The sequence below is a fragment of the Nonomuraea longicatena genome, from assembly GCF_039525605.1.
In the GTDB taxonomy this organism is placed as follows: Bacteria; Actinomycetota; Actinomycetes; order Streptosporangiales; family Streptosporangiaceae; genus Nonomuraea; species Nonomuraea longicatena.
Genome location: NZ_BAAAHQ010000001.1, coordinates 173,923 through 261,004, shown reverse-complemented (window position 1 = coordinate 261,004; position 87,082 = coordinate 173,923). Strand labels below are relative to the sequence as shown.

Annotated in this window: 74 protein-coding genes and 1 tRNA gene (1 of these 75 cut by a window edge); 36 read left to right on the top strand and 39 right to left on the bottom strand. The window is 71.8% G+C overall.

From position 1 onward, the window contains the following. The 3 genes from ABD120_RS01175 to ABD120_RS01165 form a co-directional block, all read left to right on the top strand. The coding region (locus tag ABD120_RS01175) for an ABC transporter ATP-binding protein (protein ID WP_343947743.1) at positions 1-765 on the top strand (765 nt) is incomplete at its 5' end. After that, the gene (locus ABD120_RS01170; RefSeq protein WP_343947742.1) at positions 762-1,610 is read left to right on the top strand and encodes an ABC transporter permease; all 849 of its coding nucleotides are present in this window, start codon (positions 762-764) and stop codon (positions 1,608-1,610) included. The genes ABD120_RS01175 and ABD120_RS01170, both read left to right, overlap by 4 nt. A gap of 270 nt (positions 1,611-1,880) precedes the next feature. Continuing rightward, positions 1,881-3,983 carry an ATP-binding protein gene (locus ABD120_RS01165; protein ID WP_343947741.1) on the top strand — a complete coding sequence of 701 codons (2,103 nt, stop codon included), beginning with the start codon at positions 1,881-1,883 and terminating at the stop codon, positions 3,981-3,983. Positions 3,984-3,986: 3 nt separating this feature from the next. Here the strand turns inward: ABD120_RS01165 and ABD120_RS01160 are convergent, their stop codons facing one another. Further along, entirely contained in the window at positions 3,987-4,766 is a 780-nt protein-coding gene (locus ABD120_RS01160) for a terpene synthase family protein (protein ID WP_343947740.1), read from the bottom strand. Positions 4,767-5,230: 464 nt separating this feature from the next. Here ABD120_RS01160 and ABD120_RS01155 point away from each other — a divergent pair, with 464 nt between their 5' ends. Together ABD120_RS01155 and ABD120_RS01150 are read left to right on the top strand one after the other, a co-directional pair. Next, positions 5,231-6,133 (top strand): proteasome assembly chaperone family protein, encoded by a 903-nt coding sequence (locus ABD120_RS01155; RefSeq protein ID WP_343947739.1) that lies wholly within the window; start codon positions 5,231-5,233, stop codon positions 6,131-6,133. 25 nt (positions 6,134-6,158) lie between these two features. Then, a complete protein-coding gene (locus ABD120_RS01150) occupies positions 6,159-7,199 on the top strand; it encodes a Gfo/Idh/MocA family protein (RefSeq protein WP_343947738.1) in 1,041 nt (346 codons plus the stop codon). A 58-nt stretch (positions 7,200-7,257) separates the two neighbouring features. Here the strand turns inward: ABD120_RS01150 and ABD120_RS01145 are convergent, their stop codons facing one another. Further along, complete coding sequence (locus ABD120_RS01145; RefSeq protein WP_343947737.1) at positions 7,258-8,040, bottom strand: tyrosine-protein phosphatase; 783 nt, start codon at positions 8,038-8,040, stop codon at positions 7,258-7,260. 53 nt (positions 8,041-8,093) lie between these two features. On the opposite strand from ABD120_RS01145, the gene ABD120_RS01140 reads away from it, so the two are divergent. Then, positions 8,094-8,963, top strand: coding sequence for a hypothetical protein (locus ABD120_RS01140; protein ID WP_343947736.1), 870 nt, complete (start codon positions 8,094-8,096; stop codon positions 8,961-8,963). A 174-nt stretch (positions 8,964-9,137) separates the two neighbouring features. Here ABD120_RS01140 and ABD120_RS01135 read toward each other — a convergent pair whose 3' ends face one another. Next, on the bottom strand, positions 9,138-11,240 hold the full coding sequence (locus ABD120_RS01135) for a metallopeptidase domain-containing protein (protein ID WP_343947735.1): 2,103 nt from the start codon (positions 11,238-11,240) through the stop codon (positions 9,138-9,140). Between the two features lie 99 nt (positions 11,241-11,339). Here ABD120_RS01135 and ABD120_RS01130 point away from each other — a divergent pair, with 99 nt between their 5' ends. From ABD120_RS01130 to ABD120_RS01120, 3 genes are all read left to right on the top strand, one after another. Beyond that, on the top strand, positions 11,340-12,494 hold the full coding sequence (locus ABD120_RS01130; protein WP_343947734.1) for a PucR family transcriptional regulator: 1,155 nt from the start codon (positions 11,340-11,342) through the stop codon (positions 12,492-12,494). Positions 12,495-12,554: 60 nt separating this feature from the next. Next, entirely contained in the window at positions 12,555-13,601 is a 1,047-nt protein-coding gene (locus ABD120_RS01125; protein ID WP_343947733.1) for an amidohydrolase family protein, read from the top strand. A 162-nt stretch (positions 13,602-13,763) separates the two neighbouring features. After that, positions 13,764-15,305 carry a gamma-glutamyltransferase family protein gene (locus ABD120_RS01120; protein ID WP_343947731.1) on the top strand — a complete coding sequence of 514 codons (1,542 nt, stop codon included), beginning with the start codon at positions 13,764-13,766 and terminating at the stop codon, positions 15,303-15,305. 118 nt (positions 15,306-15,423) lie between these two features. Here ABD120_RS01120 and ABD120_RS01115 read toward each other — a convergent pair whose 3' ends face one another. The 3 genes from ABD120_RS01115 to ppgK form a co-directional block, all read right to left on the bottom strand. Next, complete coding sequence (locus tag ABD120_RS01115; RefSeq protein ID WP_343947730.1) at positions 15,424-16,080, bottom strand: HAD family hydrolase; 657 nt, start codon at positions 16,078-16,080, stop codon at positions 15,424-15,426. Between the two features lie 108 nt (positions 16,081-16,188). Beyond that, entirely contained in the window at positions 16,189-20,055 is a 3,867-nt protein-coding gene (gene hrpA / locus ABD120_RS01110; protein WP_343947729.1) for an ATP-dependent RNA helicase HrpA, read from the bottom strand. 204 nt (positions 20,056-20,259) lie between these two features. Continuing rightward, positions 20,260-20,976 carry a polyphosphate--glucose phosphotransferase gene (ppgK, locus tag ABD120_RS01105; RefSeq protein ID WP_343947728.1) on the bottom strand — a complete coding sequence of 239 codons (717 nt, stop codon included), beginning with the start codon at positions 20,974-20,976 and terminating at the stop codon, positions 20,260-20,262. 56 nt (positions 20,977-21,032) lie between these two features. Between ppgK and ABD120_RS01100 the strand changes: the two genes are divergently transcribed. Then, on the top strand, positions 21,033-21,665 hold the full coding sequence (locus ABD120_RS01100; protein ID WP_343947727.1) for a TenA family protein: 633 nt from the start codon (positions 21,033-21,035) through the stop codon (positions 21,663-21,665). Between the two features lie 90 nt (positions 21,666-21,755). On the opposite strand, the gene ABD120_RS01095 is transcribed toward ABD120_RS01100, so the two are convergent. Further along, the gene (locus tag ABD120_RS01095) at positions 21,756-22,334 is read right to left on the bottom strand and encodes an HAD family hydrolase (RefSeq protein ID WP_343947726.1); all 579 of its coding nucleotides are present in this window, start codon (positions 22,332-22,334) and stop codon (positions 21,756-21,758) included. A gap of 149 nt (positions 22,335-22,483) precedes the next feature. On the opposite strand from ABD120_RS01095, the gene ABD120_RS01090 reads away from it, so the two are divergent. Then, complete coding sequence (locus tag ABD120_RS01090) at positions 22,484-23,299, top strand: DUF4253 domain-containing protein (RefSeq protein WP_343947725.1); 816 nt, start codon at positions 22,484-22,486, stop codon at positions 23,297-23,299. Between the two features lie 8 nt (positions 23,300-23,307). On the opposite strand, the gene ABD120_RS01085 is transcribed toward ABD120_RS01090, so the two are convergent. Both ABD120_RS01085 and ABD120_RS01080 read right to left on the bottom strand, forming a co-directional pair. Then, positions 23,308-24,135: an SAM-dependent methyltransferase gene (locus ABD120_RS01085; protein WP_343947724.1), complete on the bottom strand. Its 828-nt coding sequence runs from the start codon at positions 24,133-24,135 to the stop codon at positions 23,308-23,310. Positions 24,136-24,418: 283 nt separating this feature from the next. Continuing rightward, on the bottom strand, positions 24,419-25,660 hold the full coding sequence (locus tag ABD120_RS01080; protein ID WP_343947723.1) for a Scr1 family TA system antitoxin-like transcriptional regulator: 1,242 nt from the start codon (positions 25,658-25,660) through the stop codon (positions 24,419-24,421). Positions 25,661-25,823: 163 nt separating this feature from the next. Here ABD120_RS01080 and ABD120_RS01075 point away from each other — a divergent pair, with 163 nt between their 5' ends. The 9 genes from ABD120_RS01075 to ABD120_RS01035 all read left to right on the top strand — a co-directional run bounded on the left by ABD120_RS01075 (position 25,824) and on the right by ABD120_RS01035 (position 37,256). Further along, positions 25,824-26,579 carry a hypothetical protein gene (locus tag ABD120_RS01075; protein WP_343947722.1) on the top strand — a complete coding sequence of 252 codons (756 nt, stop codon included), beginning with the start codon at positions 25,824-25,826 and terminating at the stop codon, positions 26,577-26,579. Between the two features lie 8 nt (positions 26,580-26,587). Then, positions 26,588-26,956 (top strand): hypothetical protein, encoded by a 369-nt coding sequence (locus ABD120_RS01070; RefSeq protein WP_343947721.1) that lies wholly within the window; start codon positions 26,588-26,590, stop codon positions 26,954-26,956. A gap of 37 nt (positions 26,957-26,993) precedes the next feature. Then, positions 26,994-28,088, top strand: a complete 1,095-nt coding sequence (locus tag ABD120_RS01065) for a VOC family protein (RefSeq protein ID WP_343947720.1) — start codon at positions 26,994-26,996, stop codon at positions 28,086-28,088. A 16-nt stretch (positions 28,089-28,104) separates the two neighbouring features. Next, on the top strand, positions 28,105-29,184 hold the full coding sequence (locus ABD120_RS01060) for an alpha-hydroxy acid oxidase (protein ID WP_343947719.1): 1,080 nt from the start codon (positions 28,105-28,107) through the stop codon (positions 29,182-29,184). Positions 29,185-29,327: 143 nt separating this feature from the next. Further along, positions 29,328-30,971, top strand: coding sequence for a thiamine pyrophosphate-binding protein (locus ABD120_RS01055; protein ID WP_343947718.1), 1,644 nt, complete (start codon positions 29,328-29,330; stop codon positions 30,969-30,971). Further along, positions 30,968-31,720 (top strand): hypothetical protein, encoded by a 753-nt coding sequence (locus ABD120_RS01050; RefSeq protein WP_343947717.1) that lies wholly within the window; start codon positions 30,968-30,970, stop codon positions 31,718-31,720. The genes ABD120_RS01055 and ABD120_RS01050 overlap by 4 nt, the downstream gene beginning before the upstream one ends. 45 nt (positions 31,721-31,765) lie before the next feature. After that, on the top strand, positions 31,766-33,412 hold the full coding sequence (locus ABD120_RS01045) for an MFS transporter (RefSeq protein WP_343947716.1): 1,647 nt from the start codon (positions 31,766-31,768) through the stop codon (positions 33,410-33,412). Next, on the top strand, positions 33,402-35,732 hold the full coding sequence (locus ABD120_RS01040; protein ID WP_343947715.1) for a hypothetical protein: 2,331 nt from the start codon (positions 33,402-33,404) through the stop codon (positions 35,730-35,732). The genes ABD120_RS01045 and ABD120_RS01040 overlap by 11 nt, the downstream gene beginning before the upstream one ends. A 36-nt stretch (positions 35,733-35,768) precedes the next feature. Then, positions 35,769-37,256 (top strand): hypothetical protein, encoded by a 1,488-nt coding sequence (locus tag ABD120_RS01035; protein WP_343947714.1) that lies wholly within the window; start codon positions 35,769-35,771, stop codon positions 37,254-37,256. 2 nt (positions 37,257-37,258) lie between these two features. On the opposite strand, the gene ABD120_RS01030 is transcribed toward ABD120_RS01035, so the two are convergent. After that, positions 37,259-37,975 (bottom strand): PT domain-containing protein, encoded by a 717-nt coding sequence (locus ABD120_RS01030; protein ID WP_343947713.1) that lies wholly within the window; start codon positions 37,973-37,975, stop codon positions 37,259-37,261. 87 nt (positions 37,976-38,062) lie between these two features. Continuing rightward, entirely contained in the window at positions 38,063-39,982 is a 1,920-nt protein-coding gene (locus tag ABD120_RS01025; RefSeq protein WP_343947711.1) for a Xaa-Pro dipeptidyl-peptidase, read from the bottom strand. A 173-nt stretch (positions 39,983-40,155) separates the two neighbouring features. Between ABD120_RS01025 and ABD120_RS01020 the strand changes: the two genes are divergently transcribed. After that, on the top strand, positions 40,156-40,632 hold the full coding sequence (locus ABD120_RS01020) for a Clp protease N-terminal domain-containing protein (RefSeq protein WP_343947710.1): 477 nt from the start codon (positions 40,156-40,158) through the stop codon (positions 40,630-40,632). A gap of 13 nt (positions 40,633-40,645) precedes the next feature. Here ABD120_RS01020 and ABD120_RS01015 read toward each other — a convergent pair whose 3' ends face one another. Beyond that, entirely contained in the window at positions 40,646-43,756 is a 3,111-nt protein-coding gene (locus ABD120_RS01015) for a bifunctional cytochrome P450/NADPH--P450 reductase (RefSeq protein ID WP_343947709.1), read from the bottom strand. 54 nt (positions 43,757-43,810) lie between these two features. On the opposite strand from ABD120_RS01015, the gene ABD120_RS01010 reads away from it, so the two are divergent. Genes ABD120_RS01010 through ABD120_RS01000 form a run of 3 tightly spaced genes read left to right on the top strand, consistent with a single transcriptional unit; the run spans position 43,811 to position 45,358 of the window. Beyond that, positions 43,811-44,353 (top strand): TetR/AcrR family transcriptional regulator, encoded by a 543-nt coding sequence (locus tag ABD120_RS01010; RefSeq protein ID WP_343947708.1) that lies wholly within the window; start codon positions 43,811-43,813, stop codon positions 44,351-44,353. After that, positions 44,350-44,808 carry a pyridoxamine 5'-phosphate oxidase family protein gene (locus ABD120_RS01005; protein WP_343947707.1) on the top strand — a complete coding sequence of 153 codons (459 nt, stop codon included), beginning with the start codon at positions 44,350-44,352 and terminating at the stop codon, positions 44,806-44,808. Before ABD120_RS01010 ends, ABD120_RS01005 begins: the two co-directional genes overlap by 4 nt. 40 nt (positions 44,809-44,848) lie before the next feature. Continuing rightward, positions 44,849-45,358, top strand: coding sequence for a hypothetical protein (locus ABD120_RS01000; protein ID WP_343947706.1), 510 nt, complete (start codon positions 44,849-44,851; stop codon positions 45,356-45,358). On the opposite strand, the gene ABD120_RS00995 is transcribed toward ABD120_RS01000, so the two are convergent. From ABD120_RS00995 to ABD120_RS00975, 5 genes are all read right to left on the bottom strand, one after another. Further along, positions 45,339-46,340, bottom strand: a complete 1,002-nt coding sequence (locus ABD120_RS00995) for an Lrp/AsnC family transcriptional regulator (protein WP_343947705.1) — start codon at positions 46,338-46,340, stop codon at positions 45,339-45,341. The two genes, ABD120_RS01000 and ABD120_RS00995, sit on opposite strands and share 20 nt — an antisense overlap. A gap of 85 nt (positions 46,341-46,425) precedes the next feature. After that, on the bottom strand, positions 46,426-47,277 hold the full coding sequence (locus tag ABD120_RS00990) for an ABC transporter permease (RefSeq protein ID WP_343947704.1): 852 nt from the start codon (positions 47,275-47,277) through the stop codon (positions 46,426-46,428). After that, positions 47,274-48,227, bottom strand: a complete 954-nt coding sequence (locus ABD120_RS00985) for an ABC transporter permease (protein ID WP_343947703.1) — start codon at positions 48,225-48,227, stop codon at positions 47,274-47,276. Before ABD120_RS00985 ends, ABD120_RS00990 begins: the two co-directional genes overlap by 4 nt. 4 nt (positions 48,228-48,231) lie before the next feature. Next, positions 48,232-49,794 (bottom strand): ABC transporter substrate-binding protein, encoded by a 1,563-nt coding sequence (locus ABD120_RS00980; RefSeq protein ID WP_343947702.1) that lies wholly within the window; start codon positions 49,792-49,794, stop codon positions 48,232-48,234. Beyond that, positions 49,794-50,330, bottom strand: a complete 537-nt coding sequence (locus ABD120_RS00975; RefSeq protein WP_343947701.1) for a dipeptidase — start codon at positions 50,328-50,330, stop codon at positions 49,794-49,796. Before ABD120_RS00975 ends, ABD120_RS00980 begins: the two co-directional genes overlap by 1 nt. Between ABD120_RS00975 and ABD120_RS00970 the strand changes: the two genes are divergently transcribed. Next, positions 50,329-51,126, top strand: coding sequence for an ABC transporter ATP-binding protein (locus tag ABD120_RS00970; RefSeq protein ID WP_343947700.1), 798 nt, complete (start codon positions 50,329-50,331; stop codon positions 51,124-51,126). The two genes, ABD120_RS00975 and ABD120_RS00970, sit on opposite strands and share 2 nt — an antisense overlap. An 11-nt stretch (positions 51,127-51,137) precedes the next feature. On the opposite strand, the gene ABD120_RS00965 is transcribed toward ABD120_RS00970, so the two are convergent. Both ABD120_RS00965 and ABD120_RS00960 read right to left on the bottom strand, forming a co-directional pair. Further along, complete coding sequence (locus ABD120_RS00965) at positions 51,138-52,016, bottom strand: MBL fold metallo-hydrolase (RefSeq protein WP_343947699.1); 879 nt, start codon at positions 52,014-52,016, stop codon at positions 51,138-51,140. Next, complete coding sequence (locus ABD120_RS00960; RefSeq protein ID WP_343947698.1) at positions 51,995-54,319, bottom strand: glycoside hydrolase family 2 protein; 2,325 nt, start codon at positions 54,317-54,319, stop codon at positions 51,995-51,997. The genes ABD120_RS00965 and ABD120_RS00960 overlap by 22 nt, the downstream gene beginning before the upstream one ends. Positions 54,320-54,667: 348 nt before the next feature. Between ABD120_RS00960 and ABD120_RS00955 the strand changes: the two genes are divergently transcribed. Then, a complete protein-coding gene (locus ABD120_RS00955; protein ID WP_343947697.1) occupies positions 54,668-55,243 on the top strand; it encodes a TetR/AcrR family transcriptional regulator in 576 nt (191 codons plus the stop codon). On the opposite strand, the gene ABD120_RS00950 is transcribed toward ABD120_RS00955, so the two are convergent. Continuing rightward, complete coding sequence (locus ABD120_RS00950; RefSeq protein ID WP_343947696.1) at positions 55,194-55,727, bottom strand: carboxymuconolactone decarboxylase family protein; 534 nt, start codon at positions 55,725-55,727, stop codon at positions 55,194-55,196. The two genes, ABD120_RS00955 and ABD120_RS00950, sit on opposite strands and share 50 nt — an antisense overlap. Before the next feature lie 115 nt (positions 55,728-55,842). Further along, positions 55,843-56,517: a hypothetical protein gene (locus tag ABD120_RS00945; protein ID WP_343947695.1), complete on the bottom strand. Its 675-nt coding sequence runs from the start codon at positions 56,515-56,517 to the stop codon at positions 55,843-55,845. Positions 56,518-56,582: 65 nt separating this feature from the next. Here ABD120_RS00945 and ABD120_RS00940 point away from each other — a divergent pair, with 65 nt between their 5' ends. Next, positions 56,583-56,717, top strand: a complete 135-nt coding sequence (locus ABD120_RS00940; protein WP_343947694.1) for a hypothetical protein — start codon at positions 56,583-56,585, stop codon at positions 56,715-56,717. A 95-nt stretch (positions 56,718-56,812) separates the two neighbouring features. Next, a complete protein-coding gene (locus tag ABD120_RS00935; RefSeq protein ID WP_343947692.1) occupies positions 56,813-57,457 on the top strand; it encodes a class I SAM-dependent methyltransferase in 645 nt (214 codons plus the stop codon). 204 nt (positions 57,458-57,661) lie between these two features. Here the strand turns inward: ABD120_RS00935 and ABD120_RS00930 are convergent, their stop codons facing one another. The 3 genes from ABD120_RS00930 to ABD120_RS00920 all read right to left on the bottom strand — a co-directional run bounded on the left by ABD120_RS00930 (position 57,662) and on the right by ABD120_RS00920 (position 58,993). Further along, a complete protein-coding gene (locus ABD120_RS00930) occupies positions 57,662-58,264 on the bottom strand; it encodes a DUF305 domain-containing protein (protein ID WP_343947691.1) in 603 nt (200 codons plus the stop codon). A 103-nt stretch (positions 58,265-58,367) separates the two neighbouring features. Next, the gene (locus tag ABD120_RS00925; RefSeq protein WP_343947689.1) at positions 58,368-58,709 is read right to left on the bottom strand and encodes a hypothetical protein; all 342 of its coding nucleotides are present in this window, start codon (positions 58,707-58,709) and stop codon (positions 58,368-58,370) included. Between the two features lie 77 nt (positions 58,710-58,786). Then, positions 58,787-58,993 carry a heavy-metal-associated domain-containing protein gene (locus ABD120_RS00920; protein ID WP_343947688.1) on the bottom strand — a complete coding sequence of 69 codons (207 nt, stop codon included), beginning with the start codon at positions 58,991-58,993 and terminating at the stop codon, positions 58,787-58,789. Positions 58,994-59,105: 112 nt separating this feature from the next. On the opposite strand from ABD120_RS00920, the gene ABD120_RS00915 reads away from it, so the two are divergent. From ABD120_RS00915 to ABD120_RS00905, 3 genes are all read left to right on the top strand, one after another. Further along, complete coding sequence (locus ABD120_RS00915) at positions 59,106-60,296, top strand: NAD(P)/FAD-dependent oxidoreductase (protein WP_343947687.1); 1,191 nt, start codon at positions 59,106-59,108, stop codon at positions 60,294-60,296. A 65-nt stretch (positions 60,297-60,361) separates the two neighbouring features. Then, a complete protein-coding gene (locus ABD120_RS00910) occupies positions 60,362-61,219 on the top strand; it encodes a F510_1955 family glycosylhydrolase (RefSeq protein ID WP_343947686.1) in 858 nt (285 codons plus the stop codon). 836 nt (positions 61,220-62,055) lie between these two features. Beyond that, complete coding sequence (locus tag ABD120_RS00905; RefSeq protein ID WP_343947684.1) at positions 62,056-64,695, top strand: VanW family protein; 2,640 nt, start codon at positions 62,056-62,058, stop codon at positions 64,693-64,695. Between the two features lie 30 nt (positions 64,696-64,725). On the opposite strand, the gene ABD120_RS00900 is transcribed toward ABD120_RS00905, so the two are convergent. Then, positions 64,726-65,007 carry a metal-sensitive transcriptional regulator gene (locus ABD120_RS00900; protein ID WP_343947683.1) on the bottom strand — a complete coding sequence of 94 codons (282 nt, stop codon included), beginning with the start codon at positions 65,005-65,007 and terminating at the stop codon, positions 64,726-64,728. 113 nt (positions 65,008-65,120) lie between these two features. On the opposite strand from ABD120_RS00900, the gene ABD120_RS00895 reads away from it, so the two are divergent. Both ABD120_RS00895 and ABD120_RS00890 read left to right on the top strand, forming a co-directional pair. Continuing rightward, on the top strand, positions 65,121-66,521 hold the full coding sequence (locus tag ABD120_RS00895) for an MFS transporter (protein WP_343947682.1): 1,401 nt from the start codon (positions 65,121-65,123) through the stop codon (positions 66,519-66,521). Positions 66,522-66,558: 37 nt separating this feature from the next. After that, positions 66,559-68,022, top strand: a complete 1,464-nt coding sequence (locus tag ABD120_RS00890) for a multicopper oxidase family protein (RefSeq protein WP_343947681.1) — start codon at positions 66,559-66,561, stop codon at positions 68,020-68,022. Here ABD120_RS00890 and ABD120_RS00885 read toward each other — a convergent pair. From ABD120_RS00885 to ABD120_RS00865, 5 genes are all read right to left on the bottom strand, one after another. After that, a complete protein-coding gene (locus ABD120_RS00885) occupies positions 67,995-69,275 on the bottom strand; it encodes a M1 family metallopeptidase (RefSeq protein ID WP_343947680.1) in 1,281 nt (426 codons plus the stop codon). The genes ABD120_RS00890 and ABD120_RS00885 overlap by 28 nt on opposite strands. Positions 69,276-69,284: 9 nt before the next feature. Beyond that, on the bottom strand, positions 69,285-73,691 hold the full coding sequence (locus tag ABD120_RS00880; RefSeq protein WP_343947679.1) for a Pls/PosA family non-ribosomal peptide synthetase: 4,407 nt from the start codon (positions 73,689-73,691) through the stop codon (positions 69,285-69,287). Positions 73,692-73,905: 214 nt separating this feature from the next. Continuing rightward, positions 73,906-76,230, bottom strand: coding sequence for a DUF4132 domain-containing protein (locus tag ABD120_RS00875; RefSeq protein ID WP_343947677.1), 2,325 nt, complete (start codon positions 76,228-76,230; stop codon positions 73,906-73,908). Between the two features lies 1 nt (position 76,231). Next, on the bottom strand, positions 76,232-76,624 hold the full coding sequence (locus ABD120_RS00870; RefSeq protein ID WP_343947676.1) for a hypothetical protein: 393 nt from the start codon (positions 76,622-76,624) through the stop codon (positions 76,232-76,234). Positions 76,625-76,691: 67 nt separating this feature from the next. Next, the gene (locus ABD120_RS00865) at positions 76,692-77,174 is read right to left on the bottom strand and encodes a hypothetical protein (protein ID WP_343947675.1); all 483 of its coding nucleotides are present in this window, start codon (positions 77,172-77,174) and stop codon (positions 76,692-76,694) included. 85 nt (positions 77,175-77,259) lie between these two features. Here ABD120_RS00865 and ABD120_RS00860 point away from each other — a divergent pair, with 85 nt between their 5' ends. After that, complete coding sequence (locus ABD120_RS00860; RefSeq protein WP_343947674.1) at positions 77,260-77,478, top strand: hypothetical protein; 219 nt, start codon at positions 77,260-77,262, stop codon at positions 77,476-77,478. Positions 77,479-77,831: 353 nt separating this feature from the next. Here ABD120_RS00860 and ABD120_RS00855 read toward each other — a convergent pair whose 3' ends face one another. From ABD120_RS00855 to ABD120_RS00820, 8 genes are all read right to left on the bottom strand, one after another. Continuing rightward, a complete protein-coding gene (locus tag ABD120_RS00855; RefSeq protein ID WP_343947673.1) occupies positions 77,832-78,107 on the bottom strand; it encodes a hypothetical protein in 276 nt (91 codons plus the stop codon). Positions 78,108-78,685: 578 nt separating this feature from the next. Next, positions 78,686-78,757 (bottom strand) — tRNA-Val (locus ABD120_RS00850). 16 nt (positions 78,758-78,773) lie between these two features. Continuing rightward, the gene (locus tag ABD120_RS00845) at positions 78,774-79,715 is read right to left on the bottom strand and encodes an ROK family protein (RefSeq protein ID WP_343947672.1); all 942 of its coding nucleotides are present in this window, start codon (positions 79,713-79,715) and stop codon (positions 78,774-78,776) included. Positions 79,716-79,772: 57 nt separating this feature from the next. After that, the gene (locus tag ABD120_RS00840) at positions 79,773-80,078 is read right to left on the bottom strand and encodes a hypothetical protein (RefSeq protein ID WP_343947671.1); all 306 of its coding nucleotides are present in this window, start codon (positions 80,076-80,078) and stop codon (positions 79,773-79,775) included. A gap of 11 nt (positions 80,079-80,089) precedes the next feature. Next, positions 80,090-80,530, bottom strand: coding sequence for a peroxiredoxin (locus ABD120_RS00835; protein WP_343947670.1), 441 nt, complete (start codon positions 80,528-80,530; stop codon positions 80,090-80,092). A 29-nt stretch (positions 80,531-80,559) separates the two neighbouring features. Continuing rightward, complete coding sequence (locus ABD120_RS00830; protein ID WP_343947669.1) at positions 80,560-80,988, bottom strand: DUF3052 domain-containing protein; 429 nt, start codon at positions 80,986-80,988, stop codon at positions 80,560-80,562. A 118-nt stretch (positions 80,989-81,106) separates the two neighbouring features. Then, the gene (locus tag ABD120_RS00825; RefSeq protein ID WP_343947668.1) at positions 81,107-81,514 is read right to left on the bottom strand and encodes a YjbQ family protein; all 408 of its coding nucleotides are present in this window, start codon (positions 81,512-81,514) and stop codon (positions 81,107-81,109) included. Positions 81,515-81,523: 9 nt separating this feature from the next. Beyond that, entirely contained in the window at positions 81,524-81,706 is a 183-nt protein-coding gene (locus tag ABD120_RS00820) for a DUF1918 domain-containing protein (protein ID WP_343947667.1), read from the bottom strand. A 664-nt stretch (positions 81,707-82,370) separates the two neighbouring features. Between ABD120_RS00820 and aceE the strand changes: the two genes are divergently transcribed. Continuing rightward, entirely contained in the window at positions 82,371-85,118 is a 2,748-nt protein-coding gene (aceE, locus tag ABD120_RS00815; protein ID WP_343947666.1) for a pyruvate dehydrogenase (acetyl-transferring), homodimeric type, read from the top strand. Between the two features lie 180 nt (positions 85,119-85,298). Beyond that, complete coding sequence (locus tag ABD120_RS00810) at positions 85,299-86,825, top strand: alpha/beta hydrolase (protein WP_343947665.1); 1,527 nt, start codon at positions 85,299-85,301, stop codon at positions 86,823-86,825. A 141-nt stretch (positions 86,826-86,966) separates the two neighbouring features. Here the strand turns inward: ABD120_RS00810 and ABD120_RS00805 are convergent, their stop codons facing one another. Continuing rightward, positions 86,967-87,082 carry the 3' portion of a VOC family protein gene (locus tag ABD120_RS00805; protein ID WP_343947664.1) on the bottom strand. Its footprint extends 244 nt past the window's final position, so only the last 116 of its 360 coding nucleotides appear in the window; the start codon falls outside the window, past its right edge — the gene reads right to left on this strand; it ends in the stop codon at positions 86,967-86,969.

Here is an 87,082-nt window from a genome sequence, read left to right as displayed (position 1 = left end):
CGGCCCCCCCCCGCCGCCGCCACCGGCGGCGACTCCGGCGTGCCACTGGAGATCAGCGGGCTCACCAAGGCCTACCGCAACGGCTTCCGGGCGGTCGACGACCTGTCGTTCCGCGTCGAGAGCGGCCAGGTGCTCGGCCTGCTCGGGCCCAACGGCGCCGGCAAGACGACCACCCTGCGCATGACGATGGGGCTGATCCACCCCGACGGCGGCGAGATCCGCATCTTCGGCGAGCAGGTCCTGCCCGGCGCCCCGGTGCTGTCGCGGCTCGGCTCGTTCGTCGAGGGGCCCGGCTTCCTGCCGCACCTGTCCGGCCGGGAGAACCTGGAGCTGTACTGGGCGGCCACCGGCCGTCCCAGGGAGCGGGCGCACTTCGCGGAGGCGCTGGAGATCGCCGGGCTGGGCGACGCGCTCAGCCGGGCCGTGCGCACGTACTCACAGGGCATGCGGCAGCGCTTGGCCATCGCGCAGGCGATGCTCGGCCTGCCCGACCTGCTCGTGCTGGACGAGCCCACCAACGGGCTCGACCCGCCCCAGATCAAGGAGATGCGCGAGGTGCTCAAGCGCTACGCCCGGGACGGCCGCACGGTGATCGTCTCCAGCCACCTCCTCGCGGAGGTCGAGCAGACCTGCACCCATGTGGTCGTCATGCACCGCGGCCGGCTGGTCGCCTCGGGCCCCGTCGCCCAGCTGCTGGCCAGCTCCAACGGGCGCGGGCCGCGTCTTGAGGACGTGTTCTTCGACCTGATCGGGGAGAAGTCGTGAGCGTCGCACAGGGGTATCGCCCCGGCCGGACGCTGCCGCTGCGGGTCGAGATCGTCCGGCAGCTCAAGCGCCGCCGCACGATGGTGATGTTCGGCCTGCTGCTGGCGCTGCCGTGGATCCTCGTGATCGCCTTCCAGTTCGGCCCGCAGCAGCCCACCGGCAGCACGCCGGGGATCCGCATCTCCGACCTGGCGACCGCCAGCGGGCTCAACTTCGCCGCCTTCACCCTGTCGGTGTCGGCGAACTTCCTGCTGGTGGTGGCGGTGGCGCTGTTCTGCGGCGACACCGTGGCCAGCGAGGCCAACTGGTCGTCGCTGCGCTACCTGCTGGCCGCGCCGGTGCCGCGCGACCGGCTGCTGCGGCAGAAGCTCGTCGTCGCGCTCGGCTTCTCGGCCACGGCGGTGATCGCGGTGCCGCTGATGGCCCTGCTCGCCGGTACGGTCGCCTTCGGCTGGGCCGACATCACCGTGCCGGGCACCGGCGAGACGATCGCGGCGCTCGACGTGCTGCCGCGCTTCGGCATCGTCATCGGCTACGCGCTGGCCAGCCAGCTCGTCGTGGCGGCGCTCGCCTTCCTGATCTCCACGGCCACCGACTCGCCGCTCGGCGCGGTCGGCGGGGCGGTCGGGCTGTGGATCGTCTCCACGATCCTGCAGGCGGTCGAGGCGCTGGGGACGCTGCGCGAGTTCCTGCCGACGTTCTGGAACACCGCCTGGATGGACGCCATCGCGCCGGTCATCGACTGGGGCGGGATGGCGAAGGGCGCGTCGATCTCGGTGACGTACGCGGCGCTGCTGCTGGCGCTGGCCTTCCGGCGCTTCCGGCGCAAGGACGTCGTGTCCTGACCGGTGAGGGCCCTCCGGCGCCCGCCGGAGGGCCCCGAGGCAGGCTCAGTCCCAGTGGGGCGGGCGGTTGTCGAGGTAGAAGTCCTCGGAGATGGCCGTCTCGTCGCCCCAGGTGTCGGCGGGCTCCTCAGGGAGATATTCACTCACGGGCTACATGCTACCGAGATGAACAAACCCGCACCCGGCGATCTCCCGCGTAAGGGACACCTGGGATCACCGGGGGTACGATGCGTTAGTCAGGAGTCGCCCCAACCCCCGTGAGGCTGCCCCATGCCCACCCCCTCAGGCTGGCGCCGAGAAGGCAACCTACCTGCGGAGCTGACCAGTTTCGTCGGCCGTACCCGCCTGCTCGCCAATCTCAAGCGCCACCTGGGCGAGTCCCGCCTGGTCACTGTCACGGGCATCGGCGGTGTCGGCAAGTCGCGCACCGTGCTGCGGCTGGCCCACCAGGTGCGGTCGCAGTACAAGGACGGCGTCTGGTTCGCCGACCTGGCCCGGCTGCAGGACGCCGGGCTGGTCAAGCACACCATCGCGGCCGCGCTCGGCATCGCCGACCAGTCCTCCCGCGCGGCCTCCGAGACGCTGGCCGAGTGGGTCGAGGGCCGCGACATGCTGCTCATCATCGACACCTGCGAGCACCTGGTGCAGGGCTGCGCCGAACTGGTCGAGGAACTGCTGGAGGCCAACCCGAGCCTGCGCGTGCTGGCCACCAGCAGGCAGTCGCTCAACCTGCCGTACGAGCGGGTGGTCCCGGTGCCGCCGCTGCAGGTGCCGGGCGACGACCAGGGCGAGAACCTGTTCACCAACGAGTCCGTGCAGTTGTTCGCCGCCCGCGCCGGGTCCGTGGTGCCCGACTTCCTGCTCGACGAGGACAACATCGGGTCGGTGGCCGAGCTGTGCCGCCGCCTCGACGGCATCCCGCTGGCGATCGAGCTGGCGGCGGTGCGGGCGCGGGCGCTGTCGGTCGACCAGATCCTCGGGCTGCTGGCCGACCGCTTCAGCCTGCTGGCCGGGGCGAGCCGTACGGCGCTGCCGCGCCACCAGACCCTGCGGGCGGCGATCGGGTGGAGCCACGAGCTGTGCGAGCCCGCCGAGCGCCTGCTGTGGGCGCGCATGTCGGTCTTCGCGGGCGACTTCGAGCTGGAGGCGGCCAAGTTCGTCTGCGCCGACGAGCGGCTGCCGGAGGCGGACATCACCGACCTGGTGATGGGGCTGGTCGAGAAGTCGATCCTGCTGATCAGGTCCAACCACGCCGGGGTGCGTTACAAGCTGATCGACACGCTCGCCGAGTACGGCGAGGAGTGGCTGAGCAAGCTCGGCGAGTCCGAGCGCATGCGCAACCGCCATCTGCAGTACTACCTGAGCCTCGCCCAGCGCAGTGAGGACGCCTGGTCCGGGCCACGCCAGATCTACTGGTTCGTGCGCATGCGCCAGGAGCACGACAACGTGCGGGTGGCGCTGGAGCACGCGCTCAACTCGCCGGGTGAGACCATGCTGGCGCTGCGGCTGCTGTCGTCGCTGTGGTTCATGTGGATCTGCTGCGGGTTCACCCGCGAGGGCCGGCTCTACCTCGAACGCGCGCTGGCGGCCAACCCGACGCCGAGCAAGGAACGCTGCAAGGCGCTGTGGGTGCTGTCGTACGTGCGCAGCGCCCAGGGCGACAGCACGGGCGCGCTGTCGGCGGCCGAGCAGTGCAGCACGGAGGCGGTGCGGGTCGGCGACTCCAAGGCGGTGATCCTGGCCTCGAAGATGCAGGGCACGGCCGCGCTGCTGCAGGGCGACCTGCAGAAGGCCAGTGCGCTGCTGGGGGTGGCGATCGAGTTCAACACCGACAGCAAGGAACTGAACCCGGGCCTGCTGCCCGCCATCGTGGAGTTGTCCATCGTGCTCACTTCGCAGGGCGAGCTGTTCGAGGCGGAATCTCTGCTGGTCGACTGCCTGCAGGTGTGCAGGGAGCGCGGCGAACTGTTCGTGAGTTCCTATGCCTACTGGGCGCTGGCCTTGACGCGGCTGGCCAACGGCAGACCTCAGGAGGCGCTCGGCGATGCGCTGGAGGGGCTGCGCATCAAGCGACATTTCCACGACACTCTGGGCACCCTGATCGCGCTGGAGACGACGGCGCGGATTCACCAGTTGCTCAACGGACCGTCACTGGCCGCCCAGCTTCTCGGCGCACTCCAGCAGAACTGGAAGACGGCCGGGCTGCCGATGCTGGGCGCCCCCTGGCTCACCGCCGATCACGACAGCCTGGTCAAGGAGTGCCAGAAGACGCTGGGCGAGGACGGCTACAAGGCGGCGTTCGAGCAGGGGGCCCGCCTTGACCTCGACGAGGCGGCCGCCATCGCGCTGGGCGAGGTGGACGCCTCGTCCTGACGGTCAGCCGGTCTGCGGCCACTGCGTGCCCGAAGGCCACGCGCGCATGTATCTGGCGCTGCCCAACGAGTACTCGATGTGGCCACGTACCCAGTGTTCGAGGCCCTGCACATAGGCCCGCACGGCTTGCGTGCCCCAGGAGTCGACAGAGCTCCGCAGTTTGACCATCTGCGCCACGGCCTGGTCGTGCATGACCGCCACCTCGTTGAGTGCCTCCTGCAGCGAACAGCCGCGATGGGTGACGAGCACGTTGACGAGATTGTGCCGGGCCATGTCGTGCTTGCGCTCCTTCGCATAGGAGAACAGGTCGTTGTCCCACACGACGAGGTCGTTGGCGTGCTCGGTGAGCGCCCTGACGTCGGGGTGATGCCACTCGTCAGGGGTGAGCCGCTGCCCGCTCGCGATGTCGATGAGGGCGTAGACCGGGTACATGGCGCCGGTACGGCGGCGCATGAACACGTAGTCCTCCGGGGAGGGGACCACGTCGGTCTCGCGGTTGGCTGCTTCCCAGACCTGAGCGAAGATGTACTCCTTCGTTGCGGTGCTCCAACGGTCGAGTTGGTCTCGCTCGGCGTGCTCTGCGATGCGTGCCCTGAGTTCCTGGAGGGACTTGGCGAAGACGTTGGTGACGGGCTCGTCGGAGTCGATGTCGTGCAGGACGCGGAACATCTCCGGCAGGGCTCTGGCGATCTGGGCGGTGTGGCGGCTGAGATCCTCGGATTCGCAGAAGCCGTCGTCGTAGGCGAACAGCCAGATGCACCAATCCATCAGGAGTTTCAGCATGTCCCGATCGGCCAGTGGGTAGGCTCTCGCGGTGAGCCAACCGAAACGTGCGCTCTTGTAACGTTCCAGCATATCCGGCTCTCGCAGCATTCCTGACTCCAAGAGCCAGGCGAAGCTGTCCTCGCTGGCGGCGTCCACATGTGGATTCACGTCGCTCGCGAATGGGCACTGCAGGGCGGGGATGCGGAGGGGGGTGGCTTGCGCAGGAATTCTCGCCATACAGACATGATCGCAACGTTCTTATGGCGTGACCATATCGTATTTATAGCGATTCTTCTGCCCTCAGGGGCTATATGAATCAATCCCCTGGTCCGGAGGGATGTCGTGATCGAACATCCTTCCAGTCCGAGATCACCCCTGTGCTCGTCCCAGGCGGCCTATTCTGCACGACAGGGCGTCACGCGGAATCAGCTCGGCGCCCGGCAGGTTGCTGAAGAGAGTACCTAGGGAAAGGCTGTCCAAACGTGTTCGACCCGACGGACCTCTACGAGCTCGCCGCCGACCTCCCCGAGCTGACCGATCCGGTGCTTTTGTACCACTTCGACGGGTTCGTCGACGCGGGCAACGCCGGACGCCTCGCGCTCGGGCACCTACTGGCCGGGAGCGAGCACCGGGTCGTGGCCACGTTCGACGTGGACCGGCTGCTCGACTACCGCTCCCGCAGGCCGACCATGGTCTTCGACACCGACCGCTGGGTCGGGTACGAGAGCCCCGAGCTGGCCCTGTACTCCGCCACGGACGCCGCGGGCACCCCGTACCTGGTGCTGAACGGCCCGGAACCCGACCGTGAGTGGGAACTGTTCGTCAAGGCCGTCACCACGCTGACCGAGCGGTTCGAGGTGAGCAGGCTGGCCACCCTCCACGGCATCCCGATGGGGGTCCCGCACACCCGGCCGCTCGGCATCACCATGCACGCCTCCAAGCCCGAGCTGGTCGAGGAGCAGACGAGCAGCTTCGGCCGGGTCCACGTGCCCGGCAGCGCGGCGGCCCTGCTGGAGCTGCGGCTCGGCGCGCGCGGGCACGACGTGGTCGGCTACGCCGTACACGTGCCCCACTACCTGTCGCAGGCCGAGTACCCCCACGCGGCCGTCACGGGGCTGGAGGCCGTCTCCCGGGGCACCGGGCTGGTCTTCCCCCTGGACGAGCTGCGCACGGCCGCCGAACGCACCACGGCCGACATCGAGGAGCAGATCCGCGCCTCGACCGAGTTGTCCACGGCCATCGCCGGGATGGAGCAGCAGTACGACGCCTTCGCGGCCGGGTCCGACCGCGAGAGCCTGCTGGCCGAGCCGTCGTCGATGCCCACCGGCGAGGAGCTGGCCGCGCAGTTCGAGCGGTTCCTCGCCGAGCGCGACGACGAGGTGTGAGCGGCCCGCGAGTACCGTTGGCGCCATGGACGACATCCGGGTGGGCCTCGTCGGCTACGGCCCCGCAGGGCGGTTCTTCCACGCGCCGCTGATCCACGACACCCCCGGCCTGCGCCTTGCCGCCGTGGTCACGCGCGACCCCGGGCGGGCCGAGGAGGCCGGATCCCGGTACGACGTGCCCGCCCTGCCCCGCGCGGAGGACCTGTTCGGCCGCTGCGACCTGGTCGTCGTCGCCTCGCCCAACCGCACCCACGTGCCGATCGCCGAGGCGGCGCTGAGCGCCGGGCTGCCGGTCGTCGTCGACAAGCCGCTGTCGGCCACGTCCGTGGAGGCCAGGCGCCTCGTGGCGCTGGCCGAGGAGCGCGGGCTGATGCTGACGGTCTTCCAGAACCGCCGCTGGGACGGCGACTTCCTGACGCTGCGCCACCTGCTCGCGAAGGGCGCGCTCGGCGAGGTGGCCAGGTTCGAGTCGCGCTTCGAGCGCTGGCGGCCGGAGCCGAAGGGCGGCTGGCGCGAGTCCGGTGGCGCGGAGGACGTCGGCGGTCTGCTCTACGACCTCGGCAGCCACCTGGTCGACCAGGCGCTGCGGCTGTTCGGCCCGGCCCGCACCGTGTACGCCGAGATCGACTCCCGCCGTCCCGGCGTCGCCTCGGACGACGACACCTTCCTCGCCCTCGCCCACGCCGGAGGGGTGCGCTCGCACCTGTGGATGAGCGCGGTCACCGGCCGCCTCGGCCCGCGCCTGCGGGTGCTCGGCTCGGCCGGCGCGTACGTCAAGGAGGGTCTGGACGTCCAGGAGGACCTGCTGCGCGCGGGCGTCGCACCGGGCACGCCCGGCTTCGGCGAGGAGGCCGAGGACCGGTGGGGCCTGCTCGGCACCGACGAGGCCGCCGGCCGGGTCCGCACGGAGCCGGGCGCCTACCTCGACTTCTACCGGGGCGTCGAGCGGTCGCTGCGCGAGGGCGCCCCGCCGCCCGTCGATCCGGCCGACGCGGTCGAGACCACGCGGGTCCTGGAGGCGGCGCTGCTGTCGGCCGAGCAGGGCACCGTCACACACCTGCGCTGACCGGCTCACTCACGCAGGCGGGCGCGCAGGGGCGGCCGGCCGGTTCGGTCGCGCGGGTTCAGTCGCGCAGGCGGGCGCGCAGGGCCGCCGCGTCCGCCTCCGTCCACCCGTGGCCGCCGAGCCAGCCGAGCGGCCCGCCGAAGCGCTCGTCGAGCACGCCGAGGAACGTCTCGATGTACTCGGCGCGTGGCATGTGGTCGGTGGCCGGGCGCGAGTCCAGGTCGTCGCGGTAGGTGTCGCTGGCCCGCAGCCGGGCCAGCACCAGGTCGAGACGATCGCCGGTGGCGGTGTAGTCGGCGACGATCGCCTCCCTGGTGACGCCCGCGACCTCCAGGGCGAGGGCGGCGAGCACGCCGGTGCGGTCCTTGCCCGCGGCGCAGTGGAAGACGGCCGCACCCTCGTCCAGTGCCAGGGCGCGCAGCGCGCCGACGACGGAGTCCGGCCGCTCGCGCAGGTAGCCGAAGTAGATGCCGTTGACCCGCAACTCCTCGTCGAGCTCGCGGTCCTGCCACGGCAGCACCTTGTCGATGTCGATCGTGTCGGCCTCGACGTCGGTGTTCCTGCCCGGCTCGACGTGGAAGCTCATCCGGTGGTGGACCACCTCGGGCAGCCGGGTCAGCGGAGCCGGTCCCTCCAGCGCCACCTCGACGTCGGAGCGCAGGTCGACGACGTGGCGCAGCTTCAGGTCGGTGACGAGCCTCGCGACGTCGTCCTCGGTGAGCCCCTGCAGATTGTCCGATCGGAAGACTCTGCCCGCTTTGACGGTCCCGCCGTCCACGGTGGGCAGACCGCCCAGATCGCGCATGTTGACGGCACCCTGTAGATCAATCCAGTTGCTCATCTCATTGACCCTACCTCTGAGCGAAATCTCCGTTTATCACGCACCATTGACCTATGGATCCGCGCCATGCCCCTCCACGGCCCGTGATCGACCCGTCGTTGCCCGCCGAGGTCTCGGTGGTGCTGCACGGCGCCCCGCACCTGCTCGAACAGGCCAGACGCGGCGGCCACCCCGAGCGGTCTGCCGGGGTGAGCGCGTATGTGCTGGTCCCGGCGTTCCTGGTGCTCATGTGGGTGCTGCTCGGCGTCTCCGGGCTGATCGCGGCCGGGGTGTTCACGAGCCTGGTCTCACTGCTGTTGCTGGCCGTCAGGAGCGGCACCCGGTACGAACGGCGCCGTCTGGAGACCGTACGCGCCCACAGCGCCGCCTTCGTGCTGCCCGGCGACCTCGACCACCCGTGCCGCCGACTGCTGGCGCGGGCCCAGGCCGCCGTGGACAGGGTCCTGACCTCGCAGGTGAACCGTGCGGGGCTGCTCGACACCATCGACAACCGGGTGACGCTGCCCGAGGAGGTCTGGCAGATCGCCCAGCGGCTGTCGCGCCTGTCGGCGATGCACGCCGAGCACGGCCGGATCGTGCCGGAGGAGCTGCCGTCCGGGCTGGAGGAGGCGTTCAAGCCGTACAGCACCGCGCTCGACGCGGCCTGGACCTCGCTGGCCCGCCGGGTGCGGCGGCTGGAGGACTACGCGAAGCAGGTGGCCAAGGCCGACGAGGTCTTCCAGACCCATCTGCGGCTGGAGGCGCTGGCCGCGCGCACGCCCGATTATCAGCGGCTGCTGGCGGAGACCGTACGCGACGATCTGGCGCGCGGGCACATCAGGGAACTGGCCGAGCAGGCGGCGCGGGTGCGTGAGCTGTTCGAGGAGAGCATCGGCGAGGCCCGGCGGACGGCGGGTGCGTTGCTCAGGACTCCGTTGTCCTGAGCGCGAGCACCGGCCCGTCCGGGCTCCTCGAAGCCCGTGTGAGGCGCCGCGGCTCCGCATCGACCCCTTTGCCCGCTTCCGGCGTCCGGGGCCGTGTCCGGCCGACTGGGCGCTTCCGGCGGCCCTTCTCGAAGAGGGACGGCCGAGGGCTCGATCTGCCCTCGGCCGCCTCGATCACATGTTGTTCACACGGCAGGTGGCGGTGGCCGTCTTGGTCGGGTCGCTCTCCGAGGTGGCGGTGAGCTTGACCGTGGCCGTGAGGGCGATCATGCCCTCTCCCGGGATCGCGTTGACCTTCACGCCGGTGCCCGCGGCGAAGTCGACGGAGGCCAGGGCGGTGGGCAGCCGCACGCTCCAGCCCCTGCCCGAGACCTCGGCCTTGAGCCGGTAGACGTCACTGCCGAGGTAGGCGCTGACGTCCTCCGGGTGCTGACCGGCCGCCGGGGCGGCGGTGCCGGTGTTGCGCAGCGGGAAGGTGCAGGTGCTGATGCCGTCGTCGGGCTTGGCGGTGCCTTCGCCGAGCGTGACGCCGCGCTGCTGCGGGCCGGCGCCGTCCAGGGAGCGGATCGCCACGGTGTAGGCCAGGACGCCCACGTTGTCGCGCTCGACGTCGGTGACGTAGAAGTGCAGGCGGTTGGCCTGGTCGACGTACTCGTACTCGCTGCCGGAGTCCGTGCCGGCATGGAAGAGCGCGTCGGCCAGCTGGCGGTAGTCGCCGATGGTGATCGGGACCTTGGTGCCGTCGGGCAGGACGTAGTCGGTCATGCCGATGTCCTGCGGGTTGGCGTCCACCACCCACGTGTACGGTGCCCGGTCGGCGTCCTTGGTCTTCGCCAGCAGCACACCGGAGTCGGGGGTGAAGGAGTCGGTGCCCATCCGGTCGACGACCTCGACGGTGTAATTGTCGTAGCCGCCGCCGTCGCACAGCGGGTCCGTGGCGGGCAGGCAGCTTCCGGTGCTCTTGTCACCGGTGCCGAACTGGATGTTGACACCGCTCAGCCCGCTCGGGCCCGGCTGCGCCACGCGGGCGGTGACCCTGGCGGTGACCATGCCGGACTGGGCGAGGGCGTCGCGCGACAGGCGCAGCACGTTCTGCTCGTCGACCATCTGCAGCTTGATCTTGTTGCGCAGCATGTGCTGGGCGCCCATCGAGGAGCCGGAGGTCGGCGGGATGAGCCAGCGGCTGTGCGGGCCGCCGGGCCCGTTGAAGGTGCCTCGGCTGAGCATCTCCCAGATACCGGAGTAGGCCCGGCGCGGCGGGTTGGCGTAAGGGTTGTTGTAGTTGTCGGCCACGCGCAGGATGTGGCTGAGCTCGTGGGCGTACACCGACATGCCGGAGCTCTCCGCCTGGACCGAGTCGACGCCGAACTCGGCGTTGGGCCAGAAGGTGGAGCCGGACTGCCAGGACGTCCAGTCGACGTAGCGCGTCTTCGACCAGTTGGGCATGCTCGGGTCCTCGGGCCCGAACTCGTCGGTGACGGCCTCCTTGTTCGGGAACTTCATCGGCCCGAACTCCTGCCAGGTGGAGGACTCGTCCTGCCCGGCGCTGACGTAGAAGACGAAGTCGTACTTCTTCAGCTCCTCGTCGCCCACTGCGGTGCGCCAGGCGGCGTTGCCGTCGACGCGCAGGTCGCGGGTGCAGGTGTCACCGGGCGGACAGGCGTCCTTCTGCCACTCCAGCGCGTACTCGTGGTCCTTGCCCGGCATCAGGTACGGGCCGAAGCCGGTCAGTTCCACGCCGGTACGGCCGCCCGAGCCCTCCATCCAGTACTCGTGGATGGTGTGCCCCTTGTTGAGGGCGTTCGGGGTGTTGAGGAAGTCCTGGTAGAACTTTGCGACCTGCTCGCGCGGGATGTCGTGGGCCTCGGCGCTCGGGTTCTTGAAGACCGTCGAGCCCTTCGGCTGCGTCACCACGAACGGCTGGTTCCGATAGTCGAGCAGCACCAGGGCGCCCTTGAAGGTGCGGGCGGAGCCCTTCACCGCAGGGTCGTTCCACTTGGTGTTCGGTGGCTTCTTGTAGTCGGCCCACGTCATGTGGTCCGGGTTCTCCCAGTTCTGGGGATCGATCGGCTTGAGCGCCGGGTGCGACGTGCTGCGCTTGGTCTGCGCCTCCGCCGGCTGGTCGCGCTGCCACGGCTGCGTCTGCGGCCAATGGTCGGCACGCCAGGGGTGCTCGGGATCCGCGGGTTCGGCCGCCACGGGGGTGGCCGTCAGAGCCAGGGGCACGATGAGCAGCGCCGCCGTCAGCCCTTTGAACAGCTTGTTGGGGACTTTCACAGAGTGGACGGTAGTGACGAACTTGACGAAGATCATCAATCACTCGTAGAGAGACTTGTACGATCTAGACCATCAAATGTAGAAATGCCCAGGTGGCCCGTGGCTGATCTCCAGCGAACCGTCGACGACCTCGCCGCCCGCGTGAACCGCCCCCTCGTCCTGGAGGACCGGACACAGCGAGTCGTCGCCTACAGCGAACAGAGCGGCGCGATGGACGACATCCGCCGCGACTCCATCCTGCTCAGGCAGACCGGGCCCGAGGTCCGCGCCTGGCTCGCCGACGCGGGCGTCCCGGACGCCGACGCGCCGCTGCGCACCCCGGGCGCGCCCGGGCTCGGCCTGCTGCCCCGGGTCTGCGTCCCGGTACGGCACAGCGGCGCCCTGCTCGGCTTCCTGTGGTTCATCGACAACCCGCCGATGCCCGACGAGGACGTGGCCGTCGCGGCGGCGCTCGTCCCGCAGCTCGCGCTCACGCTGTTCCACGAGAGCGTGGCCTCCCGGCTGGCCGCGCACCGCGAACTGGAGGCGGTCACCCGGCTCCTGGACGGCGCGCCGGACGCGGCCCGGACGCTCGTCGAGGCGGGCGCGGCCCCACAGGGGCAGCCGGTGACCGCGCTGGTGGCCAAGCCTGTCGCCGGCCAGGCGAACGAGGCTTCCCGCCTGGCACTGGAGCAGGGTCTGCTCGCCCTGCGCCGCAAGCTCACCGCACACCACGCGCTGCATCTGGTCAGGTACGACCATGGGGTGCTGCTGGTCTCGGGCGTCAGGGGCGAGGCGGTCCTCGCGCACGCCGAGGAGGTGCACGCGGCGCTGTCCGTGCCCGTGGTCGTCGGCGTGGGCGAATCCCGCAAGGACCTCGCCGAGACCTCCTCCTCGTACGGCGAGGCGCTGCGCGCCGCCGAGACCGCCGCCCGCGTGCCCGGCCTCGGCCGTACCGTCGAATGGGCCAGACTCGGGGTGTACCGCCTGCTCAGCCAGGTTTCCGACCACGAGTTCCACCCCGGCCTGGAGGCGCTGCTGGCCGATCCGCAGCACCTGCCGCTGCTGGAGACCCTGGAGACCTACCTCGACCTCGCGGGCAGCGCCGTCGCCACGTCGCGGAGGCTGCGGCTGCACCGTACCTCGCTGTATTACCGGCTCCAGCGCGTCGAGGAACTGGCCGCGACCGACCTCAAGGACGGCGGTGAACGCCTCGCGCTCCATCTCGGCCTGAAGCTGGCCCGGTTATCGGGCAGGTATCGGCCCAGAAGCTGATTGCGCCCCGCCCCGTGCTGCCGTTTAATGCCCAAAAGAGACGATCCGACGGGAGGCTTCATGCCGTCTGCGGTGCGCGCTCCACGGGTCCTGGGCAAGCGCGCGCCAGGACCCGTCCTCGTCCACACGGCCCCGCTGGTGCTACCCATCTGCGCAGATCCGCTCCGCGACGGCGCCGTCGCGATCCGCGCCGACCGGGTGCTCCAGGTGGGCCCGCGTGACCGCGTGCTCCGCATGTATCCCGCCGCCGAGGAGACCCGCTGGCCGGGGATGATCGTCGCCGGGCTCGTGGACGCCTGCGCCGCGCCCGCGCCGCCCGCGCCCGGGGTGACCGCGCGGGCCGCCGTCGTCCGCGACCTGCTCGACCCACCGGCCGCGCGGGTGACGTACGTCGAGGTGGCCGCGCCGTCCGAGGAGGTGTGGGAGTGCAGCGCACGCGACGCGCTCATCACCGCCATCCGCGAGTTCGAGGCCCCGCACGCGATCGGGATGGCACCGCGCACCGCGGACCCGCACGTCCTGGAGGACGTGGCGGTGCTCGCGCGCACGTTCGGGCTGCGGATGCTCGTCGAACTCGGCCGCCACTCCCCCGCCGCCCTGGACGAGGCCGGGGTGCTCGGCCCCCACTGCCACGTGGCCGGAGGCGGGCAGCTCGACCCCGGCGAGCGCAAGCTGCTGCGGCTGCGGCGCAGCAGCGTCGCGGTCTGCCCGTCGCCCGGCGGCGCCGACGACACGCTCGCGCTCATCGACGAGGGCAACCCGCTGGCCTTCGGCACCGCGCCCTCGCACAAGGGGCCGCCGCCGTTCCAGAGCGACCCGCCCGGCGAGGACCTGCTGGGGCACGCCCGTGCCGTCCGGGCCCAGGCCAAGGCCCGGGGACTGCGGGTGAGCGGGCTGGACCGCAGGCTGGTCGAAGCCGCCACAGTCGGAGGGGCGCGCGCGCTCGGGCTCGACTTCGGACCCGGCCGCATCGGCGTGCTCGCCCGAGGGGCCCGCGCCGACCTGGCCGTCTACGACGCCAGGGGACGCTATCCGTACTCCGCGCTGCTGTCGGCGCCACCCTGCCTGGCCACGATCACGGCGGGAGTCGTCACCCACCGAGCCTGAGGGAGTCCCCGCGCGAGCGGGCTCTCGGGCCCTCCCGGCATCAGGCCCCACCCGAGACCCTCCCGGTAGCAGGTTCCCCCGGGAACTCCTCCCGGCGTCAGGCCGCTGCCGGTATCGGGTTTCTCTCGGTATCGGCGGTATTTGTCCGGGTAGCCTTTATGCGTGCAGAACACAAGGTTCGCCCGCTTCGGCATGGTTTGCAGCGTCGACCACCTTGCGACGGGGGCGGGGATCGCGATGCTCGATCGGGGCGGGTCCGCGGCCGATGCCGCGATAGCGACCAACGCCGTGCTCACGGTCACCGCGCCGCACATGTGCGGGCTCGGCGGCGACCTGTTCGCGCTCGTCCACGACGGCGAGGTGAGCGCGCTCAACGCCTCCGGCCGGGCCGGGTCCGGCGCCGATCCCGGCCGGCTGCGGGCCGAGGGGCACACCCGGATGCCGCACCACGACGACATCCGCTCGGTGCCGGTGCCCGGCTGCGTGGACGGCTGGGCGACGCTGCACGCCCGGTACGGCAGGCTGCCGCTCGACCTGGTGCTGGCCCCGGCGATCCGGCTGGCGGAGGACGGGTTCCCGGTCTCTCCGCTGCTGGCGCCGGGCGCGCAGGCCGTCGCGGCCCTGCCGGGCGGAAGCGACTTCGAGGGCGTGCGCGCGGCGGGCGACCTCATGCGGCGGCCCGGTGTCGCGCGGGCGCTGCGGGCGGTGGCGGGGAAGGGCCGCGACGGCTTCTACCTCGGCGAGTTCGGGGAAGGGCTGCTGGAGCTCGGCGCGGGCGAGTACACGCGGGACGACCTGGAGCGGCCCGCCGCCGACTGGGTGGAGCCGCTCCGGGTGCGCGCGTTCGGCCACGATGTCTGGTCCACACCGGCCAACACGCAGGGCTACCTGCTGCTGCTGTCGCTCGGGATCCTCGACGGGTTGCGGCTGCCCGCCTCCACCGAGCGCTCGGCGTGGGCGCACCTGCTGGCGGAGGCGGCGCGGGCGGCCGGGTACGACCGGCTGGACCTGCTGCACGAGGACGCCGACGGGCTGGTCACCGACGAGGAGATCGCCAGACGGCGGGCGATGATCGACCCGGCCGGGCGGATGCGGGTGCCGAGCCGTACCGCCGATGGAGACACGACGTACCTGTGCGCGGTGGACGGCGACGGCATGGGCGTCTCGCTCATCCAGTCGAACGCCGCGGGGTTCGGCAGCATGCTCTTCGAACCGCGTACGGGGATCAACCTCCACAACCGGGGCATCGGATTCTCCCTCACACCGGGACATCCGGCCGAGTACGGCCCCGGCCGCCGCCCTCCGCACACGCTCGCGCCCGCGCTGATCACCCGTCCGGACGGCTCGCTGCGCTCGGTCGTCGGCACGATGGGCGGCGACGCCCAGCCGCAGATCCTGCTCCAGGTGATCACCAGGTTGCTCGGGTACGGCGAATCGCCCGGCGCGGCCATCGCCGCGCCCCGGTGGCGGCTCAGCGGGGGCGAGACCGGGTTCGACACCTGGCAGACCCCGGCCGAGACGGTGGTCGAGGTGGAGGCGGGCACCCGGTGGGCCGACGGCCTGGCCGCCCTGGGCCATCCGGTGGCCGAGCGGCCGTACGGTGGCGGGTTCGGGCACGCGCACCTCATCGACGTACGGGCCGACGGCGTCCTGGCCGGTGCCGCCGACCCCCGCTCACAGATCGGCGCCGCCCTCGGCCGCTGACACCCCTTCCCCGGTACGGCGAGCCCGCCCGCACCGGGCGCGCGAACCGGGCCGGTGGCCGTCGCGTGCGGCGGGCGTGGGAGCGCGCGTGTGGGGTGCCCCTGGGCGTACCCGGGCCTCAGGTGAGGGTCTGGAGGGCCGGGAGCAGCGCGTGGAGGTCGTCGACGACCACGTCGGCGATCCGGGCGGCCTCCGGGCGGTCGGCGTGCAGGTGGCCCCAGGGGCCTCGGCGCAGGAGCGCGGTGCGCATCCCGGCCGCCCGCGCCGGGCGGATGTCGTTGTCGAGCCGGTCCCCGACGTAGAGGATCTCGGCGGGCTCGCGCCCGGCGACGGAGGCGACCTTGGCGAAGAACTCGGGCGCGGGCTTGGCCACGCCCCAGCCGTCGGAGGTGTGGATCGAGTCGGCGGGCAGGTCCATGGCGGCCAGCGCGTCGTAGGCCGCGACCGGCTGGTTGCCCGCGATGACGACCTGGTACCCGGCCGCGCGCAGCGCCGTGAAGGCGGGGCGCACGTCCGGGTAGAGGTCGTCGGCGTCGAAGGAGTTGCGCAGGCCGTCGGGGTCGTCGTGGGCCCAGGCGGCGATCTCGGCCTCGATGTCGAGCCCCGGGCGGACGATCTGGAAGGCGTCACGGTGGGAGCGGTCGAGCGCGGCCACCCCGCCGAGCACGCCCATGAACGTCAGCCGGGTGACGCCGAGGCGATCGGCCCAGCGGGTCCAGATGCGGGTCTCGTCGATGAGGGTCTCCCCGACGTCGAACACCAGCGCCTTGATCATCTCTCCCCCTTCTCTGCGCCCCGACGGCGACCCGACTGCGCTCCCGCGGCGCCCTGACAGCACCTCCACAGCGCCCCAATATAGGCGGATATATCTGGACAGCGGAGGTCAGGGCATGAGCCGGTCCATGGCCTTGGCGATGCGCTTCTCCGAGATCGGGGTCGGAGTGCCGAGGGTCTGGGCGAAGAAGCTCACCCGCAGCTCCTCGATCATCCAGCGGATCTCGCGGACGTCCTTGTCGGCGCGGCGGACCGGGGGCAGCCGGTCGAGCAGATCGTGGTAGTCGTCCTCGACCTTGTGGACGCGGGCCATCCACTCGTCGTCGCGCCACGGCTCCTCGGGAAGCTTGGTGAGACGGCGCTCGATCGCCCGGAGGTAGCGCGACAGGTCGGCCAGCCGCGCGGTGCCGGTGGCCGTGATGAAGCCGGGGTAGACCAGCTTGCCGAGCTGGTCGCGAACGTCGTCGGTGGCCGCGCTCGCGCGCAGGCCCGCGAGCTGGGTGCCGACCGTGTGCCAGGCGGAGAGAACCTGCTCCACCCTGCCCAGCACCTGCTGCGAGGTGTCGTGGAGCTCGGCCCGCACATGCTGGTGAAGGCGGTCGAAGGAGACAGGGTCCCAGGCGGGCCCGCCGACGTCGGCGGTCAGCTTGTCGACGGAGGCGTTGACGAGGTCGTCGAACAGCGCCACCGCGCCGCCGTGGGGGCTGCGCGAGAGCGTCAGCTTGGCGGCGTTGGACAGGCCGCCGAGCAGCGACCGGGCCGGGTTGGTGACGTTGAGGAGCAGCAGGCGGCGGGTGCCCGTCCACATCGAGCGGCGCTGCTCGGCCTCGGTCTCGTAGATCTTCACCCCGACGCTGCCGCCCTCGTCGACCAGCGCGGGATAGCCCTTCATCCGGCCCTGCTCGAACACCTTGGGCAGGGTGCCGAGGCTCCAGGTGTGCAGGCCGGTGCGTTCGAGGTCGTCGCCCGCCGCCGACAGGGTCTTGCGCACGCGCGGCGCGAGCCGCTTCTTCAGCTCGACGAGGTCCTTGCCCTCCGCGACCGTGCGCTTGCGGTCGTCGATCACCCGGTAGGTGATGCGCAGGTGGTCGGGGACCTGGTCGAGCTGCCAGGCGTCGTGGGGGACGCGGACGCCGGTCAGGCGCAGCAACTCGCGCTCGACGGCCTCCAGCAGCGGCTCGCCGGCGGGCGAGACGCCCTGGAGCACCTGCTTGGCGAAGTTGGGGGCGGGCACGAAGTTGCGGCGCAGGTTCTTCGGCAGTGTCCTGATGAGCGCGGTGACGAGTTCCTGGCGCAGGCCGGGGATCTGCCAGTCGAAGCCGTCGGACTCGACCTGGTTGAGCACCTGCAGCGGCACGTGGACGGTCACACCGTCGGCGTCGGCGCCCGGCTCGAACTGGTAGGTCAGCCGCATCCGCTGGCCGAGCTGCCGCCAGGTGTCGGGGTAGTCGCGGGTGGAGACGTCTGCGCCCTCGTTGACCAGCATCTCGGGCGTGAAAGTCAGCAGGCTCTTGTCCTCGACCTGCTTCCACCAGGAGTCGAAGTGCCGGGCGGAGACCACGTCGGCGGGCACCCGCTGCTCATAGAAGTCGAACAGGGCCTCGTCGTCGACCATGATGTCGCGCCTGCGGGCGCGGGCCTCCAGCTCCTCGACCTCGCCGAGCAGCCGCCGGTTCTCGCGCAGGAACGCGTGGTGGCTGTCCCAGTCGCCTTCGACGAGCGCGTGCCTGATGAACAGTTCGCGTGACAGCTCGGGGTCGATGCGGCCGTAGTTGACCTTGCGGCCGACGACCAGCGGCACGCCGTACAGGGTGACCTTCTCCAGGGCGATCACCGCACCCTGGTTCTTCTCCCAGTGGGGCTCGGAGTAGGAGCGTTTGACCAGGTGCTGGGCGAGCGGTTCGACCCAGTCGGGTTCGATCTTGGCGTTGACCCTGGCCCACAGGCGGGAGGTCTCGACGAGTTCGGCCGACATCAGCCACTGGGGCTGCTTCTTGGCCAGCGCCGAACCCGGGAAGATCGCGAAGCGGGCGTTGCGGGCGCCGACGTACTCCTGGATGGGGCGGCGGCCGTCCTGGCCGCGCTGCTTGTCGACGACGTCCTTGACGCCGATGTGGGACAGCAGGCCGACCAGCAGCGAGGCGTGCACCTGCCGGGGGTCGGCGAGCGCGCTGTTCGGTTGCAGGCCGAGCGCCTGGCGGAGCTGGCTGTAGATGTCCTGCCACTCGCGCACGCGCAGGTAGTTGAGGAACTCGGCCTTGCACAGGCGCCGGAAGGCGCTGGAGGACAGCTCCTTCTGCCGGTCCTTCAGGTAGTTCCACAGGTTGAGGTAGGTGAGGAAGTCGGACTCGGGATCGGCGAAGCGCCGGTGCTTCTCGTCGGACTGCTGCTGCTTGTCCGCCGGACGCTCGCGCGGGTCCTGGATGGACAGGGCGGAGACGATGACCATGACCTCGCGCAGGCAGCCGTTCTTCTCGGCCTCCAGCACCATGCGGGCCAGGCGCGGGTCGGCGGGCAGGGTGGCGAGCTTGCGGCCGACGGGCGTGAGCTGCCCGCCCGCGTCGAAGGCGCCGAGTTCCTGCAGCAGGTTGACGCCGTCGCGGACCTGACGCTTGTCCGGCGGCTCGACGAACGGGAACGCCTCGATGTCGCCCAGGCCGATCGAGGTCATCTGCAGGATGACGCTGGCCAGGTTGGTGCGCAGGATCTCGGGGTCGGTGAACTCGGCCCGGCCGAGGAAGTCCTCCTCCTCGTACAGGCGGATGCAGATGCCGTCGCTCGTCCGCCCCGAGCGGCCCTTGCGCTGGTTGGCGCTGGCCTGGCTGATCGCCTCGATGGGCAGGCGCTGGACCTTGGTGCGATGGCTGTAGCGGGAGATGCGGGCGTAGCCGGGGTCGACGACGTACTTGATGCCCGGGACGGTCAGCGAGGTCTCGGCCACGTTGGTGGCCAGCACGATGCGGCGGCCGGTGTGGCGCTGGAAGACGCGGTGCTGCTCGGCGGCGCTCAGCCGGGCGTAGAGCGGCAGGATCTCGGTGTTGCGGAAGTCGGCCTTGCCGAGGGCGTCGGCGGCGTCGCGGATCTCGCGTTCGCCGGACAGGAACACCAGGATGTCGCCCGGCCCTTCGAGGACGAGTTCCTTGCAGGCGTCGACGATGCCCTGGGTCTGGTCGTCGTCCTCGTCGATCGGCCGGTAGCGCACCTCGACCGGGTAGGTGCGGCCGGAGACCTCGATGATCGGGGCGTCGCCGAAGTGCCGCGAGAACCGGTCGGGGTCGATGGTGGCGCTGGTGATGACGACCTTGAGGTCGGGGCGCTGCGGCAGCAGCTGTTTGAGGTAGCCGAGGATGAAGTCGATGTTGAGGCTGCGTTCGTGGGCCTCGTCGATGATCAGGGTGTCGTACTGCTCCAGCAGCCGGTCGTGCTGGAGCTCGGCCAGCAGGATGCCGTCGGTCATCAGCTTGACCAGGGTACGGTCGCCGCCCTGGTCGGTGAAGCGCACCTTGTAGCCGACCGTCTGGCCGAGGTCGGTGCCGAGCTCGTCGGCGATGCGCTCGGCGACCGTGCGGGCGGCGATGCGGCGCGGCTGGGTGTGGCCGATGAGGCCGCGCACGCCTCTGCCGAGTTCGAGACAGATCTTGGGGATCTGGGTGGTCTTGCCGGAGCCGGTCTCGCCCGCGATGATCACGACCTGGTGGTCGCGGATGGCCGCGAGGATGTCGTCGCGGCGCTGGGAGACCGGCAGTTCCTCCGGATAGGTGACGGCGGGGACGGCGGCACGCCTGGCCGACAGGCGCGACTCGGCGCGCTCGATGTCGGCCAGGATCTCGGCCGTGATCTTCTCCCGCGCCTCGCGGGAGCGCACCCTGCGCACGCCGTCGAGCCTGCGCCGTAGTCGCCGCTGGTCACGCGGCATCAACTCGGGCAGGCGGGCGTGCAGCTCGGTGAGAGGAGAGGACAACGCAGAGCTTCCCATACTGCTATCAGGATATTTGAGCTCCGCGTCACGGGAGCCGGCAGTCCATCGTGCCCCACCCGCCGGGGTGGCGCATCCCGATTTTCCGGCGTCCGCGACCGGCCGCGGAGTGTCAGCACTCTCCCCAGAGTTCACCACGGTCGATCACGGACATCTATGAGACTCCCGAACGGGCGAAGGGGTTGCATCCGATTCCGAGAAATCTCACGCCGCGCGGGTCAGCGCGGCGCCGATGATCCCGGCCTCGTTCTGGAGGGTGGCGGGCACGATCGGGGTGTCGATCGAGATGTGCGGCAGGAAGCGGTCGGCCTTCTTGCTCACCCCGCCGCCGATGATGAACAGCGACGGCGTGAAGAGCATCTCGACGTGCCGCAGGTACTCCTCGACCCGCTCGGCCCAGTCCTTCCAGCCGAGTTCGTGCTGCTCACGGGCTCGGTCGGAGGCACGATGCTCGGCGTCCTTGCCCCGGATCTCCAGGTGGCCGAGTTCGGTGTTGGGCACCAGGACACCGTCCGTGAACAGGGCGCTGCCGATGCCGGTGCCGAAGGTGAGCAGCAGTACGGTCCCCTTCCTGCCCCTGCCCTCGCCGAACGCCAGTTCGGCCAGCCCGGCCGCGTCGGCGTCGTTGATCACGCGTGCGCCGTGGAACAGTTCGGCGGCGTCGGTGCCCACCCAGGAGTGGTGGACGTTGGCGGCGGTCTTGACGACCCCGTCCGCGACCACGCCGGGGAAGGTCACGCCGACCGGGCCCGACCAGGAGAAGTGCTTGGTGATCTCGGCCACGACGTCGGCGACGGCCTCGGGTTTGGCGGGCTGGGGTGTCGGGATGCGCAGGCGGTCCCGGATCAGCCGCCCGGCCGAGGTGTCCACGGGCGCGCCTTTGATCCCTGAGCCGCCGATATCGATGCCCAGTACATCCATATTTCCGTTTTCCCCCTATATGCGGTGAGTGAATCCGCAGGTCGTAGCATGGCGGTGTGACTGAGTTCAGTGAGTGGTTGCGTGAGCAGTGTGCCGAGGAGTGGGAGGCGGTGGTCGGGCACCCGTTCGCGGCGGCCGTCACCAGGGGCGAGGCGGACATGCTCCACTACCTTGAGCAGGACTTCCTGTTCGTCGACTCCTTCACGGCGCTGCTCGGCGCCGCCGTCGCGAGCGCCGACACCTTCGCGGCGCGGGTGCCGTACGGGCAGTTCCTCGGCCACGTCGCCACCACCGAGGAGAAAACCTACTTCCACCGGGCGCTCGCCGAACTCGGCGGCAGCACGGAGGCCGCGCCCGAGCCGGTGACGGCCGAGTTCCGCGCGCTCATGGACGAGGTGCGGGCGGCCCAGGACTACCCGCGCATCGCGGCCGTGCTCTGCGTCGCCGAGTGGACCTACCTGGGCTGGGCCTCCCGGGCGGCCGAGCCGCTGCCCGAGGGGTTCGTGCACCGCGAGTGGATCGAACTGCACGAGGGGTCGGACTTCCGCGCGTGGGTCGGCTTCCTGCGCGGCGAACTCGACCGGCTCGGGCCCGCGCTCGACGAGGACCGCCGGGCCGAGGTGCTGGCCGCCTTCCGCCGCGCCGTCGAACTCGAACGGCGCTTCTTCGACATGGCCGCCGCCGGATAGGCACCGGGCAGGGCGTCGCCGTCGAGACGGCGCTGCACGTCCTGGACGGCCTCGACGCCTTCGCCGACCCCATGATCGAGGCGACCTGCCTCACGCCAGGATCGGCACCAGATCCTCGGCCGAGCGGAAGTGCACGCCGGTCATGCCGAGCCGCCTGGCCGCCTCGACGTTCTCCAGGCGGTCGTCGATGAACAGGCACCGCTCCGGCGCGACCCCGGCCAGTTCGGCGGCGAGGATGTAGATGCGCGGGTCGGGCTTGGCCACCCCGACCTTGGCGCTGCTGACCACCGCGTCGGCGAAGTAGGTGAGGCCGATCCGGTCGAGGTGCTCGTCGAGGGTGTCCATCGCGTTGGTCACGATGATCAGCGGCACCCGCTCCTGCGCCTTGGCCAGCAGCTTCCTGACCTCTTCGTCCACCCAGAACCGCTGCTCGCGGAACTCCTCGACCGCCCGCAGCGCGTCCTCGGTGCCGCCGAGTTCGGCGGCGACGGCGGCGAGCCATTCCCGCTCGCTCATCTTCCCGACCGTGGGCGGCAGGATGAGGTCGGGACGCAGGGCGGTCTTCATCAGAGGCAGGCCGTAGCGGGCCTCGATGGCCTCCTGTTCCTCGTGGTCGAACTGCCTGATCACTCCGTCGAGATCGCTGAGCACGGCGTCAAAAGTGGTCACAGCCCACCATTGTGCCCGCAGGGCCCGGCGGCCTCGATCCCGGCGGCCGCCGCAAGCCCCCCGCAACGCCGCCAATCCGGCGGAAGACCAGGAAGAATCATCGATCCGGGGTCGCCCGGGACAAATGTCCTGCCACTACCATCTCCCCGATGGGCATGAACGATCAGCGGCTGCCACAGGAGTTGCGCGAGCTGTTCGCCGACGGCGGCAGGGGGCGCACTCTGGCCCTGCCCATGCCGGCGGGCGAACTGGTCTGGCCCGACCCCGGGTTCGCGCGACCGGATCGGCCCGCGTTCTGGATGAGCGACGGCCCCGCCGGGGCGCGCGTGTGGTCCCGCTTCCGCTCCGAGCACGCCCGCAGCGGGTTATGGCCGGTGCTGCTCGACGAGTCCGCGCAACCGTGGGCGACCGGCCAGGTGGCCCCGGACGACGCCGCGCAGATCGAGCATTTCACCGCCGACGGGTTCATGAGCGAGGTGTGGCAGGAGTGGGTGGCCCAGGTGCCCGCCGAGGCGCTGACGGAGCTGGAGCCGTACGGCGCGCTCTGCCCCGGCCTCGCCCCGCCAGGGGCGCTGGTGGCCGAGCCGGGCGCCGTCGCCGACTGGCTGGCGGGCGAACTGGCCGGGCGGGGCATGCCGCTGGGCCTCGCGGCCGTCGACCGGAGCGCGGACGCGCTCGCGGTCATGGGCTGGCAGGGCGCGCTGCACCACAACGAGTGGATGGTGCCGCTGGCGGCGGTGGTGCGCAGCTGGGAGGAGCGGTTCGGGGCGCGGGTGGTGAGCCTGGGCTTCAACACCCTCGACCTGAGCGTGGCGGCACCGCCCGCCGAACTCGACCACGCCCTGCACGTCGCCGCCGAACACTGGGCGTTCTGCCCGGACAACGTGGTGCAGGGCGCCGGGGACCTGCGCGGGTACGCCGCGCAGATCGCCGGAGCGCACGCGTGGTCGTTCTGGTGGGACTGAGGCGTGTCTCAGCTCACCATGGCCAAGGCTCCGTAGTTGCCCGCCTCCTCCGGCCGCCCGGCGACCTCGCCGTCGTCGGGACGCCATTGCGGAACCCAGACCAGGCCGGGGTCGACGAGGTCGAACCCCGCGAGGATGCCGGCGAACTGCTCGCGACCCCGGGTGGCGTACCCGGGCAGGGTCATCGCGATCAGGTCGTGGACGGCGGGCAGCAGTTCCTTGGGGATGCCGTCCAGGGTCGCCTGGAGGACGCCGAGGAAGCTGCCGGGACTCGCGGCCTGGCCGAGCCGTTTGAGGATGTAGCGGAAGCGCTCGTCGTCGCCCACGCTGTGGCCGGAGACGAGCAGGACGCCGACGGGGCGGTCCCAGTCGATGAAGGTGTTGAGCACGCGGTCGGTGAGCATGTCGTCCACCTCGGCGGGTTCTCCTTCCACCACGCGCACGAGGTCGGTGATCGGTTCGATAGTGGCGTGCGCGTTGGCCAGGATCAAGGGGTCGGACTCGACGTACAGGACGCGGGTGCGGGGAGTGCGGGGGTGGCTTCTGGCGATGTCGTGCAGTTGGCGGCCCTTCGGCAGGCCGCCCGGCACGCCGCTGCCGATGATCACTAACTGGTCGATCCACTCTCCCGCGAGGAAGCGTACGAGGCGGGCGAGGAACAACAGCACCGCGCGGGCGGCGGTGGCGCTCACGGCGGCCGCGCTGTCATAACGGCGCACCGCGTCGCGGTCAACGAAGAAGTTGTTCTTTCCGCCGGCCGCCGCATCGAGGACTCTGGTGGCGGTGGCCTTCTCTGTCGCGAGATTAGCCAGGTTTCGGATGGCACGTTGACGCATTGAGTATGGGCCCTTTCCCCTCGCCGAAAACAATCCTGGGAAAGTTGGCACCTGACCCCACGCGGTGACCGAAGTCAATATGATCCAAAATTGTCTCCGTCTGGCAATAGACATATCGGGAAATACATCTTTTTGTTTCTCCTTCCACAAGATTCTCGTCTGTCTCATTGGAGAAGGCCGTTCTCAACGCCACAACAGCACCACACGTCACACGGGCAACGCAATACGGCGGTACACCAAAGGGGTGGCCGTAAATGACCGATGCGAAAAAGAACGCGCGGGCTCAGAGGGCCAGGCGGTGGCGGTGCGCGTGGAGGAGGTCGAGGGTCTCGTCGCGGGTCGTGGTGATGACCGACAGCTTGGCGAACGCCTGGTGGAGCACCTCGATCGCGCCGGAGCCGGTGATCAGCTCGTCGGCCTCGATGCCGTGCCGGCAGGCCATGTCCAGCTCGTACGCCTCGGCGAAGCGCCACAGCGTGAACGGCCCGGTGCGCGGCAGGTAGGCGGGGTGTTCGAGGGGCGCGATGTGCACCGAGACGTTGGGCCGCTTGGCATGCTGGATCAGCGTGTCGAGCTGCTCCGCGTGCACGTCGGGCTCGGCGATCGAGCGCTGCAGCGCGCTCTCGTCGACGATCGCCCAGACGACCGGCCCGTCGGCGCGGGCCAGTAACGCCTGTCTGGTCAGCACCCGGCGGACGGCCACGTCGATCGGGGTCAGGCCGGGCGTGGCCAGGCCCGCGACCTGGATGGCGGCCCGCGCGTACGCCTCGGTCTGGAGCAGCGGCGGGATCACCTGGTTGTGGTAGGTGCGGATGACGGAGGCGCGTTCCTCCTGCGCGTAGGCGGTGGCCTCGTGGACCGGAACGGCGGCCGAGTCGTACCAGGCGGGGGCGCGTTCGCCTCTGGCCAGCGACATCAGGTGCTCGCGCACCGGCGCGGCGAGCACGCCGTACAGGCTGAGCAGGCGGGCCACCGTGGTCGGCGCCGGCACGATCTCGCCCGCCTCGATGGGCGCGACCGCGGCGACGCCCCGGCCCAGGGCGAACTCGACCTCCTCGACGCCCAGCCCGACCGTCAGGCGCAGGCCGCGCAGGCGGTCGGCGAGCGCGACGCGCTGGCCGTCGTCGAGGGTCGCCGCCTCGGGCAGCTCGGGGCCGGGCCGGTGGCGGCCGGGCAGGCCCTCGGCGCGGCGGGCAAGGTCGACGACGTCGCGCAGCAGCGTCAGCGAGCCGTCGGACAGGCCGGAGGCCGAGACGCCGATGGCGGCGGCGCGCACCTGGAGGTCCTGCACGGCCCCGGATTCGAGGTAGTCCTCGCCCAGCAGCCAGCCGACGCTCACCTGGAGGTAGGCGGCGATGGCCTGGAGCACGTGAAGGGTGGGATTGGTCTGTTTACCGGTGCGGAGCTGACTGATGTAGGCCCGTGTGATGGGCACCCCCGCCTTGGTCAGCGAGGTCGCCACCTGAGCACCCGTGCAGCCGCGCTTGTTCAGCGCGAGGTCGAGCCGCTCGGCCAAGTTTGCCACCGGATCTCCTGCCGCAGACGAATCTCACAAGCGTAGTAGACAGGTCGCTGACCTGCCCTATCTTCATAATACGAAAGTGGCAGTTGACACGAATGACCACGCATGACCACTATCGAGGCGAGATTCGAAAACTGCCACTTAACAGCGAGAGGCGGCCGGGACCGTGATCCAGGGCAGCTCGTGGTTCGTCAGGGACAAGACCGGGCAGGGCGCTCTCGCGCTGGCGATCCAGCGGGTCTGCGCGCCACTGGCCGGGGACGGCACCCGGATCCACACTGCCGACCTGCCGCTCGGCGGCGTGCAAGTCTGGGCGGAGACCCACACCTGGCCCCCACACGGGATGTGGGCGCTCCACCACCGGATGGCCCGCGAGATCGCGCTCGCGGGCTGGCACACCGAGATCGGCGACCACCTCCTGCTCGTGCTCGGCTGGAGCGCCGACCGCCTCGACCACCGCGCGCGCGTCCTCCGCAACGCGCTCGCCCACCGCCTGGCCGACCACGGCAGAACCACCCGTCAGGCGATCAGGCTCGTCACCCGCCTGCTCACCTCCCCCTTCCCCGCCTCGGCCGACCCGGCCGCGGACGCCGTCGCGGCGGTGGCACGGGACCTGAGGTGGCCGGCCCGCCTCGACGCCCTCGACGGGCTCCAGCGCACCTCCACCCTCGACTCCGTCCAGCTCAGGCTCGCCCAGGTAGCGGGCCTCGAAGCGGACGTACGGCGCCGCTGCGCCGAACACCTCGACCTGGCCTGGCGGGTCACCCGCAAGCAAGCCGGCCTGCTGGACCATCCGGCCCCCGCCGACCCGCTCCTCCACCCCCTGCTCCAGCCCGTCCCCACCCGAGGCGGGCCGACGGAGCGACGGGTGGCGGCGACCGTACCCAACCGGCCTCTCCCCAGCGGTCCCCACACCTTCTAGGAGCGTTCGTGAACCTGATCGAAATCCGGCACGGCGAACTGGTCAAGGATCTGACGGACAGCCTCGCCGCGCGCGGCGTCACCACCGGGCTGATCTGGTTCTTCGGCCAGGTCGAGCGGTTCGAGATGTCCTCGGGCCCGCTCGGATCCGTGACGATGCTCGACCAGCCCGCCGAGATCTGCTCGGGGCAGGGCGAACTGGTCGGCGGCCTCCCCCAGCTGCACGCCCTCATGCGGCTGGCGGACGGGACCGTCCAGGGGCGGCTGCACTCCGCCCTGGTCGGCGCGCACGGCGTCCGCGTCTGGGTGCAGCCGCAGCATGCCTTCACCGGCCAGTGGGGCGGTCCCGTCGCCGCACGCGACGGATGGATGACCTGACCCCCCCTTACTGACTCCTCATCCCCGAGGTAGCACCATGATCAAGAACGCGCTCGACGGCTCCATCGCCTACGTGGAGCTGTACGTCTCCGACGCCGCTCCAGCACTGGACTACTTCACCTCCCGCTTCGCCTTCACCCCTCGCGCCACCGCAGCAGATCGCAGCAGCCGCAGCACGCTGCTGGTCAGCGGCTCCGCGCGCCTCGTCGTGACCGAGCCGCGCGGTCACGAGGGCCCGGTAGCCGAATACGTCGCCGCCCACGGCGACGCGGTGCGCGACATCGCCCTGTACCGCGACGACGTGCGCGCGATCGTGCGCCGCGCCGTCCTGGCCGGGCTGTCCCTGTACACACCGCCCGCCGCCGACCCGGTGACCGGGACGCTGTCGGCCGTGCTCGGCGGCTTCGGCGTCCTCCGGCACACCGTGATCGAGCGGCCGGTGCCCGGCCGCGACCTCGGGGTGCCGCCCGGTTTCGCCTGGCGTTCACTGCCCGCCGTGCCGCACGGCGGTCCCTGGCCGCTGCGCCTCATCGACCACATCGCCGTCTGCCTGCCCGTCGGCGCCCTGGAGCCGACCGTGGCCGCCTACCAGTACGCGTTCGGGATGCGGATCGTCCGCAGCGAGCGCGTCGAGGTCGGCGCCACCGCCATGGACAGCCACGTGCTGCGGGACGCGGACGGGCTCACGTACGTGATGGCCGAGCCCGACCCCACGCACGAACCCGGGCAGATCGACCAGTTCCTCCAGGTGCACGGCGCCGCCGGAGTGCAGCACCTGGCCTTCCTCACCGACGACATCGTGGCGGCCGTACGCGGGTACGGCGGCAGGGGCGTCGGCTTCGTCTCCCCACCACCGGACTCCTACTACGGCGCCCTGGCGGCGCGGGTGGCGGACGCGCCCGAACTGGCGGCCCAGCTGGCCGACCTGCGGGAGACGGGCGTACTGCTGGACCGCGACCAGGACGGCGAGCTCTACCAGATCTTCACCACCAGCCCGCACGAGCGCGACGCGCTGTTCTACGAGCTGGTCGAACGGCAGGGCAGCGAGGGGTTCGGCACCAACAACATCGTCGCGCTCTTCGAGGCCCGCGAGGCCGACCTGAACGCCCGCTCCGCCACTGTCGGCGCCTGAGAACGGGGGGCCGGCGATGTTACTGACACTCTCCGACTACGAGGCCGAGGCGCAGGCCCGGCTGACCAAGCCCGTCTGGGACTTCGTGACCGGCGGCGCCGGCGAGGACGGCACGGTCAGGGCCAACCGACGGGCCTTCGACGGCTGGCGCTTCCGTCCTCGCGTGGGCATCGACGTCTCCTCGATCGACGTCTCCACCAAGCTGCTGGGCTGCTCCTGGCAGGCGCCGATCGCGATCGCGCCGACCGCGCTGCACGAACTGTGCGCGCGTGACGGCGAACTCGCCACCGCGCCGGCCGCGGCGTCGGTGGGGCTGCCGTTCACCGTCAGCACGTTCGGCTCGCGCACCATCGAGGAACTGGCCGCCTCCTGCCCGCAGGCGGTGCTCTGGCAGCAGGTGTACGTGTTCAAGGACCGGTCCGTGACCGCCTCGCTCGTGGAACGTGCCCACGCGGCCGGCGCGGGCGCGATCCTGGTCACGGTGGACTCGCCCTGGCTCGGGCGCAGGCACCGGGACATGCGGGGCGAGTTCGCGATGCCGCCCGGCGTGATCGCGCGCAACCTGGCCGCCTCCACGGGCGACGACCCCGACATCGTCTCGCCCTCCGCCCACAGCAGGCGCACCATGGACCCGTCGCTGACCTGGCGGGACATCACCTGGCTGAGCGGGCTCACGGACCTGCCCGTGGTGTGCAAGGGCGTGCAGACCGGGGAGGACGCCGTCGCCGCCCGCGAGGCCGGGGCCGCGGCCGTCGTGGTCTCCAACCACGGCGGCAGGCAGCTCGAAGGGGCGCGCGCCACGCTCGACGCGCTGCCCGAGGTGGTCGCGGCCGTCGGGCCCGACTACCCGGTTCTCATGGACGGCGGGGTGCGCTCCGGCCGCGACGTGCTGCTCGCGCTCGGGCTCGGCGCCTCGGCGGTGCTGGTCGGCCGGCCGGTCCTGCACGGACTCGCGGTCGCCGGTACGGCGGGCGTCGCCGGGGTGCTCACGACGCTCGTGGAGGAACTCGTGGACGCCATGGGCCACTGCGGGCGCACCACGTTGCGCGCCATCGGCCACGACCTGGTCACCCCCACCCTTGGAGCGCGCCCATGACCGTCACCCCGCAGACCCCCCTGGCCGCCGTCGCGGCCGGGGGCCCCACCCCCTCGGCGTCCCCCTCCCCTCGGGAGCCGACCCTGCCGGAACCGACCTTGCAGGAATCGACGCTGCCGGAACCGAGCGTGACGGAACCGAGCGTGACGGAACCCAGCGTGGCTGTGCGGCTCGGCGAGGCGCTCGTCCGGCTCGGCAGCGACCTGGTCTTCGGTGTCGTGGGCAGCGGCAACTTCCACCTGGTGAACGCCATGACCTCGGCAGGGGCGCGGTTCGTCGCGGCCAGGCACGAGGGCGGCGCCGTCACCATGGCCGACGCCTACGCCAGGACCTCGGGACGGCTCGGCGTCCTCAGCGTCCACCAGGGCCCCGGGTTCACGAACGCGGTCACCGGGATCGTCGAGGCGGCCAAGAGCCGTACCCCGCTGCTGGTCCTCGCCCCCGAGATGGGCGGGCACGCCAACTTCGCGCTCGACCAGGAGGGCCTGTCGCGGGCCTCCGGCGCGGAGTACATGCGTGTCACCGCGCCCGAGCGGGCGCTGCCCCTGCTGGGCGAGGCCGTGCACACGGCCCTCGACCAGCGCAGGACCGTCGTCCTCGGCCTGCCGCTGCACGTGCTGTCGGCGCCCTGCCCGCCCGGCGGGACCGGGGCGCACCGCCCGTCGGAGGTGCTGCGGCCGGACGCGCGGGCGGTCGCCGACCTGGCCGGGCTGCTCGGCCGGGCCCGCCGCCCGGTGTTCCTCGCCGGGCGGGGCGCCAGGGAGCACCGGGAGGTCCTGATGGAGCTGGCCGAGCGGGCGGGCGCGCTGCTCTCGACGTCGGCCGTCGCCAAGGGGCTGTTCACCGGCGAGTCCTGGGACCTCGGCGTCAGCGGCGGGTTCGCCCACCCGCTGACCGCCGAACTGATCGCGGACGCCGACGTGATCGTCGGCTGGGGCTGCTCGCTCAACGACTGGACGCTGCGGCACGGCCGCCTGGTGGGTCCGCAGACCACGCTCGTGCAGGTCGAGCACGACCCCGAGCGCATCGGGCTGCACCGCCCGGTCGGGCTCGGCGTCGCGGGGGACGTCGGCGTCACGGCCCGCGCGGTGCTCGACGCGCTCGGCACGGCCCCTCCCGCCGAGGTCGGATACCGCGACGCCGCGACCGCCCGCCGTCTCGCCGACGGGGCGAGCTGGCATCAGGCCCCCCACACCGATCGGGGCGGGGGCGGGTACATCGACCCCCGAACGCTCACGCTGCTGCTCGACCGCATGCTGGACGAGCAGCGGACCGTCGCGCTCGACTCGGGCAACTTCATGGGCTACCCCGCGATGCTGCGGGTGCCCGACGCCGACGGGTTCTGCTTCACGCAGGCGTTCCAGTCGATCGGCCTCGGCCTCGCGACCGCGATCGGCGCCGCGCTGGCCCGGCCCGACCGGCTCACGGTCGCGGCGCTCGGCGACGGCGGGGCGCTGATGGGGGCGGCCGATCTCGAGACCGCGGCCCGGCTGCGGCTGCCCATGGTGATCGTCGTGTACGACGACGAGGGGTACGGCGCCGAGGTCCACCACTTCGGGCCGGAAGCCGACCTGAGCGCGGTGACGTTCCCCACGACCGACGTGGCCTCGGTGGCGGCCGGGTACGGCTGCGAGGCGGTCACCGTGCGCGCCCCGGAGGACCTGAAGGCGGTCTCCGACTGGCTGGCCGGGCCGAGGGAGCGTCCGCTGCTCGTGGACGCCAAGGTGGCGCGGTTCCCGTCGTGGTGGCTGGAGGACGCCTTCATCGGCCACGGGAGGCGGACATGACGGCACTCGACGACAGGCAGGCGGCGGCGAGCCGCCCCAGGTACGCGCCGCCGTACCGGGAGGAGCGCTCCTACCGCGAACGGCCGTACGGCGAGGAACGGCCTTATCGGGAGGAGCCCCCGTACGGCGAGGACCGCACCTATCCGGAGGAGCGGGCCTATGGCGGCACGTGGGCCTACCCGGAGGAGCGGATCGACGGCGAAGACCGGGCCTACACCGATCGCCCCTACACAGATCACCCCTACCAGGAGCGGCAACCGCTGCTCCCCGACCGGACGTACGAGGACGAGCCCCTACCCGCACGGGCCTACCGGGACCCGTACCAGGAGCGCGTCTACCCGGAACCGGCCCGGCCCCGCACCGGCCCGATCCACCCTGAGCCGGTCCATCCCGAGACGACCTATCGGACGGCGTCCTACCAGGAACGGGCCTACCGGGATGGCCCGTACGCGGAGGAGCCGTACGAGGAGCGCCCCCATCAGGAGCGCAGTCAGGAGCACGGCCGGGAGCGCGGCGCCGTCCCCGCCCAGCGGGCCTACCGGGACCCGTACGGGCGGCGGCGCCCCACCCCCGACCTGGCCGACTTCACGCCGACGGACGTGTTGCCCGCGCTGCGCGCGCTGGCGCTCCCCTCCGCCGGCGAGCGGCTCTCGCCCCGGCAGCAGCTCGCCCTGCTGCAGTTGCGGCACGCCGCCGAAGCCGTCCTGCTCGCCTTCAAGGACTCACCGGCCGCCCGTCACGGGCCCTGACCGGACCAATCGCCGCGCAGATCAGTTCAGACAGGGAGGTCAGCTTTGACCGTCACCGCCGTACCGGCACGGGGACCGGGCGCTCGGCAGGGCGTTCAGCAACGACAGGGATCGGGTGCGCACCGCAGGCTCGCCACCGCGCGGACCGGCGTGCTCGTCGTCCTGGGCTGCGGAACCATGGCGCTGGTCATGGGCGACACCATGGCGGGCACGCTCGTGGTGCCGCTGCTCGCCGCGGACCCGCTCGGCGCCGGCGTCCCGCTGGTGGACCTCCAATGGGTGGCCAGCGCCTCCGCCATCGCCTACGCGGCGCTGCTGGTCACCGCAGGGCGGCTGGCCGACCTGGCCGGGCGGCGGCGGGTGCTGCTGTTCGGCCTGCTGGCCTTCGCGCTGGGCGGTGCCACCACCATCATGGCCACCGACCTCCCCCTGCTGTTCGCCGGGCGGGCCGTGCAGGGAGCGGGCGCGGGCGCGATGGTGCCCGCGTCGCTGGCACTGCTGCTGGCCCACCTGCCGGCCGAACGCCGCGCGCCCGCGATCGGCGCCTGGTCGGCCGCCTCCGGCCTCGGCGGCATCCTGCTGCACGGCGGCGGCGGCTTCCTCGCCGAGGCGTGGGGCTGGCGGCTGCCGTTCGCACCCGCCGCCGTCGGCGGCGCGGTGCTGGTGCTGGTCGCGCTGAGCGCCCCCGCCGACCCCCGCACCCGGCGGCTGCCGGGGGAGCGCCGCTCCCCCGATCCCGTGGGTACGCTCGCGTTGCTCGGCGGCCTGGCCGGGCTGGTGCTCGCGCTCACCAAGGGCCAGCAGTGGGGCTGGACCTCGCCCGCGCTGCTCGGCCTGGCCGCCTTCGCGCTGTTCCTGCTGGTGCTGAGCGTGTCGAGGTCCGTACGGCACCCGGTGCCCGCCGTCGACCTCGGGCTGTGGCGGCGGCCGAGCTTCGCGCTGGCCGGCCTGATCGCGCTCATGTACGGGGTCGTCTCTCTCAGCCTGCTCGCCACCGCGCCGTTCCTGCTGCGGCAATGGGGCCTGCCGATGCCGCTGGTCGGCCTCGCGCTGGCGCCGCTGTCGGTCGGCGTGCTCGTCTCCAGCCTGGTCGCCGGGCCGATCGTCCGCCGCAGGGGCGCCCGGCCGGTCATCTATCTGGGAGTGCTGGTCGTGGCCGCCTCCGCCGTGTGGATCCTGCACTCGGGGCTGCGGGCCGAGCCGTACCTGGAGCTGTGGTTCGCCGCCTGCACGATCATGGGGCTCGGGCTGGGCGCGATCAGCACCGGCGCCTCCGCCGCCGCGGCCCTCAGCGCGGGCACCGAGAGGTACGCCTCGGCCGTCGGAGCCAGCATGACCGCCCGCCAGATCGGCGGCGCGGTCGGCGTGGCCACCGGCATCCTGCTCATCCAGCATCCGCCGCTGGGCGGGCCGGTGCCCGGTCACGCATCCACGTTCGCGTTCATGGTCGCGGGCGTGGTGGTCGCCGGGGTGCTCGCCCTGTTCATCGCACCGCCGCCCAAGCGGCGCCCGGCGGCGACGGTCGTGACCGCGATGCCGCTGGCGGCGCCCGTCCCCGACCCTCCGCAGCAGCCGCAGCCGCTCCTGCACGCGATCCTCGCCTCGGCCGGAGACCTCGTGGTCACGATCGACACGCTGCTGGGCACCCAGCCGGGGACCGCCGCCGACAAGGAGAAGACCCATGCTCGATGACGAGACCAGGTCGGCCGTGTCGGTCCTGTCGGAGGAGTACGGCACCGTACTGTTCGACTACTGCCACACGGAGCTGTCGCCCGAGCTGGCCGCGCGCGCGGCCGCCGGTGCGCTGCTGGCCGCCCATCTCGACCGGGCGCGGCTGAAGGACGGCTCACGGCGTACGGCCTGGCTGTACGCCCTGGCCCGGGTGCACCGCTCCGCCACCGCCCTCGACCACCCGGCGAGCACCGGGTCCTGGCACCGGCCCGGACCCATGGGCGACATGCTGGCGCCCGCCCTCGCCACGCTGGAGTCCCAGCACCGCGAACTGCTCGACCTGTCGCTGCGGCACCGGCTCGGCCACGTGGACATCGCGCTGATCTTCGATGCGGGGGCCGTCGAGGTGGAGGCCGTCCTCGCCGAGGGGGCGGCCCGGCTGGAGCGCTGGTTCGCCGCCGTGTCGGCGGCGGGCGCGCCCGGCGGGTGCGCGGTCATGGCGGAGCTGCTGGGCCGCTGGCTGGGCGGGCCGTCCAGGCAGGGGCGCACCCGGATCGGCGGGCACCTGGACGCGTGCGCCGCCTGCCAGGCGGTGCCCGCGACGCTGCCGGCCGAGGCGCTGCTGTCCGGGCACCGGATGGTGGGGGTGCCGGGGGCGCTGGCCGACTGGCTGCCGGACCGGCGGGCCCCGCTGGCGTGGCGGGCCGACGGCTTTCCGGTTCAGGCGCGTTCTCTGGCGGACGCGACGATCACGGCGCCGATGGCGGCGCTGTCAGGACTTGACCCGGCGAATACGGCGAAGTCAAGGGATCGGGTATACACGACTTCCGCGTCGCGGGATATCGGATCCGGCTCCGGGGATTCCGGGCCGGGGCGGCCGAGTTCGCGTTTTGGGCCGTCGGCCTCCCCGGCTTTTGGGTCCGGTGTATCCGGCGGTTCACCAGCGTCCCCGGTCGATGCCGTGCACCCGGTTGGCACGGCGGCCGGGGCCGGGTCCTGGCCGGAGGCGGGCGCGGCTGCCTCCGGCCAGGACCCTCCTTCCGTTCCACGCGCCCTGCCGCTCTACACACCCGCGCCCGCCCGCCGTGACGACGAGCGCCACTCCCCCGCGGCGCGGAAAGACGCGACATCGCAAGCCGGGACACCTCCGGACGGGACACCTCACGGTGATGCGTCGGGAGGCGGGCCGCCTCGTGGTGGCACACCAGGGGGCGGGACGCCTCACGGTCGGGCACCTCACGGTGGCGCACCAGGAGATGGGGAGCCGGGAGGCGGGGGGTCGCGGAAGGCGCCACGGTCCGGGCGGAAGGGTGGCAAGGCGGGCGAGTTCCGCTCCTGGGAGCGGCACGGCGGCCAGTGGGAGGAGTTCTGGCGCAACCGGCCGGACGAGTCGAACCCCGAGGCGCGACTGTCGGTGAGGTCGGTGGCCAGGGTCGGCGTTCTGGTGGGCGCCGGGGTGCTGGTCGCCGGGCTGGCGTGGACGGGCATGCACACGCAGGTGCAGCCCGCGCGGGTGGCGGGCGCCGCCATCCCGCAGCCGCTGCCCGTGCCCACGGAGTCGGTGATCGAGGTGCCGCCGGGGGCGACCGTACCGGAGCAGCCCCCGCCGAGCGCGCGGCGCCCGGAGGATCCGCGCGACAGAGCCCGGCCGCCCACCACCGCGCCCGTGCGCGCCGAACGCCCGGACGACCCGCTCCGCTCCCCCACGAAGGCCCCTACGAAAGACTCTGCGAAAGACCCCGCCAAAGACCCGACGAAGGCTCCTGTCAAAGACCCGGCGAAGGGGCCGGCCAAGGCCCCCACCAAAGCTCCCACCAAGGCTCCCAACAAGGCCCCGGCCACCCGGGAGCCCACGCGGACACCGGAACGCGCGCAGCAGAGGACGCCGACCGCGGAGCCGACGCGGGAGCGGCAGCAGGCGCTCGCCAAGCCGCCCCCGCTGCCCAAGCCGCCGCCGCCGACCGCGCGGCTCTCGTCGTCGTCGGCCAGCCTGGGCTCGGGCCGCTCCGGCTCGCTCTCGCTGGACTGCACCGGCTCCTGCCAGATCACCTCGGCCTCCGGCTCCAACGGCATCTCCGTCTCAGGCAGCTCCTACAGCGTCAGCGCCCCCACGAGCCGCCCCGGCTGCCCGGGGCCCGACAGCACGGAGTCGGGCACGATCTCCGTCTCCTGGTCGGGCACCACCACGGGCAACGGCACCACCACCGAGGGCACCGCGACGGGCGGCGGCACGCTCACGATGAGCGTGTCGTGGACGGTCGCCAGAGACAAGGGCACCTACGTGCCCGACATGAACGGCGGCGGCTATTGGAGCAACTGCGGCCCGAACAGCTCGGGCTGACCGGCCCGTGTCCCCGGACCAGAAGGACGACCGTAGATGAAAGACTTCTTCACCGGCATCACACCACGCGAGCGGAGGTTCGCCGTCGCGGGAATCGTCGTCGCGCTGGTGTTCTTCATGCCCTTCCTGGCCTTCGCCGACCCCGTGACGGTCGAGGGCGAAGGCCCCGGCAAGCGCACGGCGACGACCCGCGAGACGCCGTTACCGGTCTCGCGGGGCGACTCGTGCGCGGACATGCTGCCCAAGGGAACCCCGTCGTACGTGGTGTGCGAGTGGATGACCCCGCCGCAGGACGCGGCCGCCGTCGCCTCGTTCTGGGGCGCCAACGACGGCGCCAACATGGAGGCCGCGCGCCCGCTGCCGCAGACGTACGTGCGGTGCAACCAGAAGAGCGACCTCAGCAGGGACGGCAATTGCCGGGGCGGGCAGACGCTCTGCGAGGAGCGGCCGGACGGCTGGTACAGGTGCCAGGACGGGACGACGGGCAAGACCACCTACGAGCGGCACGTGAACGGCGAGAAGCAGGTCCGCACCACGCCGCCGAGCGGCGGGGCGGCCCCGTCCGCCGGACCGCCGCCCTCGGACGAGTCCCCCGGCGACCGGCCGCAGCCCAAGCCGTCCGCCCAGCCCTCGGACCAGCCCTCGGACCGGCCCGCGCCCGCGACCGGTCGGCTCGCCGAGGCGCTGGGCGCGGCCCGCTCCGCCGGACTGCGGACCTGGGTGGAGACGGACCTCGCCGACGACTTCAGGGCGGGCGAGGCGCAGTTCCGCGCGGCGCTCGACCGGCTGGCCGGCCAGGCGGCGGGTGACGGCGTCGTCGGCGTGAAGTTCGCCGACTACCTGGGCTTCCGCGACTTCACCGGCGCGACGCAGGTCAAGCGGTTCGTGTCAGAGGCGACCGCCTACCTGCGCGGCAGGCTGCCGGGCAAGCGGCTGGCCATCGGCGTCGTGGTGCCCGAACTCGGCTGCGGCTCGGCCGAGGCGTGCGTGCGCGACCTGCGCGCCCGCTACCCGCTGGTCACGCGCTCGCGGGTGGACGACTACGTCAAGAGCAGCGGCGTCGACCGCGTGTACGTCGCCTCCGGCCTGTTCGGCAAGTCGTACGGCGAGCACGGGATCACCCCCGCCAAGGCCGCACAGGCGCAGTGGATGAACGTGAAGGCGCTCGGCTGGGACACGCTGGCGCAGATCGGCTCGCGCGAGTACGGCCTGACCCACTCGGGCGAGACCTCCCCGTGGGACAGGGAGCGGGCCGGGTCCGAGGTGGACGCCAGGGTCGGCAACGCCATCCGGTACGGTGCCCAGACGGTGACCCTGTGGGGCCACCGGATCGCCTACGAGCAGGAGCACCGGCGGCTGCTGGACGCCGGGCTGGCCGAGAACGAGGTGTGGCGGGCGCTGACCGACAAGGGCCTGCGCAACCGGCTGTCTGTGGTGTTCGACCCGGCCGACCCCGAGGTGGGTGTGCGTGAGGACCTGAGGGCGCTCGGCAAGGGCGTGAGCGAGGTCTTCGTGCTGTCGTGAGGTCACGAGCCCGGTGGCAGGTCATTGCAGTCCACCCAGTTGTCGCAGGTGGACGGGGGCCTGCCGCCGGGCGGCTCCTCCGGTGGCGGCGGCTGCCTGGTCGGTTCCGGCTGAGGCTCCGGCGCTCTCGTGGGCCGGTCGGGCTGCGTCGTGGGCGCTTTCGGCACCCGCGCGGTCGGCTGTTTCGACGGTTGCCGCGTCGGCTGCCTCGTCGAGCTTTTCGTCGGTTTCTTGGTGGGTTGTGCGGTGGCTCGTCTGGTGGGCTGCCCGCTCTGGCGCCGGTTGGGTTCAGGACTCGGGGCGCGCGTGCGCACGGGGGTGGCACGAACCGGCCGCACGGGCCGGTCGGCGGCCCGGGGCGGGTCGGCGGTCTTCCTCGTACGGCTCGGCGTGGGCGTCTGTGGTCTCGGGGTGATCACCACCGCCTGGCCGGGCAGTTCCGTGAGCGTACTCGGGGCCGGCGTAGCGGCGGCCGCGACGGGGGTGACGGGCGTCGCCTCCTCCCCCCGGGTGAGCCCCAGCACCGCCCCCACCCCGACCAGCACCGCCGCCGCCGCGGCCACCAGCGCCACCAGGCGCCGCCGCCCGCCGGTGTCCGGCGGGTCGTCCGGCCACTCGGTGCGCGGCCGGTCCACCCAGATGTCTCGATCGGGCGGCGGCGGCTGGCGTCGTGCGGGTTCCCCGGCGCGGTCGCGGCCGGAGTCGTACGGATGGGACATGACGCTCTCCAGGGCTGGGGGGACAGGGGACCGTGCCCCCCTGCCGGGGCAAGGGGCGAGGGGGCAGGGGGCACGGTCGTGGCGCTCCTAGTAGAAGGCGTTCTCCGGCTCGGGCAGGTCGAGCAGTTCGGGTCCGCGGAAGGCGCGCGTGTCCTTCGGCGCCTCGGCCAGCGGGGTGCCGGCCACGAACGGCACGACGATCCGGCTTCCGGAAAGGTCCACGCTCACCCTGGCACCGGTGCCGCTCTCCTCGCTGTAGTCGGAGTCGGTGCCCGCGAGCACCAGGCCGATGCGGTGGCCCTTCCTGAAGGTGTAGTCGTGCGGCAGGGTGTCCCACGTGACCCGGGCGGGCTTCCCGGGCTTCAGCGGTTCTGGCGCGCTCAGCGAGTTCCGGTTCTGCGCGTCGATCCAGCCGCGCGCCACGATCTCCAGCGGGCGGGTGGCGACGTTGGTGACGGTCTTGCGGTAGCAGGCGTCGTCCTGCGCGGTGCTCTCACCGTGGCAGCTCTCCTCGGCGAGCGTGGTGATGCCGAGGCCGCGCCGCCAGTCGACGCGCGTCTCCTCGCCGAAGTCGACGAGCAGGGCGGTCAGGTTGGAGGTGGGCTTGTCCAGCGCGACCCGCAGGTCCACGGTCGGGGTGCCGGACAGGCGCAGGTCGCCCTGTAGTTCGCCGGTGGTGAAGGCGACGCGGCCCGGCTGGGCGGTGCCGACGTCCGCGACCATCCGCTCCTCCGACAGCCGCAGGTCGGTGAAGACGGACTTGGCGCCCCGGCGCTCGGGCCGCAGGCTCAGCGTGCCGTCGGCGTGCGGGCGCAGGGACAGTTCCTCGGCGCCCGGCGCCGGCCAGTCGCGCTCGGTGACCCACTGGTGGGGTGAGAGCTGCACGTCGGCGCGGGGCTCGGACATGATGCCGTTGCGCACGCCGTACAGCCAGTGGTCGAACCAGCGGTGGAGCGTGTCCACCCACAGTTCCCTGCGGCCCTCGAAGTCGAAGGGGTCCACGTGCTGGTAGTGGCCGACCCAGATCTTGCGCGGGACGCCGCGCTCGGCCAGCTTGCCCCACCAGACGGAGAAGTTGTCCGGCTTCACGTTGAGGTCGTTGCTGGTGTGGGCGACGAAGACGCTGGCCTTGACCTTGGAGACGTCGCCGAGCAGCCCCTCGATGGAGTCGCGCTCGGCCCAGAAGCGGTTGTAGTCGCCGGTGGCGTCGCCGTCCTCCGCGTCCATCCGGTCGCGTACGGCCTGGCACTTGGCCTCTGGGTCGGTGTCCACGTAGTTCGACAGCGTGGAGGCGTAGTCGTAGTGGTAGACGACGCCGTTGGAGCGCTGGTACTTGTACCAGGAGCTGATCGCCGAGATGGGGACGATCGTCTTCAGCCCGTCGACGCCGGTGGCGGCGACGGCGTTGGCCAGGGTGCCGTCGTACGACTTGCCGATCATGGCGGAGGCGCCGGTGGTCCAGTCGGCGACGGCGGGGGCGCCGTCGGCCCCGAACGCCTTGGCGCGGCCGTTCAGCCAGTCGATGACGGCCTTGCCGCCGAGCACGTCGGCCCGGCCGCCGAGGTCGGGGCAGCCGTCCGAGCGGGTGGTGCCGAGCATGTCGACGTTGAGTACGGCGTAGCCGCGCGGCACGAAGTAGTTGTCGTAGAAGAGGGGGAACCTGGCCACGTTGCCCTGGGCGTCGTAGATCTTGCGTTCGCCCTCGTTGCCCCGGCCCGAGTTGTCGTAGTACGGGCTCTCGTCGATGATCACCGGCACCTTCAGCCGGGGGCCCGACTGCCTGGGCCTGATGATGTCCACCCGGACCCGGTCCAGCCGTCCGTCGCCGTCGCTGTCGAGGGGGGCCTCGACGTACACGTGCTCGCGGATGGCGTCGGCGTAGGAGAAGACGGGCTGGGTGCGGCCGTCGGAGATGCGGACGCCGGGCTCGGCCGAGGCGGCCTGGGCGGGTACGGCGACCAGTACGGCCAGTGAGATCGCGGCAAGTCCTCGTGATAATTGGGGCACGCGTGTCCTCCGTGACATTTGACGAAAAACATCCGCAATGTGTCACGAACCACAATCTCGATCAACCCCGGCGGGCCGGGAATCCCGCCCCGAGCAACTGGCGTTGACGAGCTTAGTCAACTAGAGTTGCTCGGGTGCCGGTGAAGCGCCGGCCCCACCCGAGGAGACGACACGTGAGCGCCATCGACCACTACCTCAACGCGATCACGCAGAGGGCCGAGTCCGAGGCACTGGACGACGGGTCGGCGGCGGTGGAGGCCCACCACCTGCTGCTGGCCCTCGCCGCCCACGAGGGCACCGCCGCCCACCGGACCCTGACCCGCGAGGGCCTCGACCGGCGGGCGGTCAGGGACGCCCTCGACCGCGAGTTCGAGGACACCCTGAGCAAGATCGGCGTCGAGCCCGCGCACTACGACCTCACCTCCACCCGAGGCACCCGCACGCCCAAGCTCTCCGCCTCGGCCAGGCTCGCGTTCGAACGCGGCTTCGCCGCCTCGGCGGGCAAGAAGGACCTGCGGCCCGCCCACATCCTGCTCGGCGTCCTGGAGGCCGAGGTCGGCACCGTCCCGCGCGCACTGGCCCTCGCCGGGGTCGACCGGGTGGCGCTGACGGCCCTCGCCCGCGACACCCTCGACGGCGAGAGCTGGTGAGGGCGAGCCGTTCTCAGGCGAACACGTCCTGCTGGTAGCGCCCCTTCTCCTCCAGCTCCGCCAGCCACGCCGCGCCGTCGCCGGCACCGGTCCTGTCGCGGTGGATGTCCAGCAGGGCCTGCCGTACGGCGGGCGCCATGCGCAGCCCGTCGCCGCACACGTACACGTGCCCGCCCTCCTGGAGGATCTCCCACACCGCCTCGGCCCGCGCCGCGACCGCGTCCTGGACGAACCGGTACGGATGGCCGGGCACGGCCGAGTAGGCGGCGTGCAGGCGCGTCCCCGGCGCCTGCGTCCACTTCTCCACCTCCTCGCGGTACAGGAAGTCGTGGCCGGGATGGCGGCAGCCGGTGAACACCTCGGCCCGGCCACCGCCCCCGGTGAGCTCCCGGTGCTCCAGGAAGCCGCGCAGCGGCGCGAACCCGGTGCCGGGGCCGATCAGGACGAGCGGGGTGCCCGGGTCCGCGGGCAGCCGGAAGGCCGGGGCGGGTACCCGGACGTATCCGTAGAAGGTCTCCCCCTCGGTCAGCCCCGCGAGGTAGGCCGAGCACATGCCCCGGTAGGCGCCGGTGCCCGAGAGGGCGGGGCCCTCGACGAGGCCGACGGTGATCCGTACGCGGCCGGGGTCGGCCAGCGGCGAGGAGGAGATCGAGTAGTAGCGGGGCCGGATCGGCCCGGCCAGGTCCAGGAACACCGCCAGCGGCAGCTCGATCGCGGGGAAACGCTCCAGCAGCGTGAGGACCGACAGCCGCCTGGCCCGCACCTCCTCGGCATGGGCTGCCGCCAGTTCGGCGAGCCGGGCCGTGGTCCACGGGCAGGAGGTGTGGGCGGCCAGCGTGTCGAGGTCGGCGCGGGTGGCGACCTCCTGCAGCTCGGCGAAGTCGGTGAGCAGCAACGCGGCCGTCACCGGCGTGTCGACGGGCAGGTGGGTGGGGCCCTGGGTGCGCAGCCGTACGACCTGCTCCCCCGGCACCCGCAGGGTGCGCAGCGCCCATTCGACCAGGCCGGGGTCGTTCTTGGCGAAGACGGCGAGGTGGTCGCCGGGCTCGTAGGACTGCCCTGCGGGCAGTTCGGCGACGACCGAGCGCACGCCGGGGCGGGGTCGTTCGGCGGAGAAGTCCCACAGGCCCTCGGGGTCGCCGGTCAGTTCCTCGGTGGTGACCACCGTCAGCGGTACCGCCCTGGCCGACACGACGGCGGGCCGTACCTGCTGCTCGGTGAGGACGTCGAGCTCGTAGCGGGGCCCGGTGTCGGCACCGGCGCTGTACTCCGCGCCGATGGCCGCCCACAGCCGGGCCGTCCAGGCGGACACGTCGCCGTCGAAGTCGCCGTCGGCGTCGGCCTCCCCCCGCTCCACCAGCGGTACGGCACCGGCCGCCACCAGCTTGTCGTGGGCGCGGCGCGGGAAGTCCTGGTAGGTGGGCCACTGGGTGTTGCCGCAGCCGAGCACCGCGAGCCGTACCCCTGACAGGGCGGGCAGGCTCTCCAGCGCGTCGAAGCGCTGGGCGTTGTCCGGCGCCTTGCCGTTGTAGGAGGAGGCGACGACCACGAGCAGCCCGGACCCGGGCGGGCGCAGTTCGTCGAGCGTGGTGAGGGTGGTGGCGAAGCCGGAGCGCCCGGCCCGCTCGGCGAGGCGTTCGGCGAGATCCTGGCAGGTGCCGAGGTTGGAGCCGTAGGCCACGGTGAGCGGCACGCCGGTGACGGCGACGTCCTGCCGTTCGACCTGCTCCTCGGCGGGGACGGCGGGAGCGGTGCGCTCGTGGGCGCGGCGTTCGCGGACCCTGATCGTGAACTCGTCCGGTTTGAGGGTGAGCGTCTGCTTGATCTTCATCCGGTAGACGGCCGGGTCGGAGATCGCGAAGCGGCGCAGGATCATCGCCAGCACCAGCCGCGCCTCGGTGAGCGCGAACTGGCGCCCGATGCAGGCGCGCTCGCCGTTGCCGAACGGCTTGTAGCCGCCGGGGTGGTGCCCGGCCTTGCGCTCGGGCAGCCAGCGGTCGATGTCGAACTCGTCGGGCCGTTCCCATGCTTTGGGGTGCTTGTGCAGCGTGGGCAGCAGGACGACGACGGGGCGCCCGGCTGGCACGTGGTAACCGCCGAGGTTCTCGTCGGCGCGCGGGGTCACGGCGAAGGCCGGGATCGGCGACCAGACCCGCAGCGTCTCCTCCAGGATCCGGGGGATCACATCGAGTTTCATGACGGCCTCGTACGAGGGCGGCTCGTCGCCGGGCAGCAGGCGGTCGACCTCGTCGTAGGCCATGGCCAGCACGTGGGGTTCGCGCAGCAGGTTGTACAGCGCGAACGACAGCAGCCCGCTGGTGGTCTCGTGGCCGGCGATGAGGAAGGTGAGCACCTGGTCGCGGATGTTCTCGTCGCTCAGCCGGGCGCCGGTCTTCGGGTCGGCGGCCTCCAGCATGAGCCCGAGCAGGTCCTTGGCGCCCTGGCCGCCCCCGGCCCGGCGCCGCCTGATGACGTCGTCGACGAGGCCGCGCATGACCTCGATGTCGCGGCGGTAGGCGGCCTCGCCGCCCTGCCGCAGGCGGGTGAGGAACGACGGCCGCGTGTTGCGGTGCATGGCCTCGGTGAGGGCGCCGCCCATCGCCTGGAGGAAGGGGTGCAGTTCGGGCGAGGCGAAGGAGTCGAAGCGGTAGCCGAACCCGGTGAGGGAGATGACGTCGAGGGTGAGCCTGGTCATGTCGTCGGACACGGGCAGGTCCTGGCCCTGGCGGGCGCTCCACGAGGCGGTGAGCTGCTCGCCGATCTCCAGCATCTGCGGGTAGTACGCCTTCATCGAGCGCTGGCTGAAGGCGGGCATCAGGATGCGGTGGGCGTGGCCCCACACGGGCTCGTCCCCTTCGGCGGTGAACAGCCCGTCGCCGGCGAAGTCGCGCACGATCGACAGCGGCGGGCCGATGCGCTTGGTGAAGCGGGTCTCGTCGCACAACTCGGTGACCAGGTCGGGGTCATAGGCGAAGACGACCGTACGGCCGGGCAGCTCCAGTTGGAACAGGCCCTCGTCGTACCTGGCGGCCAGTTCGTCGAAGGCCAGTGCGGGGGTGTCGCCGGCGACCTGCAGCGTGTTGCCCAGGAAAGGCAGGCCCGGCGGAGTCGGAATCTTCTTCATACTCGCCTCCGAAACTCAGACATACACCGTATGGCGGACGCTACCATACAGCGTATGGCAGTGAGTGCGCGCAGAGGGACCCCGTTGACGATCGAGGAGATCAGGTCGGCGACGCTGCGCATGATCCAGGCCGGGGGCGTCGAGGCCCTGTCGATGCGCAAGCTCGCGGCCGAGCTCGACGTGAACCCCATGTCGCTCTACCACCACGTCGCGAACAAGACCGCGCTGATCAAAGAGGTCTGCGTCGCCAACCTCGCCGACCTCGACCTGCCCGCCGCCGACCTGCCGTGGCAGGACCAGGTCCGCGCGCTCGCCCACGCCTACCGCACGCTCGTCAGGAGATATCCCGCTCTATGGCGATACATCCTGAACCACCCGGAGATCATCGAGGACCGGCGGGGGCCGCTGTGGGACATCCTCTTCCGGATCCTGCCCATGGCGGGAGTGGCCGAGAGCGAGCATGAAAGGATGACGGGCATCCTGTACGGATTCGTCACCGGAATCCTGCTGGTCGAGACCCTCGGCCACATTGCCCAGAACGCGGCGGAGGACTCCTTCGACGCCGCAGTAGAGATCATTATCAGGGGAATCTCATGACAAAAGGTCCCGAGCCTCGCGCTCTGTCCGACGAGGCCCTGTCCGCGCTGCTGAGCGGACAACAGGCGGGCACCCTCGCCACCAACAAGCGCAGCGGGCACCCCCACCTGACCACGATGCTCTACCACTGGGATCCCGGTGCCCGCGTCGTCCGTCTCTCCACCACGGAGGACCGGGTCAAGGTCAAGCAGTTGCGGCGCGACCCCCGCGCCGCCCTCCACGTGCAGGGCGGCGACCTGTGGTCGTTCGCCGTCGCCGAGGGCGAGGCCGAGGTCTCCGCGCCCACGACCGCCCCCGGCGACGCCGTCGGCCGCGAGCTGCTGTCGATGCTGCCCGCCGCCGCGCGGCCCGAGGACCCGACCGCGTTCCTGGAGCAGCAGGTGGCCGAGCGCCGCGTCGTCGTCCGCCTGAAGGTCACCCGCCTGTACGGCACCGCCATCGACATCGCCGGCTGACGACTTCCACCCGGCCCGGATCGTTGCCATGATCCCTCCCATGGCCGACATCCAACCGCCCGCCGTCCCCGCCGGCCGCCCGGTGATCCAGGGGGTCGTCGGCGGCCTCTCCGCCGCCCTCGGCTTCCTGGCCCTGCTGGCCTCCGGCCTGATGAGCCACTACATCGCCTTCGGCACGGCGCTGCTGCTCGGCGGCGCCCTGGTGGTGTGGCTGGCCATCGTCGGCCGCCGCATCGGCTGGATCACCTGGCTGGCCACGGCGGCGGGCGCCGGGGCCGGGCTCCTGCTGAGCCTGTTCGTCACGCGGGGCAGCGTGGGCGGCGCGTTCGGCTACTCGCACGGCCTCGGCTTCCCGTGGAGCTGGCGGCGGGGCCACATCGAGTCGGAGGACTGGGCCGTGGTCGAGGCCGCGCGGGCCAACCCGGCGATGCTGTCCACCCGGGTCGACTGGACGGGGCTCGGCCTCGACCTGCTGTTCTGGTGGAGCGTGGCGGTGCTGGTGATCGTGCCCATCGCCCAGCTCCGCCGGGTCAGGAAGGCGGAGGCGTGAGCACCGCGTCGATCCTGGCCTGCGCCCACGGCCACATCAGGTAGCCCCGTTTGACCGGCAGCACCTGCACGTTGGCCGTCCAGGACGAGATCCCGGGCACGGCGGCGAGGGTGCGCGAGGTGAACCGGTAGAGGTCGTCGGTCGTCGGCATGATCACCTCGCACATGAGCGACGCCTGCCCCAGCATCGCGGCGATGAAGCGCACGCCGCGCTCGGCGCTGAGCCGCTCGGCGACGCTGTCGAGCATGGCGGGCTCCACCGTCAGCCAGAGCAGCACCTCCGCCTCGAAGCCCAGCGCGGCGGCGGGGATGAAGGTGACCACACTGGCGCAGCCCCGGTCGAGCATGGCGTCCAGGCGGCGGCGCACCGTGCTCTCGCTGACCGCGAGCCGTTCGGCCACGGACTGCGAGCTGGCCCTGCCGTCCTCGGCGGTGGCCGCGAGGATCCTGCGGTCCACCTCGTCGAGGTGGTCCGGCTCGCAGCGGTGCGGCCGCGGCGCGGGGACGGCGGGCGCGTCGATCTCGTCCAGCAGCCGCGTGCTCCAGTCGTAGGACACCTTGTAGGTGTGCAGGACCAGGTCGGCACAGCTGCTGAGGGTGCCGGGGATGCCGTGGACGTAGTCGACCAGCGCCGTGTACAGATCGCGGTGCTTGGGCGTGACGAGCTCGAAGACGATGTCGTGCGTGCCGGTGACCACGGCCACGAACCTGATCTCCGGGTTGCGCGCCAGCAGCCCCGCCACCCGCAACTGGCTGCCCGGCGCACAGCTCACCCGCACCAGGAACATGTGGGCGGGCCCGTCATGCTCGGGGTGCGGCGCGACGGACACCCGCACCGCGCCGGCGGCGAACAGTTGCTGCGCCCGCCGGGCCACCGTGGTGGTGGAGGTGCCGACGGCCTGGGCGATGTCGGTCCAGCTCGCCCTGCCGTTCACGTGGAGGAGCGCGAGGATCCTGCGGTCCAGGTCGTCGAGGTCGTTCATCGCGGGCATCATCGCGCGTCCACCGCCTCGTGGTCCACGGCGGCCGGGTGCTCGGCGAGCACGGGTCTCCTTCCGGTCAGGCGGTTCACGGGAGGTCCCGATGGTCGCGGGCGTCGGTGTAGGCCGCCGCCAGCAGCGTCGTGGACAGTACCAGCAGGAGGATCGCGACCGAGGGGAACAGGGTGGTCCACCAGGCCGACGCCAGCGCGCCGGACTGCTGGGCCCGGTGCAGGATCGTCCCCCACGACCAGTTCGCCGGGTCACCGAGCCCGAGGAAGGACAGCCCTGCCTCGGCCAGCACCGCCCGCGACGTGGTGAGCACGGCGGTGGTGAGCACCACGGGCGCGACGCCGGGCAGCAGGTGCCTGCGCACGATCCACAGCGGCGAGCCGCCGACCGTCCGGGCGGCGGAGACGAACGGCAGCGGCACGATCGAGCGCGCCCGCGCGCGGACCACCCGGGCCGCCTCCGGCCAGCTGAAGGCCGCGATGACCACGGCCAGGGTGCGGACGCTCGGCCCGGCCAGGGCGGCCACCAGGATCATCAGCGGCAGCACGGGCAGCGACAGGCACAGGTCCACGGCGAGGCCGAGCGGGGCGTCGAGGCGGCGGACGTAGGCGGCGCACAGGCCGACGAGCGCGCCGATCGCGACGGCGAGCGCGGCGGCGCCGAGCCCGACCGCCACACTCACCCGGGTGCCCCAGACGACCTGGGCGAACACGTCCTGGCCGACGTCGTCGGTGCCGAACCATTGCGCGGCGGACGGCGGGTGCAGGGTGTCCGTGCCGTACCCCTCGGGGAAGGGGGCGATGAGCGGCGCGAGCGCGGCGACGGCGGCGAGCGCGAGCAGGACGGCGGCGCCGCCCATGCCGAGCGGATCGCGCCGGAAGGCGTCCCAGGTGCGCCGGCGCGGCGAGGCGTCGAGGAGGGCGGTCATGAGGCGCGCATCCGGGGGTCGAGCAGGCCGCAGGCGAGGTCGGTGAGCAGCCCGGCGACCACGACGGTGGCGGCGAGCAGCACGAACGCGCCCTGGAGCACCGGGAAGTCGAGCCGGCCGACGGCCTCGTAGACGGCGCGGCCGACGCCGGGGTAGGCGTAGATCGTCTCGGTGAGTACGGCGCCGCCGACGAGCGTGCCGAGTTGGAGCCCGGCCAGCGCCGCGGTGGGCGGCAGCGCGTTGCGCAGGGCGTGTCTCCACACGACGGCGCGCGGTCGCACGCCCTTGGCCCTGGCGAGGGAGACGTAGTCGGCGCCGAGGGCGTCCACGAGCGTGGCCCGCATGGTGAGCACGTAGCCGCCGAGCTGGACGAGCGCCAGCGTCAGGCAGGGCAGCACCAGGTGGTGCAGCGCGCTGAGCCAGGCGGCCGGGCCGGTGGCGTCGAGGTCCACGGCGCCGCCGATGGGGAACCAGCCGAGGTTCGCGCCGAAGACGACGAGGAGGAAGATGCCGACGCTCGGCACGAACAGCGACTGCGCGGTGACACCGCTCGCCTGGATCACGCGGTCGGTGAGGCTCCGCGCGCGGGTGGCGGCGAGCACCCCGAGCGGGACGCCGAGCCCGACGGTCACCAGCAGCGCCGAGCCCGCGAGCAGCAGCGTCCACGGCAGCCGCTCCATGAGCACGGTGGTGACGGGCACCGACTGCCGGAACGACACCCCCAGGTCGCCGTGCAGGAGCCGGTTCAGGTAGTCGGCGTACTGCGCGCCGAGCGGCCGGTCGAGGCCGAGGTCGGCGAGCAGCTTCGCGCGCAGCTCCTCCGTCATGCCGGGGTCGGCGACGGCGAGCACGGGGTCGCCGGGCAGCAGCCGGACCAGGAAGAAGGTCACGGTGACCGCGAACCACAGGGTGAGCAGACCGCGCAGGAGCCGGACGACGATGAACCGCATGCCCTCAGCTCACCGGTTTCACCGCGGCCAGCGACAGCGGGTTGACGATGGACAGAAGCTCACTGGGCATGGGCTTGAAGCCGGTCCACCGGGCGGAGTGGGCGACGGTGAGGGTCTCGACGTACAGGACGTTGTCGTAGACCTGCTCGTGGATGATCCGCGCGGCCCGCCGGATGGGCGCCCTGGCCTGTTCGCGGGTGAGGGCGCGCCCGCCCTGGTCGATCAGCCGGTCCAGCGCGGGGTCGCTGACCTGGGCGTAGTTGAGGAAGCCGCCGGTCCTGAAGGCGAGGGCCAGGTTGGCGGGCGGATTGTCCATGATCGCCCAGGAGCCCGCGTAGACGTCGAAGTCGCGGCGGTGCGTCCTGTCCATGTAGGTGTTGCGTTCCAGCCCCCGCAAGGTGATCGTGACGCCCGCCTTCCTGGCGGAGTCCCTGACCATGGGCGCCCAGCGGGCGATTTTCGGGTCGGCGTGGTCGTAGATCAGGTCGAGGCTGAGCCCGCTCACCCCGGCCTCGCGCAGGAGTTCCCGGGCACGGGCGGGGTCGTGGGCGTACTCGTGGACGCCCGGGTCCGCGTAGTCGGGCTGGGTGGGGGTGAGCACGCTGGAGCGGGCCGAGCTGGCCAGGCCCTTCAGCGCGATCTCCCTGATGGCCGGGTAGTCGACGGCGTGGGCCAGCGCCCGCCGTACCCTCACGTCGTCCAGCGGCTCGCGCCGGGTGTTGTACTGCAGGTGTGCCCAGCCGAGCGAGGGCACCTCGACGAGGGAGATCTCCGGGTCGCCCTTGAGCGCGAGGGCGGTCGCGGGCGGCAGCGCGTTGGCGATCAGGTCGATCTCGCCGTTGCGCAGCGCCAGCACCTGCGTGTTCACATCGGGGTAGACGCGGAAGACGACCTCCTTGACGGCCGGGCGGCCGGGGCCGAAGGACTCGACGCGCTCCATGACGTACCGCTGACCGCGCTCGACCCGGGTCAGCCGGTACGGCCCGGCGCTCACCCACGCGGCGTCGTTGGCGAAGCGCTGCACGCTCGGCGCCTTCTCGAACACGTGCTTGGGCACGATCGGCAGCCAGAAGCCGACGTTGTCGAGGAAGGTGCCGTCGGGCCTGGTGAAGGTGAAGGAGAGCGAGGTGGGCGAGAGCGCGCGGGCCTCGTCCAGCGCGGTGACGAGCCCGGCGACCACGCCGAAGCGCTCCTTGCGCACGGCGTTCACCGAGAACACCACGTCGTCGGCGGTGACGGGCCTGCCGTCCGACCAGGTCAGGTCGTCGCGCAGCCGGACGGTCGCCGACCGGCCGTCCTTCGCGTAGGCCCAGTCGGTGGCCAGATAGGGGATGCGCCGGCCCGCCGCGTCCATCTGCATGAGGTGCGGGTACATGAGGTTCGTCACCCACGAGTCCGTACGGCTGTTGCCGACGAGCGGGTTGAGGTTGGCCACGTCGGCCGTGGTGCCGATGGTGAGCCGGTCGCCGCGCTTCGCGACGCCGGGCGCGCCCGAGGTGGTGGGCGCGGCGCCGCACGCGGTCATGAGAACGAGCGCGCCCGCCGCCAGGAGGACTCCGCACCGCATCAGATCCAGACCTCCTCCAGCACGCGCATGACGTTGCCGCCGATCGCTTTGGCGATCTCAGTGTCCGAGTATCCCCTGGTGACCAGCCATCCGATGATGTTCCAGAAGCATTCGGCGGGGTTCTCCAGCCCGTCGACGTAGGGCACCCTCTCGTGCGGCGCCCCGTCGATCGACAACTGCGCGGCGAACACGTCGTGGAGGCCGACGTGGTCGCCGAAGAGGGTGTCGGGGCCGAAGGCGACGTGGTCGATGCCGACCAGGTCGACGCAGTAGGTGAAGTGGTCCATGACCGACTCCAGGCTGTGGCGGGGGTGGCCGGGCGACAGGGTGGTGTGGGGGGCGGCCTCCAGGCCGATGACGCCGCCGCGTTCGGCGACGGCCCTGATGACCTCGTCCGGTTTCATGCGGCGGGTGGGCCAGACGGAGCGGGCGCCCGCGTGGGTGATGAGGACGGGCTTGCCGGAGTGGCGGACGGTGTCGAGGGAGGTCCGGTCGCCGGAGTGGGAGACGTCGACGGCGATGCCGAGTTTGTTCATGCGCCGCACGGCCTTGACCGCCTGGGGACGCGAGCTTCCCGTCGTCCTCGGCGTCGATCTCGTGATCGAACGCGGCCAGACGCTCGCCCTGCTGGGCGCGCCCGGGTCGGGGAAATCCGTCACGGCGGCGGCGATCATGGGCCTGCTCGACCGGCCCGACGCGCGTGTGAGCGCGGCCGCCGCCCGCTTCGGCGGACGGGATCTGCTGTCGATGTCCCCGCGCGAGCGGCGGGCGCTGCGCGGTAGTCAGATGAGCATGGTCTTCCAGGACGCGCGGGCAGTGCTCGACCCGGCGCGCAGCGTCGGCGACCAACTCGGCGCGCTGTTCCGCGAGCACCTCGGCGTCTCCCGCGACGAGGCGCGGGCCAGGTCGATCGAGATGCTCGGCCTCGCCGGCGTCCCGGCCGCCCGCCGTCGCGCCGACGACCGTCCGCCGGCGTTCTCCGCCGAGATGCTGCAGCGTGTGCTCGTCGCCATGGCCGTCGCGCTCGAACCGGACCTGGTGATCGCCGACGAGCCCACCACCGCGCTCGGCGAGGCGGCCCAGGCGCAGGTGCTCGACCTCATCGGGCGGCTGCGCAGGGAACTCGGCACCGCCGTACTGCTCATCACCCGCGACCTCGCGCTCGCCGCCGAGGTCGGCGACCACGTCGCGGTCATGCACGCCGGACGCGTGGTCGAGACCGGCGACGTCCACGAGGTGTTCGACCGGCCCGCCCACCCGCGCACCGAGGCACTGCTCGGCGCGGCCCCCGGCGTGGGGCGGCCCGAGGCCCAGTTGCTCGACGTGGGCTGAGACGGCTTCAGTCAGTCCAGCGGCTCCCAGACGGCCCCGGAGCCGTTCTGGCGGACACGGCCGAACACCGCGTCGGCGAAGTGGATGCCGAAGCCGATCGTCTCGGGCCCGGCGAGGTCGGCGACGAGCTCACGGCGCACGTTCGCGGCGTGGACCGGATCGTGGTCCGAGGCCGCCGACCACTCGGGGTGCGCCACCTGGATCGGCGAGTGGAGCGCGTCGCCGAAGGCGATCAGCCGCCGTCCTCCCCCGGTCACGGTGTAGACGGCGTGGCCGTGCGTGTGCCCCTGGGTGATCCGCACGTGGACGCCCGGGAAGACTTCCTCGCCATCGGCGACGGTGCGCACCTTCGGTTCGAGGACGGCCACGATGGCGCGGTTCTCCTCGGTCATCGGGTACAGCTCGCGCCCCGTCCACTCCGGCTCGGCCACCAGGTACTCGGCACGGGTGAAGGCGGGCTCCGCCGTACCGGGAGCCGGATTCCAGGCCCAGCCGATGTGGTCGATGTGCAGGTGGGTGAAGGCGACCGCCTCGATCTCCTCCGGCCGGCGGCCGAGCACGGCCAGGTTGTCCAGCAGGTCGCCGCCGTGGATGGCGCTGTGCGGGTTCTGCGGCTCGGACGGCCACGCCATGGGGCCGAAGCCGGCGTCGATGAGCAGCGCGCGCTCACCCTGCTCCACGAGCAGGCCGCCGACACTGGCGACGAGTTCGCCCGCCTCGTCGAGGTACTCGGGGTGGTCGGCCCACACCTGGTCGGTGGTCTCCGGGAGCCAGGCGCGGGGCTTCAGCCGTACGGCGCCGTCGGGGACGTAGGACACCCTGCGCCGCCTGCTCCAGCAGGTCCTCAAGCAGCGCTGAGCGGCGCCGCTCAGCGCCGCTCGTTCACGCACCTCAGGACGGGGTGGGTCGTCAGGGCGACGGGGTCGAGCGCCCGCTCGCTGCGCACCCGGAAGGTCGTGCTCTCCCCCGGCAGCAGCGTGACCAACTGCTCGTCCACGGTGGCGGCCGGATCGAGCCGATCGGGGAACAGCGCCAGCTCCCGCACGATCGTCCGCGCCGCCACCCGCACCTCGAACCCCCCGGCCACGGCCTCGGCGTGGGCGTGGAAGTCGGCCACCGGATAGCCCATCTGCGGGTCCTCCGCCCCGTACCGCAGCGCCCGCTCCTCGCCCAGCCGGGCCACCACCAGTTCCCCCGGGCCCGGCCGCAGCGCCGTCTCCACCCCGGCCACGAAACGCGGCTCGACCCGCACCGCGACGCTCTCCTTGCCGAGCGCGTCACCGGCGAGCGTGACGTGGGTCAGCTCGACCGTCCCCACCCAGGGCCGGTCGGTGTCGTTGACCGCGACGACCTCCTGGCCCTGGAAGGTCAGCAGCCGGGGGGCGAAGGCCCGGCGCAGGCCGTACCAGAGCGGTTTCCTGCGGCCGTCGCCGTCCACGGCCGACCACGAGGTGACCGGCCAGCAGTCGTTGAGCTGCCACACGACGGCCCCACCGCAGTACGGCATCAGCGAACGGAAGCGCTCGACCCCGAACACGACCGCGCGGGCCTGGTTGAGCTGCGTGTAGTAGTGCCAGTCGTCGAACGTCTCAGGTACCGGCAGGTGCGCGCCCAGCCCGCGCCGCAGCTTGTCGCGCCCGCCCGCCGCCTTCTGCGCCGGGGAGTCCTCGGTCAGCGGCTCGTCCGAGGAAGCCCGGCGCACGGTCGCGTACGCGGGCGGCCCCTGAAAGCCGAACTCGGCGACGAACCTCGGCGTGTAGGCGGCGTAGTGGGTGTAGTCGTGGGTGTTCCAGACGGTCCAGATGTGGACGGTGCCCCGTCCGGCCCGGCGCGGGTCCACGTCGGCGGCGCCGGAGTACGGGCTGCCCGGCCAGTACGGCCTGCCCGGGTCGAGCTCGGCCAGCACCTCCGGCAGCAGTTCGTGGTAGTAGCCCGCCCCCCAGTCGCGCCCGTCGAGCTCGTTCTGCCAGCCCCAGTGCCAGTAGCCCTCGTGGTTCTCGTTGCCGCCGCACCACAGCGCGAGCGACGGATGCCCCATCAGGCGGGCGACGTTGTCGCGGGCCTCGGCCTCGACCTCCGCGCGAAACGGCTCGCCCTCGGGGTAGGCGGCGCAGGCGAACGGGAAGTCCTGCCAGACCAGCAGTCCCAGTTCGTCGGCGAGGTCGTAGAAGGCGTCCGCCTCGTACACCCCGCCGCCCCACACGCGCAGCAGGTTCGCCCCGGCGCCGGTGGCCTGGTCGAGGCGCTCACGCAGCCGCCCGGGTGTGACGCGGGCGGGGAAGCAGTCGTCGGGGATCCAGTTGAAGCCCTTGGCGAAGACGGGCCTGCCGTTGACGGACAGGCGGAAGGCGTCGCCGTCGAGGCTGACGTCGCGAAAGCCGATGCGGCGGCGGACGACGTGCTCGCCGGTGCGCACGGCCAGCTCGTACAGGGGCTGCTCGCCGTACCCGCGCGGCCACCACAGCGCCGCGTCGGGAACCCGCAGCTCCAGCACGGCCTCGCGCTGCCCCGGGCCGAGGACGACGGCGGCGCGCACCCCGGCCACCTCGGCGGTGACCTCGCAGGCGGCGGGCGCGTCCGCGTGCTCGACCCGCACCCGTACGCTCACCCGCCCGTCGGCCGACGCGGTGGGCAGCACCTCCGCCAGGCGCGTCCCCGACCAGGAGTCGAGGCCGATCGGCCGCCAGATGCCCGCCGTGACGAGCGTCGGCCCCCAGTCCCAGCCGAAGTTGCAGGCCATCTTCCTGACGAACTGGTACGGCTCGGCGTAGGCGCCCGGCCGCGCGCCCGCCTCCGCCCTGCGCTCGTCCGCGTAGTCGTAGACGGAGTCGAACCGGACGGCGAGGGTGTTGTCGCCCTCCCGCAGCAGGTGCTTGACGGGCAGCCGGTAGGTGCGGTGCATGTTGGCCGCACGCCCCGCCTCCACCCCGTTGACCAGCACGGTGGCGACCGTGTCGAGCCCCTCGCACACCAGGTCGGCCCGCTCGTCCCCGGTGTCCTGCCAGGTGAACACGCATTCGTAGGTCCAGGGAGTGCGGCCGATCCAGCCCAGGCCCTCCTCGTTGCCGTCGACGTAGGGGTCGTCGATCAGCCCGGCCGCCAGCAGGTCGGTGTGGACGCTGCCGGGCACCGCCGCGGGGACGCCGGAGAACTCAGAGCCGGTTAGGGTCCAGCCTTGGTGCAGGGTTCGCAACTCTTCTCCACTGGTCGGGTCGTTGTGCCTGGCCCGGCGTGACAACGTTGTCAAAGATCGCTGAACTCTACCCCGGATCGCCGGCGTGGCACCGATCTTTCGCCTCAAGGTCATTCCTAGCCGTTCGCCGGGTACCACGTGGCCCGATGCCGCCTCCCGCCCGACGTGGAGCCCCATCTCTGTGACGCGGGGAGACCGTACGCGGTGGGGCACCCGGGACAGCTCGGCGGGCAGCGGAGCCGGCCGTACGCGCGGACACCCGGAACAGCCGGCGGCGGCGCTGTTCAGCGCGTGAAGGAGCCGGCCGTACGCGGGCACCCGGAACGGCCCGCCGATAGAGTTCCGGACATGGTCCGCGCCGACGCCGAACGCAACATCGCCGCCATCCTCGACGCGGGACGCCGCCTGCTGAGCCGCGACCCGGGGGCGAGCGTCGCGGAGATCGCGAAGGCGGCGGGCGTGGGCCGGGTGACGCTCTACGGCCACTTCCCCTCGCGCGAGTCCCTGGTCGACGCGGTGATGGCGCGGGTGATCGCCGAGGCCGACGAGGTGCTCGACGACCCGGCCTTGGCCGGACTGCCCGGGGCGCAGGCGCTGTGGCGGCTGGTGGCCTCCTCCTGGGAGGTCCTCGACGGGCATTCGCGCCTGTTCCTGGCGGCCGACCGGGCGCTCGGCGCCGAACGGGTGCGCGAGCGGCACACCGAGCCGCTGCGCCGGGTGGAGGCGCTGCTGGAACGAGGCAGGGACGAGGGCGACATCCGTACTGACCTGCCGTTGTCGTGGCAGGTCAGCTCGGTGTTCGCGTTGCTCCACGGCGCCGCGGTCGAGGTGGAGGCCGCCCGCCTCGACCGGGCCGAGGCGGGCGGTGTGCTGGTCAGGTCGCTGGAGTCGCTGCTTTCGGCTCGATCCCGGCCAGCAGGTTGAAGGCCCCGGTCATCAGGTTGAGCGAGACCAGCCCGACGACCTCGGCGATCACCCGATCGCTCCAGCCGTGCTCACGCAGCTCGGCGACGTCCTCGTCGGTGAGCGAGGACGGCTCGGCGAGCACCCGCACGGCCACGCCGATCAGGGCGGCCTCGCGGGCGTCGGTGGAGGTGCCCTGGCGGGCGAGGGCGATGTCGTTCTCGCTGAGCCCGGCCGTCAGCGCCGCGTGCTCATGGGCCTCCTTGCACATGCCGCAGCCGATCCACTCCTGGACGGCCAGCGAGATCTTCTCCGACAGCGGGCGCGGGATCTTGATCCGCTTCATGGACCGCGACAGGTTCAGGTAGCCCTCAAGCAGGGCGGGCGAGTGGGCCATGGTGGCCACCATCTCGCCGGCGGAGCCCCGGCGTTCGACGATGTCGGTCAGCAGCTCGCGGGACTTTCCCTGGGCCTGCTCCGGTTGCAGTGCGGTCAGGCGTCGCATGCTTCCTCCTCGATTGATACCCCCACAGGGTATAACGAGGATCGGTCCCGCGACCATTCCCCACCGCCTCGGTCCGCCCGGGTGGCAGCCGGTCAACACCGGTGGCTCCCGGTCGTCACGACCGCCATGCCCCTGGAGCAGGCGCAGCAGCCGCTGAGGACGCCGACGGCGCGGCGCCCGCCGAGGCCCCGTCCACGGCCGCGCCCTGCCCGGAGGCCGGGGCACCGGCGTCAGAATCGGATACGAGCGTCCGTCCCGGGTCGGGGATCCGCACCGCCGCACTCCCCTTCGGGAAGTCGGCCGGGAACCCCGGCGGCCGCGCGGCCCCCCAGTACGGCTTGTCCCCGTACCCCTTCGCCACGACCGTCCGAGGAACGGGCACCAGCGCGCCGGGCACCGTGAGCGTCCCCACCGCATGGACGGGGAACCACCCCTGCGCCCCCTCGACCCGCCAGCGTCCCTCGGGCACGACGATCGTCGCCGCGAAGTGCCCGGCCTCGGGCAGCCGAGTGCCGGTGAACGCCAGCACCCGCCCCCGCGTGTCCCGCAGCCGAAGTCCGGTCTTGCGGATCTCGCCCCCCACGGGCCGCACCCCGTGCTGGAGGACCCAGAACCCGACGGTGTACGCGACCCCCGGCTTGACGCGCTCGGGCAACCGGTCGAGGTAGGTCGCGGCCCAGCCGCCGGACGTGGTCCGGTTCGCGGTCGCGGCCCCTTCGCCCGTCGCCGCCGACGCGGGCGGCCCCGTCGCCACGACGAGGGCGGCGGCCAGTAGCAGCAGTCTTCTCATGCCCCCTGTACACCGGGGCCGGACCGGAAGTTCCGACCGCCGAGCCCTGGCCGTAGACTGCGCGCATGTACGAAATCGTCGCCGCCCTCCTCCCGCCCGCCGTGGTGGCCACCGCCTTCCTGCTCGGCGTCCGGGCCATCCTGCGGCGCGAGCGCGCCGACCGCGAGCGCGAGCGTACGGCACGCCAGGTCGCCGAGTAGTCCCACGCGAATCGCCCCACCCCTGGGTAGGGTGAGCTTCGTCACTGGCTGTGTCGCCCACGCGACCGCCGAGCCCCATCGGAGCCCGGAGAATCATGCCCGCAGACGAAGCCCAACCCAATCGTGTCCATCGGCTCCTTTTCGGAGCGATATCCAGAACTGGCCCCAAGGTCCAGGCCAGGCTGCTGCGCCACTACTTCGACCTGTGGCACATACGCGCCGACCCCTGGGGGGTGAGCGCCGACCCCTACGAGCGGCACAAGTACACGACCACCCTCGAACAGGTCCCTGAGGGCAGCTACCGGCGCATTCTCGACGTCGGGTGCAGCGAGGGCACCTTCACGCTCCTGGCCTCTGCGGCGTTTCCGCAGGCCGAGACCGTCGGCGGTGACATCTCCACCCGTGCGCTGCGCCGGGCGCGCGCCGAGGCGGCGCGTACCGGTTCGACAGCGCGCTTCATCCGCTTCGACCTGCTCGCCGACGACCCGGGCGGGCGCTTCGACCTGGTCTTCTGCGGCGAGGTCCTCTATTACCTGGGCCAGACGGAGACCGTCGCGGACCGCTTGGCCAGGGCCATGGAGCCGGGCGGCCACCTCGTGCTCACGCATTCGCGCCCGCAGGCCCGCCTGCTGCACACGTACTTCGACGCCCACCCGGGGCTCGCCTCGGTCTCCGAGGTGGACGGCGAGCACGACGGCCGCTTCTACAGCGTGTCCGTGTACACGCGAACGGCCGCTTAGCCCGCCGCGACGCAGCCCTCGCGGAGCGCCGCGCGGCCCCGAGCGCCCGCCCGACACGGGGAACGGCCCCTCGCGGAGCCACCCACAAAGCGCGAACGGCGGCTCTTCGCGGACCGCTGCGAAACGCGTGAAGGGCCCGTCGAGGACCGCCCGCGAACGCATGAAGGCGGCCCCTGATCGTGCGGGGCCGCCTTCACGGCGCCGTCAGAGCCGGTCCAGGAGCTTCTGCATCTGGGCGACCTCGGCCTGCTGGGACGACTCGATGGCCTTGGCCATCTCCTTGGCCTCGGCGTTGGCCCCGGACTGCAGTTCGGTGCGGGCCATGTCGATCGCCCCGTTGTGGTGGGCGATCATCAGCTCGGCGAACATCCGGTCGAAGGCCTTGCCCTTGGCGTCGGCCAGCTTCTTCATGTCCTCCTCGGTCATCATGCCGGGCATGCCGTGATCCATGCCGCCGTGGGAGGAGGCGGGCTTGCCCCACTTGTCCAGCCACCCCTTGAGGGTCTGGATCTCGGGGTCCTGCGCCGCCTTGATCTTGGCCGCGAGCTCCTTTACCTCCTTGTCGGAGGCGCGGGTCTCGGCCAGTTCGGACATCTCGACGGCCTGCTCGTGGTGCGGGATCATCATCTGCGCGAACATGACGTCGGCGTCGTTGAAGTCCGCCGCGGGCGCGGTGGTGGCAGCCGGTGCCGAGTTGGACGGCGACGCGCCGGCCATGCTGGACATGTCGTGGCCGCCCCCGCTCTCGCCTCCCCCGCCACAGGCGGTGAGCGTGAAGAGCGCTGCCCCGGAAACGGCGGCGAGCATGCTACGACGGACGATAGTGCTACGGAACATGGTTGATCGAACTCCCGTGGTGTTGGAACTGTCGCCGGTACGGCGGAGCGAGCCCCGCCAGGGGGAGTTCGGCCTATATGCGAAGTATGCAGGACGTGATCCGAGGAGGCGCCCTGGCCACACCGGAGCCCCGCCGGACGACCCGGACGGACGGCGGCGACCACCCTTTGACCCAGCCGCGCACCGAGGCCAACGCCAGAAAGGACACCGAGGTCAGCACTGCCAGGCAGACGGTGTCAGGGTCCATCGCGGGCAGTGCGGCGCCCTCACCGCCCGGCCCGGCGACCGAGGAGACCCCGTGGAGCGGGCCGTGCCCGGCGGACACGTGCCCGAGCGTGTGCATCCCGCACACGCCGACGACCAGCAGGACGAGGAGCAGCCACCTGGCCGCCCGTGTCCCCGTCCTTGCCATCATCCCTATGCAGGATAGTAGAAGAGGGCCGGGCTCAGGACGCCCAGCCCTCTGTCCGCGACAACGGAACCTCCCGGCGATCAGACCGGAACGGCCTCGTAGCCGAGTTCTTCGACGGCGTCGATGATCCTGGCGTCCTCGACGTCCTGGGACGTGACGGTCACCCGGCCGGTGGCGAGCTCGACCTCGACACCCGAGACGCCCTCCACCTTGCCCAGCTCACCCTTCACCTTGTTGGCGCAGCCGTTGCAGGTCATTCCCGTCACAGTGAACGCGCTGGTGCTCATCGTCGATCTCCTTCCGGCAAAAAATACCCCTCACAGGTATTCAACAGGAGACACCGTACGATGCCCGGCGAGCTAACGCAACCCGTACCCCCTATGGGTATAGTGACCGGCCATGAGGACACTCGAGAAGATCACCGTAGTGGGCGCCTCCCTCGCCGGGCTGCGCGCCGTGCAGTCGCTGCGCCGGGAGGGCTTCGACGGCGAGATCACCCTGATCGGCGCCGAGCGCCACTCCCCCTACAACCGGCCGCCGCTGTCCAAGGCCGTGCTGCGGGGGGACGACGACGTGGCCCTGCCCGGGGCCGAGGAACTGGGCGAGAACTGGCTGCGCGGGCGCCAGGCCGTACGGCTGGACAAAGAGGGCAGGACCGTCACCCTCGACGACGGCGGCAGCGTCGCCTACGACGGGCTCGTCATCGCGACCGGCGCGCGCCCGAGGCACCTGCCCGGCCGGCCCGGCCGGGTGTTCACGCTGCGCACCCTGGAGGACGCACTGGCGCTGCGCGAGGAACTCGGCGCCGGACACGGGCACGTGGCCGTCATCGGCGGCGGCTTCATCGGCGGCGAGGTCGCCTCGACCGCGCGCGAACTCGGGCTGCGGGTCACCCTGATCGACTCGGGTCGCCACCCGATGCACACGGGGCTCGGCGAGGCCGCCTCCGCGTGGCTCTCGTCCCTGCACACCCGCAGCGGCGTCGAGGTGGTCTCCGGAGTACGGGCGAGCGAGGTCGAGGAGGACGGCGCCAAGGGCGTCCGCGTGCGACTGTCCGACGGGCGCACGCTCACCGCGGACCTCGTCGTCGCCGGTATGGGCGTGCTGCCCAACACCGAGTGGCTCGACGGCAGCGGCCTCGCGGTCGGCGACGGCGTGCTGTGCGAGCCGACGCTGTTCGCGCGCGGCTCCTCGGACATCGTGGCCGCAGGCGACGTGGCCCGCTGGCCCCACAGCCTGTACGGCGGCGCGATGATCCGCGTCGAGCACTGGTCCAACGCCAACGAGCAGGGCGCCCTGGCCGCCCGCAACCTGCTGGCGGGCCCGGCGGAGGCGACCGGCTTCGACGGCGTGCCGAACTTCGCCACCAGCGTCCACGGCTCCCGCATCCAGACGGCCGGGCTGCCGCACCTGGGCGAGCGGGCCGAGGTGGTCGCGGGCACGCCGGAGGACGACCGCTTCGCCGTGGCCTTCTCCAGGGACGGCGTGCTCGTGGGCGCGGTCGCGGTCAACTCGCCCAAGGATCTGATCAAGCTGAAGAAGGGCATCGCGGCGACCGCCGCGTGGCAGTCGGTCTACGACCCCCGGTAGCATCGGGGGATGCTCCGTCAGGCTACTACGACCCAACATAGTAGATCCAGGTAGACTCCGATGACATGCGTGGTATTCGGTGCGGCCTGGCAGCCGCCGTGTTGACCTTTGGCATGACCGCCTGCGCCCAGCAGCAAGAGGCGCCCTCATCAGCCGACCCCGGCATCGGGCACGTGCACGGGGTCGGCGTCGACCCCTCCGACGGAGCCGTCTACGTCGCGGGGCACTACGGCCTGTTCAAGGTCACCGGCGCCGACACCGCCCAGCGGGTGGCCGGGCGCATCGCCGACCACATGGGCTTCACCGTCATCGGGCCCAAGACCTTCCTGGCGAGCGGGCACCCCGGCGAGGCCGACGCGAGCGCGCCGCCGCACCTCGGGCTCATCCGCACCGCCGACGCGGGCGCCACCTGGACCACCGTGTCCGAGGGCGGCAGCGCCGACTTCCACGCGCTGCAACTCGCCGGAGACACCCTGTACGCCTACGACAGCCAGACCGGGCGGGTACGCTCCAGCGCCGACCAGGGCGCCACCTGGACCCAGGGCGCGGAGGAGAAGGTCGTCGACCTGGCCGCCACCGCCACCCGGCCCGAGCGCGTCTACGCCACCACCCAGGACGGCGTGCGCGTCAGCGGCGACAAGGGGCAGAAGTTCGCGCCGGTGCCCGGCGCGCCCACGCTCACCCACCTCGACGCGCCCGATGACAAGACGCTCATCGGCACCGACGTCGAGGGACGGATCCAGGTCAGCGCCGACGCCGGGGCGACCTGGCGGGCGCCGGGCGGCTCGCTGCCCGGCCAGGCCGGCGCGTTCACGGCCGTCGACGGCAAGCGGCTGCTGGCCGCGACCGAGGACGGCGTCATCCACCAGTCCGAAGACGGGGGCGTGAGCTTCTCCGTCGTCTTCCGCCCGGCGGCCACATGACCCCAGACGATCGCTCTCCCCGCAACGACCAGGTCTGGCCGCCTCCCGCGGCCGGGCCCGGTGACACGGACGGCGTCGATCCGCCCCCGTCCGACGGCTCGCGCCCGGACGGCGGGAGAGCCGCCCAGGGGACACCCGCCGGCGACCTCCCCTCGGTGTCCGGCGGCCGCGACCTCTCCGCGACTCCGGCCGGGCGAGAGCACTCGGGGACGTCCGGCGGAGTGGTGTTCCCCCGGGCTTCTGCCGAGAGTGACCTCCCCGTGGCACCCGGTGGCCGCGACAGCCTGAACGAACCTTCTGGACCGTCGTCGGCCGACGGCCCAGGAACGGGCGACATCTGGAACCGAGACCCATGGCCGGACCCCCCTGGCGACGGTGGTACCTCCTTCTGGCCCGAACTCCCGAACCTCTCCGCCCCCCTGCCCGGCCCGGACTCCCCCGGACGCCACACCACAGACCCCACCGGCCGAACGGACTTCCCAGGTCACGCGAACCTTCCCGGACGCGCGGACTCTTCCGGGCGCGCGGACTCTTCCGGGCGCGCGGACTCTTCCGGGCGCGCGGACTCTTCCGAGCACTCCGGTACGTCGGACCGCACGGGCACCCCGGAACCCGCAGACGCCGCCGGGGAGGCCCTTCCCCGGCGGACAGGCTCCGGCAGGCGCGGATCCTCAGGGCGTGACGCCTCCGGGCTGGGCTCCTTCGGGCGGGACTCCTTCCGGCAGGACATCTCTGCGACCGGGGGCGCCGCCGAGCCGGCCGAGACCGGCGCCGGGTGGCCGACCCCCGTCGGGCACCTCGACTCCGGCCCCACGGCCGCCCCCGATCGCCGTCCCATGGCTTGGGGCGATGCGGAGGGCGGCGGCTGGATGGCCTCCGGCGACGCGCCCCTCGTCAGCCGAGCGTCCTCGCCCGGCCCCGGCGACCGCCCCACTCCGGACGACCGGCCCACTCCGGACGACCGGCCCGCTTCCTTCGGCGAGACCCGTGCGGGCGGCTGGCCCAGCCTCGACGACGCCAGCGGCCCCCACCCGGACAACAGCACCCGTGCCCACAGGCGTCCGGACACCGGTGGGGGCACTCACTCGGGCGGCCGGCCCGAGTCCGGCGACCGGCCTCACCTCGGCGGCTGGCCCAGCCTCGACGACGACCGTTCACGCGACCACTCCGGCCGGGCCGACGACGCCCGCGCCCACAGAAGACCCGACGCCGGCGACGAGACGCGCGGCGGCCGACCGCAATCCGGCGATCAGAACCGCGCCGGCGGGTGGCCGGACACCGGCAACGAGACGCGCGCGGGCGGATGGCCCGTCCTCGGCCTCGACCCCAGCGTGGACGGCAGGCCGAACCCGGACCTGAGGTTCCCCGAAAGCGGTTTCCCCAGCGACGATGGATTCCCTGCCGGGAGCGGCCCGCAGAGCAGGGGCGGACTCCCCGCAGGTGGCGGGCCACAGAGCGGGGGCGGATTCACCACCGCAGGCACCCCCGCCACCCCGAGCGGCCCCTTCACCGCGAGCACGCCCAATGGCCCCTCCACCACGAGCGGCCCCTTCACCGCAGGCCCGCCCAACGGTTCCCCCGCCACGAGCGGCCCCTTCACCGCGGACACGCCTGGCAGTCCCTCCGCCCCGAGCAGGCCGGGCGGCCCGTCCGACATGAGCGGTGCAGGCGGCACCTCCACGAGTGGACCGGGCGGCTTCGGCGGTGGTGACTCGGGCGGGTACCCCGAGAGCCGGTTCTCCGGCGACGGCTATTCCGGAGGCGGGCGAGGCGACGGCGACGGGCCCGGCGAGGGGTCCCGTAAGCCCAAGCGCCGCCTCCCGCTCATCGCGGGCGCCGCAGTGACCGGGGTGCTGGTGCTCGCCTATGCCGTACCGGCCGTCCTGATGATGGGCGAGGTACCGCCGGACACGAAGGTCGCGGGCATCGACATCGGCGGCCTGTCCCCGCAGGCCGCCGCCGCCCGCCTGGAGAAGGAACTCGGCCCCCGCGCCGCCCGCCCGATCAAGGCCACGGCGGCGGGCAAGCAACTCCAGCTGAAGCCGTCCGAACTGGGTCTGTCCATCGACGCCGAGGCGACGGTGGCCGCCGCGACGGACGGCGCGCTGACCCCCACGGGTCTGTTCACCTCCCTGTTCGGCAGCCGCACGCTGGAGCCGGTCGTCAAGGTGGACGAGTCCACGCTGAACGCCCGCGTCACGGAGCTGGCCAAGACGGTCGACCGCAAGCCCCGCGAGGCCGTGATCACGTTCGCGGGCTTCGAACCCAAGATCGCGGCCCCGAAGTCGGGACTGTCGCTCGACCGGACGGCGGCGGCGCGCGACCTGCGGGCGGCGTTCCTGGGCGAGGGTGCGACCGTGAAGCTGGCGACGAAGACGCTGCCCCCGTCGGTCGCGGCCGACGAGGTGCGCGAGGTGGCGAAGGGCAAGGCCCGCGAGGCGGTGGCCCGCGACTTCACGCTGACGAGCGGCGCGCGCAAGGCGACGATCAGCCGTACCGACCTGGCGGCGAACCTGCGGTTCACCGGCGACGACGGCTCGCTGAAGCCGAGTTTCGACGCCGAGAAGCTGGTGCCGGTGCTGGAGCGGCAGTTGGTGGAGGCGAGCCAGCTTCCGCGCGACGCGTCGTTCAAGATCGTTTCGGGCAAGCCGAAGATCGTGCCCGATCGCAAGGGGCGCGGGCTGGACGTGGCGAAGCTGGGTCAGGTGGTCGAGGCGGCGCTCGAAGGCGGGGAGAGCACCGCCGCGGCGCCGATCAAGGTGACGCAGGCGCGGCTGACCGCCAAGGACGCGGCCAAACTGGGCATCAAGGAGCGGGTGTCCTCGTACACCACGAACCACCCGTGCTGCGCGCCGAGGGTGACGAACATCCACGCCATCGCCGACATCCTGGACGGCCACGTGGTCAAGCCGGGCGAGACGTTCTCGGTGAACACGGTCGTCGGCAAGCGCGACAAGGCCCGGGGCTTCGTCGAGGCGCCGATGATCCTCAACGGCCGGTTCGTGAACGACGTCGGCGGCGGTGTGTCGCAGTTCGTGACGACGATGTTCAACGCCGTGTTCTTCGGCGGGTACGAGGATGTGCAGCACATGGCGCACATGTACTACATCAGCCGCTATCCGGCCGGGCGCGAGTCGACGGTCTCCTTCCCGCAGCCCGACTTCCGCTGGAAGAACGACTCCAAGCACGGCGTCCTGATCAAGACCTCGTACACGAGCACCTCGATCACCGTGCAGTTCTGGGGCACCAAGCGCTACGAGATCGAGTCGGAGAGTTCGGGCCGCTACAACGTCAAGAGCTTCACGTCGCTGACGGAGTCCGGCCCGAAGTGCCAGCCGATGCCGGGTGCCGAGGGCTTCACGATCGACGTGTTCCGCGTGTTCAAGAAGGACGGCAAGGTGCTGCGCAAGCAGAAGTTCACCACCGTCTACCAGCCTGAGCCCCGCCTCACCTGCGAGAAGGAAGAGCAGGACTGAACGCCGCCACCTGCGGGTGGCGGCGTCCGGTCAGGAGCGGACCAGCCGCGCGATGGCCTCGGCGGCTTCCTTGACCTTCAGCTGAGCCTCTTCGCCGCCCTTCTGCGTGGCTTCCGCGACGCAATGGGCCATGTGCTCCTCCAGCAGGGACAACGCGAACGACTGGAGCGCGCTCGTCGCCGCGGACACCTGCGTGAGGATGTCGATGCAGTATTTGTCGTCCTCGACCATGCGTTGCAGGCCCCTGGCCTGCCCTTCGATCCTGCGCAGCCTGCGCAGGTGTTCTTGTTTGTTCTCCGTGTACCCGCTCATGTTCTCTACCTCTCCGGCATCTCACCCAAATCAACACCGTACCCCCCTACCGTATTTCACCGCACCTCGCCTACAGTAACCTGAACAACAGTGTACGAGTTATTGGAGGAGCGATGAATCGCTGGACCGTCCTGGTCCTGCTCTGCCTGGCCCAGTTCATGCTGATCGTCGACATCACCGTGGTGCAGGTCGCCCTGCCCACGATCGGCTCCGAACTGGGTCTCGACCGCGAGGCCCTGACCTGGGTCGTCACCACCTACACCCTCTGCTTCGGCGGGCTGATGGTCCTCGGCGGACGCCTCGCCGACGCGTACGGACCACGCCGCGTCCTGCTCGCCGGGCTGACCCTGTTCACGCTGGCGTCGCTGCTGTGCGGCCTGGCCCCGAACGGCACCGCCCTGATCGCCGGTCGCGCCCTCCAGGGCGTCGGCGCCGCACTGATGTCGCCGTCCGCCCTGGCCGTCATCACCGGCACCTACCACGGCGACCTGCGCAACCGGGCGCTGGCCGCCTGGGGCGCCATCGGCGGCACCGGGGCGGCCGTCGGCGTCCTCCTCGGCGGACTGCTCACGGCGGGACCGGGCTGGAGCTGGGCGTTCTTCGTCAACGTCCCGATCGGCGCGGCCGTCTTCCTGGTGCTGCCGTCGGCGCTGCGGGCCGCAGGCTCGGAGGTCACGGCCGGCACGGGGGGCCGGGTGGACGTCCCGGGCGCGCTGACCGTCACACTCGCGACGGGACTGCTGATCTACGGCCTGGTCAACGCCGGGGAGGCGGGCTGGGGCGCGGCGGGCACGCTGCTGGCGCTCGGCGGCGCGGTCCTCGGGTACGCGGCGTTCGTGCTGGTCGAGCGGAGTGTCGCCACCCCGCTGATGCGGGCGAGGACCCTGCTGCGGCGGCCGGTGCTGTCGGGCACCTTCCTCATGCTGCTGGCCACGGGCCTGATGCTGGGCCTGTTCTTCGTCAGCACGCTGTATCTGCAGCACGCACTCGGCTACAACGCGCTCCAGACCGGCCTGCTGTTCCTGCCGGTGGCGCTGGCGATCACGGCGGGCGCCCAGCTCGGCGGCAGACTGATCGGCAGGCTGGGCGGACGGCCGGTGGCCGTCGCCGCGTTCGCCCTCACCGCAGCGGGGGCGGCGCTCATGGCGCAGGTCTCCCCGGAGTCCGGCATCTGGACGACGCTACTACCAGGCTTCGTAGTTGCGGCCTTCGGTATCGGCCCGGCGTTCGTCACGGCGACCACGACGACGATGGCCAACGTCCCGCACGGCGAGGCGGGGGTGGCCTCCGGCGTCCTCAACACCTTCCACGAACTGGGCGGTTCGATCGGCGTCGCCGTCGTCTCCACCCTGGCCGCTGCGAGCCTCATGCCTGGCACGACGGAGGTCGGCGGCTTCACGGCGGCGCTCACGCTGTGCGCGGTCGCGGCGGGCGCGGCGGCGCTGGTCTCGCTGGGACTGGTGCCGGGCGGAAAGCCCGCAGGGGTGACCGTGGGCCACGGGCACGGACACTAGCCACTACTATCTCAAATAGGAGATAAGGAGTGATGTCGTGCCGGTCGTTGATCGTCGTACCTTCCTCGGGCTCGCCGCGAGTGCCACCCTCGCCGGATGCGCCACCCAGAAAGCCACTGGGCCGGCACAGGGAACCAGTGCCTTCGTCAGCCCCGGCGGCCCCGAGGTGAGCGCGGCCGAGCAGGCCAGGAAGCCCGGCCGGGTACGCGACTTCGCGCTCACCGCGACCGCGAACGGGCTCACCTGGTCGTACGGCGGCATCGTCCCCGGCAGAGAACTGCGGGTCACGGCGGGCGAGGTCGTCCGCGCCCGGCTGGACAACCGGCTGCCCGAGGCGACCTCGATCCACTGGCACGGCCTCGCGCTGCGCAACGACGCCGACGGCGTACCCGGCGTCACCCAGGAGCCGATCGCGGCCGGAGCCGCTCACACCTACGAGTTCACCGCGCCGCACGCGGGCACCTACTGGTTCCACCCACATTCGGGCACCCAGTTCGACCGGGGCCTGTTCGGGGCGCTCGTCATCGAGGACCCGGCCGAGCCGCTGGGCTACGACCAGGAGTGGGTCGTGGTCCTCGACGACTGGCTCGACGCCGACCCCGACGAGGCGCTCGCCGAGCTCAAGAAGGGCATGAGCGGCGACCACTCGATGAAGCACATGCTCATGGGCGCCACCAGCCCGCTGCTCGGCGGGGACGCCGGCGACGTGCGCTACCGCGACTTCCGGATCAACGGCCGCACCGCCGCCGACCCGCAGACGTTCACCGCGAAACCGGGCACCCGGGTGCGGATCCGGCTGATCAACGCGGGCGGAGACACCGCCTTCCGGGTGGCGCTCGACGGGCACACCATGACCCTGACGCACACTGACGGCTTCCCCCTGGCCCACAGCGAGACCGACGCCCTGCTCATCGGCATGGGCGAACGTTACGACGTGCTCGTGACGCTCAAGGACGGGCTGTTCCCGCTGGTGGCGCTGGCCGAGGGCAAGAAGGCGGTGGCCAGGGCCCTGGTGCGTACCGGCTCGGGGCGGGCGCCCGCGCCCGACTTCCGGCCGCGCGCGCTGGACGGGCGGGTGGCCCGCTACGGCAAGCTGCGCCCCGCCGAACACGTACGGTTGCCCGCCCGGCAACCGGACCGCACGATCACGCTCCGGCTGACCGGCAGTATGTCCCGATACGACTGGGCGTTCAACGGCAAACCGTACGACCCGGCCGTCCGCGAGCCGATCGCGGCGGGCGAGCGGGTGCGGCTGCGGTTCGTCAACACCACCACCATGTGGCATCCGGTGCACCTGCACGGCCACACCTACGCGCACGCCGACACCGGCATCCGCAAGGACACCTCGATTGTGCTGCCGGGCATGACGCTGGAGGCCGACTTCGACGCCGACAACCCGGGCATCTGGATGGTGCACTGCCACAACGTCTACCACCAGGAGAGCGGCATGATGACGCTGCTCGGATACCGGGTTCAGAGCGGCGGCAGCGGCTCGCGGTAGAGCCAGCGCAGGAAGAACTCCTCCAGAGGGCGGGGTGAGTAGCGTTCGGCCAGGTCGGTGAAGCGGCCGGTGGTGACCACGCCGTGCCGGTAGGCGTCGGCCCAGTTGCGCAGCAGCGCCCGGAAGGCCGGGTCGCCGAGCACCCGGCGCAGCGCGTGCAGGGTGAGCGCGCCCCGTTTGTAGACGCGGTCGTCGAACATGAGCCGGACCCCCGGGTCGGCCAGCACGAAGTCGCGCGGCCTGCCGCCCAGGCGGGTGTGCCAGCGGCGGGCGTGCGCCTCGGCGGACTCGCGGCCGGACTCCTCCGACCAGATCCACTCGGCATAGGCGGCGAAGCCCTCGTGCAGCCAGATGTCGCGCCAGTGGGCGAGGGTGAGGCTGTTGCCGAACCACTGGTGGGCCAGTTCGTGGGCGACCAGCCGCTCGTCGGCGGGCCCGAGGTGGTTGGCGCCGAAGACCGACATGCCCTGCGCCTCGACGGGGATCTCCAGCCGGTCCTCGGTGACGACCACCGTGTACCTGCCGAACGGGTAGTCGCCGAACCAGCCGGTGAACGTCCGCATCATCGCGTCCTGCCTGGCCAGACCCGAACGGGCGCGCCGCAGGAGCGCGGCGGGGGCCGCCAGCCGCTGCGGCACCTCGCCGGGCAGGTCGGCGAACCGGTAGTGGCCGACCTGGACACTGGCGAGGTAGGCGGCCATCGGCTCAGGCGAGGCGTACTCCCAGGTCGTGCGCGCGCCCGTGCGCCGCGTCGCCACCGGCTCGCCGTTGCACACCACCGTGTACGGCGCCGCCGTCGTCACCGCCACCCGGTAGGACGCCTTGTCCGACGGCCGGTCGTTGCACGGGAACCAGGAGGAGGCGCCCACCGGCTGGCTGGCCACGAGCGCCCCGTCGTCCAGTTGCTCCCAGCCGAGCCCGCCCCACGGGCTGGGCACCGGCCGGGGGTTGCCGGTGTAGCGCACCTCGACGGTGAACCGCCTGCCCTCGGGCAGCAGCCCGCCCGGCGCGATGCGCAGTTTGTCGGCCCGGTGGGTGTACCTCGCCTGTTTGCCGTTCAGCCGTACCTGCCCGATACGGAAAGGCCCGAGGTCGAGCTGCACCCGCGTCAGCGGCTCCGCCGCGACCGCGCGCAGCCTGGCGGTGCCCTCCAGCCGGTTGGGGCCCGGCTTGTAGTCGAGGTCGAGATCGTAGTGCTCGACGGCGAAGCCGGAATCGCCCCGGGAGGGGAAATAGCTGGTACCCGGTGCCACTGTCCTCCCTCATGCCGCCCTGTGCCATGCGGCCACCGGGTTGCCGTACCACCTGGTCCGCGCGGGCAGCCGTTCGCCGCGCATCACCAGCGAGGCCGGGCCGATCGTGGTGCCGCTGCCGACCGAGGCCGCGGGCAGCACCACACCGTGCGGGCCGAGTGTGGAACCCTCAGCCAGTTCGACTGTATCCACGCTCATCACCCGATCGTGGAACAGGTGGGTCTGGAGCACGCAGCCCCGGTTGACCGAGGCGCCGTCGCCGACGGTGACGAGGTCGATCTCGGGCAGCCAGTACGTCTCGCACCACACGCCTCTGCCGATCCTGGCGCCGAGGGCGCGCAGCCAGAGGTTGAACGGGGCCGTACCGAGCCACGGGGTGGCGAACCAGGGTGCGGCCAGCACCTCGACGAAGTTGTCCGCGAGTTCGCCGCGCCAGACGAACGAGCTCCACAGCGGCCGCTCGCCCGCCCGGATCCGGCCCATGAGCAGCCACTTGGCGGCGACGGTGACCGCTGCGGCGACGCCGCCGGCCAGGGCGAGGACGACCCCGCCGAGCAGCACGGCGGCGCCCGGCCCCGCCGTACCCGCGATGCGGGCCAGGGCGAGGACCACCGCGACCGCGAGGCCCGCCGTCGCGACGACGGGCACCAGCCTGCACGCCTCGACGAGGGCGCGCGCCACCCGCAGCCGCGTCGGCGGGTCGTAGGTGCGGCCGGTGTCGCCCTTCTGCGCGGTCCTGCGCAGCTTCACCGGCGGCATGCCGAGGTACGACGAGCCCGCCTTGGCCTTCTTCGGCGCCGCCGACAGCACGCCGACCAGGCCGTCCTTGGGCACCTTGCGGCCGGGGGCGGTCATCCCCGAGTTGCCGACGAAGGCGCGTTTGCCGATCCTGACGTGGCCGACGCGCAGCCGGCCGCCCGCCAGTTCGTACGGCGCGACCTTGGTGTCGTCGGCCAGGAACGCCCCGTCGCCCACCTCGGTCATCGTCGGCAGCGCCAGCACCGTGGACAGTTCGGCCTCGCGTCCCACCCGCATGCCGAGCAGGCGCAGCCACACCGGCGTGATCGCGCTGGCGTACAGCGGGAACAGCCACACCCTGGCCATCGACATCAGCCGCTCGGTCGCCCACGCCTGCCAGGCGACCCGGCTGTGGACCGGGTGGCTGCCCGCCCGCAGCCCGATCGCCAGCAGCCGTACCGCCACCAGCAGCAGGAGCGCCATCGCGGCCATCGACACGACCGTCGCCCCCACGACGGCGGGCAGGCCGCGAGCGGCGGCCAGCACCAGTACCCCCGGCACCGCCGCCACCAGCGGGATCAGGCTCAGAAGCAGCGCCGAAAGCCCGTAGGCCAGCGTCCACCTGCGGTAGCGCGGCGGCCGCTCCCCGCGGGGCGCCGCCTTCCCCTTCCGTACGGCCGGAGCCCCCGCCCACCGCTGTCCGCCCGGCACCTCGCCGCTGACCGACGAACCTGGGGCGATCTGGGCGTTCTTCCCGATCCGGGTGTCCGGCAGCAGCGTGGAGCGCGCCCCCACGCTGGCCCCGGCGCCGATCCTGATCTCGCCGATCCGCAGCCGGTCGCCGTCGAGCCAGTGACCGGCCAGATCGACCTCCGGCTCGACCGCCGCCGCCTTGCCGAGCCTGAGCAGGCCGGTCACGGGCGGCAGCGCGTGCAGGTCGGCGTCCTGGCCGACGCGGTTGCCGAGAGCGCGGGCGTAGAAGGTGATCCAGGGCGCGGCGGCCAGCCCGCCGACACCGAGCCCGGCCGCCAGTTGCTCGGCGAACCACAGACGCAGATGGACGGCGCCGCCGCGCGGGTGGTCGCCGGGCCGTACCCCGCGAAGCAGCAGCCTGGCCGCCCCCGCCGCCAGAGCGATCCGGCCGGGCGGCGTCACGAACGCCAGCACCCCTGCCGCGACCCACCACCAGGAGACGGCGCTCAGCCCGAGCAGGTTGCCCACCGCGAACGCCCCCAGCACCCAGGGAACCGCGCGGACGGTGAGCAGCGGCAGCATCAGGGCGCTCTGGACGAGCGCGGCCCGGCGCGGCATCGGCCGCACCCGCCGCCCGCTCGCCGCCGGGGTGTGGCCGAGCGTGTCGAGGTGAGCGGCCAGCGCGGACAGGGTCGGACGGTCGTAGAGGTCGGCCACGGCCACGCCGGGATAACGCGAGCGCAGCACCGACACGAGCTGCGCGGCCGACAGGCTGCCGCCGCCCATGGTGAAGAAGTCGGCGCCGGACTCCTCCGGCCGCGCCCCCAGCACCTCCTGCCAGCGATCGGCCAGCCAGCGTTCGGTCCCGTGGAAGAGCGTGCCCGCGTCGGCCACCGGCCACGGCAGGGCGTCGCGGTCGATCTTTCCGGAGGTGCGGGTGGGCAGGTGGCCGACGACCACCAGCCTGGGCACCAGCGCCTGCGGCAGCATCTCCGCCAGCCGCTTCCTGGCGGCCGCCACGTCGAAGTCCTCGCCCGCGACGACGTACCCGACCAGCACCTGGCTCTTCCCGACCACGCCACCTCGGCCATCACGGCTCCCACCCGCCGCACCCGCGCAACCGTCAACCGCCTCTGTCGCACCCTCGCGACCGCCGACCACCGCCGCCCCTCCGCGACCGTCGATCACCGCCGTCGCACCCTCGCGACCAGTGGCCGCTGCGGTCGGGACCTCGCGACCATCGACCGCCCCTGTCGGGACCTCGTGGCTCTTGACCGCCGCCGCGGCTCCGCCGACGCCCGGCAGGGTGAGGAGGGCGGCCTCCACCTCACCCAGTTCGATGCGGCGGCCGCCCAGTTTGACCTGTTCGTCGGCGCGGCCCACGAACAGCAGGCCCTCGGGGTCCGCCACGACCAGATCGCCGCTACGGTAGGCGCGCTCCCAGCCGAGCGCCTCCAGCGGGCCGTACTTCTCCCTGTCCTTCTCCACGTCCAGATACCTGGCCAGGCCCACGCCGCCGATGACCAGTTCGCCCGTCTCCCCCATCGTCACCGGCCGGCCGTCCCGGTCCACGACCGCGAGGTCCCAGCCCGCGAGGGGCAGCCCGATCCGCACCGGGCCACCGTCCTTGAGGAGCGCGGCGCAGGCGACCACGGTCGCCTCCGTCGGGCCGTACGTGTTCCACACCTCCCGCCCCGGCGTGCTCAGACGTTCGGCCAGCTCGGGCGGGCACGCCTCACCACCGAAGATCAGCAGCCGCACGCCCGCGAGCGTCTCGACCGGCCACAGCGCCGCCAGCGTGGGTACGGTCGACACCACCGTGATCCCCCGTTCGACCAGCCACGGCCCCAGATCCATGCCGGTACGCACCAGGGCCCGGGGCGCGGGCACCAGGCAGGCGCCGTTTCGCCAGGCGAGCCACATCTCCTCGCAGGAGGCGTCGAAGGCGACCGACAGCCCGGCCAGCACCCGATCGCCGGGGGCGATGGGCGCCTCCCGCAGGAACAGCCCGGCTTCGGCGTCCACGAACGCGGCGGCACTCCGATGGCTGACCGCCACGCCCTTGGGCTTCCCGGTCGACCCAGAGGTGAAGATTATCCAGGCATCGTCCCCGGGCAACGGCGACTGCGCCTTGGACTCGGCCACCCGCCGCACCACCACGCTCAGCCCCCACACCCCGCCCCGGCCACCGGCAATGCCATAAACCTCACCACCACCCGCTGCCCCACCCGCCCCAGCACCCGCACCACCCGCTGCCCCACCCGCCCCAGCACCCGCACCACCCGCTGCCCCACCCGCCCCAGCACCCGCACCACCCGCTGCTCCACCCGCCCCGGCATCCCCACCACCACCCGCACCGTTCACTTCCCCCGCACGTCCAGCACCGCCACCACTTGCACCGTCCGCTTCGCCCACCCCTCCAGTACCCCGACCGCTTACGCCGCCCGCCTCCCCCATCGGCCAGGCACCGGCACCATCCGCACCGTCTGCGCCGTCCACTTCCCCGACCACCGCCCCAGCACCGACACCAGCCGTCCCGTCCGGAATTCGTGCGGTGCCGTCCCGTGTCGAGGCGGCGCCGAGTCGCCGGGCGGCCGGGCGCCGGGTGAACTCCCGCGTGTCCAAGCCGATGATCGCGGCCACGTCGGCCTCGGCGAACACCAGCTCGGCCCGCTCGTCCGGGTCGTCGGCGTCCACCGGAACGTAGGCGGCCCCCGCCGTCAGCACCCCCAGGATGGCGACATACAGCGCGGCCGTCCCGGACGGCACCCTGACCCCGACGCGCTCCCCCGGCCCGATGCCCAGCTCGCCGAGCCGTTCGGCCACCGCCGCCGCCTCGGCGAGCAGTCCGGCGTAGGTCAGCACGCCGTGGCCGTCGTCGAGCGCGGGCGCGTCAGGACAGGTCGCCGCAGCCCGCCCGAGCACGTCCACCAGTGTGCGGGCGGGCCCGGGTGTGCGCTCGGACAGGAATACCGCGTTCGCCACCAAGGCTCACCTCATGCGATCGACGATGTGGGCCTCCGGTTGACGACTCTCGCGTCACAGCCCAGTCGCGGCGCTCCCCACGCCGCCGAGCCGTCAACGATCCCCGATTCCGGAGGTATTCCCTCACACCCCGCCCCACGCGCCACCAATATTCACTTTTTTCAGCAAATCGCCCACTTATCACCCGAATATGACTCCCCTCACATCGAACATTTCACCAACCGGCCCCGGCGCCGAGTCGGCCGCCGCCGAGTTGCCGGGTGATCGCCTCATCGGTGATCTCGGTGTCGGCGGCCAGCAGGAACGCCTTGGACAGGATCACCGACAGCATCCCGCCGTCCGCCTCGAACGGCAGGAGCACCCGATCGCGGTCCTTGCCCGGCACCACGCACAGATAGGCGTCGTCAGGCTCCATGAGCACGTTGCCGGACCCCAGATGAATCCGATACGTCCGCAGCTCCCCCCGGACCCTGAGAAACCTGTCGAGCAGTGTGCACCGGTCGGCGATGGCCAGACGGGGCAGTAACCGGGCCAGCGCGTCCCGCCGGACCTCGGCGGTCTCGGCCAGCGGGCCGAAGCCGTACGAACGCCAGTAATCACCCGAACCATGCGGATCGAGCCCCAGCGAGGCGACGCTCACCGTCAGATCGGCGTCGCGCAGCGCCTCTGACAGCGTCAGCGGCGACACCTCTGACAGGGCCTTCTCCCCGTCCCCCGAGGTGAACCGCAGAGCCCCGCTCACACACCGGGAGATGTCGGCGAAGTCTCCGAGTTCGTCCAGGTTCTCCTCGACCGCGAACTCCCAGTGCGCCGTGAGATCACCCGGAAGCTCCTTGAACACTGTGATGGTGCTGCCGCTCCAACGGCCGCGCGACAGCCCGGACCAGCCGCGCCCGGCCAGCAGCCCGTCGGCGACGTCGTACCGCAGCCGATGGCCCGCGAAGCGGCCTGAACGCGCCCCGGACCGCTCTTCCACCGGCGTGAGCGGATAGACCTCGCGAAATGCCTGCTTGACCGGCTGCCGCAGCTCCGCCAGGCGGTCGCGCCAGGCGCGGACGTCCTCGACGCCGTGCGTGATCGGATGCCACAGCCGTACCTCCGCACCAGGCTCAGGCCGGACCCAGCCGCCGTCCGCCCCGGTCAGCACCCAGGCGTCGGCCACCTGCTCGGGAAGCCCGGCCGCTCCACCGGGCAGCTCCCAGATCAGCGCGCGGCCGATCCCGCCGATGAGCGGGTGGTCGAGGTAGTGCTCGCGCACCTCCTCCCACGGCCAGGTCCGGCCGGTCGCGAGCGCCTTCTCCATACGTGAGCGCGTGGCCGACAGGGTCCGCTTCAGTTCCCCCCTCATGGCGCGGAACTCCGCCAGCAGCCCCTGGTCGACGCTCTTCGGAATGGTCTTGCGCACCCTGCCGGAAGCGTCGACGTAGTCGATCGTGCCCGCCCGGTGCAACCGCAGGCCCTGCTCCTCGCGGATGCCGTCGGACCGCAGGCCGAAGGTCGGGACCGTACGCTCGGCCAACTGCTCGCTCGTGAGACCCGCCTTTTCGGCCGTCTCCGCCAGTGTCCGGCCGGCTCTGTCGCGGATGGCCGGCGTCTTGCCCCTCGCCTGGACACGAGCGAGTTGAGGGACCACGCCGAGACCGCCGCGTCTGCCGAGCACCCCGATGGCCGCGTTGGCCAGCATCTCACTGCGAAAGGCGGCACCCGCGCGCACCGCCACCTCGCCGACCAGGTCGTTCACCCATGGCTCTGCGATCAGTTCACATGTCCAGACCATGCCGCGCAACGTCGTGGCGGTGCGTTCACACAGCCAGATGCCGGACAGCTCCCCTTGAGGTGGGCTCAGGTGGGCACACAGCGCCCGGAGGACGTCACGCACGACAGCGACGGCGGCCGGAGTCAGCAGAGTGTGCGCGGTCTTCAACCACTTGCCGCTCAGTTTGGCGGCCGTCGCCGTGATCCAGTGCCACAGCATCGGCAGCACATCGGCGGCGGCCAGTCGCTCCGCGTACGCCTCGACGATCAACTCGGAGAAGTCGTCCTCCCACAGAACGGCGCCGACGATCTCGACCGGGTCACCCGTCTCCGGCACCGTGAGGAGCCGTGCTATCGGCTCGGGTATCGGACCGTAGCGGTAATCGGTGCTGATCATCGGCTTCAGCAGGCGCATGCGTTCGCGACTGGACAGCCGGGCGCAGGCGGCCGCCGGCAGCGCGAACAGTTCCTCGCCGCAGGTGTCGGCCTTCACGGACTCGCGCCACATCCGCTCGCCCCCTATGGACTCGCGCCACATCCGCTCGACCGTCTCCTTTGGCAGGTCGCGCATGTGCGTGGCCACGTCGCGGGCGACCTCGATCCGCCGTTCCCTGGCCCGGCTGTCTCCGCGACAGGCACCCACCAGCTCGTGCTGCGCCCACCAGGCCGCCAAGGCGAACGTGCCGGAGTCATACCTCTCGACGGGGAGCCTCTCCCCAGCGCCGTAGGCGGCCCTGAAGCCCGCGACCAGCTTCCTGTCCTCGTCGCTGAGATCCTCCAGCATCTCAGCCTCCGACCAGGGGGACGAGCTTGACGAAGGACACGACGGGGTCGGCGGTGAGGTCGATCTCGGTGGAAAGGTCCTCGATCTGTCGGTCGCCGACCAGCATCAGGAACCCGTTGCGGGCGAAGGCCGCCTCCGCCGCGTCGGCCTGCTTCCGCCAGTCGAGCGTGCGCGGGGTGCGCAGGCGGTAGCCGTTCAGTTCGATCTCGGCGTCGGTCGGTCTGACCAGGCCGTTGAAGTGGTGGGAGGGCGCGGCGTTGTAGCGGGCGACCTCCTCGCGGACGCGCAGCCGTACGAGCTCTCTGGCGCTGATCCGCTCGGGGAGGCCGGGCAGGGAGTACTCCTCCAGAGCCCGGCCGGTCGCCGTCTCGTCGCGCAACACCACGGATGCCATCGAGGGTTCCGTTCTCGCTGGAAGGATCGGTCGATGGTCATCTATACCAGCGGGCTGCGACAGAAACTCAGCGAGCGACCTCGGAGGCGACTACCCGCCACCCCTTGCCAGGGCCCTTCTCGCCCAGGGCGTAAACGAGGTCCATCGGCCCGCCGCTCCCGCCACGGGAGGCGAGACGGAACGTCGCCGACACCATGACGACCTCGCTGAACCCCGGATGGTCGAAGGCGAGAGCCTCGGTCCGCTCGACGACCAGGCCCTCGACCCGTTCCCAGGTACAGAAAGCCCCGGCCCGTTCCTGCTCGCCGAACGCGGGGACCGCCAGCTGCTCCATCAGGTCGGCGTCACGGGCGGCCACCGCCTCCAGATACGCGCGCAGGACCGCCTCCGGCCCCGCGTCCGGACCGGGCGGCACGACCCGCCGCTCCGGCCAGGCCAGCAGGCGGCACGCGGACACCCGGCACGACTCACAGGTCACGCTCACGACGGCGCCGAGCACGGCCACGAGAACCGCGGCGCCCAGGATGACGCGCGCCCGGTTTCCGAGCATTCGGAGTCCTTCCTGACGGCAACGGGGGAACCCGTCCTGATAGCGTCGGTTCGGAACCCCCTGACGTTACGACTCGGGAGTTCCGATGATCCGTCCGGATTCGGGCCCGCCCAAGCGCGCCCGCCCGCCGCACCTGGCCAGAAGCGTCCGCAAGGAACGCGGCCTGCCTGCGAAGTCACACGCGTTCCACCTGGTGGCGACCGTGTTCACCTGCGGCCTGTGGGGCTTGCTCGTCTGGCTGCCGCTGTGGATCTTCCGCATGGTGTTCCGCCGCAAGATCGTCACCAGGTACTACTACGACTGACGGCACCCGCAGATCGGGCAAGACGCCCAGGAAACTCGGCTTGGAGTCACCGAGCGCGCCCGCACCGCCCCCATGCACCCCACGACGCCCAGCACGTCGACACGGTGGAAGGCCGGGCCGGTCGCGAACATCGCGTGCCACTCGTGCTGGTCCTTCAGCTTGGACGGCAGCGGCCTCGGCACCATCGGCGCGGGCGTCCTGAGTTCCAGGAGCCCGCGCGATGAACCGGGCCTGTGTTCTTCGCGGTGGCCCGTCCCGGGGGTGACGGGCCCGCCACGCAAGGAGAGCGGCCTTCTCCTCACCATCGACAGCCGCTACGGCACACGACCGACGTCATGGCCGGGCCGGGCGCGTCACCCGGCCGTGGTGGCCGGCTCCTCCGCCGCCGCCTGCAGCGCCATCCAGGCGCGGTGCGGGCTGTCGACGGTCGCCCAGTACGGGTGCCGGTGGATCTCCTCGGCCAGCCGTACACACTCGGAGTACGCCTCCACCCACTCGGCCTGCTGCTCGTCCGACAACGTCGCCGACGGTGCCGGACGGCAGCGGCTCAGCTCGCTCTGCCGGAGTTCGAAGGCCAGGAACTCGCGCCGCAGCCGCAGCAGGTCCTGCGGTACCTCATATCCACCCATGGTGCGTCCCCCCAGGTCACGCCGTATGAATCGCATCATAGAGACCCAGTTACGGACAGTTGCCAAGCCACCCCACCGAAACCCAAGATCTACCTAAAGACGGACGCGTCCACCGTCGCGCGAACCGCACCTGCCCACACCCCATCGGACTGCCCCGGCGATCGTCCTCATCGCCGGGAAGCGGCCAGGAAACGTACGAACCACAAGAGCGGAGCCACCGACAGCACCCCCTGCACGCGGGGATGGGGTACTCAGTCACATGAACCGATGCGCAAAGCGGCGCCGTACCGGAGAAGGACTCGCTGTAGCCGGGAGGCGCCCCACGATCACGAGAGAACTCTCCCAGGACCTCGTGCAAGGGAGCGCCGTGTCCCTCGAAAGCGCACCTGGAAGCCGATCACGCCATCCCGAAAGAAGAACCTGGCAGGCCACTCGACCCGGTCGCCACAGAGGCCGCCTACCTGCCGGAAGGGGCGAAGACCACAGACAGCGTCTTCCCGCCACAGCGGGCGACATAGTCACTCAGTTGGTTACTCAGTCCTCGCGGCAAGATCGCTGCGGAAGCCTCTTCGCGCAGGTGGACGATACTGGGTTCGAACCAGTGACCCCTCGCTTGTAAGGCGAGTGCTCTACCGCTGAGCTAATCGTCCCGAACGGGACCCCACCTTACGACACCAACGGCTCCGAGCGCACATTGACCGTCCACCCCGGTCCGAGCTCCGGCCGCCCGGCCGCTCGCCACCCCAGCAGGGACGCGCCGAGCATCGAGGCGTCGACGCCCAGCGCGGCCGGCACGAGCGGCGGCGCGTCCCGGAAGGCCAGTCGCTTGACCAGACGGGTCCGGACCGGGTCGAAGAGCGCGGGGCCGGCCTCGGCGAGGCCGCCGCCGAGCACGATCATGGACGGGTCCAGCAGCAGCGTGTAGGTCGCCAGCGCGAGCGACAGGGCCTCGACCGCCTCGTCCCACACCTCGACGGCGATCGGGTCGTCGGAGGCGACGACCTGCTCGGCGCGCATGCCGGACACTCCGGCGCGCAGGCTGTAGCGGCGGCCGACGGAGGCGGCGGAGGCGTAGGTCTCCAGGCAGCCGAACTGCCCGCAGGCGCACTCCTCGCCGTCGGGGAAGACGGGGATGTGCCCGATCTCGCCGCCCCAGCCGCTGGAGCCGCCGTACGGCTCGCCGCGCAGGATCATGGCGCCCGCGATGCCGGTGCCGATGGGCAGGAACAGGAAGTCCTCGACGCCGCGCCCGGCGCCCAGGACGCTCTCGGCCAGGCCGCCGGTCTGGACGTCGTGGCCCAGCCGTACGGGGACGTCGAGGGAGGTGAAGTCGGCGCCGGGCACGTCCCGCCAGCCGATGTTCGCCGAGTAGACCGCCGCGTTCTCCGACACGAGCCCCGGTACGGCGAGGCCGATGCCTGCGGGGATGCCGTCACCCGAGGCGGCCAGATGGCCGATGAAGTCTCGGATGGCCGTGACGACGGCCTCTGGCCCGTCCTCACGGGGCGTGGGGCGGCGCTCGGTGAGAAGCACCACGCCCGACTCGCTGACCAGGCCGCCCTTCATGGACGTCCCACCTACGTCGAGTGCGACGACAAACGAACTCATTGCGGACACGGTAGGAGACGATAGCGCAGCTCAGCATATGTGCGGAAAAGTGATCACTCAGGCGCGCCCGAGCACGCGGTTCAGCGCCGCCTCCACCTCGGCCGAGAAGTCCGGTGCGGCGGGCGGGCTGAACGCCTCCGCGCGGGCCATGCGCACCGCGCCGCAGGCCCGGCACTCGATCTCCCCCAGGCGGCAGATGAGCGTGCTGGAGCCGCACGTGCCGCACGTGTCGAGGTCGAGGTCGTGCATCCCCTGGCAGTCCGGGCAGATCAACACCTGGGTCTCGTCGCGCACCCCGCGCTTCCACGGGCTGGCGCCCCGTACCGGGTCGGTCTGCCTGGCCCCGCAGTTGTAGCAGGGCATCGCATCCTCCGTTAAGAAATGTCGGCGAGTGCCTTGGCGTACTCGGCGAGATCGCGTGGGGTGCCGGCCGGGTTGACGACCGTCCACCGGATCACGCCTTCGCCGTCGATCACGAAGGTCCCCCGCTTGGCGAATCCCTTCGTCTCGTCGAGGACACCGTACGCCCGCGCGACCTGTCCGTGTGGCCAGAAGTCTGACAGCAACGGGAATGTATAACCCTCTTGGTCGGCCCATGCCCGGTGGGTGAACACGGAGTCCGCCGACACGGTGAGGATCTGGGCGCTCGTGGCGAATCCCTGAAGCTCGGCCAGTTCGTTCCGGCACACACCGGTGAAGGCGGCAGGAAAGAAGACCAGCACGACGTTACGCCCCCTGAAGCTCGACAGCCTCATGGGTGTGCCGTGCTGGTCCGGCAGCTCGAAGTCGGGTGCGCAGGCGCCTACCTGGGTCATGGGCCCATGATGGCAGGCGCGCGGCGCCCCTAGCGCCGTCCTTTGGGTGTGACGAGCCTGGTCCCCGACCAGTCGGAGGCGGCGGAGATGCTGCTGGTCTGCGAGAGTCCGGCGGTGGTGGCGTCCTCCCCGATGTCGCTCGGCTCCACATGGCCGTCCCGGCCGGCCTTGGGAGTCAGCAGCCAGATCTGGCCGCCCTTGGCGAGGGCTCGCATGGCGTCGCTCAGGACGTCGAACAGGTCCCCGTCGCCGTCCCGGAACCACAGCAGTACGACGTCCACGACGTCGTAGCTCTCCTCGTCGAGCAGTTCGTTGCCGGTCAGGCTCTCGATGGACTCGCGCAGTTGCTCGTCGACATCCTCGTCCCAGCCGATCTCCTGCACCACCTGACCCGACTTGAGGCCGAGTCGTTCGGCCAGGCCGCGCTCGTCCTGCGCCTGACCCGCGGTCGCGCTCACGTTTATCCCTCCTGCTTGAGTGGCCCCGCTTATGCGGTTTATCGCTTCGGCACAGTCCACACGCTGCGACCCTCGGTCGTCAACGGTCGCCACGGTCACGGCGACAGGACCGCACATATCAATCCGACAAAAACGACAGACGAACGCGGCGTTCCCGGTTGTCGACATTCAGGTCGACGATCGCGATCGACTGCCAGGTGCCCAGCGCGAGACGTCCGCCGATGACGGGCACGCTCGCGTAGGGCGGGATGAGCGCCGGCATCACGTGGGACCGGCCGTGGCCGGGCGAACCGTGGGCGTGCCGCCACCGGTCGTCGGCCGGGAGCAGGTCGCCGAGCGCGGCCAGCAGGTCGTCGTCGCTGCCGGCGCCGAGTTCGATGATCGCCACCCCGGCGGTGGCATGCGGGACGAAGACGTGCAACAGCCCGTCGCCGCCCTGTTCTCCCGCGAACCGCTCGCACTGGGGCGTGATGTCGTGCACCGTCTCGCTGGACCCGGTGGTCAGCGAGATGACCTGAGATCTCACATGGCGATCCTACTGACGCATGACGACCGCATCGGGGCCCGGAAACACCAGCGCCGTGTGGCCGTCGTCGAAGCGCACGATGTACGGCGGCTCGCCGTGGGCGCCGCGCACCTCGATGATCTCTCCGTTCCTGTCATGCTCGCCAACGGTGTTGCCGTGCATGAGGAGCCGGTCTCCTACCGTCGCGTTCATACCTTCACCTTGATACGCGCGGCGCGCCGCGAAAAGAGTGCCTTAACAGATCTTTGATGATCGTTTCCGTCGTCGGGGGCGGGCGCACCCACCCCATCTGTCACGGCGAAGCCCCCACACCCCCACCCACCGCCCCAGGCTGAGGGCCTCCAGGGTGACGCTCCTCCCCGCACCACACCCCGCCGTGACGCCGTCACGGCAAACCCGATACGGGCGCCGTGACGGCGGAGGAAGCAGGCCGATGAGTGCCGCCGGAGAGGCCCCGCACCGGCGCGGCGGGCGGAGTCAGGACGGCTGTGCCGTAAATGGAGGAAAGGCCGGGAGCGAGCGCGCCCGAGAAGCCGTCCGGACCCACCCGCACGAGCGGACTCCCCACGTCGGAGGTCCACCCGCGCCGGTGGCTCGGTAGGCTGCGCTGTAGCGGCGGCCCGCCCCACCGTCAATAACGGAAATCTCGCAGCTTTTCCGGTCTTGTTAAATTGCCGGGTCGATGTACCCTGTGGTGGCGATTCGTCCGACCATCGGTGGTCTAGGCCACCACTGACGCCCCTGCCAGCAGGGACGCCCTGGTTACCCACGAGTAGAGATGCACTTTCTACGTCAAGCGACCAGGATGGAAGGCGACCCACGACCAGAGACATCAGACCTCGGAAGGCGAGACCCAGTGGCTTCCGGACGCCAGCGTTTCTCGATCATCAGCGACGGCCTACCCAGCCAGCTGCCTGATGTCGACCCCAGCGAGACCAACGAGTGGCTCGAATCCCTCGACAACGTCGTCAAGACCGAGGGCCGCACCCGTGCCCGCTACCTGATGCTCCGCTTGCTGGAGAGGGCCCGCGAGCACCAGGTCGGCGTGCCAGGACTGCGCAGCACCGACTACATCAACACGATCCCGCCGGAGCGGGAACCCTGGTTCCCCGGCGACGAACACGTCGAGCGCCGCATCCGCGCCTACATCCGCTGGAACGCGGCCGTGATGGTGTCACGCGCCAACGCCCGCACCAACGTGGGCGGCCACATCGCCACCTACGCCTCCGCCGCCTCCCTCTACGAGGTCGGCTTCAACCACTTCTTCCGGGGCAAGGACCACGGCGAGTCCGGCGACCAGGTCTTCTTCCAGGGCCACGCCGCGCCCGGCATCTACGCTCGCGCCTTCCTCGAAGGCCGCCTCAACGAGGCCCAGCTCGACGCCTTCCGCCAGGAGCTCAGCCACGGCTTCCACGGGCTGCCCTCCTACCCGCACCCGCGCCTGATGCCCGACTTCTGGGAGTTCCCCACGGTCTCCATGGGCCTCGGCCCGATCAGCGCGATCTACCAGGCCCGCTTCAACCGCTACCTCCTCAACCGCCAGCTCAAGGACACCAGCCGCAGCCACGTCTGGGCCTTCCTCGGCGACGGCGAGATGGACGAGCCCGAGTCGCTCGGCGCGATCGGCCTCGCGGCCCGCGAGGAACTCGACAACCTCACCTTCGTCATCAACTGCAACCTGCAGCGGCTCGACGGCCCGGTACGCGGCAACGGCAAGATCATCCAGGAGCTGGAGTCGTACTTCCGAGGCGCGGGCTGGAACGTCATCAAGGTCGTCTGGGGCCGCGACTGGGACCCGCTGCTCGCCGCCGACGTCGACGGCGTGCTGGTCAACCAGATGAACACCACGCCCGACGGCCAGTTCCAGACCTACTCCGTCGAGTCCGGCGAGTACATCCGCGAGCACTTCTTCGCCGGTGACCCGCGCCTGCGCAAGATGGTCGAGCACCTGACCGACGACGACATCCGCAAGCTGTCGCGCGGCGGCCACGACTACCGCAAGGTCTACGCCGCCTTCAAGGCCGCCCGCGAGCACGTCGGCCAGCCGACGGTCATCCTCGCCCAGACCATCAAGGGCTGGACCCTGGGCAAGGACTTCGAGGCGCGCAACGCCACGCACCAGATGAAGAAGATGACCAAGGCCGAGCTCAAGGAGTTCCGCGACCGGCTCTACCTGCCGATCCCCGACGCTGCCCTCGAAGGCGACCTGCCGCCGTACTTCCACCCGGGCGAGAACGACCCCGAGATCGAGTACATGAAGGAGCGCCGCGCGGCGCTCGGCGGCGTGCTGCCCAAGCGGGTCGTGCGCGCCAAGACGCTGAAGCTGCCCGGCGACGAGGTCTACAAGCAGTTCTCCAAGGGCTCGGGCAAGCAGCAGGTGGCCACCACGATGGCCTTCGTCCGGCTGCTCAAGGACCTCATGCGCGACAAGGAGATCGGCAAGCGGTTCGTGCCGATCATCCCCGACGAGGCCCGTACGTTCGGCATGGACGCCATGTTCCCGAGCGCCAAGATCTACAACCCGCACGGCCAGACCTACGAGGCCGTCGACCGCGAGCTCCTGCTGTCGTACAAGGAGTCCGAGCAGGGGCAGATCCTTCACGAGGGCATCAACGAGGCCGGGTCGATGGCCTCGGCCACCGCCGTCGGCACCGCGTACGCCACGCACGGCGAGCACATGATCCCGGTCTACATCTTCTACTCGATGTTCGGCTGGCAGCGCACCGGCGACCAGATGTGGCAGATGGCCGACCAGATGACGCGCGGCTTCCTGCTGGGCGCCACCGCCGGCCGTACCACCCTGAACGGCGAGGGCCTCCAGCACGAGGACGGCCACACGCCGCTGATCGCCTCGACGAACCCGGCCGCCGTCACCTACGACCCGTCGTGGGCCTACGAGACCGCCTACATCGTCAAGGACGGCCTGCGCCGCATGTACGGCGAGGAGCAGGAGAACGTCTTCTACTACCTCACCGTCTACAACGAGCCCTACATCCAGCCGGCCGAGCCGGAAGGGCTCGACGTGGCGGGCCTGCTCAAGGGCCTGTACAAGTTCGCCGACGGCCCGCAGACGCAGGGCCCCAAGGCCAACATCCTGTCCTCCGGCGTCGCCGGCCCGTGGGCGGTCGAGGCGCAGCGCATGCTCGCCGAGGACTGGGGCGTGTCCGCCGACGTGTGGTCGGCGACGTCCTGGGCGGAGCTGCGCCGCGAGGCGCTCGCCTGCGAGGAGCACAACCTGCTCAACCCCGAGGCCGAGCAGCGCGTCCCGTACGTGACCAGGGTGCTGTCGCAGGCGTCGGGGCCGTTCGTCGGCGTCAGCGACTACATGAAGGCCGTGCAGGACCAGATCGCCCAGTGGGTGCCCGGCGACTGGACCTCCCTCGGCACCGACGGGTTCGGCCTGTCCGACACGCGCTCGGCGCTGCGCCGCCACTTCCACGTGGACGCGGCCTCGATCACGCTGGCCGTCCTCACCCAGCTCGTACGGCGCGGCGAGGTGAAGCCCGAGGTGCTGCGCGAGGCCATCGCCCGCTACCACCTGAAGAACGGCGTCACCGAGGCCGGCGGCGCGGAGAGCAACGACGCGGAGTCGATGGGCGTCTGACCTCCCGCGAACCACCCTGGCGCGCTCCCGCGAAAATTCTTCGCGGGAGCGCCGTCATATCCGGCCGCCTTCTCCGTGAGAACACGTGAGGCGGCACGTTCAAAAGGAGGGGTACGTGCCGCCTCACCCCTCTAGCGTAGAGTGAGCGGTACTTCCCCCAGAATCTTGAGGGGAACGTCTATGCGCCGGGTCCTGTCCGTCGTCGCTCTGTCCATGCTCGCCGTGGGTTGCGGGAGCACCGCCAAACCCTCCACCGCGCCCGGCTCGTCCGGCGCCGAGTCCGGTGGCTCGCCCACCGGCACGGCCGAGCGGATCGCCTGGGGCGCCTGCACCGACCTGGCCCGCCCGGGCGGCGAGACCCCGGCCAAGCCCGACACCAGCCTGCAGTGCGGCAAGCTCGCCGTACCGCTCGACTACGCCAAGCCGGAGGGCGACAAGATCGAGCTGGCGATGATCCGGGTTCCGGCCACCGACCAGGCCAAACGGATCGGCTCGCTGTTGTTCAACTTCGGCGGCCCCGGTGGTTCCGGCGTCGACACGCTGGCGCAGGCCGCCAAGGCGTTCGGCCCGCTGAACGCCCGCTACGACCTGGTGAGTTTCGACCCCAGGGGCGTTGAGCGCAGCTCGGGCGTGCGCTGCGGCGGCACCGCCGAGATGGACTCCTTCACCTCGCTCGACACCCTGCCGGACAACCCCGAGACGGACGCGGCCAACGACGCCGCCAACAAGAAGTTCGCCGAGCTGTGCGACAAGGACTCCGGGAAGATCCTGCCGTACGTCGGCACCGTCAACGCCGCCCGCGACATGGAGACGATGCGGGCCTCGCTGGGCGACGCCAAGCTCAACTACTTCGGCATGTCGTACGGCACCCAGCTCGGCGGCGTGTACGCCACGCTGTACCCGAAGGCCGTGGGCCGGATGGTGCTCGACGCGCCGCTCGACCCGACCGTCACCTTCGAGCAGCGCACGCTGGTGCAGACGGCCGGTTTCCAGAAGGCCTACGAGAGCTTCCTCAAGGAGTGCGTGCGCGAGGGCTGCGACCTCGGCGCCAGCGTCGAGGCCGCCGACCGCAGGATCGAACGACTGATGATCGAGCTGTCCGAGCGGCCGATCCAGGTGGGCGACCGGGAGCTGACCCAGGGCGTGGCCTCCACCGGGGTGGCCGCCGCGCTCTACTCGACGCTCACCTGGCCGCTGCTGGAGAACTCGCTGGCCCAGGCGTTCAAGGGGCAGGGATCGGGGCTGATGTTCCTGTCCGACAGCTACGTCGGGCGCGCGCCCGACGGGAAGTACTCGACGCAGATGACCAGCTTCCCCGCCATCACCTGCGTGGACAGCGCCGAGCGGCCGAACGAGCAGACGCTGTCGAAGACCGAGGACGCGGCGCTGCAGATCTCGCCGCTGTTCGGCAGCTCCGGCGCGGGCGCGCTGTGCTCGGTGTGGCCGGTGCCGGGCAGCGACCAGGCCAAGCACGTGGACGCGACCGGGTCGGCGCCGATCGTGGTCGTAGGCGGCAAGGGCGACCCGGCGACGCCGTACGAGTGGGCGCCGAAGCTGACGGCCCAGCTCAAGACCGCGACGCTGCTGACGTACGAAGGCCAGGGGCACGGGGCCTACCTTTCGGGCAACGAGTGCGTGCAGCGGGTCGTGAACGACTACCTGCTTCAGGACAAGGTGCCGCAGAAGGGCGCGACCTGCGCGGCCTGAGACGGGAAGTGGCCCCGAGAGCGCTGCCCATCGGCGGTGGGCGGCGTGCTCGAGGCGGTGGCGGAACCCGGGCCGGGGCGACGGGGAAGGTGCCGCGCCCGGCCCGGCCGGACCGGGCCCGCGGAGCGGGAGCCCGGAGGCTCAGCGCTTCGGTGTGAAGACGCCGAACCGGTTGCCCGCCGTGTCGAGCAGGCAGGCGAAGTCGGGACCCGTGCCGACGACCTTGGCCAGGACCCTGCCACCGGACGACTCCGCCT

Coding starts and splice junctions, on each gene's coding strand:
- ABD120_RS01165 (WP_343947741.1), top strand. CDS start 1,881: ATGCCCACCCCCTCAGGCTGGCGCCGAGAAGGCAACCTACCTGCGGAG.
- ABD120_RS01160 (WP_343947740.1), bottom strand. CDS start 4,766: ATGCTGAAACTCCTGATGGATTGGTGCATCTGGCTGTTCGCCTACGAC.
- ABD120_RS01150 (WP_343947738.1), top strand. CDS start 6,159: ATGGACGACATCCGGGTGGGCCTCGTCGGCTACGGCCCCGCAGGGCGG.
- ABD120_RS01145 (WP_343947737.1), bottom strand. CDS start 8,040: ATGAGCAACTGGATTGATCTACAGGGTGCCGTCAACATGCGCGATCTG.
- ABD120_RS01140 (WP_343947736.1), top strand. CDS start 8,094: ATGGATCCGCGCCATGCCCCTCCACGGCCCGTGATCGACCCGTCGTTG.
- ABD120_RS01125 (WP_343947733.1), top strand. CDS start 12,555: ATGCCGTCTGCGGTGCGCGCTCCACGGGTCCTGGGCAAGCGCGCGCCA.
- ABD120_RS01115 (WP_343947730.1), bottom strand. CDS start 16,080: ATGATCAAGGCGCTGGTGTTCGACGTCGGGGAGACCCTCATCGACGAG.
- hrpA (WP_343947729.1), bottom strand. CDS start 20,055: ATGGGAAGCTCTGCGTTGTCCTCTCCTCTCACCGAGCTGCACGCCCGC.
- ppgK (WP_343947728.1), bottom strand. CDS start 20,976: ATGGATGTACTGGGCATCGATATCGGCGGCTCAGGGATCAAAGGCGCG.
- ABD120_RS01090 (WP_343947725.1), top strand. CDS start 22,484: ATGGGCATGAACGATCAGCGGCTGCCACAGGAGTTGCGCGAGCTGTTC.
- ABD120_RS01085 (WP_343947724.1), bottom strand. CDS start 24,135: ATGCGTCAACGTGCCATCCGAAACCTGGCTAATCTCGCGACAGAGAAG.
- ABD120_RS01065 (WP_343947720.1), top strand. CDS start 26,994: ATGATCAAGAACGCGCTCGACGGCTCCATCGCCTACGTGGAGCTGTAC.
- ABD120_RS01060 (WP_343947719.1), top strand. CDS start 28,105: ATGTTACTGACACTCTCCGACTACGAGGCCGAGGCGCAGGCCCGGCTG.
- ABD120_RS01050 (WP_343947717.1), top strand. CDS start 30,968: ATGACGGCACTCGACGACAGGCAGGCGGCGGCGAGCCGCCCCAGGTAC.
- ABD120_RS01040 (WP_343947715.1), top strand. CDS start 33,402: ATGCTCGATGACGAGACCAGGTCGGCCGTGTCGGTCCTGTCGGAGGAG.
- ABD120_RS01035 (WP_343947714.1), top strand. CDS start 35,769: ATGAAAGACTTCTTCACCGGCATCACACCACGCGAGCGGAGGTTCGCC.
- ABD120_RS01030 (WP_343947713.1), bottom strand. CDS start 37,975: ATGTCCCATCCGTACGACTCCGGCCGCGACCGCGCCGGGGAACCCGCA.
- ABD120_RS01015 (WP_343947709.1), bottom strand. CDS start 43,756: ATGAAGAAGATTCCGACTCCGCCGGGCCTGCCTTTCCTGGGCAACACG.
- ABD120_RS01010 (WP_343947708.1), top strand. CDS start 43,811: ATGGCAGTGAGTGCGCGCAGAGGGACCCCGTTGACGATCGAGGAGATC.
- ABD120_RS01005 (WP_343947707.1), top strand. CDS start 44,350: ATGACAAAAGGTCCCGAGCCTCGCGCTCTGTCCGACGAGGCCCTGTCC.
- ABD120_RS01000 (WP_343947706.1), top strand. CDS start 44,849: ATGGCCGACATCCAACCGCCCGCCGTCCCCGCCGGCCGCCCGGTGATC.
- ABD120_RS00995 (WP_343947705.1), bottom strand. CDS start 46,340: ATGAACGACCTCGACGACCTGGACCGCAGGATCCTCGCGCTCCTCCAC.
- ABD120_RS00990 (WP_343947704.1), bottom strand. CDS start 47,277: ATGACCGCCCTCCTCGACGCCTCGCCGCGCCGGCGCACCTGGGACGCC.
- ABD120_RS00985 (WP_343947703.1), bottom strand. CDS start 48,227: ATGCGGTTCATCGTCGTCCGGCTCCTGCGCGGTCTGCTCACCCTGTGG.
- ABD120_RS00980 (WP_343947702.1), bottom strand. CDS start 49,794: ATGCGGTGCGGAGTCCTCCTGGCGGCGGGCGCGCTCGTTCTCATGACC.
- ABD120_RS00970 (WP_343947700.1), top strand. CDS start 50,329: ATGCGCCGCACGGCCTTGACCGCCTGGGGACGCGAGCTTCCCGTCGTC.
- ABD120_RS00975 (WP_343947701.1), bottom strand. CDS start 50,330: ATGAACAAACTCGGCATCGCCGTCGACGTCTCCCACTCCGGCGACCGG.
- ABD120_RS00955 (WP_343947697.1), top strand. CDS start 54,668: ATGGTCCGCGCCGACGCCGAACGCAACATCGCCGCCATCCTCGACGCG.
- ABD120_RS00950 (WP_343947696.1), bottom strand. CDS start 55,727: ATGCGACGCCTGACCGCACTGCAACCGGAGCAGGCCCAGGGAAAGTCC.
- ABD120_RS00945 (WP_343947695.1), bottom strand. CDS start 56,517: ATGAGAAGACTGCTGCTACTGGCCGCCGCCCTCGTCGTGGCGACGGGG.
- ABD120_RS00940 (WP_343947694.1), top strand. CDS start 56,583: ATGTACGAAATCGTCGCCGCCCTCCTCCCGCCCGCCGTGGTGGCCACC.
- ABD120_RS00935 (WP_343947692.1), top strand. CDS start 56,813: ATGCCCGCAGACGAAGCCCAACCCAATCGTGTCCATCGGCTCCTTTTC.
- ABD120_RS00930 (WP_343947691.1), bottom strand. CDS start 58,264: ATGCTCGCCGCCGTTTCCGGGGCAGCGCTCTTCACGCTCACCGCCTGT.
- ABD120_RS00925 (WP_343947689.1), bottom strand. CDS start 58,709: ATGATGGCAAGGACGGGGACACGGGCGGCCAGGTGGCTGCTCCTCGTC.
- ABD120_RS00920 (WP_343947688.1), bottom strand. CDS start 58,993: ATGAGCACCAGCGCGTTCACTGTGACGGGAATGACCTGCAACGGCTGC.
- ABD120_RS00915 (WP_343947687.1), top strand. CDS start 59,106: ATGAGGACACTCGAGAAGATCACCGTAGTGGGCGCCTCCCTCGCCGGG.
- ABD120_RS00910 (WP_343947686.1), top strand. CDS start 60,362: ATGCGTGGTATTCGGTGCGGCCTGGCAGCCGCCGTGTTGACCTTTGGC.
- ABD120_RS00905 (WP_343947684.1), top strand. CDS start 62,056: ATGGCTTGGGGCGATGCGGAGGGCGGCGGCTGGATGGCCTCCGGCGAC.
- ABD120_RS00900 (WP_343947683.1), bottom strand. CDS start 65,007: ATGAGCGGGTACACGGAGAACAAACAAGAACACCTGCGCAGGCTGCGC.
- ABD120_RS00895 (WP_343947682.1), top strand. CDS start 65,121: ATGAATCGCTGGACCGTCCTGGTCCTGCTCTGCCTGGCCCAGTTCATG.
- ABD120_RS00875 (WP_343947677.1), bottom strand. CDS start 76,230: ATGCTGGAGGATCTCAGCGACGAGGACAGGAAGCTGGTCGCGGGCTTC.
- ABD120_RS00870 (WP_343947676.1), bottom strand. CDS start 76,624: ATGGCATCCGTGGTGTTGCGCGACGAGACGGCGACCGGCCGGGCTCTG.
- ABD120_RS00865 (WP_343947675.1), bottom strand. CDS start 77,174: ATGCTCGGAAACCGGGCGCGCGTCATCCTGGGCGCCGCGGTTCTCGTG.
- ABD120_RS00860 (WP_343947674.1), top strand. CDS start 77,260: ATGATCCGTCCGGATTCGGGCCCGCCCAAGCGCGCCCGCCCGCCGCAC.
- ABD120_RS00855 (WP_343947673.1), bottom strand. CDS start 78,107: ATGGGTGGATATGAGGTACCGCAGGACCTGCTGCGGCTGCGGCGCGAG.
- ABD120_RS00845 (WP_343947672.1), bottom strand. CDS start 79,715: ATGAGTTCGTTTGTCGTCGCACTCGACGTAGGTGGGACGTCCATGAAG.
- ABD120_RS00840 (WP_343947671.1), bottom strand. CDS start 80,078: ATGCCCTGCTACAACTGCGGGGCCAGGCAGACCGACCCGGTACGGGGC.
- ABD120_RS00835 (WP_343947670.1), bottom strand. CDS start 80,530: ATGACCCAGGTAGGCGCCTGCGCACCCGACTTCGAGCTGCCGGACCAG.
- ABD120_RS00820 (WP_343947667.1), bottom strand. CDS start 81,706: ATGAACGCGACGGTAGGAGACCGGCTCCTCATGCACGGCAACACCGTT.
- ABD120_RS00810 (WP_343947665.1), top strand. CDS start 85,299: ATGCGCCGGGTCCTGTCCGTCGTCGCTCTGTCCATGCTCGCCGTGGGT.